Here is a 115,343-nt window from a genome sequence, read left to right on the forward strand (position 1 = left end):
AAAAAATACACTCCCCTTTTCATTCCAAATTTTTAAGCAAAAAAAATGTATAAAGCAGTTGAAAGGCTGCTGGTATACAGCTTTTCACTTTTCACTTTTCACTTTATTCCCCTCCTTCCACCAACTGCCTGCCCGCTTGAGTAAAGGCTTCCAGATCGGCTAAGAGCGACTTGGCCTGCTCGGCGATGTTGTGAAGTTCTTCTACGTTTTGGTTTAACTTTTGGCGAATACTGGAAGCGACCAGCACCATGTGGAAGTCGTTGCCCGATTCCAAAACGCTGGTCACTTTGTCGATGCTTTGGCCTGCTTCTTTATAGGTCACATCCCATTTTTTGCGCAATTCTGCGTTTTTACCCAACTCATCTTTGCGCAATTTTTCGTTGTTGATGCTGCTGCTCAACTGATCCAGGGTGCCAAAGTATTCATCTGAACTTTTCCCAACGCGTTCAAAATCGTTTTTCAATTTGTTGTACCTGGCCTGAATGCCCGTCCATTCTTTTTCGAAATCTTTGGACACTTCGGGCAAATCTGGGTTGGCTTGGGTCAAACTTTCTTCTGCTTCTTGCAGCGTTTCGACTACTTGTGAAGAGAGCTTAACCCGATTTTTTTCAAAAGACTCGATCGAGCTTTTTAAAACTTCGCCGTGTTTCAGCGCTTTTTTGGTTGTTTCCCAGCGGCAAGCCCCTAGGCTGAGCACCAGCAAAAGCAGGGTGCCAATCATTGTTTTACGAATCATCTTGAGATTGAATTATTTTTTTAACAGCTCCAAAATTTTGTTCAAACTATCTCCAACTGTGAAATAGTTCAGGTGATGGCATTTGGCATCGAAGAATAGGGGTGCAGGCTTGCGTTTGCTGGGTACCCGCTTGATGCTATTGACACCTACGGCAATGTCGTTTGGTTCTTTAAAAAAGATGGCTGCCACGTTTTTAAAAAGTTTGTTGACCAAACGTTTGGCTTGGTTGTCGGTCTCCAAAAACCAATCGAGGTGCCCAGCAACGACATAATACGGAATTTGGGGGTCCTTGCTCAATTCCAGATTTTTGAGGAAACGACCTTTGCTCTCGTAGTTCATTTGGTCCAGGCTGATGGTCAGGCTTTGGGAACCTTTCAAAATTCCCATGATGCTGGCGATGGCCGGAATGGCTAAACCAGCATTGACAGCCAAGGGTAAGAGCAGGAGGGCATTGTCGCGGTACTTGAGCGCATGAGATAAATTCGAACCTCCATTGGGCGTACCCGCCAGGATGAGTTTGGTTACGACGGTATTGCCACCGAGTTGTTCGATGTAACAACGTGAGACCAAACCACCCATGGAATGAGCCAGAATGGTGAATTTTTTGCCGAGCTTCCCTTTTTTATCGGCTTTGAGCCCCACGGCAATGAGCGCTTCTTTGAATTTACCCGCATTGGCCTCGATGGTCGAGTTGAGGTTTTCGTAGTCATAGGCGAGCACCAGATCTACCGTTTTGTTGCGCTGCGCCTGCGCCATACTCGCCGCCATTTCCTGGGTATTGCCGATGATGCCATGCATGACCAGCAGGATATTTTTGGCTTTTGCAACCTTTTCCTTCACCCCTGTATCGTGGTAAATGGGTTTTCCATTTCCGTATTCAATCCAGCAGAGTTTATTGAGGTTTTCGCGACCCAGGACTACTTTGTAAAAGCAGAGTTTGAGTGCGCGGAATACACTTCTGTTTTCCGCTTTTACGTCCGGGATGCTGCGGATGGCAATCTCAACTTTGCCGGAGGCATTGGCTTGTGCATCACCAACCGGGATAAAATCTTCGCCGTCAAAAGTGAGCGGAAGGATAAATTCGCCCTCTCCAAGCTTTTCATCGAGCTCAATGATGAGGGGATTATTCTCTAGATCCAGATCATTTTCCAGTTCGCTCAACTCCAGGGTGTCTGGTAAATTTGCATTTAAATCACGGCTAGTATAATCAAGGGAAAGTAGGTTGTTCCAACCTAATATTTGGGGCAAAGTGGCTACAGTATTCAAATCCCGCGTTGAATTACCCGCAGTGGATAGGGAAACTTTCGCCTTGAAGGTGTCGTGCCCTTTGATGGTAATTTTACCTCCAGCAAGTTTGGTTTCACTTTTGCCTACTTCTCCGGCTTGGGTGCTAAGTTTGAAGACAATTGTTTTGCTGAACCAATCGTTATCAGGGGCTTTTTTATCCTGGCCTTTTTTGACCAGATCGCGACCACCCGCTAAACTGTCAATACCCCGTCCTGATTTTTTCCAAAATTCTATTGTTTCTCCCAAACCTTCAAGGTCATCTTTTTCCAATAAAAATTCTTCGTTGATTTTAGTTGTGCTAATGATAAATTTAACCACTTCGATGCTTTCCTTTTTCCCTGGAGGAACGGCAAATTCCAAAAAGTCAGGCTGTATAAATTGACCTTGCGCTGGAATTTCATCGGCAGTGAGGTAATCACCATTCAAGGAAACCACGCCATAGTTGGGTGAAAAATACAAGGCTTTGCAAAACAGTGTGGCTCCGGTGGTATTTTTGAGCTCTAAATCCAAGGCCAAACGGTATTTGCCATTCTGATTTTTGCCCAATTGAACATTAACAACTTCCGTATTTGGATTGGCCGGGTCGGTAATCCCTTTGGTCAAAATTTGCCCGGTGTCGGTATTCTTAGCGGTAATCTGAAAAGCATTGCGATTGAATTGGGTGCTGCGGTTGTCCAATAACAAGTTTTGCTCCCATTTGGCAATGCCATCCAGGATTTCCAGGGCCAATTCAAACACTGGATCGTCGTCGTCCCCAGCAATCCTTTTAATCAAGGTGTTGCTTTCCTGGTTGTAAATTTCCAACACATCCTGATCCAGATCCACTCTATATTTGCCACCTACTTTTCCTTCTACGAATTCAAAATAGGGAGACAAGCGGCTTTTGCCCATTTTTTGTTGAACACTCAAGTAGGCCTGGTAACGCTTTTTCCCTTTTTCGGTGGCTTTAAGAGCGATCGTATAGGGGATACTGGGCAAGCTCAGCAACTTTGCTTCGTAGCTGCTGTTCATATCTAGGCTCAAACCATTGCTCAAAACCACGGTACTATCCTGAAAACCAACCCCGCTGGTACTGGCTCTCCCTAGTGACTTACCCGTTTTTTGCTCCACAATCTCAAACTCGGCAACTTTATTCAACTCGGTAGAAAGCCCGTGTACCGCGCCGCAGTTGATGTTCCAGGCATTTTTATCATTGGCGCTGAGCAGGTATACCGAGCGTTGGCCCAGGTCTTTGGCAGAGCCCAAATTCAAAAACTTTTGCCAGGGGTCAAAACCAGCGATTGGTTCAAACTGAGGGTGTTGTTTTTCAACCGAACGAAACATCGAAGCCTGACAACGGGTGTACAAATCGGCATAACTGACGCTGGGATCGTTTTCGAGGACCTTCAACAAGTTGTAAGAAAACATTCCGCGCTGGTTCTTCAGCTCAAACGCTTTCTCTTGCCGATCACATGCCGACATCATGAGGTGGCTAGCCAGTGGCAATTCGTTGGGGCGAGGCCCTTTTGGGAAGTTTTTGACGAAATACCCATCCAGATAAGTGGAGTAGGGGCGGGTTTCGGTGCGTTCTGGGAAAAAGAATTGTCGGGCCTTGCCCAAGCTTACATCATCAATGGCGCGTGAAATGGTGCCGGAATGGCAACAGTCGAAAATAGTGACGAGGTGTGCGCCCTGTTGCTGGACTCGTTGCAAAAGAATCCGGATCTCCTTGTCAGACAGACAATACTTTCCACTCAAGCCACTGTCGTAACACACAATGCCTTCGTGTACACCCGTAGGATCGATCCATTCAAATTCCGGTGCCGCTTTCTCTTGGGTGCCGTGGCCACTGTAATAAAGGAGTACTACATCACCTTTTACCGCTTTGGCGAGATGATCTGGTCCCAGATACTTGCAAATGTTCTGATAAGTAGCATCCTGATTGATCAAGGTAAGGCTCGGCGCGAGGTCAAAGGCTTTGGCATAAGTACTCGATAAATAGTCTTTCATCGCCGCCACATCGTTGCGGCACCCATCCAAAGGGGTGATTTTTGAATCTGGATGATAGGTGTCGATGCCAATAAAAAGGGAATATAGCTTGTTCATACAATGTATTGGTTCATAGAGTCAGTTGCTTAGGATAACGAAAAGTACTAATTTTAAATTTTTGGTGAACAATATTTCATAAAATTAAAGCAGCTAGGCAACGCTTTTTACCCCAGACTTGTACTAGGATAAAACATTCGAGCACTCATATGGAGAACCGTGACATGGCTGATGTACTGGAGGGTTGCCGACGCAAAGATCGTGCAGCCCAAAAGGAACTGTACCGGCAGTTTTACGGTTACGCCATGTCAATTTGTTTGCGTTATTGCGACAACGAGGATGAAGCCATTGAGGTAGCCAATGATGCATTTTTAAAGGTTTTTCTCAACATCAAAAGTTACAATCCTCAATTGCCTTTTAAACCGTGGTTTCGGCGAATTCTGATCAATACGGCGATCAATCACATCAAGCAGAAACAGAAACTCAAAATCGGCACACTGATGGACACTGAATACAACATTCCTGATACCGAAGAAATCCTGGCCAGATTGGGCTTTCAGGAATTGATGAAATTGGTGCGGTCGCTTTCCACGGCTTACCGCACGGTGTTTAACTTGTATGTATTGGATGGCTTTACCCACGAGGAAATTTCACAACAACTGGGGATTTCGGTGGGCACCTCCAAATCCAATTTATCCAAAGCACGCGAGCGTTTGCGGCAAATGATCTTGCAACAAATGCAATAGATTAGGAGTAGACTTTTATTGCCATGAAGGATTTTGTAGATGATTTGTACAGGCGGGCTTCAGAAGATCCAGACATCCCCTTCAACGAAGAGGCTTGGGACCGGATGGATCAAAAATTGGACTACGCAGCGCGGAAGCGGCGGCGTGGTCTGTTGTGGTTGTTCTTCTTCTTATTCGTTTCCCTTGGGGCTGGTCTTCTTTGGGGCATTCAGGGTACGGACATTCCCGAACAAAAAATTAAAAAAGAAAAATACACTGGCCCTGTTGCTGGAAATGCGCAGCCTGAGCAAAAAAATAAGACCAGATCTGGGCATGAGTCAAACTTGAATACAGCTGGACAAACCCAGGCCAGTGAATCCAGCGCGGATATTGCCGCAACTAAAGATCCGAAGGAAAAAGAAAATGTGAAGCAAACAGATTATTCACTCAAAACAAAACCACGCTTATTTACATCGGAACAGCAGGGTTCTCTCAAGCATTCCAAACCATTGGCTAGAAATAAGCCAAAGTTAGAAGCCCCAATCAATCAGAACACGCCTAAATTTGTAGAGGACCTTGCTGTTGTTTCACCTCCAGTAGAAGGAAATTTTACAAAAGTGGACACTGTTTTAAAAGACATAGAAGTTGAGTCTGCTTGGTTTGGATTAGAAGCTTTGCCAGGAGCTTTGGCATTGAGCCAGTTAGTTCTGAATCGACTCCCAGAGCCTATGATTATTGGTTGCACAATGACAATTCCCCCAGTTGCAAAAATTAAAACCTGGGGCCTCGGCCTCAGCGCTGGTCCCGATTTGGCTTCCGTAAATGCGGATGGCAGCACTGCTTACGGTTTAAATGCTGGATTGGCCTTTGATTACCGCATTGGCAGGCGTTGGGTGTTCCAGGCATCCGGGCAATATTTGCTTAAAAATTACATCGCTGATCAGCGGGAATACGTTGCTCCTTCTGGTTTTTGGCCTACCCGTTCTTACCCGAGCTCTACGGAAGGTACTTGCGATATGTTGCAGTGGAGTGTGGATTTGCGCTACAATTGGTTGGCCAAGCCGAAGTTCAAAAGTTTTATCTCTCTTGGATCTTCCTCCTGGACGATCTTGAAAGAAAAATATGAGTTTTATTATGCCAAAGACTATCCTGGCTTGATCTATGATTGGTCGAGTGGGCAGAACAAAAATTATTGGCTATCCATGGCTCAAATGGGTATTGGCATTGAAAAAACGATCCGACCGGGCTTGAGTTTGCAGCTCAACTGGTTTGCACAAATGCCGTTACAGGGCGTGGGCAATGGAAAAGTGGAGATTTACTCCAGCGGCCTGGGCTTTATGGTGCACAAACAAATGGGGAGATTGAAAAAATAGGTTTAAAGCACCACCAATTCATCCCCCACACGAATCATACCCGTCCCCAAAGTAATCAAATTCATGCCAAACAATACTTTATTCCCCTGTGTACGGTAAGTTGCCAGCGTTTTAAGTGGGTCTCCGCCCGTATGCCGCAGGCCAGTATCCTGATCCGTAGTCGTCAAAATACAGCGGCCACAAGGTTTGATCCCCCGAAAAGATATACCGCCGATCAATAGCTCACTCCAGGTGTCTTCTTGATATGGCGCGCCACCCGCAAACACAATATTGGGCCGAAAACGATTCATCGGCACGGGTTCGGCCAGGCGTTGATTCAGATCTGCCAGCGAGGTTTCACCCAGCAGCAAATAAGGATAAGCGTCGGCAAAGCTTACATTCATTGGCATTTGTACCCGCTCGGGCTCAACCTGCCTTGGCGAATCATCAGGAAGGTAAACCAAACGAATTTTCGACTCCAACGCTTTGCTCAACCAGGCATCAGCGGCATCGTCCAGTGCCAATGCGTCGCAAAAGTCGTCCCAAATTTGCACCGTAAAACGTTCACTGGAATTGGCCTGAAGAGGTACCTGGAGCATGCCTAGCTCTGGTTTGGTCCGATGGCGAATCAATAGGTATTCAGTAGTGATTTCCGTTTGCAGCAAAGCCAATGCACCCACTTCCCGCTGGGTGAGGAACCGATTGTTTTCATTGATCAAAAGCCAGCGACGATCGTGCTGAAAGCCCCGTTCGGTAACCAGCGCTTCTTGAACGGCAATGCCTGCAAGGGATTTGACCGGGTAAATATGGAGTTGGGTGAGGTTGAACATATGGGCTTAAATGATTTTGAAGCGCCAAAGATATGGATTTGCCCGATCAACATTCCGAATAAACATCAAAATTGTATCTTGCACTAGTCTTCCAAAACTACTATGTGAATGCGTACCCAAAAACTAATGATTGCCTTGTTGTTTTGCCTCGGGAGCATAGTGGCCAGTTTTGGCCAAATGACCTTCGATGGTTTATTACAGGCAAGCCACAATACCTCAAACGACACCTTGCGTATCAATGCCTACAATGATTTGGCCCGAATGCATATTCCCGATTCGTTGGGATTGGCTGAAAACTGGGCAAATCGAGCATACACTCAGGCTCAAAAAATCAATTACACCAAAGGCCTCATTTATGCGACCAAAAACAAAGGTTTAATTGCCGACTATCGCGGCGAGTTGAGCAAAGCGATCGACTATTATGATGCAGGGATCAAAGTATGTGCTCAATCTACAAAATGGGCCAAAGAACGGATTGATTTTATAGCCAACAAAGGAGTCGCTTATTACTTTGCTGGAGACCTGGGGAAAGCCATTCAATTTTATAGCGAAGCGGAAAAAGCATTGTCAAAAGACCAAAAGAATCCCACATACGCCAAAGTAATCAACAATCTAGCAACCGTTTACCGCAATCTGAAAAAGTACCCTGAGGCCATTCGGATGTACAAAAAATCACTTTTTATCAAAAAACAAACCGCGGATAGCATCGGCATCGCGAATACCTTGAACAACATCGGCCTTTGTTATGCCTACCAGAATGTACCCCGGGAAAGTGTCAAGTATTTGACCCAGGCTCAAAAAGTCTACCGTGCCTTGGGACAAACCTCAGACTTGTTGAGTGTTAATGTTTCTCTCGCTGTTGCCTTCAACGAATTAGGGCAATTGGCTAAAGCAAAACAGTTGCTGAAAAAATCCATCACTTTGCCCTACTTGAAACTACCTATTCACGACCTGACACAGGCTAAATTGTTGTATGTGAAAATTCTGTATGGGGACAAGGAATACCAACAAGCGCAGGCAGTTTTGCAAGAAATTGAACCAGAAATCCTTAAAACCAATTTCCTCAAAACCAAGGTCACGTACCATGAATGGAAGGCTTATGTGCTGCATGCTTTGCAACAAAAAGACGCAGCTTACCAGGCATTGATCCAGCACAAATTGTACTTGGATACGCTGAATACGGAAGTAAAACTGAGTTTGGAAAAAGACATGGAGGCCAAGTACCTCAACCAGGAGAAGGAAGCCCAAATTCAAATCCAGAAATTGCAAATTCTAAAAAACAAACGGGAAAGACTCGTTTTCGTTTTTGCCTTGCTGGCACTCTTGCTCATTTTGGGCTTTGCTTATCGCTTATCTGCACAACGCAAAAAAGCCAATCAATTATTGGGTAAAAAAAACAAACAAATTCAAGAGGCTCTGGAAGACAAAGAAACCTTGCTGAAAGAAATTCACCATCGGGTAAAAAACAACCTGCAAATTATTTCCTCCTTGTTGAGTTTGCAATCGCGGCGCATTGAGGATCCCAAAGTTTTGGAAGCCATTCAAGACGGCCAGAATCGGGTGCACTCGATGGCTTTGATCCACGAAAACCTTTATCAGGATGAAAACCTGGTCAAAGTGGATGCCCAGCTTTACATTGACCAATTGATTGAAAACCTGATCCGCAGTTACAACGTTAATCCCAAGGGGGTTACTTTTACCAAAAACATTGATCATTTGACCCTCGATGTGGATACTCTCATCCCTTTGGGTTTAATTTTGAATGAGCTGATCAGCAATACCCTGAAATACGCTTTTGAACCAAATAAATCGGGCCAGGTCAGCCTAAGCCTGAAACAACAAGAAGAGGGTCTTTTGCTCAATGTTTCAGACAACGGCCAGGGTTTTCCGCCAAATTTTAATACCCAAAATTTAAAAAGTCTAGGTTTTCGGCTCATCAATTCTTTCACCAAAAAACTCAATGGTGTACTGAAAACCTGGAATGAGCAGGGCGCGCACGTAGAAATATTCATCCCACACTCAAAATTGAGCTGATGGCAAATATTCAAGTCCTCATTGTAGAAGACGAACCATTGATCGCCGAAGACATTTGCGAATACTTGAGCAATGTTGATTATACCGTTTTAGACATTGCTTACAACAAAGCCCAGGCTTTGAAGGCATTGGAACAGCAAAGCCCAGATATGATCATTCTGGACATCAACTTGGGTGGCAATCTTGATGGCATTGAAATCGCGCACCTGATCAATCAAAAATACCAACTGCCTTTCATTTTTTTGACTTCATACTCCCACAAAAGCATCCTCGACCAGGCTAAAGTTACTCGCCCGTTGGGTTATATCTTAAAACCTTTTACGGAAAAAGACCTCTTTTCCAGCATCGAAATCGCGCTGTACAATTTTTCTCAACATGCTCAACCACACAATTTAAATCTGGAACGGATCAACCAGGTATTGCTTTCTCCACTCACCGAAAAAGAATTTCAGGCACTCCAGGATATTTACCTGGGCCTTACCAATAAACAAATGGCTGAAAAGCATTTTGTTACCGTGAACACCATCAAGACCCACCTCCAAAATCTTTACGACAAACTCAGCGTGGGATCGCGTTCGGAAGCGATGGCAAAACTCCGGGAACTGACTAACTAAGCTAGGCCCAAAATCATCCTTTTGGGTGAAGGAACTGAAAATTATTCCCGCTAATTTTGGTTCCAGTATTTATAGCCCAACGATGGGCAACCCATAAACCACCATTCCGATGAAAAAAAGCACTTTTTTTGTACTTGTCTGCATGCTTTCAAGCTTACACCTTATGGCCCAGAAAGAGCAAGAGCCCATTTGGTTGACCCTCAAACCCAATGAAGCTTTCAGTGTAAAAGGAAACCTGAAGGATGGCAAGATTATGCCTGACCTCTCCTGGGCCTGGAATAGCGCTGTAGCTTGTTTTCCACAAACTCAGGCGCAAAAATTCACTGGTAATCATGTGCTGTATGCCCTGGACCTGCCCAATTTTTCGGAAATGGAAATTTGGCTGGTCCCTACAGACGAACAGGCCAATTTCAGCATTTACGCTTACGAAGTGGGCAAAGTTGCGAACAACAACACTGTACCTAATCTGAGTTCCTGCATTCGTTGTGAAGCAGAGCACAAGTGGGACTACAAAAAACGGGGCCAAACCCAGGATCACACCCGCAGAATCAAAGACATTTTGGCCATCAACAATCCTTATCAGGTCATCATTGGAGTGGTAGGGGCCAATGGGCTACAAGAAGGCGACTTCACCTTACATTTAAAAATCAATAAGTCCAAATAAAGCATATTCGTTATAGCGCTTGGCAAAGAGGAACAATTGCCGAATGCCAAGCGCTATAAGGACTAATTCAGTGTAAATCAATAATATCCTTACCATAGTTATTATCCCTGCCAAAAAAAGCCCACCTTCGCCATGTATTTATTCAATCGATCACTTCTGTTCAATCGATCTACATGGCAAAAACATCCCCATCCAAAAAAGAGCTTCCTAGTGATGAAATCATTGTTAGCCAAACCCAGGCCTGGATCAAAAGAGTTATCATTGGCTGTAATTTTTGTCCTTTTGCACAACGTGAAGTCCAAAGGGGGAGTATCCGTTATGTAGTTGTTCACACGGAGGACATGGACGTTTGTTTGGAGACCATGTTTGCCGAATGTGGCCTGTTGGACGAAGACGAAAGCATCGAAACCACCCTGGTGATTTTTCCTCAGGCTTTTAATGATTTTAAAGACTATTTGCTCCTCATCGAAAATTGTGAAGACATGCTCCTGGACAATGACTACGAAGGCATTTATCAGGTGGCAAGTTTTCATCCAGATTATCAGTTCGCCGACGCGCCTGCCGATGACCCCGCCAATTATACCAATCGTTCCTTGTATCCTATGCTGCATTTGCTGCGCGAGTCGAGCCTGGATCGGGCGCTGGCCAATTATCCCGATCCTGAAAACATTCCCCAACGCAACATCGAATATGCCCATAAGATGGGCCTCCAACAGATGAAATTGCTCCGGGATACTTGTTGGGATGTGTGAATAGCTGTATCATTACCTGCAAAAGAATAGTATGTTGATTCGGCTGATCCTCGCATTTCTGCTGCTTACGAACTACAGTTTTGCCCAAAGCAAACCAATTCCAACTGTATTGGATGTGTTGAGTTACAAACTGATCCTCGAACCCGATCTGCTTCAAAAAACGCTAAAGGGGGAAATGATGGTTCGTTTTGTAAAAAATGGACCCTCTAATGAAGTGGCTTTGGACTGTGGGAGTTTGGCTATCGATGACGTCAAATGCGCGGAACTGATCAGCTACCGCAAAGAAAACCAAAAGCTCATCCTAAAGTTGGACAAAATGGTCGAATCCAACTACCTGATGGCCATTAAGTACCACGGTTCGCCGCGCCAGGGCATCCAATTTTTCCCGGAAATCCAGCAAGTTTACTCCGTTTTTAGCACCTCGGAATGGATGCCTTGCAACAATGCCCTCAGCGACCGCGCCAGTATACAAATCAGTCTGGTGATACCCGATTCCCTGACTGGCATTGGCAATGGCCGACTGGTGGAGAAATTAAAACTGGACAAAGGTAAGATGAGTTTGACCTGGGTACACGACAATCCCATTCCGGCGTATATTTTTGGTTTTGCCATCGGGAAATTCCAGACTTACGACCAACATTCCGGCGGGGCCACATTTCAATGTTTTTCACAAGACCACAGCCCGGCTGAGATGGCTTTGATTTTTAAAGACAACGCCAATATGTTACGTTTTTTTGAAGCAAAATCAGGCGTAAAATATCCCCTTCAACAATACAATCAGGTTTTGGGGAAAGCTGAAATTTCTCAAGAAATGGCTGGATTTGCCGTCATTCGCAATACTTACGGGCTACAAGTTTTACAAGATTCTACTCAAATCAACCTGGGTGCCCACGAGTTGGCGCATCAATGGTGGGGTAATGGAGTGACTTGTGTCAGTTGGAATCACTTTTGGCTCAATGAAGGTTTTGCGGTGTTTATGTCTTCCGCTTTTAAAGAGCAACGTTTTGGCCGATCCAGCTACCTCAAGGACATAGAAGAGTACCGACAAAGTTATCAAAAGGTAAAAGACAAGGGTTTGGACAAACCCCTGGTGTTCCCCAATTGGAACAACCCCTCAGCCGATGATCGAACGCTGGTGTATTACAAAGGTGCTTATGTGCTTCACCTATTGCGCGAAGAATTGGGTGAAGAGCCTTTTTGGCAGGGCATTCAGGAATACACCCAGGCCCATTACGGCAAAGCAGTAAGCACGCAGGATTTCCAAAAAGCCATGGAAAAAGCGACGCAGAAAGACCTGCAAGCCTTTTTTAAACAATGGTGTTATGGGAAATAATCGAAGTTTACTAAACTTTAAAAGTTTAGTAAACGTAACCCCCATTCGCATTACTAACGCACTACTTCAATTTTGTACTTGTCACCTTTCATTTTTTCGCCCTGAATTTTTTTCAATACCGCCTGAACCTGGTCTTTTTTTACGGCTACAAAAGACATGTGGTCCAACAACTCGATTTTTCCCAAATCTTCTTTTTGCAGCTCTCCCTTTTTGGATAAAAAGCCAACAATATCGGTTTTGCTGAGTTTGTCTTTTTTTCCTCCACTGATGTACAAAGTGACCCAAGCAGGCGGCTCCGGCAATGCAATTCCGGTGGGGATGTCAAAAACCTCGGGTATTCCGGGCAGGTAATCGGGGAGTGGTTCTTCCGCATACAAAATAACAAAGGCGGTACCTTCGGCGTGCATTCGGGCCGTCCGGCCATTGCGGTGTACAAAATCGGTTCCTTTACTCGGCAATTCAAAATGAATGACGTTTTTCACTTCAGGAATGTCCAGGCCCCGTGCCGCCAAATCAGAAGCGACCAATATGGAAATGCTGCCATTGCGGAATTGCACCAGCGTTTTTTCGCGGGCCAACTGATCCAGGCCGCCGTGGAAAAAAGAACTTTGTAAACCCTTTTCTTGCAACAACTCCACACAACGTTCGGTGGCTTCGCGCTGGTTGCAAAAAACCAGGGTTTGTTCACTACCCAGGGAAGAAAGCAGGGTAAAGAGCGTTTCCAGCTTGTCTTCACCAGGAGCCATCACCGCCTTCATTTGTAGGCCATCAGTTGATTTTTCTTCGACTTGGGTGAAATCCAACACTTTGGGTGCCACAATTCCGGTAAACTTAGGGATGTGCTGCTTGCGACTAGCCGATACCAGGATGCGTTTGTCTATCTTCGGCAGACCCGCCACAATCTGCTCCATTTGTTCCTGAAAACCCATGGACAAAGACTTGTCGAATTCGTCCAGTACCAGCACCCGCAAGTTTCGCGGATCAAAGGATTTGCGGGTCAAATGTTCGATGATGCGCCCTGGCGTGCCAATCAATAGGGCAGGGGGCTGACTCAGGTTGCGGATTTCGGTTTGCATGGGGTGCCCGCCGTAGCAGGTATTGACCTTAAAACCAGTAGCCATTTTTTGCCAAACCCGTTCAATTTGGATGGCCAATTCGCGGGTAGGGGATATGATGAGGCATTGTACACCTGCTTGGTCGCTTTGCAACAAACTTAAAATGGGCAACAAAAAAGCCAGGGTTTTACCAGACCCGGTGGGTGCCAATAACATCAGGTTGGGTTCCTGGGGAATGTGCAGCAGGGCTTTTTCCTGCATTTCGTTGAGCGCGTTGATGCCAAGTTTGTGGAGCACGGCATCCAGTGATACATTGTTTTGCATGGCGGCAAAGATACTGTTTTCGAGTAGAAACCGCCAAATGTTTGCAGCCCACCTTCGGTGGAGTGTTTTTAATGCAGCCACAAATGGCACAAATTTTCACAAATCAGGTCACAAACTTCGTTTGTTCCACCACGATTTTATTATCACAAAGTTGAAAAAAGAGGACACAAAGTGCACAAAGAGTCATCAATGTCTAACTTTGTGCACTTTGTGTCCTCTTTTTTCAACTTTGTGATAATCAATAAGTCGCTTTGGCTGTACTGATTTGTGAAAATTTGTGTCATTTGTGGCTAAAAATTTGTTGTTGCGCATCGCCGAAGGCGAGGTGCTCAAACATTCCCCTTCGCAATGCTGTTTCAATTCCATACTTTTGCGACGCTTAAAAATAGGACTATAACTTTATGGCAAAATTTGCAATCGACCTCAAGTCGGGTGACATCAAAAACGAGGCCGAACTGATCGTCGGAATTGACCTTGGAACGACCAATAGTTTGGTCGCCTATATAAAAAATGGCCAGGCCGAGGCCGTAAAAGGCAAAAATGGGAAAAGCACCCTGGTGCCATCGGTGGTGCATTTCAGCCCCGAAGGCAAAATTGTGGTAGGAGATGCGGCCAAAGAAAAACTCATCAGCGACCCGGAGAACACCATTTATTCGGTGAAACGTCTGATGGGAAAATCCTACGGCGATGTGCAAGGGGTACAGCAATATTTTGGTTACCAGATCATCGACAACGACACCGAGAGTTTGGTCAAAATTCGGGTAAAGGACAAGTTTTATACCCCGATCGAACTGTCGGCGGAAATCCTCAAAGCCCTCAAAAACCGCATCGAAGAAGAGTTGGATCGGGTGGTGAGCAAAGCCGTCATTACGGTGCCCGCCTACTTCAACGATTCCCAGCGCCAGGCCACCCGTGATGCGGGAAAACTGGCCGGATTGGACGTATTGCGCATCGTTAACGAACCTACAGCGGCAAGTTTGGCCTACGGCATTGGTTTGGATCAAAGTGAAAGCCATACCATTGCGGTATACGACCTGGGTGGCGGCACCTTTGACATTTCCATTTTGCGCATCCAGGACGGGGTTTTTGAAGTGTTGGCGACCAATGGCGACACCTTTTTGGGCGGTGATGATTTCGACCGGGCCATTGTCGATTATTGGACTGCCGAAAATAAGTTGGACAGCACCCAGATCAATGCGGACAAAGAACTGAGTCAAGCCCTGCGCCTGCAAGCGGAAAAGGCGAAAAAAGCATTGAGTTCTGAATCCGAATACAGGGGCGAAGTCAATACCATCAGCTGCCAGATTACCCGGGAGCAATTTGATGAACTGATTCAACCCCTGGTTGATCGTACGATTGCTTGCTGCCAAAATGCCTTGAAAGACGCCCAGGTGCAATTGGCGGACATCGATCGGGTGATCATGGTGGGCGGCTCAACCCGGGTGCCTTTGGTACGTGAATCGGTGGGGCAGACCTTTGGTCAGGAAGTGTATGACAAAGTCAACCCGGATGAAGTAGTGGCTTTGGGTGCAGCCATTCAAGCAGACATATTGGCGGGCAACCAGAAGGACATCCTTTTGCTGGATGTGACGCCACTATCGTTGGGTATCGAAACGGTAGGAGGTTTGATGGACATCATTTTGCCCCGCAACTCTAAAATTCCAACCCGCGTGGGGCGGCGTTACACCACCTCGGTGGATGGGCAGCGCAACCTCAAAATTGCGGTCTACCAAGGCGAACGCGACCTGATCCAACACAACCGCAAACTAGGTGAATTTATCCTGAAGGGAATTCCTCCGATGCCTGCTGGTTTGCCTAAAGTAGAAATCCAGTTCATCCTGAATGCCGATGGCATCCTGAAAGTAAAAGCGGAAGAGCTGCGCTCAAACGTAGAACAAGAGATCGAAGTCAAACCGACCTACGGCATCAGTGAAGAAGAAATGGCGCTGATGCTCATCGATTCCATTCAAAACGCAGCCGATGACATGACTGTCCGGGCGCTGCTCGAAGCCCGCAACGAGGCCAACAACATTGTGCTCAGTGCCGAACGTTTCCTGGGGCAAAATCAGGAAATCCTCAACGAAGAAGAAATTGCAACCACCCGTTCCTTGACGCAGGCCCTACGCGATGCTGTGGCCGGAACGGATAAAGACGCCATCAACCAGGCGATGGAAACACTCAATACCTATACTGCTCCGCTGGCGCATCGTGCGATGGATTTTGCACTTTTGGAAGCGATGAAGGGCAAACAGATTTAAACACCATGATTTGGAAAACACCCATCGACCTGGCCGTTTTAAACGCCTCGCGGAAAAACACCTTGATCGAACACCTCGGCATTGAAATGTGTGGCTTCGGCGACGATTACCTCCAAGCCAAAATGCCCGTGGATCACCGAACTGTGCAACCATTTGGCGTTTTGCACGGTGGTGCCTCCGCTGCTCTAGCGGAAAGTGTAGGTAGTATGGCGTCCTTGTTTACGCTAGACGATCCTACTAAGCAACACGCGGTGGGCATTGAACTCAATGCCAGTCACTTGCGCGGTATTGGTGAAGGTTATGTGATTGCCACTGCACGGCCTGCCCGTTTGGGACGGAAAGTGCACGTGTGGAACATCGACATTCACGATGAGCAGGGGCGTTTGATTTGTGTGAGTCGATTGACGATGGCGGTGGTGGAGCGAGGGGAATGACCATATTGGACTTGCTCCGTTAGCGATTTATACCTATTTTTGAAAAAAATCAATAATGAGTTCTGCTGCTCCAGCACTGCCGGATTTTCAATTGCCAGTTGATGCTATTTTTTATAAACCTTGACTTATCTTGATAATTTTCCATTTTTGATCAATCATTTTTAGGAACACCCTACGGTTTTGCCGAGCTGCCCCTGAAGCTAGTTCGAGCTGTACTTCAGCGTTATTTCCTTCTATTTTACTTTCCACAACCCGCACGAACGCCCAATAATTTATGTCTTTTATCCAGTAAAATTGGGTAAAAAAGGGACAAGGTACGTCATAAGTATACGCATCATTGTCTACCTGATCATAATACACGACATAGGGGATGTCCTTGAAATAATCCTGGCAGCTTTGAAAACGTACTATTTCTGACTGCTTAAAAGTATCGGCAATACAGCCTAGTGAATCGAGATTGTGCAAGTAGCGTTCGTAATCCAATAAGGTTTCGCCGTTCGCTCCTTTTTTTACAACGGCAGTATGTTCCCCCGCATCCCGACTTTTGATGGCGTGCAAGTACCACTCATAAAAACACAGTGCCGCGTCAGCCGGCGATTGAGTCTTGCCGTAGCTGCTAACTAGCAAAAATCCAATTAAAATAAACAAACGCATAGGGTGGAATTGTGTGCCAAAATTAAGCGCTTTTTGATTTTGGCACACAATTTCATCGAGACTAAGTTTTGTTATTGTTTTTTGGTCTCAACCTCAATTACGCCATCTTCAGCATCTTGGCCATATTTGTCGATACCCGCTTTTCCTTTGATGACATTTATCGACTTGATGGTGTTCATGTCGATGCCCTTCAATGGCTCGTCCGATTCATACTGGTGCAGGCGGCCCAAAACTTTACCGTCTTTCACAATTAATGGGCGACCATCTGCATGGGCACGGGTACCTCTGATCTTTATTGTGCCTTTAGGTGACTGGCTGGCATCAATATTGACTTTTTCAACATTGTCTGAGACAACATTGTTGACCCGAATTTCTACATTCTCGTTGGAGTTGATGTTGGTTCCAGTCGCTACTTTATTGATTACATTGACATTATTGCTAATATTGACGTTGTTCAGTTTGATCTCTTGAACATCGTCGCCTTGGTAACCTTTGGTATTCACGACAAGCACCCCGTCTTTGCCCTCATCGCCGTAGATAGCAGTAGCTGACTCTCCTTTGAGTACACTGATCGAACGGATGTCACCTGGGTCTAACTTGGACATTTGGTTGCCATCAGGCCCATCAACCAATTTTCCCATGTTTTTTCCGTCGACAATCAAAAGAGGTTTGCCAGTATTACTAGAAACCAAACCATTTTGCCCGACTAAGAAGGACTCACCATTGGTAACTATTTTTACCCCAGTGGCAGATCCGGTAATTTTGACCGAATTTTGCACGGGCACCGTGTCCAATTTAAGAGAAAGAAGGTTGCTGGGTTCGAGTTTTACAGACGTAATTTTTTGTGCTACTGCTGGAACTGCCAACTGTAGGACTGGCGTTTGTTCCATTTCTTCGATGCTTTCACCCAGGGTAATCTCACCGGTGGGTAAGGGCAGGGCTTGCAAATAATTCACCGAAAAAAACAGTGCCAGGCTCAGTACAAGCGGTAAACAAAGTGCGTATTTGACGGCTTTCCATTGTGGCGATCCCGCTTGGGTCATGCGCCGCAGCCGCGTATTCAGTTGTGCTGCAAAAGTGTTGTAAGGCATTTGTTCGAATTTTTGTTGTTGTGAAGCTAAAAGGCACGCATATGCATATTTTGAGCCCTGGGCCTCAATGACGCCCGCATCGGCTATAAATTCGTGGGTTTCCTGCAAACGTTGGCGCAGGCGGTAAATCAGGGGATTGAACCAATACAGCGCAATCCAGCATTCCATCAGCAAGACATCCCAACTGTGCCCTTGTTGCACGTGAATCAGTTCATGTTGCAAAACCATGGAGGGCATGGGGTCCTTTTTTTGCCAAAAGATGTAGTTGAAAAAGGACGCGGCTTCGGGCACATTTTCTTGTTCCACCAAACTCCAATCGCCCATGGCGTGTACCTTGCCACTGCGGATCCATTGCCATATTTTGAGGTAACTGATCAAGCTGCGCCCCAAACTGATCATCACCCCGGCGCCATACACCAGCAATATAGTAGCACCCCAGGACAAGACCCATACCTTCGGCGGTGGCATCAACAAACGCAACCATTCGGCGGGTATTTGTTGGGTTTGTTCCAACATCAGCACCGCCGGATGAGGATTGGCTGCCAGATTGATTTCAATTTGTAAATGGGGAATCAACAAGGCAATCAATGGCGTAATGAGCAAATAAGCACGATTGGCCTGATAAAATGACTCCCGGTGCATCCAACGCTCGTACAGCAGCCCAAAAGCCAGCAGGCAAAGCGCGGAACAGAACAAAGTGAAAAAAGAGGGTGTGATGATATTCATGTCGCAATCATTTGAGTGAATAACAAAATCGGAGCAGAGTGCAATTCCTGAGTGTAGAGACGCACGGCCGTGCGTCTCTTGGCCCCGATTTATGCTTACACTGTAATCATTTAGATTCTGATTTTTTAATCTCTTCCAACAAACGTTGGATCTCCGAAACATCCGTCTTTTCTTCCCGCAGGAAGTAGGAGAGGAGTTGGGCGGTGGAACCAGCAAAGTAATGCTCCTTGATTTGGGATACACTGGCCTTGCGGTACGCTTCCATGCTGATCAGGGGGAAATAGCGATGGGTTTTGCCAAAGGCTTCGTGATCGAGCCAGCCATCGGTTTCCAGTTTACGAACCAATGAAGAAATGGTGGTCACTGGAACCTGTGGGTCGTTCAGTTCCTCCATAATTTCGCGGACAAAGGCTTTCCCCATCCGCCAAATGATCTGCATGATCTGTTCTTCTTTTTCGTTTAACTTTTTCATGAACCAAACGTACAACTAATATTTCGTTGTATCAACTAATTTATCATTTTTTAACTAAAATTTCGTCGGTAGTTTGACAATTGAGGTGAACTTGCTGGAAAGAGAGGGTCGGTTTACAATAAAATCCTAGCGGGTCATAAAGCGGGTAGCAATAGAAAGTGGTCGAAACGTGTAGCGTTTTTTGACGTGATGGCCGCCACTGCGGATCAAAATATTGCGCAGGGCCTCCATGGTGCGGATGATGTGGTTGCCTTTGTTGATCATGACACATTCGGCCAAGGCGGCGTGGGCGGCATCGGTAACTTCCGAACGTGTAGCTATGCCCGATTTGTTGAGCGTGTCCAGTACCTGGGTAGCCCAAATGACGGGCACGTGTGCTGCTTCACAAATCCAGAGTATTTCTTCCTGGATTTCACTCATGCGTTCAAACCCAATTTCTACGGCCAGGTCACCACGGGCGATCATGACGCCTACGTTTTTTTCCTTTAAGCCACTGAATAACAAATCCGGCAAATTCTTGACTGCTTCAGGTGTCTCAATCTTGATGACCAATCCCAGCTTGTGCTCAGTACCCAAAGCTTGTTGCAATTGAGCCATGTCCTGCGTATTGCGCACGAAGGAATAACCTACGATATCGGCGTGTTGTTGGATGAATGGTAAACAGGCGAGGTCATACTCCGTCAATGCGGGTGTAGACAAGATCGAATCAGGAAAATTGATGCCTTTTTCCGCTTTGATGAAAGGCTTTTTGCTGGAGATGCGCAGGATCTGCAGTTTGGTTTTGCCTACCTCGGTTTTTTCCACCCGGGCCTCAATCAGCCCATCGTCAAACAACACGATCTCACCTGGATTCAATTGTTCGCTGACCCCGGATAAGCTACATCCGATGGCATGTTTTTCCTGCCCCAGCAGGGCCTCGTCTACTAGGAAAACGGTCTGGCCTACGGCTACCTCAAGCTTCTTTTTCTTATGTAGAACGGTGCGAATTTTAGGTCCAGCCAAATCCATGTAGATTTTACAACTCAAACCCGTGATTTTTTCTGCCCTTTTTACGTGTTCAATCATCCGAAACCAGGTGGCTTCATCATCATGGGCACAATTGATGCGGGCGACGTTCATGCCGGATTGAAGCATGTTTTTTACTTTTTCATAATCGTCAGCCATCTTGCTGTCGAAGGTGAGCATGATGTAGGGCACCGAGTCAATTTGTTTTTGCCCAAAAAGGGCGGTAGATTTTTTGGCCAGGGATTTTTTACCGGTGCTGTAGGTGAAAATGTTTTCGCTGGTTTTTTTTGCCCCAAGGTGTTGCATGATGGCCAATAATTGGCCCCTCACGTGGCTTTCCGAACTGGTGATGGAAGACAATCCCACTTCGTGCAAGGCGTCTTGCAACTCGCGGATATCCAGGCTACGTAGGGCCAGGTAATGCATCAAGTTGACGGCATTTGCCCGTTGGGTGGGGTGTACCTGATCGAGCAGGCCGCCAAAGTCTTTTTCGGACCGCAGCATAAAATCATCTATTTTTTCCAGCTCTATGGCAAGTTTGTTCAGGGTGGCACGCATCGGTTTTTGTTTAGTGCTGCGAAGTTGTTCCGATTTGGCAGGAATAGCAATGATTTTTGGTTTGTTTGGAAATGATTAAAAAGTGTGGAGGAGATAGCTGGATCACATACCTGTTGTGGGAGAAACAGCGGATTTAACTTTTTTCATAAATGCTTCTAGCTGCAAAGAATCGGGATGAGGAAGGGTTGTGATTTTCGGCAATCGGAGAATTTGTAAATCCTCAGCTTTTTGGGAACAAGTGAATATCAATAATAAGGTGATTAAAAGTAGGAAGTAATGCGAATAATGGGTTAAGATAAATATAGGCTTTAGCTATGTTTTTGAGCTATCATCAAGCCTAGTTGAAAATTTAACACAGATTTTCAACACTTTATCAAGCCAACCCATTATTCGAATAGGTAGTACTAAGAATAGGGGGGATGATGCCATACCCGCTTTCTGTAAAGAATTAGTTTATTCTTGAGAGCACTGAGTGCAAGTTGCATTATAACAATTACGGCAGGTTACGGATTGACTATTTCCTCCACAACTACAAGAAGCAGTGGAAGTACCACAGTTGCTATTACAGTCCGGCCAGCATTCTTTGCATTCACAGGAACAAGTTCCGGCTGCTTTTTCAAGTGCTTTCTGATTGTCAAAAATGATAGAAATCAGCCCAATTCCTAATTTCGGAGATAGTTGTGGTACTCTATTCTTGAAACCCTCAACTATAAAAGAGTAATGTTTTTGTTCTTCATTGTCAAATATTATCAAGTTGTCACCTAAATATATCGATCTTCCATTTCGTATAAGACTGGGTATATTTGCTTCAACTTGTGCATTATCATATTGAAACTGGTATTTACGGTATTCGTTAGCACCTGTTACGAGAAACACTAGCTTCGTCTCCTTACCTTCAGTGTATTTGTGTATTTTTATGCTTCCATCTACAATAATTCCTTTGTGTTGTGTCGGATTCTTGGAGTTATTGTAGGTTTCTAAGGCTGTGCTAAAGTCAATAGAATTATCAGGGGGTAATAATTTTGACTCTGAGCAGGATAGAATCCATAATAGAGAAAAGCAGGTGGCGAAAATTTTTAACTTTAACATAAACTTGGGAATTGATATTTTTTCGTACCCATGTCATTTTGGGAGTCAGCTCGTACTTCAATATTGCCTGAGTATTTTATTGACATGGTTTCTCCCGCAACAGATTGACTACCTGTTACTTAATCTTATGTTTTTTGATGTTCCCTCTTTTATCTGAAAAATAAACAATGCACTTCACTTACCACGGTAAACGCTACAATTTACATAAAATTATATAAGCATTGTTATTGTTTTAATATTTTTCTTTGCGGGACAGAATTAGCAATTCGGGAATGGTTATAAAAAATCAGAAATGATCTGATAATTAATGAGTTATGCGAAAATTTACTACTTTTCCCCGAAGGTTCAAAATCTTCGGGGGGATAGCACAGCGATATATAGCTTTGCTCACTAAAAATCTCAAACTTTCGGGTTGGGTTTCAGATTTCGGATATGTTTGCTGTGCTTATTATTTGATATTTAAATGCCAAAGTCTCAGGCAGCCACCAAGGGCTGCCCCTACCGTTTCCGGCGCAAATCCAAACACCATCCACTCTCCGCTGCCATCGGCACCTCCAGGGGCATCTCAACCTCCCGCTCTCCAAACACCCTGGTCTCACGTACCACATCGGTTTCTTCACTTGTCGGCGCTACCGTCAAAGTGGTCTGCGTGTGCCCATAATCCCAGAAACGGCTGATCCTACGGCCTTCCGCTTCGAAGCTATTCACGGGATAAGTCTCATAAGCGCGGCCACCCGGGTGCGCTACATGGTAGGTGCAACCTCCGATGGAGCGTTTGTTCCAGGTATCGTAAACGTCGATGACCAGAGGGACGTCCACCGCCACGGTGGGGTGCAAAGCGCTAGGCGGTGCCCAGGCTTTGTAACGAATCCCCGACACGTATTCTCCATTGACGCCTGTACTGCGTAAGGGCAAGCGTACCCCATTGCACAACAACCAATACCGTTCAGCATTGATGCCCGTAACCTTTACTTCCATGCGTTCGACCGAAGAATCCACAAAGCGGGCGGTACCCGAGTTGCTCATTTCTTCACCCAATACATTCCAGGGCTCGATGCCGCTGCGGAGCACCATTTGTACATCACCCACTTTTACACGGCCCAGGAAGGGGAAGCGGAATTCGAAGAAAGGCTCCAACCATTCCATTTTAAAGGGGAAACCCGCTGCCTGCATTTGGGTACATACATCGCGCAAGTCCTCGCGCACGTAATGGTGTAGCAGGTATTTGTCGTGGAGCTCGGTACCCCAACGCACCAGTCTTTGGCGATAGGGTTTTTTCCAAAACCAGGCTATCAAAGTCCGGATGAGCAAGAGTTGCACCAGACACATTTCTTTGCTCGGTGGCATATCAAAGGCGCGGAGCTCCAAAAGGCCCAGTCGCCCGGATGAAGAATCTGGCCGATACAATTTATCGATGCAGAATTCGGCGCGGTGGGTATTGCCCGTGATGTCGACCAAGAGGTTGCGGAAAATGCGGTCGGTCAACCAAAAGGGTAAATTGTCTTCACCCGGCTCAGGAATTTGACTGAACGCGATTTCCAGTTCGTACAACATTTCGGCCCGACCCTCATCCACTCGAGGCGCCTGGCTAGTGGCCCCAATAAAAGCAGTGGAAAACAAGTAGCTCAAACCCGGATGGTTTTGCCAAAAACAAATCAAACTGCGCAGCAAATCGGGACGCCGCAGAATGGGGCTATCAGCAGGTGAAAGTCCACCAAGGGTAATGTGGTTGCCACCGCCAGTGCCCGTATGTTTGCCGTCCAGCATAAATTTCTCAGCCCCCAAACGACTTTGTCGGGCGGCTTCAAACAATTGCTCGTAATTGAACAGCACCTCGCTCCAGGACTTGGCGGGCTGGATGTTGATTTCTACTACGCCGGGGTCAGGCGTCACGGCTAGTTTTTCGATTCGATTGTCGCGCGGCGGCTCATAACCCTCAATGATGATGGGAATTTGCAAACGTATCGCCGCTGCCTCCACCGCAGCTAGCAGCTCCAGGTAGTGCTCGATGAGTTCGCAGGGGGGCATGAAGACAAAAATTTTCCCTTCCCGAGCCTCCACACACAGTGCCGTTTTGATGGTGATCATCAATTTTTCGGGACGGTAATCGTCTTTTTCGGCCAGTTCCTTTTTCTTTTTGATGAGGTAAAGTGGGTCTTTGAGTTTGGCCTCTTCTTCGTCTATCTCCTCTGCTTTGTAGGCCTTGGGGTTGCTCATGCGCTCGGGTATCCGCTCATCGGCGGGGAGATGGTAACGCTCCGCTACTTTATCGTGGTAATGCAAAAGGGTGCCTACCTCTTCAAAAGGGCTGCGTTCGATGGGTTCTTCCACCTGTTCTGGCGTTAACTCTGGCAAACGATCGAGGGGAATTCGTAAACCCATCGGGGAATTACCCGGCAATAAAAACAGGTGTTTGCGGCTGAATTTCCAGGCGCAACTCCACCAGTGTTCGGTATCGCGGTTCCAGGCCAGTGGTAGCGCAAAGCCGCTGGGGTTGTTTGGCCCGCGGTCGAGCAGTTCCATCAAGGTACGCCGCTCGATGGTGTCCCGCATGTTGATTTTCAGCGGGTCGACATTGTCGGGCAGATTGCCTTCTTCCCAGAGGAAATAAACCAGGTCTTCGTAAGCTGGGCAGCGATTGGCCGGATTTACGCCCAGGTATTTGGCCATTTCGCTGATGAAAGCTTCAGCGTGGGTATGGTCAAATTTGTACTCGCCAGTGATGTCAGCAAGCCATTGGGGGTTGCGCCACATGTTTTGGCCGTCTTTGCGCCAGAACAAGGTGTATGCCCAGCGGGGGATTGGTTCACCCGGGTACCATTTGCCCATGCCGTAATGGATGAAGCCCCCTTTGCCAAAAATGTCTTTGAGTTTGTGGGCCAGGTCGTTGCCGAGTTTGCGTTTGAGCTCCCCATCGGCAGCGCCATTCCATTGTTCTGACTCCATGTCGTCGACAGAGACAAAGGTCGGCTCGCCACCCATGCTCAGGCGTACATCATCTTTCAACAACTCCTGATCTACTGCGTATCCAAGGGCAATAACCTGAGCCCATTCCGCGTCGCTGTAGGGTTTGGTGACCCGTGGATCTTCGTGGATGCGCTCCACGGTGTTGCTGTAGTGAAAAATGGTTTGACATGGCTCCAACCCTCCTGTGATGGGTGCAGCGCTGCCAGGGTCAGGCGTACAAGCCAGGGGTATATGTCCCGCCTCAGCCATCAAGCCCGAGGTGGCATCCAGACCAACCCAACCTGCACCGGGGATGAATACTTCTGCCCAGGCGTGGAGGTCGGTAAAGTCTGCTTCGGGCCCAGAGGGGCCGTCGAGGGCTTTTTGATCGGCTTTGAGTTGCACCAGATAGCCGGATACAAAGCGGGCAGCCAAACCAAAATGCCGGAACGCCTGCACCAGCACCCAACCCGAATCGCGGCAGGAGCCGAGGGCTTGACTTAGGGTGTCTTCACAACTCTGCACGCCGGTTTCCAGCCGGATGGTATAATTAACCAGTTTGTTCAGGTGTCGATTGACGTTCACCAGAAAATTGACGGTGATGTCGTTGAGGTAGGGCTTGCATTCCTCGATGAACTGCATCAAAAGAGGGCCACTTTCCGTCACTTCTAGGTAAGGGGCCAGTTCTTTGAGCAGCTGGGTGTCGTATTGAAAGGGAAATTTCTCGGCGTATTCTTCCAAAAAGAAGTCGAATGGGTTGATGGCGCGCAATTCAGCGATCACCTCTACATCGATTTTGAACGCCTTAACCCGATCCGGGAAAACCACCCGGGCCATAAAATTGCCGAAGGGATCTTGCTGCCAATTGACGAAATGCGGCTCCGGGCTGATTTTCATCGAATATGCAGCAATTTCGGTGCGGGAATGTACCGCGGGACGTAGGCGGATGGTTTGGGGCCAAAGTTTAACCAATCGGTCGTACTCGTAATGGGTGCTGTGGCGAATCGCTACTTTAATGGCCATGGTAAAAAATTTTCGGGCTATGGTAAAATCGAGCAATTAAATTCAAACACTTGCGGACAAACTTGAAAATGCCGGATTTAAAAATAATGCTGCGTCATTTGCTCAAATTTTTCCCGGATATTTGGAAAAAAAGATTTTAGCGTACAAAATACGGAAAGACCTGAAAAGCACGATGTTGACAAAAGTCAAATTTTTGCGCCCTCATTTTGCGATCTCTGCAATTATTTTGGCAATTTATTGATTTTTTGTAAAAATAAGCTATTTTTGGTCGAAACGATTTTTTATTTACACCAGCGCTTGTCAAAATCGTATGCTGCATGACCACAACGAGTAACTTATTTCAACACTATCCACTCAACGCGGCCTTCTTTGACGAAGTGTTTCGCCAAGACGGACAGGTGTACCCCCATTATGAGGACATTCACCGACAATTTAGCCGATTGACCAGTGCTGATTTTGAGCGTTTGAACGAGTACGCCAAACTATCCTTTCTCAACCAAGGCATTACTTATGCGGTGTATTCGGATGGGCACAAGGGAGCTGAGCAAATTTTTCCCTTTGATCTGTTTCCACGTGTCATTCCAGCTGCGGATTGGGATATGCTGGAGAAGGGGCTCATTCAACGAAATCTTGCCCTAAACCTATTTATTAAGGATGTTTACGGTGAGCGCAAAATCCTGAAGGACAAAGTTGTTCCTTCGGCACTTATTTTTTCTTCGCCACATTATAGCGAAGAGATGAAAAGCATCAAGCCCAAAAATGACATTTATTGTCACATCAGTGGAACCGATCTGATTCGGCACAGCGATGGCCGTTATTATGTTTTGGAAGACAACCTGCGCAGTCCCTCGGGAGTGAGTTATGTACTTTCCAACCGGGATGCCATGAAACGCACACTGTCCAATGCCTTCCGCTGGTCCAGTGTATGCTCAGTGAACGAGTACCCGGCTGAATTGCTGGCGACTTTACAATCGGTCGCCCCCAATACGGAAGAACGGCCTACTTGTGCACTACTGACGCCAGGTACCTACAATTCTGCCTATTACGAGCATTCGTTTTTGGCCCAAACCATGGGCATTGAATTGGTGGAAGGACGCGATCTGTTTGTAGAAAACAATTATGTCTACATGCGTACCATCCACGGACCAAAAAGGGTGGATGTGATTTACCGCCGCATCGACGATGCTTTCCTCGATCCGCTGGTTTTTCGTCCCGAATCCATGTTGGGCGTGGCAGGCATCATGGGGGCTTACCGGGCCGGCAATATTACCATCGTGAATGCGCCAGGTACTGGAGTGGCCGACGACAAAGCAGTTTGCTCGTACGTACCCGACATGATTAAGTATTACTTGGATGAAGAACCCATCATCCCCAATGTGCCAACTTATCTGTGTGAGCGGGAGGAAGATTTAAAATACGTGCTGGAACACATTCAGGACTTGGTGATCAAACCGGTGGACATGTCGGGGGGTTACGGGGTGATGATTTGTGATCGCCTGAGTAAGGCTGAACTGGAAGAAGTGAAGCAAACTATTCAGACTGATCCGCGCAATTACATTGCCCAGCCACGGATGTCGCTCTCGGTGCATTCCACATACATTGAGAAAAAAGGAGAATTTGAACCACGGCACATCGACTTGCGCACCTTTACCCTGATGGGCAAAGAACGTCCGTATGTGCTACCGGGAGGACTTTCTCGAGTAGCCTTAAAAGAGGGCAGCTTGATCGTCAACTCTTCTCAAGGGGGAGGGTCGAAGGATACTTGGGTCACCGTTTAAAGGTTCCAAAGTTCCTGAGTTCCGAGGTTCCAGGGCTCGTAAGCGACACGGAACCTATATTGTTCAAAATTATAGCATCCGCAACCCATGGCTTTAGCCGTGGGAGCGACATACAAAACTAACCCACGGCTTCAGCCGTGGGGGAAAAAGAAACCATGTTAGCAAGAATCGCCAACACCTTATACTGGATGGGCCGCTACCTCGAAAGAACCGAGCACCTGGCCCGTTACCTCCGCGTCCAATACTTTACCACTCAGGATGCCCCCATGAGTCAAAATCGCCATTTTGTACTCAACTCCATCGTGAACATGGCCGGGGTTCCCTGGGAAGAAGGCAGTGAACTGGATGAGGCCGAAATATTGTTCAATGTAGCGTTAGACCGCAACAACCCAATGTCCATCCTTTCGACGATTACTTTTGCCCGAGAGAATGCGCGCGGCATGCGCAATGTCATTTCCACCGAGCTTTGGGAAGTTATCAACAAGTACTACCATTACGTCAATAACTATCCCGTGGCCTATTTTAAAACCCGGGGTTTGTACGATTTCACCCTGGCCGCTGGCGAAAATTGTTCGGTCATTCGGGGCTACGTAGACAGTACCTTGACCCACAATGATGTTTGGGCGCTGATCCGCCTGGGGGTACACCTGGAGCGTACGGCCCAGATCGCCCGGATCATCAGCTGTAAGTTGTACGATATCTATTCCCTGACCAATGGCAAGGAAGACATGCCCGTAGAGAACTATCAGTACACCGTATTGTTGAAGTTATTGGAAAGTTTTGACATGAATCGGCACCATTACAAAGCAGCACCCGATCGGCAAAAATCGCTGGAATTTTTGATTTTAAATGGTGATTTTCCGCGCTCCTTGGCTTTCAATCTGCGTCAAATACAGTTTTTCCTTCGCAAACTGGGATTGAATGAAAAGGCACCGGAAAGTGTAGGATTCAAGGTAGGTCGCCTTTGTGCGAAGTACCAATACTTGTTGTTTTCCGAGATTGAAAATGAAGTAGGGGCTTTTGTGACCGAAACCCTGAATTGTGTTTATGAAATACACGATACATTGGAGAAGGATTATTTTCATGTGTAAGCTTATTCCCGACTTATGACCGATTACGTAATTGAGTATCGCACTGTGACCGAATATGAAAAATCCGTTAAGCAAGGCGCTTACGAGTTTTTGATTATTCCTTGTGAAAATGATTCACAAATGGTCAAACATCACCGCTTGTTGCATTCCATGCCTCGTGAACCCTTTGTGGCGCGCAACAAGTATGGGTTTATCACTTATCATTTTCATTCCAATGCCGATACCTTTGATTTTTTCTCGGTGAGTTTGCTGGCGCAGGTAGCCAAAAATCCGCCACCCTTGGATGTGATTACTGATTTGAGCCTGGAGGAACAAAACTCAATCCTGGAAGACATTGATTTCCAGATGGATCACCAGTCTTTTTTACAAAGTACTGCCTTGAGTAGTCTTAAACCCGGTGATTTTTACCTAGATTTGTTGCGCCAGAAAGAAGAAACGGTAGGCATGTATTTGTTTCGCCTCAATTCGGCGGTTCACGGCATGCTGAAATATGCGCAGGGAACTACCAATACAGGCACTAGTGCAAAAGTAGCTTTGCAAGGAGGCAGCGGAGTGTGTCAGGATTATGCGCACATCATGATTGGGATTTTGCGGCAACAAAACATCCCAACTCGGTACGTGTCTGGTTACCTCAGTTTGAGCGACAATCGTGATTCCCAATTACACGCCTGGGTGGAGGTGTTTATTCCCAAACTAGGTTGGCGTGGTTTTGATCCCACCAATAACCTGCAAGAAAACGACCACTTCATCAAAATTGCGCATGGACGAGATTACCTCGATTGCCAACCCATCAAAGGGGTATTGGTTACCGATGGAGGTCACAAAACTTCCTACGAAGTGTCGGTGCGCAATAGCAAAGATTACAACTGGTTTTTGCAGCAACAACAACAGCAACAATAACCCACGAATTTATTCGTGGGACAAACCATGATTTTAATCGTGGGTGTATAAAAAAAGCAAAACTCTGCAATCTGGGACTTTCCCCACAGGATTACAGGACACAACAAAACGAAAAATGACCTATTGTCTTGGCATTAAAGTACGCACTGGCCTGGTAGCCATTGCCGATACACGGATCACTTCAGGTACTGAAACTGCAACCGCCAAAAAAATATCAGTCCATGAGAGCGGGCAAAACAGCCTTTTTTTGATGACTTCGGGCTTGCGCTCCATTCGGGACAAGGCTGTGACCTACTTCGAAGAACTATTTGAAGATGAGTCATTTAAGTTTGATAAAATGTACAAGGCCGTCAACATGTTTGGCGATCAATTGCGGCGGGTAGCGCAGGAGGATAAAAAGTCCCTGGCGGAATCGGGCCTGTTTTTCAATCTATACGCCATCGTAGGTGGCCAATTAGAAAACGATAAAGAGCACAAACTTTACCTGCTTTACCCGGAAGGCAACTGGATCGAAGTAGGGGAGGGCTCTCCCTTTACAATTATCGGCAACTCTGGTTATGGCAAACCCATCCTCAATCGAGCCTTGACCTATGAATCCAGTTTGCGCTTTGCCTTCAAAACTGGTTTTTTATCCTTCGACTCCACCCGCGTCAGTGCCAATGATGTGGGGTATCCGATCGATGTGGCGCTTTATCCGCGCGACTCTTACAAATTGGAACAACATCGCCTGGAAGAAAAAGATACCGCACAAATTGGCCAAATGTGGGCCAGCAAGCTCAAAAACAGCATCGACGAAATTCCAGAAACCTGGATGGATGCTTTTTTGCATAAACCGGAATTATTATAGACTTTGCGTATGTAAAGTCTAACTCCGTTTCCCAAAGTGATTGTCAAATTTCACAAAATCTGCCAATACTACGGCTACCTGATCCATTCGTTCGGACAAGGTACCTCTCAGCGTAATGTAGGGAATCCGCCGCTCGTGTAAATCCGCGATGATTTGTTTTTGGAAAACCTGGCGTTTTTGGTCTCCACTGCGGTCCCAGGTGTCGTCGTAAGGGATGTCCACATCACAAAGGAAAAAGAGGTCATAGCGTTGGGCATTCTCCATAGCCATTTGAGTCAATAGTTGCGGCGCTTTGCCGTGATAGTCCTTTGTATACATATAGGTAGTAATGGCATTGGTATCCACAAACAAGTACCGATTGGCCTGCAATAAAGCAATTTCCTCCCTTACCCAATGGCCAATAGCAATCTCATCAAAAGCTTCAAAGCTGATGCGCCGGTCGACCTGGTGTTGGGTCCAATATTCGCGACCGTATTCTGGCACAAAAGTGGTTTGGTATTTTTGGGCCAATGCCTCGGTAAGCGTCGATTTTCCAGTGGACATGGCACCTACAAAAACGACTTTGGTAATCAAGTCTTTGTAAACAATATCGTCAATAAATTCCCGGTATTGCAGTGGGTTTTCCCGAATCATGGTGGCGGAGATGGGTACGATTTGACGGGATTCATCCAGGCGCCGATCCACTGCTCCCAATGCCTTGCTGACGTGGTCCCCATAAAACTCACTGCTGTAAAAATGGGTGATGCGCCGACCGTTGAGCATCTCGATGATGTATTCCTCTTGCAAGATTTCGAATGCTCGCTCGCTGGAATAACCTTCGGGGCCATCCCAGGCTTCAATGACTGTTACTTGTGGATACAGCGTGCGGATCCAGTTGGCTCGTACACTCAGCGGAATGGGGGTGACATTGGTATCGTAAATCAATACCATCATTTCGTCAACTTCGGCCAGGGCCGTTTCGATGACGTATTGGTGGCCACGATGGAATGGGGCGTATTTGCCGAGTGTAAGGCCGGTTTTTTTCATATAGTTGAGTAAGTTGAGAAAGTTGAGGCTACCGCAGCGACTTGAAGGTGGTCACGTCAAAGCCGCTGCGGTAGCCTCAACCTCCTCAACTATTAAACTAATTTTAATCCACGACTCCAATTCCAATACCCATATCCCGCATTGATCAAATACGCCGACCACATCACGATCATCAAAGGCCCTTCGGCACTACCATTGGCCGTACGGATGCTCCACATCAAAACGGTAAATACATTGAGCAAAACGTACAAAAGCCACTGCTCGCGGTAGCGGTACATCATCAGGATGGTGGCTACTATGGACAATACATTGGTGGTCGCATCAATATACGGCGTGTTTTGATTGGAGTTCAAAGCCAAAGCATAACCCATACCCACAATGCTCAGCAGACAAATGAGCAAGGTCAGGAGGATCCACTTCATGGCCAAGGCTCGCATTTGTACGTAAGCACCATCCAGTTTGGGTTTCCAAAGCAGGTAACCCAGGATATTGGTAGGGACAAAAAAGAAAAGATTGAGGTAGACTTCGCCATACAATTGATTGTGGTAAGCGAGGTACGCGTAAGCCAGGGAGTTGTACATGCCAAAGCTGTAAGTCCAGACATTGCCTTTGGCCGCGAGGAGCACACAAAATACACCGGATAAAAAGACGCTGAAGTCAAAGAGGGAATTTTTCCAAAGGATGCACAGGGTGATGGCGAGCGCGGTGAAGAAGAGGAACCAAAGAATTTCGTAGGTGTTCCAGCGATGGGTTGTTGGTGTCACGGGGATGTTTGTTTCAAGTATTGAATATGCCAAAGCGACATTATTTTTCACAAAGAACACAAAGTAGTGGGGCAAAAATAAGTGTTCATTTTTTTTAAGCCAGAGGATTAGTTAAGACACTTGAAATGAAACGTTTACTTATCTAATCCTTTGGCAAAATGAACACTTATTTTTTTTTCGCCCCGAAGGTAGCACAAAGGGCACAAAGTTAGACGTAGACGTCGCTTTGTGCCCTTTGAATTGTGCTGAAATACAATTACTTCGGATGCAGTGCCGAATCCAATCGATTCGCCACGTCTTCCAAATGGTAACGTGTCAGTTTATCTGGTGCTGCACCAATGGCCGCCTTGATTTCTGACAACAAAGACTCCAATTGCCCACGAGTGATGGAAGGCAAGTCGGTGGTTTTTAAATCTACCCGACGGGTGCTCGATCCATAAGCGCCTCCAGCAGGTACATACTGGATGATGGCGGGATCTTTGGGCGCCAGGTAAGTAATGGCTTTTTCCACAAAAACCTTTTGCAGGTTGCGGCGGTAAATGTCGATGGCTTTTTGGCTTTTTAATTCTGACCAAATGCTGCTGCGCAAGTCGGTCATCATTTCATCCAGGGTGTAATTGCCATCTTTGCCTGTTTCCAACAAACGGGCAATGCGACTACCAGCCAACAAGTTGTTCAAGGTATTTTCCTGCAAGGTTTTGATGGCATCTACACCGGCGTCCGGACGGATTTTGTTCAAAATGTTGCCGTCCATGAGCCAGGTCGGTGTTTCAAACAAATGACTGCTCAAAAAGGCCATGGCTTCTTTTTGGCGATCTTTGGGTACCGCTTCAAATACTGCTCCAGCCATGTCGTAGGTTTTGGGCGTATCATAAATGCCCCCTACGTTTTTGGTGACGTGGCCCAGGTAGCGGTTGAATTGGCCTACTACGTTGTTGTACAGTTCTTCCAATTCGGAATAACTTTCACCATTTTCCTTGCTCCATTCGGGCAGGTTAGGCAGGATGCGTTTGAGGTTTTTGACCCCATATTCCGAAGCTTTCATGGAATTGTCGCTCAAATCTTCGGTTTGGTAACGCGGGTCGTTGGGGCTCACTTCGGTACCAAAGGCCAGGCGTTGATTTTTCACCTTTTCTTTGGTCAGGTCGTGGAGCAATTTTTTCTCCTCTTCGTCACTTTTGGCGTCAGGGAAGTATTTGTACCCCCATTCGATGGCCCAGATGTCGTAGTCGCCAATGCGGGGAAAAAAGTCGGTTACACCATCTTCGGGTTGGGCTACGTAGTTGAAACGGGCGTAGTCCATGATGGAAGAGGTGTGGCCGTTTTGGGCGACCCAGGCTTTGTCGCGCAGTTTTTCAACTGGTGTAGCTGAACTCGCACCCATGTTGTGGCGCAAACCCAGGGTGTGTCCCACTTCGTGAGAAGACACAAAACGGATCAGCTGCCCCATCAATTCGTCGTCAAAATCCTTTTTGCGTGCCTTTGGATCGCTGGCGGCGGTTTGAATCAGGTACCAGTTGCGCAAGAGGCGCATCACGTTGTGGTACCAACCGATGTGGCTTTCCAGGATTTCGCCAGAACGTGGGTCATTGACGTTGGGGCCGTAAGCGTTTTGGATTTCGGCAGCAAAGTAACGGATTACTGAGAAGCGAGCGTCTTCCAGGCTCATGGTTGTATCTTGCTCGGGCCAGTATTCACCGCGGATGGCGTTTTTCCAACCCGCTTTTTCAAAGGCTTTTTGCCAATCGTCTACCCCTTGTTTGAGGTGTTTCCGCCATTTGAGCGGAGTGGCTGGATCGATGTAATAGATGATGGGTTTGGCTGGTTCGATTAGCTCACCCCGTTTTTGGCGCTGGGCATCGGCAGCATTTTTAGGCTCCAATTTCCAGCGTACGGCAATTTGTTCCTCGTCGGCCTTTTGGGATTCTTCTTCAAAAGTGCCATATCCTGTGGAAAAATAACCGACCCTGGGATCAAAATGGCGAACGCGCATCGGCTTTTTGGGCAAAATGATCATCGAGGTATTGAACTCCATGGTCACCACTCCTGCGTCGACTCCAGCTGGCAGAAAAGTTCCAATCTGTGGCGTTGGCACCAGGGAAATGGTAGGCGATTGTGAACCAAAGGTTTTTACCGTCCGAATTTCTGTATTGACGGGATAGGTACGAATGCTCTGAACAAAGGAGCGATCGGCTTTGTAGTCAGAAATTTTGAATCTTTGCTTGGTAATCGGGCTCAAGGAAAAAATCTGATTGTCCCCTTTGAAAAAATCGGTTACATCAATCAGCACCGAAGTGTCTTTGCGGATTGATTTGATGTCAAAGGAAGCTACGATTGGATCTGCACTGGAATTTTTCACCGCCTTAAAAATCGGCTTGGTACTATCCGGACTGACGATGATTTGGGTGATGGACCGCAAAAACACCTTGTTGTCGGGGCCACGTTCCCAGGCGATTACCTGGCGGTTTACTTCTTCGCCGCCGAAGATCCCACCACCCGCTGCCGTTTTGGAGTAGCGGGTTACGGTCATGATTTCCCGTTTAAAGATGCTGTCCGGGATTTCGAAGAACCACTTGTCTTCTACTTTGTGCACGTTTACCAAACCTTTGCTGCTGATGGCTTTGTCGGTGATGACTTCGCGGAAAGGTTTTGGCCCGGTTTTGGGCGTTTCTTTGGGTGCGGGAGCTCCAGGAGTCGCTGGTGCATCTGGTTTTTTGTCTTGAGCGAAACTAAGGCTTACTGTGAGCATGAACAGCAAGCTGAGGAGGGTTAATCGGGTCATGAATTGCATGATGACATTTGGTTAAGTAATAAGGAGCGGAAACAAAATAAAGTAAACATTTAACTGACTTTTTTTGATTTTGCTGCGTTACTCGTCAGTTGCATAGTTCACTATGCGCCTTCCTCGCGCCTGGCCAAATCAAAAAATAGCCAACTCAACTCGTTTACTTTATTTTGTTTCCGTTCCTAAGGCTTGTGATGATCTAGTATGAGTGTTTTTTCCAAGCCATTCATGGCCGGAGTGAGAAAGATAAAGAGACTTGTGAAATTACCCAGAATATATGCAATAAAATGCTGTCCAATCCTGGTCAAAGCAGCATAAAAGGGAGCTGAGCGGGTATTTCTGGGTTATAAACTGGTTGAAACCTGCGTAATGGTGAAGGATTGGGTCAGTTTTTCAATGATTTTTTGACTGATTTGAGCCGGAGTATCACTATTCACATTTACAGTTTGAAACCAAAGTGCATAGTCCACATCCATCAAAATATTGAGGTTGTAACCACGTTGGAGTTTGGTGGGGGTAAAAGACAATTCAACAGTGCGGAGGTTCGTGCTGCCACTGATTTTGATGTCTACCGTATCTTGGGCATAATACAAGCTACGCGCAAATACGTAGCCATTCTGCGCCCCCAGGTACATGCCGTCATTCACACTACTGCGCATCGGGTGATCATTGGGCAACCGCAAGGGATTGGCCTGGTTCATTTCACCGCTCACCCCAATGGTAAACCGAATGCGGTTGATGGTGGCCGTATCCCGATAAGATTGAATGTACATGTCGGCTTGGCCAAGCCCCCGAGCCAGACCAAAGCTATTGGGAATACTTGTTTTTACGGTGTCACCAGCTGCTTTTTCCAGATAGACATCCAGGGGTTCCTGGACATCAATGACTTTGTTGCCGACCGAAAGCACTTGGATGTTGGAAAGATAAAAACGCAGATCTCCAAATCCGAAGGTATTGCCCGCTCCATCGGTGAAGATGGCTTGGTTGTAGGCCATGGCCGCGCCGCCGTACTTGTGGGTAAGGCGGATGCGCACCCCGGGATATTCGCAGCAACCGTCGCAGGGTTTATCGGCGCCCAGGTCAAAATTATTGGCTAAGGCATCGTTGCATCCTTCTTCACGGGTTGCGCAGGCGGACAAAAGAATACTTATTGCACACAGAATCCCCAATTGCACTAACTTCAACACTTTCTTCATTTCTATTTATTCCTTGGTTGCGTTTTCGTCTTTGCCCTTCAGCCCTTTTTCGTACTCACGGACCAACTTTTTGACCATTTGTTTGACCTGTGAGGTGAACTCCTTGTTGAGGATCCAGTTGTAGTACTGGCGGTCTTCGTATAAGGTTTCGCCTACGGGTTTGCCCATGTATTTGCCAAAGTTGAAGACGATGTCCCCATTCACATCCGCACGTAGTTTTTGGGTGGCATCTACAAAACGATTGTCATTGGTAAATTCGTGCAAGATTTGTACATCGTTTTTTACGGGAGCGTCTAGGATGTTGCCATCTTCATCCCGATAATCCACGCCTTCGTATTTGCCCAATTGGCCAAAAAACACATCAATCGTAGCACGCACATCTGCCATTGCATCGTGGGCTTCGTCATGGTCTTTTTCACAATAAAACTTGAGGGCAGCCTTGAGCGTACGGGGCTCCATTTTGTAAAAAATGCGCTGGATGTCAATCGAACGGCGTTTGCTGATGTCGAATTCCATACCCACCCGGGCAAATTCTTCCATCAACATCGGGATGTCGAAACGGGTGGAATTGTACCCTGCCAGATCGGCATTGCCTATAAAATCCCAGATTTTTTGCGCCAATTGTTGAAAGGTAGGTTTATTCGCTACATCCTTGGGCTGAATGCCGTGTACCAACATGGCTTCCAGGGAAATGGGAATGCCTGGATTGATCATCAGGGAAAGTTCCTGCGGCTCCCGACCATCCTTGAGGTACTTGATGATGGCAATTTGTACGATGCGGTCGCGCACTACATTGAGGCCAGTCGCTTCGATATCGAAAAAACAAAGATCACGTTCTAGATTCAGATCCATCTTTTGAAAGATAAAAGATAAAAGATGAGAGATGAAAGATGAAAGATGGTCTTGAGTTACCTGCTTTCATCTTTCATCTTTCATCTTTCATCTTTAAATTTTGAAGTATATTTTACCAGCATGGCACCCTTTGGATCGCCATAAATGAAATAGGCCTCCAAGTTAGGCAGAGATTCGATCAGTGCCAAACCTTTTTCCAAACCCAGTACCATACAAACGGTGGCATAGGCATCGGCGGTCATCGCATCGGGAGCGATAACGGTGGCGCTGAGGAGTTTGCTGCGTTCGGGAAATCCGGTTTTGGGATTGATGGTATGGCTGTATTTTTCCCCTTTAACGGAGTAGTATTTGCGGTAATTGCCGGAGGTGGCCAGGGCTTGGTCGTGGAGCGGTACTGTTGTTTGGATCTCGCTGCTTTCTGCGCCTTCTTTGGGAATAGTGATGCCCAGTACCCAATCTTTGCCTTGTGGGTTTTGCCCTTTGGCCAAGACTTCGCCACCGATGTCGATCAAATAATTGTAAATCCGCTCAGCTTCCAACACCCGACCCAATTCATCTACAGCATAACCAGGTGCAATGGCGTTGAAATCCAATTTGATGCCAGGTAATTGCTTGTGAATGAGTACTGAATCTCCACGGGTCGTCCAGTTGAGTTTGGACATGCCCACCAGATTGAGTGATTCCTTGATTTTTGTGCTATCTACCTCAGTGATGGGTTTGGAACCTGTGTATCCAAAGCCCCAATAATTGACCAAGGGAGCTACAGTGGGGTCAAAAGCGCCATCGCTACTGCGGTATACTTGAGCACTTTTGTTGAGGTTGGCCAAAAAATGGCGTGCCCTCATTGGAACATTGAATTGGATGGCAGTGGATTGATTAAAATCTGAAATGAGCGTGGTACTGTCATAAGTGGACAATTCCCCATTCAACTCAGCCAGGCTTTTTTCAATCTCGGTTTGGATGTCGCGATCCAGGCTATCTTGATAAGAAATGCGGTAATAAGTCCCCATCGTTTGTCCTTCGATGGTACGGTATCCAGTGTCCTGCTCTTTTTTCTGCTGAGGATTGTTGCAGGCAAAAAACAGGAGCATTATTGCAAATAAAAGAGTTGTTCTCATTTAGTCCAGCGATTTACGGATTTGGGCATCCAGAGAATACCAGCCAGGGCCCATGAGAAAAATGACCACATAGGGCACCAGGTAAGTGATGGCGTGTTCGCGCTCCACGAAGGGCTGTCCATTGTGCCCGTAAGTAATGGCCATGACCATGTTGAAAATAAGTGGAATACAGGCCAGGCGGGTATACAAACCCAGGGCAATCAGCGCTGCACAAAACACTTCAGCAAAAACGGATAGCGCCAGGGTCGCCTGATCTCCGATGCCAAAAGGATCGAGAAACTGCACCGGATATTCGGTCAACAATTGCAAAAACTTGCTTTTTCCCCAGAGGCCCATCATCAGCCCACCAAAAGCCAATCTTAGCAAAAGCAAGGCTAAATCGTAATTTCTTCCACTTTTCATTTCGCTTTGAGTAAATTTGACCCGCCTAAAACAATAAATCCAATAGGCTCTAAAATTAAGGCTAAAGCGGGAGATTTTCTATTCGCCTCTAAATTTTAGCCAATATATTCCAATTTTACGCATGCAAGGTATTCGACTCAGTGACAATTTACTTTATTTCTGCGCCGCTTTTTTGCTGCTCATCGGATACCTTTTTAATTTGGGGGTGCAACCACTGTACCTGGAAGAACCTCGCCGAACCATCGTAGCGATGGAACTTTTGGAAAATCAAAACTTCTGGGTGCCCACCCTGATCGGAGAATATTACTACAACAAACCACCACTGTACAATTGGCTGCTGATTGCATTTTCGAAACTTTTTGGCGGATTCAACGAATTTGGGTTGCGTTTACCCACGGTTTTGTCCAGCTTTGGTATCGCTGCTTTGCTGTATACTGCCGCAAAACGCTATTGGCAGGAGGTGCCCACTGCCATGCTGGGTGCCTTGTTGTTTTTGACGGCGGCGGGGGTGTTGTTGTTCTTCTCGATGTTGGCGGAGATTGATTTATTTTACTCCCTGATCGTGTTCAGTGGCATTTTGGCCATTTATCATTTTGGGGAAAAGGAGCGTTATTGGCCCCTGTTTTTGTTGGTGTATTTGAGTTGTGCGCTAGGCGTTTTGACCAAAGGGTTGCCCTCTTTTGTGTTTACGGCTGTTTCTTTGCTGGTGTATTTTATTGACAAAAAACGCTTTAAAGTGTTGTTTTACCCGGCCCATTTTGCGGGTATTGCACTGCTGGGAATCTTACTTTTTGCCTACTATTCCCAATACGCTCAGTACCACGATTTGAGTCGGGTGTGGACGCGGATGCTCACCGAATCCGGCGATCGGACGGTAGTTAGCAACTCTTTGGGCGATTTTGTGAGCCATTTACTGCTTTTTCCCTTGAATTGGATTGGAGACATGGCACCGGCCAGCTTTTTGCTGCTTTTTTTGTGGCGCAAGGACTGGAAATCAGTCTTGTTCAAACAAAATTCTTTTGTACGGTTTTGTACCCTGATGTTGTTGTTCAATGCCTTGCCTTACTGGATTTCGCCCGGCACCCGGATGCGTTATGTGTACATGTTGTACCCCTTGGCTTGTTTGATTTTGGCTTGGGTGTATGCCCAAAGGGCTGGGGCACCATCGTGGACAGAACGGACGTTTAGAATCTTGAGTTTGGGGATATTGGCTATTTTGAGTTTGGGGGCCTGGGTCTTGCCACACCTGCCGGAATTGCAATTTATGCTTACCAGTACTTATGTCTGGGCACTGGGCACTTTTGTTGCGATGGGTTTGTGCTTTTGGGCAGTTTGGCGAAAACCACAGTTTACGCTACCGATTTTACTGATTGCTTTTGCGATCATACGGATCGTGTTCGATGGCACGGTATTGCCTCAACGCAACGACGAAAGTGGAGGGCAACGAGATCGAGCACTGGCCAAAAGAATTGATCAAATTGTGGGCGATGCGCCCCTCTACACGGCCTACCAGGAAAAAGTGGTGGCTTATACAACGATTGTGTATTTAAACCGTTTGCGTCCCAGGGTTGTCCAACGCAAAGACCACTTGAAAAAGGGTGCCTACTACCTGATACCGCTCAGGCGAGCACCCAAAAACGTGGAAATTCTCCTGACTACGGTGTATGGAGAAAAGACAAAAGCACTGATTAAGTTATGAAAGAAGCCATTAAACAACTACTCAAAAAATTGCCGATTGCCTTTACGCAAAATCAGCGTTATGACCGCCAAACCCGGGCGGTGATTCAAAAGGTATGCAAGGCCGATAGTACTTGTGTAGATGTAGGTTGCCACAAAGGCGAGGTTTTGGATGTGATGTTGCAGGCGGCACCACAGGGTAAACATTATGGTTTTGAACCCATTCCATTTATGTTTCAGGCTTTACAAGCAAAATACCAGGGACAAAATTGTGAGATTTTGGACATTGCCCTGAGCAATCAGACGGGTGAAGCTACTTTTAATTATGTCGTGTCGAACCCTTCCTACAGTGGCTTGCGCAAGCGCAAATATGATCGGGAGGATGAAGAGGATACCAGCATTACGGTGCGTACAGCCATGCTAGATGATGTTTTACCAGCCCATCAAAAAGTTGACCTGATCAAAATAGATGTGGAAGGGGGGGAGATGTTGGTGCTGGAAGGCGCAAAAGAAACTTTAATACAAAAACGCCCAGTGGTTTTGTTCGAACATGGTTTGGGGGCATCGGATTATTATGGTGCGGGGCCGGAGCAAGTGTTTACTTATTTCACGGAATGTGGGTACACGATTAGTACTTTAAAGGCCTGGTTGAAGGGGGAGGGGGCTTTTGATCAAAAGGAATTTGAAGCCCAGTTTTTTCAAAAGCGCAACTATTTTTTTATTGCTTACCCGCACTGAGTAAGCAATAAATTAACCCTATCTTGTTGCACAAGTAGCAGTTTTGTCCATTTTCTTCATCTATATTTGCCACAAAAGTTACAATGCAAGCACCTAAGTCCCTGCTCAGTCTTTTTCTTTGTTGGGCAATCCTCTTTTCAGCCCTGTTTTTTTATTTCCCACGTTGGAAGAACCATTATGCCGAAGCGACCATTGGCTGGGATGTCACCGGGTACTACTACTATTTGCCCGCTCTATTTATCTACAAGGACATCAAACAGCTGCACTTTAAAGATCAAATTACCCAACAATATCGCCCTACTCCTGATTTTCAACAAGCTTTTTTGCACCCCAGTGGGAACTATGTCATGAAGTATTCCCTGGGGCAGGCCGTCTTGTATTCGCCCTTTTTCCTGGTTGCCCACGCCTGGGCTTCGCTGAGTGATGCCCATCCGGCGGATGGTTTCTCATTTCCCTATCAGTTTATGCTGGCTTTCGGGGGCTTGTTGGTGGCGTTTTTGGGGCTTTTGGTGTTGAGAAGGGTTTTGCTGCGGTTTTTTAGTGATCTCGCTACAGGCATTGCATTAATTTTATTGGTTTTTGCTACCAATTATCTGGAATATGGCGGCATCACTGGGTCGATGACGCACAACTACCTGTTTACCTTGTATGCCTTGTTGCTGGCAGTGACCATTCGTTTTTATGAAAAGCCGAGTTATCTCAAAGCGATAGGAATTGGTCTGGTAGTTGGTTTGGCGGCCTTGGTGCGCCCTACGGAAATCATCAGCGCGCTGATTCCCCTACTGTGGTCGTTTAATTTGCCGCTGAAAAGTGGATTGGCAGAAAAATGGCAATTCATCAAAGACAAATTTCGCTATCTGGCCTTGGCCGTTGTGGTATGTGGATTGGTTGGCTCCTTGCAATTGATTTATTGGAAATACGTCTCTGGCGATTGGTTTGTATACAGTTATCAAAAGGAAGGATTCAGTTGGTTGCATCCGCATGTATGGGATTGTTTGTTCAGTTACCGTGCGGGTTGGTTGGTGTATACGCCGATTATGACTTTTTCCTTGATCGGGTTTAATCAATTGGCCAAACAACAGCGGACGCTCTTTCCGGGGCTTTTGGCATTCACTTTTCTATTCGTTTACATCGCATTTGCCTGGGATATTTGGTGGTACGGTGGGAGTTTGGGGCAACGGGCGATGGTCCAGGCTTATCCCATTTTGGCTTTTCCATTGACAGCATTTGTGGAAGCGAGTTTAAAAAGTCGGATTTGGAAATACATCTTTGGTGCAATCGCCATCATCTGCATTTACCTCAACCTCTGGTGGATCCACCAGGCGCATTGGGGGGGCTTATTTGTGCCTGAACAGGTGAATCGGGCTTATTTCTGGAATGTGTTGGGCAAGTTTAAAAAGGCCGATAACGAAACGCTCAAATTGCTGGATACCAATGAACCTGGATACTATGGCGTGCGCAAAAACGTACGGCAATTGGTGTATGAAAACTTTGAACAGGATACTTCAACTGCAGTTTGTGACCTGCCGCCCATCGAAGGGCAACGCAGTGCCTGTTTGAATGCCAATCTACAAAGCTTGGCCGTTTTTTCATCCCCAATTTCCAATAGTGATGCAGGCTGGTTCCGGGCCAGTGGCACCTTTCGTTGCCGCACCAAGGATTGGAACATTTGGTCGAGCCCTCAATTGTTGCTGATCTTTTACAACTCAGGAGAAATTTTAAAAGCGGAACAAATCCGGGTGTACCGCTTCCTCAACGACGGGGAAACCAAAACTTTATTTTTCGACATCAAAGCCCCCAAGGCAACATTTGACCGGGTCGGTGTATCCGTTTGGAATGGGGGAGGGGTGATGCCGATTCTGGTTGACGAACTTAAACTGGAAGCTTTTGATGAACAATAATGCCGTGGTGATCAAAAAACTGTCGATTGTAGTGCCAGCCTACAACGAAGGGAAAACCATCCACCTGATTCTGGAGAAAATTGCTGCGGTACACTTGATCAATGGCATTGAAAAGGAGATCATTTTGGTCAACGATTGTTCCAAAGACGATACGGAGGAGGCGATTTTTAGGTTCAAAAACCAGCATCCCGAACTTAACTTGCAATACTACAAACACGAACTCAATGCAGGCAAAGGTGCCGCGCTACATACCGGCATCCAGCATGCTACAGGCGAGTACCTGATCATTCAGGATGCCGACCTGGAGTATGACCCGGATGAATACAACGACCTCCTGAAACCGGTGCTGAAAGGTTTTGCTGATGTGGTGTATGGTTCACGCTTTATGGGCAGCAAGCCCCACCGCATTCTGTTCTTTTGGCATTCGATAGGCAATAAATTCCTGACATTTCTCTCCAATTTTTTTAGCAACCTCAACCTGACGGATATGGAGACTTGTTACAAGTTGTTCAATACCAAGGTGGTAAAGGATTTGAATTTGTTGGAAAAAAGGTTTGGTTTTGAACCCGAAGTCACCGCTAAGATCGCCCGCATCAAAGGGGTCCGCATTTATGAAGTGGGCATTTCGTACTATGGTCGGACTTACGAGGAGGGCAAAAAAATTGGCTGGAAGGATGGCTTCCGGGCGATTTATTGTATTTTGAAATATGGATTGTTTAAAGCTAAATGAAGTTATTTATGAAATATAACACAATTTGCATTGGTCTTTTTTTAGCGCTCACCATTACTTTTGCTTGTAAAAAAGAAGCTACAACGCTAGGGGAATTTGCCTTCCTAAATGATTTTGAAGGCCAATTTGGTTATAACCCTAATGTATCATTAGGCAAAGTGAGCCACAGCGGAAAATCTTTTTGTCGGATGAGCAATGCTTTGGAATTTAGCCCGGCTTTTATCCAGCAGTTTAAAAGTATATCAGCCAAGAAATTTTCCAAAGTCCGCTTTAGTGCTTATGTATTGATTCCCGATGCGGGAACAGCTGCTGCGTTAGTGATTCAGGTCTGGAGCCCGGAAAATACCCCGCTTAAAGTTGATCAGGTCAATGTATTGGGCAAAGACATGGGTACCAACCGCTGGAAACAGCTGAGTCTGGAAATGCCGCTTAAAGATTTGCTCGCCCCCGAAAATCAGATTCGGTGCTTTATTCACAATCCCGGCCTGCAGAACGTTTACGTGGACGATTGCCTCGTGGAATTTTTGCCTTAATTTTACCGTGTTAACTTGAGGATCATGACCCAACATAAAGGTTTAGGATTGCTGTTTACCATTTTGCTGTCGGCTACGGCCTTGTTTTTCCATTATCGACCCTACCTTACGGATCCCGATAATACCTTCTTTAACCTCTATGGAGATGGTTATAAAAACTACTTTACGGTTTATTACCACGTCAAACATGATACCAGTTACACGCATTTTGAGGGGATGAACTATCCGTATGGGGAACACATCATGTATACTGATTGCCAACCCATTTTGGCCAATACCCTGAAATTCATCAGTCAAAATATTGTCGATATCTCCGAGCATACCATTGCAATCATGAACATTGCAATTGTGCTGTCCTTTTTGCTTTGTGCCGTTTTGCTGTACTTGATTTTGACCCGCTTGAAGGTAGCACCTTGGTTTGCGACCCTAGCTGCACTGGGCATCATGCTGATGTCGCCACAGCATTTCCGGCCCATTGCCCATTATGCCCTGTCTTATGGATTTGTAGTGCCTTTGATCATTTATTTATTGCTGCGTTTTGAGGAAAAACCATCTTACCTCATTAGCGGAATCATTGGTGTGGTCATTGGCGTTTATGGGCTGATTCACTTGTATTACCTGGCCATTGCGGGGATGTTGATTGGCTGGTATTTCTTGTTTACTTTTTTGCGGAACAAAAGTTGGAAAGAAGTCATCCGTTTGGGGTTACATTACGGAATTCAGGTCATTTTACCCTTCATGCTCATTCAAATTTGGGTCATGAGCACGGATACTGTGACGGATCGGCCACCCACACCTTTTGGCTTTTTGGACTACCGGGCGCGTTGGGAAGGCATCATCACTGCGATTCAAATGCCTTATTGGGCCTGGATTGACAAAAACGTGGTGGACATTCGGAATATGACTTTTGAAAGCGAAATCTACATTGGATTGGTTGGAGTGATTGGGTTTATTGCCTTTTTTATTCCACTGCTTCGCAAAAAACTATTGCCCCAAACTGAAGAATTGGCGCCACGTTTCCTGCGTTTGTTTTTTCCGGCCATTCTCCTGATGCTAGTGGTTTCCTTAGGCTTGCCCTTTGTATTGCCAGGTCTCGATTTTTTGATTGATTACCTGGGCCCATTCCGCCAGTTTAGGGGCCAAGGGCGTTTTGCCTGGGCTTTTTATTACGGTTGGGGGATTGTGTTGTGGTATTTGTTGTACCAAAAAGCGCAGGTTTGGACGGGCGCACGCCGAGTGGTGTTGATAGGTGGGGCCTTGCTGGTACTCGGCATTGAATCCTACTTCATGTCTACCGCTTCCTTCATCAAACCCTGGAAAGACGAGGCGCACTACAATCGTCAGGAATTTGAAAGCGGACCGGGTTATTGGTTCAAGGACATTAAATTATTGGACTATCAGGCCGTTTTGCCGATGCCTTATTTTCATGTAGGTTCGGAAAATTTTATTGTAGATGCACCCGGAAACGCGGTGCGACTGGCCACCTTACCGGGCTGGCTCTATGGTTTTGGCAACATGGGGGTGCAAATGAGTCGTACTTCCTTTGCACAAACGATCAAGCGGGTTCCACTGGACATGCTGCCTTATCGACCGGTTCCGGTACTCAAAGACTTGCCCAACAACAAACCCTTTTTGGTTGTGCTGGACAAAGGCCAGTATTTCTCTACTAACCAGGGCACCAGTTATTTGATGCGCTTCAGCGAAATGCTGTACGAAGATTCACTGGTGCAGTTGCGAAAATTGCCTTTGGAAGCCTTTGATCAAGCCATCAATGCCTGGCGGCAAGACATCAAAGGAGGTTATGAAGGCACCTTACAAAAAGGTTTTCAGCGGGATGGATTTTTGTTGCCCGATAGCAGCTATCAGTTTTATTATGAGAATTTTGATAAACTAAAATCTCCCAAAACCTATCAAGGCAAAGGTGCATTTGTCGGGCATCGGAAATTTTTGGGCAAAGGCCGCGAACAGGTACCATTTTTGACCTTTCAAACACCAGCGGCAAACAACGAATGTTCGGTGTGGGTCTATCTAGGTGAAGACCAACGTCCGCGAATGAACTTCAAAGGTTTCGAGATTGACGTAGCGGGCAATGAACGTTTGATTGTACACAATGCCTGTAAATTCGACTTACAGGTGCTGGACAACAACGGTTGGGGCCTGGTCGTTTTTCCGATCAATGCCAGTCGGGGGGGGGCTACCGTGCGGATGGAACTGGAATACAAGGACATGGACATCAAGGACGTTTATGTCGATGAGTTTTTGGTGCGGCAGGTCGGTCGCCCAGAGGATAATATTTTTTGGCGGAAGGGAAATGATTTGGTATTCAATAATTTTTGGTTCCCTAAAATGTATTAAAACAAAGTTATGCAAGCAAGGCATGTATTGATTTTAGGACTTTGTGGCTACTTCGCTTTGGGGGCACTAGCGGCCTATTTTTACCAGGAACGCACCATTTTCCTTGACCCCGCCTTTTTGATTTTTTCCATTGCCAGTTCGGGCGAATTTGCGATTCAAGCGAATCGTTTTGGCTCGGCTTTGACTCAGTTTTTTCCCTGGATCGCCGTACAGTTGCAGTTGCCGATCAAATGGGTGATGATCATTTATTCGGTTGGGGTGGTGTTTTATTATTTTGCTTGCTTTTACGTAGTGCAGCGCTGGTTCAAAAACAGCGGCTTGGCGCTAGGGATTTTGCTGATCAATACCTTCATGGTTTCTTATACCTTCTGGTGGATGCAAATTGAATTTGCCCAGGGCATTGCGCTGTCGATGGTCTTTTTGGCCTTCATGACCCGGGAGCGGCAATGGGCGGATTACAATGCCTTTGAAATTTCGGCCTTTTTCCTGATCCTGATTGCACTGTTGTATTTCCACCCACTCATTCCATTTTTATTGGCTTATTTGATGTTGTTTGGGTTATTGGATGAAAAATTGCGCCTGCCTAAAAAGCAGTTTTGGACGGTGGCGATTTTGTCTGCGATGATTTTGTTGTTCAAAAACTACATAATGCCCACTGCCGCTTACGACAACCAGGCCAGCCAGGGCATCAACAACTTTAAAACCCTGCCGAGTTATTTCAACATCCAGTCGAACTTCAATTTTATCGAATACTGCAAAAAAGACTATTACCTCCTGCCGATTGGCCTATTGGTTTGTTTGGTGGTCTTGACCATGCAGCGCAAATGGTGGAAATTGCTCTTACTCGGTGGGATGTTTTTTGCTTACCTTTTGCTGGTGAATGTATCGTATGCCCAAGGCATGCCGCAGTTCCACATTGAGAGTTTTTACTTGCCATTGAGTGTCTTTGTGATTTTGCCGCTGGTGTTTGATGTGTTGCCACTGATCAAAAGGACTCCAGTGGCCCTGGGATTGTTGGGCGTTGTATTGGCAGTACGCATTTTCCACATCGGCTCCTTACACCAGCCTTACACCAATCGCCTGATTTTACAAAACCAGATGCTCGATAAACTGGAACAAATGGAGAACAAAAAACTGATCATCAGCGAAAAAGATGTGCCGATGGACACTTTGATCATGAGCTGGGGCTCCTCGTTTGAGTTTTGGTTGTTGTCTTCCTTGCGCAATCCCGAAGCACCGCGCTCTATTGTCATCGACGAAGATCCGGCGCGTTTTGACTGGACTTTGAGTGCGAACAATTCCTTTTTTACCGAGTGGGGAATTTATCCTTATGCCGATTTGCCACGACGGTATTTTAATTTTACGGATATTGGGTATTATCAGAAGGGGAAGGTGGAATAGGTTTTATCTAGGGAGTTTACTCCAATAATCCCGAATCGCCCTCTTAATCGCTTTAGATCCTGACCCTATGCCCAACAGCTTTCCACCTTTCCACGCCGATCTTTTTGTGTTGTTCATCTTGCTGGGCATCGCCCAAGGGCTATTCCTTTCCTATTTCTTTTTGCGGCAAAAGGAGACGGCCAATCGTTATTTTGGCCTGGCCTTATTGGTCATGAGCATTTTGGTGTTTGATGTATGGTTGGGGTATTCCAATTTGATGTTCCAGACCTTATGGTTGGTTGATTTTTCCGAACCGGGTAATTTTATCTTTGCACCAGCACTTTACCTGGCTTTACAAGCTTATTTGGGTGGAAAAAGTGGACGCTTCACCTGGCTGCACTTTGCCCCAGCGGGAATCTATTTTTTGTATTCCTGCTTTGCCCTTTACTCCTTGCCCATTCCCTACAAATACAACAGCAACATTGATGCCTGGCACCCAGAACTGGCTGAACTAACCCTCGACTATACTGGGATGAGGTGGCGATTTATTTTGCAAGAATGGCTGGATGAAGCCATGCTCATTCAGGGTGCAATTTACGTGGGCTTGTCAGTATGGGTGTTGGTGCAGGCCTTTCGCAAGGCTCAACTTTCATTTTGGGCTACCAGCAATACGCGCTTGGGTTGGTCACGAGGCATTGTGTTGATCAGCGTGGTGATCCTGGTGGTATTGTTTTTGACCAAAATGTACTACGATGACGACCGTGGCGACCACATCATCGCCAGTTTTATTTCACTGAGCATGTACCTGATCATGGGGACGATGTTGCGCCGAACGGCCCTGTTCGATCAATTGCAACCTGAAAAAGGTCGATACCACCGCTCTTCCTTACAAGACAATGATAAGACAGACATTGCCCAACGATTGCGAACGCTGATGCAGGAACAAAAACCTTACTTACAGCCGGGCTTTTCCTTGCAAAGTTTGGCCAAATTGTTAAAAATTCAGCCGCATCACTTGACTCAAACTTTGAACGAGAATTTGGGCACCAGTTTTTTTGAATTGACGGCACAGTACCGCATCGCGGATGCTCAAGGGCTATTGCGCCACCCGGATACCCGCGAGCTGACCATTGAAGACATTGCCGAGCGGGTGGGGTATTTGTCGAAATCAGCATTTAACGCGGCTTTTAAAAAACAGACCGGAATGACGCCTACGGCGTGGCGGAGTGGAGTGGAATGAAATTAGAAGGGATTTATGGCTACTAAGGTGTGTCTTTAGTGTAGGTGGTAAAGAATACTTTTTTTCACCACCTAAGAAACCTAAGACACCGAAGAATCACCTCAGTAGCGAAGCTTAAATGAGCGAGCAGAAGGTACTTCCCACCTATCGCGTACATCTCGCCAACGAGCACATGCACGACTTTGCCTAGTTTGCAGCGAGTTTTGCAGAAAAAAGAAACATGCGTCAACAAGTTTTAGAAACACCCACCCACGCACCAACGAGCAGCACCACGAGCACCCGCCGCTACGACCTGGACTGGCTACGCGTCATCGCTTTCACCTTATTGATTGTGTACCACACCGGGATGTTTTTTGTATCCTGGGATTGGCACATCAAAAACAATGTTCTGGCTGAGTGGATGGAACTCCCCATGCGGTGGCTCAACCGTTGGCGGATGCCTTTGTTGTTTTTGATTTCGGGCATGAGCATTCAATTTTTGTTGCGCAAACGCAGTTCGGGAGCCTTTGCTCTGGACCGATTGAAGCGCTTGGGCATTCCCTTGTTATTTGGCATGTTGGTCGTAGTACCACCACAGATTTATTTTGAACGATTGACTCAGGGGGAGACTTACAACTACCTGGAGTTTTGGGCTACGGTTTTTCAATTCCAACCTTACCCGGAGGGGAATTTCAGCTGGCACCATTTGTGGTACTTGCCGTATATTTTGGTGTATAGTTTAATCGGTATCCCGCTTTGGAGCTGGTTGCGCAGTGCAGGAGGCCAAAAACTGACGGCGTATTTGGCGGAAAAAGCCCAAAACCCGCTCTGGTTGTTCTTTCCCGTAGTGATTTGGCATTGGGCAGCCAATTTTGTGATCGAATTTCCAACCACGCATAACCTGATCTGGGATTGGGAAAACCATTTTCATTCCCTCTCACTTTTTATCCTCGGCTTTGTATTGGGTACCCACGATGGCTTCCGTCAAGCGTTGACCCGTTGGCGAGTGTGGGCTTTGGGGTTGGCGATTGTGCTAGGACTGGTCCTGACTTTTTGTTTTTGGTTGCCCGAGGTAAAATGGACGGCAAGTTTGGAAGCTTTATTTGAGTTTTTGAACACTGCCTATAGTTGGAGTGCGTTGGTAGCTCTTTTTGGCTATGCCGACCGGTATTTGAATCGCCCGAGTATGCTGTTGAGTTATGCCAATCGAGCCGTATACCCATTTTACATCTTGCACCAAAGTGTGATCATCAGCTTGGCTTATCCCATGACCAATTGGGCCTGGTCGCCTGAATTGAAGTTTCTGTGTCTGGCCTTTGGGACTTTTGGGGTGTGCTGGGTCTTGTATGAGTTTTTGATCAAGCGTTGGAAGTTAACACGTTTGGTGTTTGGGGTGAATGGGTGATTTTTTTGGACACAGAGCACTGTAGTAAATCTTCAAAAATGCTTATTTTGTTGAGCCACATCACACTACTGGATATTTTTGTTTTTCAAACGCGGAGGACATGAATAGCCCCGGGCTTCAGCCTGGGGCTATTCATCACCTCCGAGCAAAATGTCCAATAGTGTGGAGCCACACATCTAAATACTTGATTTTATCACCAATATTAAAGCCGTGAAATTGCGATTCAACAACCCATTCGTGCCAAAAACAAGCTTACAGCAATTGGCAGAAACCTTGGGCAACGCCCGTTTGCGCTATTCCACTGAGGGTCGAGGCGGCACCGTTTTTTTTGAAAGCAATGAGACCAAATTCGACATGTGGTGGGAATTTGGTGGAGGTGACGCCTTGGCAATCATTGACATCCCCTCGGAGCAACAGTGGGTGGCAAGAACCAAATTACCCCTAGAGAAAAGATCCACCATTCTGGATTACATTGGGCAGCAGGTCATTCGGGATCAGGCTTCAGGTAAAGGGACTTATGAACTCAGCGAAAATTATTTGACCGTATATCAATCATGAAATTTTACTTTTGCTAAAACACTTAGTAGTGGGGCAAAATGAGCACTTATTTTTTTATCGCCCCTTATGAACATTTTGGGATCTTTGTACCTTCGTGGCTAAATTATTTTAACAGGTATCAATGTCGCTCATAACTGTAGCTGGATTACCCATTGGTGATCAGGTGCTCAATTTTGAACTAAAGGCTCAGCACCTTTACGAAATCACTGGCCCCAATGGCAGCGGTAAATCCTATTTGGCCCGCGTCCTCTGCGGCAAAGTATTCAACAAAAACAACATTTCCCGCCAGCTCAGCTTGACCGAAATCTCCTACACCGATTTTACTGCCGATGGCTCGGTGTTTCAATATTCCAGCTCTTATTATCAGGAACGTTACCAGAGTGGAGCAAAGTTGGAGTCGATCAAAGTCATTGATTTTCTCAAACTCCAACAGGCTGACCCGGCTACCGTTGATTTCGCCCAAATCATTCTGCCCGCCAAGTTATTGGATCGGGAAATGATTGAATTGTCAAGCGGGGAAACCCGCAAGGTACTCATCGCGAAAACCTTGCTTAAACCCGCCCAAATTTACATCCTCGATAACCCCTTCACCGGATTGGATGCGCAGTCGACCGCTGATTTATCAGACTTTTTGCGGCATTTTCACGAGCGCAGTGGCTGTTGTTTGTTAATCCTGACTGTAAAACCCCATTTTACCCAGGATGCAGCAGTGGAGTGTATTTATTTAATGCCTTTTACCAGGCGGAGTGGTGTCATGCCAGACTTACTGCAATTGCCTCAATTTGACAGCCCTGCTGCCCCCTTTGAACGCGTTTTTGACATCCGCCAGGGACAAATCCAGGCAGGTGGGAAACAATTGCTCCGCGAAGTGAACTGGTGTATTCGCAAAGGGGAAAAGTGGTTGTTGCAAGGCCCGAATGGTTCGGGCAAAACGACCCTGACCAGTTTGATGTACGCCGACAATCCGAGTGCATATGCGCAGGATTTGATTATTTTTGACAAAAAACGGGGTTCGGGTGAAAGCATCTGGCAAATCAAAGCCCGCATCGGCTTTGTGTCCCCCGAAATCCAAAATTACTGGCCACAAAGCGCCAAGGTATTGGATGTGGTACAATCGGGCTTGAGCGGCACCCAGATTTTGGTGCGCCGCATTACGTCAGCGGAGAAAATCCACCTTAATGCTTTATTAGAAGCCTTGGGTTTAGCTATTTTTGCCCAGACACCACTGGGGCAATTGTCTTCAGGTGAAAAAAAGCTGGTGATGATTGCCCGGGCCCTGGCGCTCAACCCCCCAGTCCTGATTTTGGACGAGCCTTTTCAGGGTTTGGATGCCGAAAGAACCGCTCTCGTACAAGCCCTATTCAGCCAATTGGCGGACACTGAGCGAACAATTTTGCAGATCGCGCACGAGGAGTCAGAGATTTTGGAATGCATTCAGAAACGGGCTTGGATTGAAGGTGGACGATTGAAAATCTAAGTTTTGCATCGGGTTATTCAATGTAGCACAGACACACTACCAAATAATATAGATCAACAGGCTAGTAAATATAGACAAGCTTGTTACATTTGGGGATTAAAGGGTTTGCTTTCATTGCCTACTTCCTGCAATGAAAGACTTGTTGAACTGAAAGTTCCCTGCGATTTCGAAACAAAAAACACTATTAAATATGTCAACCACTTCTGTCGATAACAACGCGGCATTCAAAAAGGTTTTATTTGAAAGGCTGAATTATTTTTTTGAAAAAAATCAGCTTTCTAAAAAAGGCAACTGGGAAATGACCCTAAAAGTTGTTTTTGCATTGGCTTGGTGGATAGGAAGTTACGTGTTGTGGTTTGCGTATAGCTGGAACTACACACAGTTCTTTTTCCTGTATTTATTGCAGGGGTTGGGGCAAATTTTTATGTTTTTGAACATCGCCCACGATGCCAACCACAACTCCATCTCTAACAAAAAAATCATCAATAAAACCCTCAGTTATGTGCTGGACGCCTGTGGCATCAGCTCCTACATGTGGCGCATCATGCACAATAAAGGGCATCATGCCGTAATGAACGTTTATGGAGACGATGAGGGAATTTTTGCCCATGGCATTTTTCGCTTCTCTCCTCATGCGGAGTGGAAATGGATGCACCAGTTCCAACACCTTTACGTTTTTCTCATGTACGGGATTACCACCCTCGATTTCCTTTTTGTGAAGGACTTTGAATACCTGTTTTTCAAAAACAACAAGCACATCGAAAACGTAAAACATCCCTTGAAAGAATGGATTACGATCATCGGGAGTAAAATTCTTTACCTCGTTTATATGATTGCAATTCCCGTCATGGTGCTCGGTTTTTCTTTTTGGCAAGTTATGCTTGCGTTTGTGGTCACTCACCTCATTATGGGGTTGGCAGCGGCTTGGATCATTCAGACTGCGCACCTACTTGACATCAACGAGTTTCCTGAAACACGCCATGACCTGGATTTTGCTGACCATATTTTTGCTACCACCACAGATTATGCAACCCGCAGTCGCATTGCAAATTTTATTTGTGGAGGCTTGAATCACCACGTGGTCCATCACATCTTTCCCCAAGTTGCACATACCCACTATCCCAAATTGACGAAAATAGTCCGGGAAACCGCGGCTGAATTTGGAGTAGAATACCGCGAAAACCGCTATATGTATCAGGCAATGGCCCATCACCTCAAGCTGCTCAGGCTATTGGGTAAACCGCCGGTAGCAGTGACTTCCCAAAACTTAGCTAAAGACAGTAATGCATCTGTCTCTTAGGGGCAATGGCCCACTACTTATTGAATGAAAGAAAACAATTCGAACAACCAATTGACAATAAACGCATAAGCCTTGCCTATGAATTCTATTTTTGAAAGACTTGATTTCTGGGTGGATCAACAACCGGACAAGCTCCTCTTTTCATTCCTCGATATTTCTGGCAATCAAACAGAGAAATACACGTATAGTGAATTTATCTATCGCACCAACGCAATTGCGAGTAATTTGTACAATGAGCATAACTTTCCTGTAGGAAGCCGCATCTTACTGGCGTACCCACCGGGATTAGAGATGATTTGTGCTTTTTTTGCTTGCGCACGCCTGGGGTTGATTCCGGTGCCTGCCTATCCACCCACCTCACACGGATTTGAGTCATCGCTCAATAAAATGACCTACATTGCCAAGGATTGCCAAGCTAAGGCCATCCTGACCAGTCGGGATTATTATTGGTCGGTCAAGCTCAATCTATCTCGCACCAATATCGCGGAATCATTTTTTAGCACGAGCTACATCTCTAAACTCAGCTGGATCAACACCGAAGATTTCAGAGACGTCAACAAAAACGGATTCAAGGAAGGGCATTCTGATGTGTTGTTTTTACAATACACCTCTGGTTCAACCAGTGAACCCAAAGGGGTGATGGTGTCTCACCAGAACATCTTGCACAACTGCGATCTAGCCACCGAATTCGTCCCAGTTGGAGTGAGTTGGTTGCCCCAGTATCACGACATGGGTTTGATCGGTTACTATATTTACATTGCTTTAAAGGGAGGAACCACCTATGGCTTTTCTCCTCTTGACTTTATACAGCGCCCGGCTTTGTGGTTGGAAACCATCACCAAATACAAAGCAACCCACTCTTCGGCGCCCAATTTTGCTTTCGAATATTGCTTGCAAGCTGGAAAAATTTCGGAGCAAACGCTGGAAAAAATTGACTTGAGCTCACTCGAATACCTGATGACCGCCGCTGAGCCAGTCATTCCGGCTACATACACGCGGTTTTTGAAGTTTTTTGAACCCTTTGGGCTCAAACCAGAATCAATCTTCGCTGCCTTTGGTTTGGCAGAGAATACCTTAGCGGTGACCAATTATGGTCGAACTTATGTATCGGTGGATTCGGTTGCTTTTAAACAAAACAAACTGAAGTTGTTGCCGGTATTGTCTGAGCCGGATGCTGGAACCAATATCATGAACTGTGGAGCAGCACTGGGGGATATCATCGTGAGAATTGTGGACCCCCAAACTCGACATGCACTCAAGGAAGGACAGATTGGGGAGGTTTGGCTAAGTGGAAAAAGCAAATGTCTGGGGTATTGGGACAAACCAGAAATGACCAAAAAAATCTTTCAGGCTTCAATTGTTGGTGAAAACCAAAACGCCAACAATTACCTGCGTACAGGAGACATTGGCTTTTTGTACCAGGATGAACTCTACATCTGTGGCCGAGAAAAAGACATGATCATCATCCGGGGGCTCAATTACTTTCCGCAGGATATTGAAAAAATTGTAGAACAAACGGCCACGCCACACGTGCGCCACGGATTTTCTGCCGCCTTTGATGTTTTTGAGGGAGAAGAAAAACTCGTGGTAGTAGTTGGGGTCAAAAACCCTAAATCCCTGCCGGATCCACTTCCCATCGTCAATGCGATCCGCAAGGGCTTGAATGTACAAACCCATATTATTGCCTTTGTCTCCGCCAGGGAAATACCCAAAACCAGCTCGGGCAAAATCATGCGGCACAAAGCCAAAGAGTTATGGGAGGCGGGGCAGTTCAATGTGCTTGAGCAGTTCTCTGGCGCGGCAGCAGTTGAACATTTCCATGAGGAATGCAAAGGCCCGGTTTCGCCCTTGGACGATCTTAAACAGAAGTACGGATTTACAGGAGAAGAAACCTACACCTTGGGTAAGGCTGGTCTTGAATCAATCGACCTGGCCGTTTTGATGCACGACATCAAGGAACTGCTCAAAGAAAAAGGTGCGGATGCGCTCTCAAAACAAATTGACCTGCGCTTAATTCAGGAGATTTCCATTTCCGAATTGTTTGACCTGGTTGCACAATTTGAATCCGCATCGGCACTGGCAATTCTGCGCTTGAAAAAAATGATTGACACGCTGCAGAAGGAGCATACCGAAATGGAGCAAAAAATCATGTTGAGCGATGTCCATTTGTCGTTTGATCCAGAAGTACCAACCTATCCCGTAGAGCACCGTGCGACTGATGTGTTGCTTACCGGGGGTACGGGCTTCTTTGGCCCTTTCATTCTAAGAAGTATCCTGGAGCAAACCGAGCAAAGGGTGTACGTTTTGGTCCGGGCCTCCAGTGAAGAGCAGGGTATGGAACGCTTATTGGCCGCCATGGATGCCGTAGAGCCGATGAACGCCCAATTGGAGACGGCCTTCAGAGAGCGGGTTATTCCTGTATGTGGCGATTTAGGTCAACAACAACTCGGCTTAAGTCGGGACAAATGGGAGTTTTTGGCGAACAATGTTCAGGAAATTTACAACAATGGCGCTACCGTAAACTATCTATTCAATTACGATCGGATGCGCAACGTCAACGTGGTTGGCACCAACGAAATCCTCAAACTCGCTTTCCATGGGAACCCCAAGGTTTTTAATCACATCTCCACCACCTTTATCTTTGGATGGGCGGTCAAAGATGTGCTTTATGAATCGACCACCAACGACAACATCAATCTCCTCGATTTCGGCTATAGCCAAACCAAATGGGTATCGGAAGAAATCGTGAAGGATGCCCTGAGCCGTGGACTCCACGGCCGTATTTTCCGTCCGGCCCTGATTACACCGTCCATCCACGGAGGAGGCCACAACTTTGACATCTCCATTCGCCTGATCGCGTTTATGTTCAATTACAACATCGGCGTAGATGCTCAAAATCAGGTCAGTTTTTCTCCGGCGGATCGAGCTGCCCACAACATCGTGGCTGCCTCCAACATGCCGGATACCGTCAATCAGACTTTTCACGTCGTTCGAGATGTCTATTCCAACATGCGCGACATTACGGACATCATCACTGAACTTACGGGCAGAGAGTTTGTGATCTACCCACTCAAGGAATTTGTCCCAGTGATCCTTGAACGTTGTACCAAAGACGACTTGCTTTTCCCATTGCTTGACTTTTTGGTGCGCTCAGTGGAGAACATTTCGGCAATGGAGTTCAAACTCTACGACAGCAGCAACTTCCAGGCTGCACGAAATGCCTCTCCAGTAGGTTGGCCAGATCCAACGCTGAAAGAGACGGTAAGAGGGATTCTGCTGTTTTTGAAAAAGAATAAAATCATCGACTTTGAATTTGTGCCAACGGAGCAACATGTTGGTTATTCACAACAATAAGCCTTTGCCAGTAAATGCTTGATCAGATTCCAAAAGCCGATCGGGCATTTACTGGACAAACCCAAAAGAGCCACTAACCGCCCAGTCATGTCTAAAAACACCAACAGCATTTTTCAGCTTGCCGTGATTGTGAGCGCCCTCGGTTTTTTTGTGGATGTTTACGATTTGTTGTTGTTTGCCATCATCCGCAAACCCAGTTTGGCTGATATGGGACTTAGCCCCGATCAAGTGTTGATTCAAGGTGAATTCATCATCAGTGTACAAATGATTGGTTTGTTGCTGGGTGGTATTTTATTTGGCATCATCGGCGACAAAAAAGGGCGTTTGAGCGTTTTGTTCGGCTCTATTTTGTTGTATTCAATTGCCAACATCCTCAATGGTATGGTGGTGAACGTAGAGCAATACGCCATCTTGCGCTTCATTGCCGGGGTAGGACTGGCTGGCGAATTAGGTGCTGGCGTAACCCTGGTGAGTGAATTATTGCCCAAGGAAAAAAGAAGTATGGCCACCGGCTTTATCGCCGGGTTTGGGATTTTCGGGGTGGTTTTTGCCTTTCTATTGAGCCGCTACTTTGATTGGCGAACCTGTTATTACATTGGTGGTGCTTTAGGAATTGGACTCTTGCTCATGCGGGTGAGTGTGCGAGAAAGTAGTTTGTTCCACCAGGTCAAACAAAGTACAGCGCAGAGGGGAAATTTTTTGATGTTTTTTACCAACAAAAAACGCTTCATCAAATACCTGCAATGCGTCCTCATTGGTTTGCCGGTATGGTACATCATTGGCGTATTGGTGACTTTTGCTGATCAATTCGGACAAGCCTTCAACATCAGTGGGGTTGACCCAGCCACGGCGATTGTTTGTTTGTACTTGGGTGTTGCCCTAGGCGACTTTTCGGTAGGCTGGTTGAGCGAACGGTTAAAAAGCCGCAAAAGAACCTACTTCATTTTTGTAGGCATAACGCTGGTATTTTGTACCCTTTATTTTCTGCAAAATGGCAATAGCCCCAGTGTTTTTTATGCCCTCTGCTGGGGCATGGGTTTTGGTGCAGGATTCAACGTGGTGTACATCACCATGGGCGTAGAGCAGTTTGGTACCAATCTACGGGCTTCCGCAGCCATTAGTATTCCCAACATGGTGCGAGGGGCTCTGCCCTTGATTATCTGGATGTTTAAGGGCTTGCGCAGCAGCACAAATAATTATATTACAGGGGCTTGGCTAACGGGTGTAATTTTGTTTTTGTTTGCGATTGCCGCGGCCTGGTTTATGGAAGAAACGTATGGAAAAGATTTGGATTTTGTAGAGGAGTAAAATTACACAAGGTCATACTAAGGTCGCCTATTTTACTTTTTTTGAAAAATTCAGCTACTGTGTTTCATTTTACCGAATGAATGTCTACATTTGCATTGTAATAGAATTATGCTGTTAAATACTTTTGACTCCCTTTCTGAAAGTTCAACTCCCTTTATTTTTCAATTTAACTACCAAGTACCCTCTGTAATGCTTGATTTGTAGTGCTTTAGCACTTCAAGTTCTACCACTGCGCTAACTTTTCGGTTTTGCATCTGTGACTAGGTTAATTCCTCAGTCTTCAGAGTAGTATTTTCTTTACTATAAAAAACTTGATTGTTGTTTATAGATGGAAGAGGTTTGTCCTGTTCTAGTCTATAGTACTGGTAATTAATGACTTTGTAAATCAAAATGTTCTCATGAAAAAAAATTACGACTTGCTCCACACCGGAAGCGGGATGCTAAAGTATTGCCCTAAAGCAATAACAAGACTTTGGGAGAATTCGCCGCACCACCAGAAAATGCCGAAGGGCACTTTGTTGTACTTCGCCTTACCGCTTGTAACACTCTTTTTGTGGACAGATTTTGTCCAAAACAGTGTGGATACTACAGCCAACCGCATCATCGCCACTGTAGAATCTTGCAACGAGGTCACTTTCCTCAACAACAGTCAGCCCACAACCTTGAGCTTGCCCAAATTCGACCCAGCACTGGGCACTTTGCGCAGCGTGGAAATCATGACCGAGTGCATGATCATGGCTGATGTAGCAGAAAAGGAAGTGAAGGGAAACAATTATGCCCTGCTATTGAATGTGGATTTGACGGCCGAATTGCCCAATCAGGCGCCCAAGGTACATCAATCCAGCGCCAAGTTTAGCAAAACCGTGCGGGATGAAGGCATGCAGCAAAACGGCTTTACCGAAACATTCAAAGACGCCAAACAAAATACCGAGCTGATTACCACGAACCTGGCAGCCTTCACTGGCAGCGGTAACCTGAATATTCCATTGAGTGTAAATGGTTTGATCAATTTTAAAGACGACGTTTCGACCATTACCTCAAATCTAAAAGCTAAGATCTGCATCAAGTACAATTACGACTAGTACTTGATGTTTTTTTATTTTTTTTTTCCAGTATTGAACACATCATAATCACTTTATGAAAAAATTTTACACCTACCTCCAATTGGGGCTCTGGCTGCTTATCGTGCTAGCTATGCCTCAAATTGGCTCCACTCAAAGTTGCACTGTCACTCCAATTGACATCAGAGAGAAGACCGACTGGACAACCAATTGCGCTCGAACTATTGAAGAGTGCGATTTCACCAATGGTCCCTTGTGCAACAATACTGCCAGCTCAAACTGGCTGCTCCTCGATCAAAACAACTACTGTATTCCCAAGCCAGCTTGTAATGCCGTTGGCTTTGATAAGATTTTAGTGACTCAGGGGCTTGAGGGCACTTGGAACGTAAAAAATATCGGTTCAGGCACCCAAAATACCCGTGTAAGGCTAGAAGGTTGTATCAAAGCTTGGGTGAATAATATCGCTTTTACCCCGCTTACGCCTAACGTATTTACAGGGTTAATCACTCTAGCTCCAGGTAAAGATTCGTCGGGAACATTTGTCCCTCAAACTTCTACTGTAGAATTTGGAGGCAGTTACACTGATTTATTTGCTGCTACTTGTAGCGGAAATGTGTGTTTTGAAGGATTGGCCGACGGGTTTACTTCACTGTCCATTAGCAGTGGAAACTTACAAGCCATCACCAGTGTGACCGGTTCACTTAAAGCATGCGTCACTTACCGTACTTTTGCCTGGAACGTTACTGGAACTGAAGCTGCCTGTGAAATGAGTGCAGATGGAAAGGTCTTTGTAAATTTCACACCCGCACCAGGAACAATGGCCAGCGATTACGAAATTCGGGTCGGCAACGGCGGAGCATGGACTGTAAGTCAAGCAGCAGTCAGTGGTGCCAATACCATCGGTGGCTTGCCTGCGGGAAGTTATACCGTTGCAGTGGTCTACAAACCGCTCGCCAATGCGGTTATTCCTAGTAATGATGCAACCTGTGGATATTGCAAAGCGAGTGTCACAATTGGTTCAGCTACTGCAACCCTCAGCTGTTCATCTGACCCAGATTGTCCAGGTGGTTCAGCCGATGGTTCTGTAACGGTAACTGTAGGAGGAAATCCCGGTACCGTTACTTACAATTGGGGCGATGGCAATACCAATGCCACACTCAGCAATTTGTTGCCTGGTGATTATACAGTAACGGTAACTTATGGCCCGAATGGCAAGTGCAGCAAAACGACAATTTGTACGGTTCTTGCTGCACCCGGTGTAGACTTTGATGTTACCCCCACAAACATCGTTTGTTTTGGGGCCAATAACGGAACCATCACAGTGGATCCTACCACCGGAACTCCCAATTTCACCGTTGGTGTAACGGGGCAGACCAATAAAACCAGCAATGGAGGAGCAGTAAGCTTCAATAACTTGGCGCCCGGCCCCTACACCATTACGGTGACCGATGCCAACGGTTGTATAACCACTAAAATGGTTACCCTCACTGAACCCAATCCCGTCACCATCACCTGTGCAAGTGTGAACACTTCCTGCAAAGGTTTATCCGATGGTAAAATCAGGGTAACGGGTGTGACCAGTGATGTGGGTGGGCCCTATAAAGTAAGTGTGGATCAAATTGCCGGCGGGAACAACGACATTGCCGAGTCCGTGCAAACCATTCCTTATGAAGCTACAGTGGGTACCGGAACTTACGTCATTACTGTCAAAGACAAAAATGACTGTATTGCGCGTTGTACCACCATTGTAAAAGATGGTTTTACTCCTGCCATTAACTGTGTACGGACCCAAATTGCCTGCTTCGGCGGCAAAGGAACCATCACCGCTACGGCGAGTGGGACCGATGCTGATGGCAATCCCGTAGGCAGTACTTTTGACTATGTCCTTTCTGGTTCCGCTTCGGCAAGCAACACCACGGGTATCTTTACCGGACTCAGTGCAGGCACTTATACGGTAACGGCAACCAAAACTGGTAATGTGGGTTGCTCAGTTGCTTGTACCGGAAATATCATCGTCGAGCCTGCTCAATTGTCTTGTACCATTACGGGGAACAACAGTGTTTGCCGCAACGAAAAAATCACCTTCACTGGCCCTGCGGGAATGACCAATTATGTATGGACGGTGACGGGCGCAACTTTCACTGGTCAAGGTACCGTTAGCATTGAAGTAACGGCACCTGCTAGTGGAAGTTTTGAGGTAAAATTGAAGACCCAAAAGACCAGTACAGTTGACAATGTCACCCTTTGCGAAAGCGGCGAGTGTACCAAAATGGTAAGCGTAACCGTACCAACTTGTCCGATAATTGCGCCCAAGACCGTTTGCGCGGGTACTCAAAATGTGGAGTACGATGCTGGTTCAGGCTATACCAATATCGTTTGGTCCACCAGTAACTCCCAAATCAGCATTGCGTCTGGTCAGGGTACGCACAAAGTGAGGTTTAATGTAGCCGCTACTGCCGTGGGACCTTATACCATCACTTTCACTGCCAGGCAAAATGGATGCCCAATTTCTTGCGAATATATCCTCACGGTTGATCCATTGCCAAGCATTGTTTTAACGCCAGAGCAACCCGTTTGCCGGAATCCACCAACTGGTAAAATTACCGCTGTGGCCAGTGGGGGTACTGGACCTTATGTGTTTGTGATCCGTCAAGGTGCCGCAAATGGCCCCGTCATTACGCCAACCATTACCAATCTAACCACTACAAGCCTGATTTATAATGGCCTGGCAGAAGGAACCTACTATATTACTGTAACTGACAATAAAGGTTGTTCTTCTGATCCATCGGTACAAATCCTCGCCGTTGTCAATCCATTGGATTTTACGCTCACACTAGATTGTGACAATCAAGTGGCGGGCAACGTAGCCGTTAATTTGACCAATATAACGGGTGGTGCTGCTGCACCCAATGGTTATGAATACCAGGTTGATGGAACTGCTGGTACCTGGATTGGCCTGGTCAATCCAATTTTCCTTCCGGTCAACAGCGGTAATTATACCATTTATCTCCGCGAGAAAGGAGTAGCAACTGGTTGTGATCCTTATGGTAAAGTGATCAATACTACCTGTTGTAAATTAGACGGTTTATGTAAACTGACCACCCCTGCACCAATAATCGGCTGTGATTTGAGTGGTGTACCTGGTCCAAAAACCAACCCAACTGATGTATTCAGCGGGGTTACTTTTTGTACAGAAGCCAGAATCCAAGTGACCACTACCAATGGCGGTTCCTTATGCGGTGGTGGTTTAACCCGCACCTATACTTATTTACTGTATGATGATGTAATTGACAATAATATTTTTGACGCGGGTGAGCCTTTCATTGCTGGAACTTGTGCTGAAACGTATACGGTTACCCCTCCACCCGTGGTGATCAACTGTCCGGCCAACAACCTGACCATCCCAGCCTGTACTTCGGCCGACGATGCACAAACTTTTTTGACTAACTACAAAGCACAATTCTCCTTCAGCGGAGGTTGCAATGCTGTACCTAGTTTTTCAGCAGTTGTTTTACCCAATCCTTGTACAGGTGGCACAGTGAGCCTTATTTATACGGTGACCAGTGATTGTGATACTAAGTCCTGCACCAAGTCGATCATCCGCACCGTCAATCCAAGCATCACCTTGAATTGTGCGGACAATGTCAACATCACCACTTGCAAAACCCAGGATCAGGTCGATACGGAATTCGAGAATTGGCTGAGCCAGTTCAGTGTGACTGGTGGATGCAATGCTACCGGAAGATTCGATGGCGAACCCGAAGCTCCATTAGCTTGCGGCGGCACTACAACGGTTACCTACCGGGTGGTCGACCCTTTTGGTTGCAACACTCAAACCTGCACCAAAACCTTCACGGTTACGCCTCCAGCATTGGTGATCAACTGTCCAGCCAACAACCTGACCATTCCAGCATGTACTTCGGCCAACGATGCACAAACTTTGTTGACTAACTACAAAGCACTGTTCTCCTTCAGCGGAGGTTGCAATGCTGTCCCTAGTTTTTCAGCAGTTGTGCTGCCCAATCCTTGTACAGGTGGCACGGTGAGCCTTACTTATACGGTGACTAGCGATTGTGATACCAAGACCTGCACCAAGTCGATCATCCGCACCGTCAATCCAAGCATCACCTTAAATTGTGCGGACAATGTCAACATTACAACTTGCAAAACCCAGACTGAAATCAATGACCAGTTCGAAGACTGGTTGGGCGACTTCAGTGTGACGGGTGGTTGTGATGCTACGGGACGTTTTGATGGCGAACCTACTGCACCCCCTGCTTGTGGCGGTACAACTACCGTTACTTACCGTGTGGTTGACGCATTTGGCTGCAACACCCAAACTTGCACCAAAATCTTCACCGTTACGCCGCCAGCATTGGTGATTTCTTGTCCAGAGGAAAAACTGTTTATTACTGCTTGTACTTCTGTAACCGAAGCACAAGCCCTTCTGGATGCCTACAAAACCCAGTTCTCCTATACAGGTGGCTGCAATGCTGTAGCAACCTTCAGCACCGTTGTATTCCCCGAACTGTGTGTAGGTGGTGTTCTTAACATCAAATACAAAGTGATCAGCGATTGTGACCGGGATTCTTGTATCAGGGAAATTGAAATTGAAGCACTTCGCCCCGTAAGTGTGGGCGACACCGCTTTTGTCGACAATGACCTCGATGGTTTACAGGAAGCTGGTGATCAAGGTTTGGCAGGGGTAACTGTTACCCTGTACAATGCCACCACCAATACTACGCTTACTACCAACGCCTATGGGTTTCCACTTTATCCGCTGGTAACGGATGCCAACGGTGCCTACCTGTTCGATAGCCTTGCCCCAGGCAGTTACTACGTGGTGTTCAACAAAAATACCGCTGTAAATGGTGCCAATTATGTGCCGACCATCCAGAATGTAAACGCCAACGGCAACGATGCAGATGACTCCGATGCAAGTCCTACAAATGGGCAAACGGCAGCAACGCCATTTTTGAACGCTGGCGAAAAGGATCTCACCCTCGATGCCGGCTTCTACCTGCCCGTAACCGTAGGGGATACTGCTTTTGTGGACAATGATTTCGATGGCTTACAAGAAGCTGGTGATCAAGGTTTGGCGGGTGTAACTGTCACTTTGTACAATGCCGCCACCAATGCTGTGGTCACTACCAACGCTTATGGCCTTCCAGTAGTACCACAAGTAACCAACGCCAACGGAGCATACCTTTTTGACAGCCTGGCGGTAGGCAGCTACTACGTGGTGTTCAACAAAAACACCGCTGTAAACGGTGCCAACTACGTCCCAACCAAAGAAGACGTAAACGCCAATGCCAACGATGCCGACGACTCTGATGCCAACTCAGTAGGCCAAACCGAAGCAACAGGATTTTTGACCAGCGGCCAAAAAAACCTGACCCTCGATGCAGGTTTCTACTTGCCCGTAACCGTAGGCGATACCGCTTTTGTGGACAATGATTTCGATGGTTTACAGGAAGCCGGTGATCAAGGTTTGGCGGGTGTAACCGTTACTTTATACAATGCGGCCACCAATGCCATAGTCACCACCAACGCATATGGCCTTCCCGTTGTACCACAAGTAACCAATGCCAACGGAGCGTACCTCTTCGACAGCCTGGCGGTAGGCAGCTACTACGTGGTGTTCAACAAAAACACCGCAGTAAACGGAGCCAACTACGTACCAACCAAAGAAGACGTAAATGCCAATGCCAACGATGCTGATGACTCTGATGCCAATCTTATTGGCCAAACCGAAGCAACAGGATTTTTGACGAGCGGTCAAAAAAACCTGACCCTCGATGCAGGTTTCTATCTGCCCGTAACCGTAGGGGATACCGCCTTTGTAGACAATGATCTCGATGGTTTGCAAGAAGCAGGTGATCAAGGCTTGGCAGGTGTAACCGTCACGTTGTACAATGCCACCACCAATGCCATAGTCACCACCAACGCATATGGCCTTCCAGTGGTGCCACAAGTAACCAATGCCAGCGGAGCATACCTTTTTGACAGTCTGGCGGTAGGCAGCTACTACGTGGTGTTCAACAAAAATACCGCTGTAAATGGTGCCAATTACGTCCCAACCAAAGAAGACGTAAACGCCAATGCCAACGATGCCGATGATTCCGATGCTAACTCAGCAGGCCAAACTGAAGCAACAGGATTTTTGACGAGCGGTCAAAAAAACCTGACCCTCGATGCCGGCTTCTACTTGCCCGTAACCGTAGGGGACACTGCTTTCATCGACAATAATGGCGATGGTTTGCAAGACGCTGGAGATGAAGCCTTCCCCGGTGTAACAGTTACGCTATACGATGCCACCAACAACACCATTGTCACCACCAATGCATATGGTCTTCCGGTGGTACCACAAGTTACCGATGCCAATGGCAAATACCTCTTTGACAGCCTGGCGGTAGGCAACTATTACGTCGTGTTCAACAAAAACACGGCTGTCAATGGTGCCAACTACGTACCAACCAAAGAAGATGTGAACGGCAATGGCAACGATGCAGATGACTCCGATGCCAATCCTGCCGGCCAGACCGAGCCAACCGGATTTTTGACAAGTGGACAAAAAAACCTGACCCTCGATGCCGGCTTTTTCTTACCAGTAGCAGTAGGTGATACGGCTTTTGTAGACAACGATCGAGATGGTTTGCAAGAAGCGGGGGATGAAGGTCTGGCTGGAGTGACCGTTACGATATTCAACGCCAATGGCACACCTGTAACCCTGGATGCAGCAGGTAAGCCTTACAATAATATCACAGTTACTGGTGCCGATGGCAGCTATTTGTTTACGAAGCTTCCTCCGGGCAGCTACTATGTGGTTTTTGACAAAAGCACAGCGGTAAATGGTCCGAATTATGCGCCTACCACCCAGAATGTAAACAGCAACGGCAATGATACCGATGACTCCGATGCTCATCCAACTACTGGACGTACCGCAGCAACGCCGTTTTTGACGAGTGGACAAAGCGACCTGACCCTAGATGCTGGTTTCTATCTACCCGTAACTGTAGGCGACACTGCCTTTATTGACAATGATTTCGACGGTTTACAGGAAGCTGGTGATCAGGGCTTGGCTGGTGTAACGGTTACGCTATACGATGCTTTAACCAATACGGTGGTCACTACCAATGCTTTTGGCCTTCCCGTAGTGCCACAAATAACGGATGCGAATGGGAAGTACCTGTTCGATAGTCTGGCGGTTGGCAATTACTATGTGGTGTTCAACAAAAACACCGCTGTAAATGGTGCCAACTATGTACCGACCAAAGAAGATGTAAACGCCGATGCCAATGATGCTGATGACTCTGATGCCAACGCTGCTGGCCAAAGCGACCCAACGGGTCTACTGACGAGTGGACAAAAAAACCTGACTCTGGATGCGGGCTTCTATCTACCTGTAAGCGTAGGCGACACGACCTTTGTTGACAATAATGGCAACGGCTTGCAAGATCCTGGCGATCCAGGCTTACCTGGTGTAACGGTTACGCTGTACAATGCCGCAACCAATACTGTGGTTACGACTAATGCATATGGCCTTCCAGTGGTGCCACAAATAACGGATACCAATGGAAAATACCTGTTCGACAGCTTGGCTGTGGGCAGTTACTACGTGGTGTTCAATGTAACTACTGCGGTTAATGGTCATTTGTATTCAACTACTGAGCCTAATGTAGGGAACAACGATAGCAAAGATTCTGATGCCGATCCTTTCACAGGCCACACTCTTGCAACGCCTTTATTGACAAGTGGGCAAAGCAATACCACACTGGATGCAGGTTACATTTTGTGTGCACCGATTTCCTGCATCAATGTGCAAGTGAAATTAGGCAACAACTGCGAAGTGTTGATCACCCCTGAAATGGTATTGGTGGGAACCACCAATTATCCATCAGCAGCTGGATTCACCTTCCTGGTAGCCGATATGAATGGTCGGCCAATACCAGGAAACCTGGTGACGGGTCAGTACGCTGGAATGCGCTTGCGTTATTCCATTCAACGAAACGGCTGTACCGATATCTTGTGCTGGGGTGAAATCCTGGTAGAAGATGGCAGCCGTCCTCGGATTGCACGGACAAGTTTTACGCCCAATCCAGTTTACTGTTTTGATGCCAACTTTATTGTGAATAATCCGAAGACGATTGGTGAGCTAGGCGTTAAACCCTCTCCACGGCAGATTCCAGCAGGTACAATTGTGTCTGGTGGCAACATCAATGACGAAGTGCTGAACCTGGGGATAGCCGAATTTTTCTACTGCGACCCAACTTGTAAAGTGTCTGTAAAATGGAGCGACAGACTGGAAGTTTACGAATGTGATTCGATCAACGCTACGGGCACTTGGGGTAGAATCTACCGGTCATGGGTAGCTACCAATTGTAATGGAATGATCAAAGATACCGTGCAAGTAATTGTGCTGAAGCGCCCTGCATTAAGTGCATTTGCCTTTACTGGCAAGGGTGAAAAAGACCCTGCTGCACCTGCTTATGACTGGACAGTGACTTACAATGCATGTAGTCCAGACAAGTCTTTGATTAAGAAGGAAGACTGGATGCCCCGCATCAACAGCACTTTTCACATGCTTCCAGATTTGGATCGTCGTTTCTTCCTGGATCAGGTGGAGTGCAACTATTCAGTACAAATCAAAGACACCGAGTTCCCGATCTGCAATGGCAAAGGGCTGAAAATCGATCGCGAAATCTATGTTTTCGATTGGTGTAAAGGAGGTATCGTGGATACCTTCCACGTCCTGATCAAAATCGGTGACTTTGAAGCTCCTACCTATGAGTATGCTCACGGCGCTCCATTCGACATCTCAACCGGTCCTATGGATTGTACTGCAGCGATTCCTGTAACGGTTGCGGGTATCAAGTCTGCATTCGGAGTGACGATCAAGGACAACTGTACGCTGGGCAATGTCAGTGTGAGTGTGTACACCAAAGATCGCTACGTCAAAGGAATCCTTGTTTACCAAGGCCCTGATAATCCATTCTGTAGAACCCGTGATGCAAATGGTGCTAAATTGCGCGGCGACCATGAAGAATATCAACTAGGCGCTTGCAACAAGGAGGACATCTGCTGGGAAAAAGTGGATTATGCAGTAATGAACGGCATGATGATTGGCCTTCCAATAGGTAAACACCTGATGGTGATTGATGCCTTCGATGGTTGTTACAATGCTTCTACTGCCTGTTTCATTTTTGAAGTAAAAGACAAGATTGCACCCGTCATGAAGTGCGACGATGACCTACATGTGACCTTGAGCAACGCCAATGGCTATACCAATGGCTATGCGCAAGTAAGTGCAGCGGACATCGACGAAGGCAGCTGGGACAATTGCAAACTGGCCTGGATTGCAGTCCGCCGCAATGTACCCGATGGCTGTGCTGCGAGCTTCATCCAAAAAGGCTACGACACCAACGGCAACGGCAAATTGGATGCCTTACCTGCGGATGGAGATGTGACCAAAGCAGATGGTTTTGACCTAAATGGCGATGGCGACATTGCAGACTTTGGCGAAACCTTCATTTTGAAAGGTGGCAAGTTGATGACGCCGCTGTTAGATTATGTTGAATTCTTCTGCTGCGATTTGAGCGAAAGAGTAACGGTTGAATTGTGGGGTGGTGACATCTACGGCAATACCAACTACTGCTGGATGGACTTGTTGATCGAAGACAAAGTAGCACCTACTTGTAATGCGCCTTGGGACGTCACCATCTATTGTGATGACAAAAACCTGGGCTCAATCGACGACAAAGTAGCTTCAGCAAAAATCTTTGGTGACCTGACGATTACCAGTGGCAACGATTGTGCAGCCCTGGATACTGTGTACACCGTGGAGAAAAAACTGAAGTGTGGTGCTGGTTACATCATCCGCAAATGGACTTTGACCAAACAAACGGTCAAAGGCCCAATTTCAATTACCTGTAGCCAGAAAATCATCGTACTGGGCATCCACGAGTACAACATTTGTTTCCCTAAAGATGCTACTTCGGATTGCAAAACGCCAATCGTTGATTCAGTGCTGACCGACGAATTGGGTTGTGACATTCTGGCCGTGAACGTTTTTGACAAACGTTACGATGCATCGGATGATGAGTGCTACAAAATCTTCCGTACCTATACCGTCATCAACTGGTGTGCTTACACCGATGAGTGCGGCGACCCAATGGCGGAAGGCAACGTATACGTAGTAGAACGCAGTACCTTTGGAAACTACGGTAAGGCACCAATTTACGTGCTGGTTCGGGACAAAGATCGGGATGGCAATGAAGAGTTCTACCTGTCGAAAGACCTGACTCCAAACAATGCCGATGACGAGCGTTTTTATCCACCTACCTGTGGTACAACACCTAAATTAGTGGAGAATAAGGTGGTACCAATTGAAGGTGAATACTACCAAAGCTTCATGTACACCCAAATCATCAAAGTGTACGACAGCGAACTTCCGGTGGTTACGGGTGTAAGAGATACCTTCTGCACCAGTCCAATCGCCTGCACTGCCAACATCACCAAGGTGGTGACGATCAAAGACAATTGTACCGATAAAGTAGAATTGGAACGTCAACAACTGATGATTGCACCATTCCAGTCACTGGATGCTGGTAAGATGATTACTTACAGCACCCCACGTTGGAGTACCAAAGACCTGGGCAATGGACAATACGAAATCACCGTGAGCAACCTGCCCGAAGGCACCCACGATTTGATCGTAGTTGGCCGGGATGAATGTGGCAACCTGAGCCTACCGACCCGGATCCCATTCGTGGTGAAGGATTGTAAGGCACCAGCACCAATTTGTATCAATGGACTGAGCACTGAATTGATGCCTGATGGCAACAATGGTGGCATGATGGCGATATGGGCTTCTGATTTTGTTGCTTCCAAAATTTACGATTGCAACGGTCAAGGACCAGAAACACAGGAAGGTTTGAAATTGGTGACCAAATACTCGATCAACCGGGTTGGGGAACCAGTAGTATCTACTCAAACTGGTCTCAACCTGACTTGCGCTGACGCTGGTAAAGTTGTATTGGTTGAATTGCACGCTTGGGACAATGCAGGCAACCATGATTTCTGCGTCACTTTTGTAGAGGTACAAGACAACCGCAAGGTTTGTCCTGATCCTAGTAACGTTGTGACTGGCGAAATCAGTGGTTTGGTAGCTACTGATGACGCAGAACCTGTGCTGGGAGTGAAAATTGATGTCAGCGGTGGGGCTCAAATGAACCAGAATACACTGACCAACGGTTTGTTCAACTTTGGCAAATTACCTCTTGACAGTGACTTTACGGTAGCTGCACAACTGGACAAGGATCACCTGAACGGAGTATCTACGTTTGACTTGGTACAATTGCAAAAACACATTCTCGGTGTACAAACGATCAACAATCCATACCGTTTGATTGCTGCGGATGTCAACAATTCCAAGTCGATTTCTACCCTGGACATGATTCAGATGCGCAAGTTGATCCTGAACATTGACGAGCGTTTCAGCAATGTGCCCAGCTGGCGTTTTGTGGATGCAGCTTACCAGTTCCCCGACCCAAACAACCCCTGGATAGAAGCTTTCCCAGAGGTTGTGAACGTCAATGACTTGGCGGGTAAAGTTCAGGCCAATTTTATCGCCATCAAAATGGGCGATGTCAATGGCAACGCCCAAGTGAGCAGCACCGCAAGTGCCGAGGTACGTAGTACCAAAGCCCTGCAATTGACTACTGAAGAGCAGGAACTGAAAGCTGGACAACGCTACACTGTAGCCATCCGGGCTAAGGATCTGGCAGCTATTCAAGGATTCCAATTTACACTACAAGTTGATCCAGCAATGGCTCAATTGGAGAACATCGAATACAATGGTGTGATGAAAGCCGACCATTTTGGTTACTTCCCTCGTTCCGGCCAAATTACATCGTCATACGTTGGGGCACCGCTTGCAGGTGCCCCTCTTTCCAGCACAACTGCGGAGTCGGTACTGTTCACGCTACACCTCAAAGCAGAGTCCAACCTGCTTTTGAGCAAGGTGTTGAATCTCAATAGCCAATTGACTCCTAAAGAAGCGTATGACAAAGAGGATGAACTGATGGATGTACAATTGGAGGTGAAAGGGGCAACCCTGAGTGATTTGGCGGCTTTGCACCAAAACACACCTAACCCATTTGTGGAGGAAACGTCTATTGGTTTTTACTTGCCCACAGCAAGTGCAGCTACTTTGACGGTGCGTGATGTTAAAGGTGCTTTACTTTATCGCCTGGAAGGCAACTACGCCAAAGGTGAGAACCAGGTTACCCTCAAGCACGAGCAGTTGCGCAGCAGTGGAGTGTTGTACTACACTTTGGAAACTGCAGATTTTACTGCAACGAAGAAGATGATCTTGTTAAATAAGTAATCTTTGTGAGTTATGAATGATGAATGATGAGTGATGAATACCACAACAGACTTGAAAAACAGAGTATCTAAGTCGCTGCGGTAGCATCATTTATCACTCATCATTTATCATTTATAACTTCTTTTATCTTCTTTTTTTGAATCCTAAAACCGACAACAAGCCCCTAGTCAATTCTCGGGTCAAAGTCCCCGCAATCTGTTTCGTGGTTGGGCTGCGCAGGATGTCCTCTACAAAACTGCGTTCCCCCCGTTTGGTGCGGCTGGATTCTTTGCTGGCTTTTTCCAGTTCTTCCCGGCGTTCTGCCTGGACTTTTACCTCACGAACTGCATCCATTTTGCGCTGCAAAATTTCTGCAGCACTTTCGCGGTCGTTCACTTCATCGTATTTTGCTACCAATGAAGAACGCATCACAATGCGGTCAATTTCGCCATCCGTCAGCACATCCATGCGCGATTGTGGTGCGCGCATTAAGGTGTAGGCTAGGGGAGTGGGGATCCCCTTGTCGTTGAGTACGGTCACCAATGCTTCCCCAGTACCCAATTGCGTGAGTACTTCATCCACCTCATAATACTCGCTGATCGGGAAGTTTTCTGCCGCCAGTTTGATGGCTTTGCGGTCTTTGGCGGTAAAGGCGCGGAGGGAGTGCTGGATTTTTAGCCCCAACTGGCTCAGCACGATATCCGGCACATCGATCGGGTTTTGGGTAACAAAAAACACCCCAACCCCTTTGGAACGAATCAGCTTAATGATCACTTCGATTTGATCCAATAAGGCATCGGGTGCTTCATTGAACACCAAGTGCGCTTCGTCGATGAAGATCACCAACTCTGGTTTTTCTGGATCCCCTCTTTCTGGGAAGGTGCTGTAAATCTCTGCCAACAATTGGATCATGAAGGTGGAAAACAACTTGGGACGATCCTGAATATCCGTCAAACGCACAATGTTGACCGAACCGTGGCCATTGGCATCTTTGCGGCAAAGGTCGTCTACCTCAAAGGAGGGTTCTCCAAAAAAAACATCGGCTTTTTGTTGCTCCAGTTCTACCACTTTGCGCAGGATATTCCCAGCTGAAACGGAGTTCATGGTACCGTAGCGCTCTTCAATTTCCGCTTTGCCTTTCCCGGTGATCCATTGGATGACTTTGCGCAAGTCTTCCAGATCGAGCAGAGGAATGTTTTTGTCGTCACAGTATTGAAAAATCACTGAAAGGATCCCCGATTGTGCATCCGACATGTCCATCAGGCGCGAGAACAAGACCGGGCCAAACTCGGTTACGGTAGCCCGCAGGCGAGCCCCTTTTTCCCTGGAAAGGGTGAAAAACTCCACCGGGTTGCCCTCCGTTTTAAATGGAATGCCGATTTTTTTATGCCGGTCTTCAATTTTAGGGTTCACTTCACCCGGCATAGCAATCCCACTGAGGTCGCCCTTGATGTCCATCAACAGCACTGGAACGCCATTTTCGGAAAGTTGCTCGGCCAGTACCTGCAAACTTTTGGTTTTACCCGTACCCGTAGCGCCACTGATCAAGCCATGGCGGTTGAACATGCGCAAAGGAGCGCTGATGGTCAGGCCTGGAATGGATTCACCATCCAATACCGCTCCACCCAATGCAATCGAAGCCCCTTTGAAGGTGTAGCCCTGGGTAACTTCCTCAATGAATTTTTCTTTCTTAGACATAGCCTTATTCTTCTTTGTTCCACTTATTCACCCGCAAATCAAACTTTTTTTTGCTAAACGGCCAAAAATCGCGGTTGAATTTACTTTCCAGTTCACGTTCCAATTCTCGAGTCATGAGTTCTGGGAAAAAATTGATGCCCGTTTGTTTTTCTACTTCGTCAATACTAACGGCGTATTTGAACAAGGGATCGTAACTCACTTCATTGGGAACAATAAAAGCAATCGCTTTTTGATCTGGATCGGATAAATCTAGCAAAACTTTATAAAATGCGCTAGGAACTGTCACTTCATTCTTGCCAATCGTGCCTTTTCCGCCATCTTTCAGGATTGGCCCGGTGACGACGTAGAGTTTTTTGAACTTGATGGCCCAATCGCGGGTCAATTCTTCCAATTCTTTCCAAATGCCTTTGTTGAAATCGCGGGCTTGTGGACTGATGTTGCTAAGGTAAAAGGTTTCGGTGATCGCAGTGGTATTGAAGGCCATATCTGCTGCGGGCACCAGGTGACCTCGATCGTAACCAGATCCGCGATAATCGCTCAGGGTGGCCGAACCGCTGCGCACTTTGGGATCGGCCTCAAACAGATCTGGGCGATCTTGCCATTCCATTTGCAGGCGTTCGCGGGTGAGTACGTAGGCTACCCACTCGGCTTGCTCGTGGCGCTCGTTGTACGAAAGGGTGTAGTATTTGTGCTGTACAATGGCGCCTGTACTTGATGTAGGCAGGTAAAATTCCTGATCGTCAACCTTATCAACCGGGGTGACGACTTCTTCGGTTTTGGTCTCATCAGTGGGAAGATTTGCGGGAGAATTTGAAAACCAATTGTAAACTGCAATGAGCCCGGTAATGATGGCGGCAAAAAGCCCAACGCGCACTGCAGTACCGCTTCCAGAGCCTTGTGGTGTGTGATTTCTTCTGAATTTAGCCATAAGAGCAAATAGCTTGTTTTGAATTGTACGCTGTTCTAGATTTTAAAACAAAGTTGAAAAAATATTTTGACAATCAAAAAAAAAGTCTATTTTTGAATAAAAGAAAAAATCATGATACCCGATTAATCATGCAGCACCTCGGCATCACTGGCGGCATTGGCAGCGGCAAAACGACCGTTTGTAAAATTTTTGAAACCCTCGGCATTCCCATTTATTACGCCGATGATCGGGCTAAATACCTGATGAGCCATGATCCCGTTCTGATTGCTGGAATCATTAAATTGTTTGGACCTGAAGCCTATCTGGAACCTCAGGTACTCAATCGCGCCCACATAGCCCAAGTAGCTTTCAATGATAAAGAAAAACTCACTCAACTGAATGCCCTGGTTCACCCTGCCGTAGGCCGAGATGGACTTGAATGGCAAGCCGCCCAACAGGATGTGCCGTATACCCTCAAGGAAGCCGCCCTGCTGTATGAAAGTGGTTCCTACCGCAGTTTGGACAAAATCATCGTGGTCACGGCGCCACTCGAATTGCGCATCGAACGGGTGATCGCTCGGGATGGTGCCAAACGGGAAGACGTAGAAGCCCGCATCTCCAAACAAATGCCGGAAGCGGAAAAGGTCAACTTGGCCGATTTTGTGGTCTACAATGATGGGGTGCAAGCGTTGATTCCACAAGTGATGGGCATTCACTGGCAATTATCTACCTGAACCAATTTTTATCTTTACTTTATTTGGCATTTTTTATTTTTTATCAAATAAAATATTAAACTTCGCTACGAAAGAGATTTTTCCTTCAACAGACTCAGCACAGGCGCAAGTTTATGTTTCTTCTCCGTTTTTCACTCTACTCAATCATTTTGCTATTTTTCATTACTGGAAAAGAGCTCAGGTATGGATTTTATACTGAGCCCTCACCCGCCAAATCTCCTGAGGAAGAACTCGCCACCTTTCAGGTAGAACCCGGATTCAAAGTACAATTGGTCGCCGCCGAGCCCATGGTCCAAGAGCCCGTTGCCCTGAGCTTTGACGCCGATGGTCGCTTGTGGGTAGTGGAGATGCGGGGCTTTATGCCCGATATTGACGGCAAAGGGGAAACATTGCCCACTGGCCGCATCTCTATTTTGGAGGACACCGACGGCGATGGAATGATGGACAAAAGCACCCTCTACCTCGACAGTCTGGTGATGCCCAGGTCTTTGGGTTTGATCAAAGGTGGCGCTTTGGTTGCGCACAGTAAAGCCCTTTGGCTTACCCAGGATTTGGACGGGGATTTACAAGCCGATTCCCAAATTTTGCTGGATTCCACTTATGCGCGAAATGGCCTGCCCGAACATTCCGACAATGGCCTGATGCTCAATACCGACAATTGGTACTACAATGTCAAGTCCCGGCTGCGGTATCGACTGATTAATGGCGCCTGGAAAAGAGACAGCACCGAATTCAGAGGGCAATGGGGCATGAGCCACGATGACCAAGGGCGCTTGTTTTACAATTACAATTGGTCGCAGTTGCATGCCGACTTGGTACCGCCCAATAGCCTTACCCGCAACCCACACCATCGACCTTCTTCTGGCATCGATCACGGATTGACCATCGATCGCAAGGTGTTTCCAATTCGCGCAACCCCTGCCGTCAATCGGGGCTATATCCCGGGCACTTTGAACAAAAAAGGACGCTTGTTGGAGTTTACGGCGGCATGTTCCCCGCTGGTTATTCGAACCAATTTATTTCCAGAGGAGTATTACGGCAATGTTCTGGTTTGTGAACCCGCTGGGAATTTGATCAAAAGAAATGTGGTCAGAGAGAATGGGGCCTTGTTGAATGCCTTTGATCCCAATCCTGGTAAAGAATTTTTTGCTTCTACCGACGAACGTTGCCGCCCGGTCAATTTGACCACTGGCCCCGATGGAGCAATTTATGTAGCGGATATGTACCGAGGCTTGATCCAGCACGGAGCTTATGTCACGCCTTATTTGCGCGAACAAACGCTCAAACGGAAACTGGTTTTGCCCATCCACATGGGGCGTATTTGGCGAATTGTACCGAACAACTGGACCCCCAGAAAAGTCGAGAAATTAAGCACCTTGAGTACGGCTGGACTAGTACAACATTTATCGCACTCCGAAGCTTGGCAACGCGATATGGCCCAACGTTTATTGGTAGAAAAAGCGGATTTGGATGCAGTGCCTTTGCTGGAAACGCTAATCCAACAATCCAATTTCACCCTGGCGCGCTTTCACGCCTTGTGGACATTGGAGGGGCTGGGACAACTTAAGTCTGCCCAACTCTTGCCATTACTTGACGACCCTCAAGACCTAGTCAAAACCACTGCCTTACAATTGCTGGAAAAGTCCATCACTCAAACTCCGCAGTTGCATGAAAAACTAGCCCAAAAGGTGCTTGAATTGGCCAAAACTGCCAAAGTAAAAGTAGCCTTGCAATGCGCCTTGAGTGCTCACATGCTTAGCTCTGAAGCAAATCTGAAAGTCGACGCAACAATTATCGATCGATTTTCCGATTTACCGCTGCTGCGCGATGCCGTAATGAGCAGCCTGCAAGACCTGGAATTGATTTTTCTGCAAAAACTTTGGCAAAACCCAAATTGGCAAAACCTGGAACAAAACCAGGAAATATTTCTGGAAATGTTGACCACCGCCATTGCGGCCAAAAAAGACCCTACTGAACTCATGCAGCTCTTGAATTTGTTGCACAATCAGGGGAAAACCTTTGCAAAAAAAGAACAGGTCGTGCTCAATGCACTGGCTATTGCTGCCCTCAATTTTAAAGGTGGAAAACCCATTGCACTGCCCATTCAAGCAGACTTGTTGAAAAGAAGCGATTTGCCTTTGGAACCCAACGCGACGGCAAACCTCAAAAATATGTTCAGTTGGCCGGGTTTTAAACCAGAAATATCACTTGCAATCCAAAATACGCTGGACGAAAAAGCCAGCAAACAATTCGCCCTGGGTCGGCAAAAATACCTGGCAACTTGTGCAGGCTGTCATGGAACCAATGGCCGAGGAATGGATCGTTTTGGGCCACCAATGGCGGGCTCCGAATGGGTGCTGGGGGATGAAAGAAGGTTGTCGCTGATCATTTTACACGGCCTCGAAGGTCCCATTGTGGTACAAGGCAAAAAATATGGCGCACCTGAGATTTTACCCGTAATGCCCGCACATTCCGTAATGGATGATGCCGATATAGCTGCTATCCTGACTTACATCCGGAATGAATGGGGCAATCAGGGTTCGCCAGTTACCTCCAGTACCGTAGGCAGCACCCGGCACACTTCCCAAGGGCGGGTGATGCCCTGGACCGTAAATGACCTGGACAAATACGTCAAAGCCAAATGGCCGATTGGAAAAACACCTAAAGAACAGAAACAATAGCCATGATGAAGCACCTTCAATCCATTCATAATCAGACCACTCAGGAAACTGACTTTCAGCGCAGGGAGTTTTTACACACCTCCGCTCTTGGTCTCCTGGCTTTTGCTCAACCCTTAAACTTTTTATCCGCTATGACCGTGGAATCTGCCATGGGCGTGATCGTCCATTCGTATTCCATCCGCTGGAATGCCAAAACGGAGAATAAAACCTATCCGGCTTTTACCGACGCCATCCAACTTTTGGAACATTGCCAGGAACTTGGGGCTGGAGGAATCCAGGTTACACTCAACAACTGGACCACCGACTTTGCCAAAAAAGTGCGGGAGCGTCGCGAAAAATTGGGGCTTTACCTCGAAGGCAGTATTGGGTTACCCAAAACGGTAGAAGATGTAGCAACTTTTGAAAAAGAAGTGCTTGCCGCCAAGGAGGCTGGTGCACAGGTGCTCCGCACGGTGTGCCTAAATGGCCGCAGGTACGAAAATTTCAACAGCCCTGAAGCTTTTGCGACCTTCAAAAAACAATCCATTCAGTCGCTGCAATGGGCTGAACCCATCGTGAAAAAACACCGAATCAAACTTGCGGTCGAAAACCATAAGGATTGGAAAGCTGCTGAATTGATCGAAATTCTCAAGGGCATTGCCAGCCCCTGGGTAGGGGTAACCCTCGATTTTGGCAACAACATTTCCCTGTTGGAAGACCCTATGGAAGTGATCAAAGCTCTAGCTCCTTATGCTTTTTCCACCCATGTAAAGGATGTTGGAGTGGCGGAATACGAACAAGGGTTTTTAATGTCGGAAGTCCCCCTGGGCACTGGAATAATCGATTTGCGGGCCGCTTTGGATTTGTGCAAAAAGATGAATCCAGACATCAACTTCAACCTGGAAATGATCACGCGGGACCCTTTGCAAATTCCTTGCTTTAGCGAGGGGTACTGGGCCACTTTTGCTCAAACTCCGGCTACTGAGTTGGCCAAAACCATCCAGATGGTGCGGGCGAAAAAGTACGCAGGAACTTTACCTGCGGTGAAACATTTGGATTTTGAACAAAAGCTGGCATTTGAGGAAAAAAACGTCCTCGATTGTTTGAGCTACAGCAAGAATAAATTAGGTTTAGGCTAAAGCTTAGGTGATTCCTTAGGTGTCAAAAAGTAATCTTAACCACCTAAGAAACCGAAGACACCTAAGGAATCACCTAAGCTAGCTAGATAATGTGTTCAATTTGTAGCTAAATCAAAACGTCGATTTTAAGAACATGGATCAAGGACTACACACATTGCCCGGCATAAAATTATTCGACCTGAGCGGCAAAACCGCCATTGTCACCGGAGGATCCAAAGGGCTGGGGCTCGCCATGGCCGCAGCTCTGGCTTCGGCAGGCGCCAATATCATGCTCGTCAACCGCAAGGAAGAAGAAGGCCTCCAAGCAGCTGCCGAACTTGCCCAGGCTTTCCCCATTCAAGCCATCGCTTTCGCTGCCGATGTAACCAACCAAGCCCACACCGAAGCCATGGCCCAAAAAGCCATCGACACCTTTGGCCGCATCGATATCCTGATCAACAGCGCGGGCATCAACATCCGTGGTGCCATCGACGAACTGAGTCTGGAAGATTTTAACCAGGTGATGAAGGTGAATGTAACGGGCACCTGGTTGTGCTCCAAAGCAGTGATTCCCCACATGAAAAAAGCGGGTAAAGGCAGCATCATCAATCTGGCCAGCACCCTGGGTTTGGTCGGCCTGGCCAATCGTACACCTTACACTTCCAGTAAAGGTGCCGTGGTGCAAATGACCCGCGCTTTGGGTCTGGAAATGGCACCTTACAACATCAAAGTCAACGCCATTTGCCCTGGGCCATTTTTAACCGAAATGAACTTGCCGATCGCGGACACAGAAGAGGGTAAAAAATTTGTGGTGGGTGCAACAGCCTTGGGCCGCTGGGCGGAACTAAAAGAAATTCAGGGAGCTGCAATCTTTTTGGCTAGTGAGGCTGCCAGTTACATGGTCGGGAGTATGGTGACGGTGGATGGTGGCTGGACGGCGCGGTAAGGCGTTCAATATTTTCTCTCTAATAAGACCATTTCTAACCCCAATTTCTCGAAAAAAAATTCAATATTTGAGCACATTAAACTGCAAGACATGATCGCAAAATTTTCCCTTAAAAGTGCTCAATGGGTTGTGGCACTCCTTTGTACTTTGCTTATTATCAATGGTATAAAAGCACAAGTGGGCGTAGGCATTAAGCCCGCCAAAGGCGCCAAAGTATACTTTAATGGCTCCCGTAAATCCTTGGATAAAAATTGGACTTATTGGAATGGCCCACGCTTGGCCGCCAGTTTACCCATCAAGTGGGCCATCGTCAATGATCCTGTAGACAATGGCACGGCCATGAACAGCAATGATCCTGCTGCTGCCGGAGGCAAATATGGCAGTGCTGATGTTGTTACCAAACAAGCTTTCCGCGATTTTCGCCTGCACGTAGAATTTTTCATTTCGGAAAAAGGGGGCAACAGTGGCGTTTACCTACAAAATCGTTATGAAATCCAGGTACTCGACGGCGATTCAACCTCCCACGGTATGGCTGCGGTGATCAATGAATCCAAATCGCCATACTACGCCTACAATGGGGTAGGCAAATGGAATGCCTACGACATTACCTTCCGCGCTGCCAGATTTACAGACGGCAAACTCAGTGAAAAAGCCTTGGTTACCGTATATTTCAACGGTAAAAAAGTACACGTCAACCAACGCATCCAGCAGGTTTGGGGTGGACCCAATTCGGGTATTGATGGTGGCAACGATGGAGGCAAGGGCATCACGGACATTCCTGGTGGCCTCAAATTACAAGCCGAAGGCCACAACGTCCTCTACCGGAATATTTGGATCAAGGCATTGGACTTGAAAGAGGCGAACACTGACTTTTAAGTGAAAAACTAAAAGTGAAAAGTGAAAAGTAAGTACAACATTTGGATTTCACCAGTTGATGTATTTTTTTCACTTTTCACTTTTCACTTTTCACTTTTCACTCCTTTCATCTCTACCAAATAGCCATAAATCTCCTCAAACTCTCCCCTGGAAAGGCCAACTGCAGGCATTTTTGCGCTGTAGCGGTAAGACTGTGGGTTGCGCATAAAATTAAACATATCTTCTTTTTTCCAATACTCAGTGATGCTTTTGGGGTAATTGAATTCAGGTCCCATTACCCCGCCAATTTTATTGATTGAATGGCATTTCATGCAGTGGATTTGAAAAAGTTGGAATCCCTTTTGGACAGCAGTATTGTGCAAGGGAAAAGCGTCGGCAAAATCGTAGAAAAAAGAGGCAATGCGGATTTTAGCTAATCCATATGGCCAGGCAAAACCTGCATCTCCTTTCTTTGTGTCCTGCCAAACCAAATAATAAGGTCTAAACTTGTTGGCCAGGGAATCAGCCCAATCTTTCCCTAATCCAGCCTGATCCTGGTCTTGTACCGCCAGATAAGCCTGATGGCTAAGCACTTTGCTCAAGTTCATATTGGGTGCGTAACCATCGGTGCAAGTAAAAGTAACCCGCAGGTTGGTGGTATCTTTGACTTTGGCTAGCAGAGGTTTAAGAATCGGCGTTAGTGGATAGGCCTTATAGCGTTTTTTTTGCTTAAAAAATTCGTCGTGCTCAATGGTGATGACGGTATCTTTAGGGAATTGCTCAGCAGCAAACAAGTCTTCCAAATCTACCTCGATGGCTTCAAAATCGGCGTTGACGAGGAGTTCGGTAGACTTGTCTGGTGCAGAACAAGTAAATAAAAAACTGCCACAAAGCAGTCCAAAGAGCAAATTGCGCATGAATTCGGGTTTTAAGAAGAACCTGCACAATTTATAAAAAAAATAACTTTGTTAAGACTCCAATTTTTTCCAATTGATCCGTTTCCACCACCATTTAAAATTCCATTCCGACATGTTTTCGCCAGCAACCATTACTACGATGCGGTTGTCGAGTACCATGTGCATGAAGTTTTGTTGGCGTTCTTCGTCGTAGCCTTCTACGTATTTTATGCCGTTCCACTCCCCGGTTTTTTGGTGCATGTCGGAGTCCTCTAAATCAAATTCGCCCTCAAAAAAATCACTGAACCCTCCGGCAATGCCACCAATGGCGCCACCTAGGACCACAATTGTTACTTTTTGTTTGCCCTTGATGTATTGGGCTTCGGCATTGGACACCAAACCCAGGGCATTTTGAAAATTGTACTCACTACGTTTGAACCAACCAATGTGATCGGGGAAAATACTGCGCAACACTTTGGCGTCCAGCTTGGATGCGGAGCCATCTATTTTCAAATCCAGCCCCTCAAAACTGTTTTCGAGGTTGAGGCCATTGATTTCAGTGTCGCCATCTTTGGTCGAAATGTTCAGGTGAAAGCCATCATTGTCTTTACCAGATTTTTTGTCGCCTTTGCTGGAAGCATCAATTTTTACATCGCCATCCTTAGTTGAAATGTTGAGATGGAAACCTTCTTCTTCGGCTTCACGGGCAGCTTTTTCCTCTGCTACGTTATTGCTACATGAAAACAAAGGCAGACCAATCAAAAGTGCGAAATAGACATTTCTTCTTAGTTTCATTAAGATACGGGTTTAATGAAGTGATAATTAAATACCGCCCAAAACTACCCGGGTGAACCAAGCCATGCTTGAAAATTCGACCAAGCCGGGCAAAATCTATAACAAGGTTGCATTTTGAAGCGACATCCACTACCTTCGTTGCCTGAATTTTACTTGTATGAAAAACATTAGTGTCATCGGAGCAGGAACCATGGGAAATGGCATCGCTCACGTTTTTGCCCAGCACCAACATCAGGTTACTTTAATCGACGTTTCAGCGGCTGCCCTGGAAAAAGCCCTGGCAACCATCAGCAACAATCTGGACCGGATGGTCAAAAAAGAGACTATCCAGCCAGCTGATAAGGAGCGAACCCTGGCCAATATCCATACGGTCACCAGTATTGAAGAAGGGGTGAAAAATGCAGATTTGGTGGTGGAAGCGGCTACAGAAAATGTAGGTCTCAAACTCAAAATTTTCCAGGAAATAGACGGTTTTGCCCCCGCAAAAGCAATTTTAGCCACCAATACTTCCTCCATTTCGATCACCCAAATTGCTGCGGTCACCAAAAGGGCCAGCCAGGTGATTGGCATGCACTTTATGAACCCCGTTCCGGTGATGAAATTGGTAGAGGTCATTCGGGGTTTTGATACCAGCGATGATACCACCCGCATCATCATGGAGCTATCCCAGTCTTTGGGTAAAATCCCTGTAGAAGTCAACGATTATCCAGGTTTTGTGGCCAATCGCATTCTGATGCCGATGATCAATGAGGCCATTTACACTTTATACGAAGGTGTAGCTGGAGTTACGGAAATCGATACCGTCATGAAACTGGGTATGGCCCACCCAATGGGGCCGCTGCAACTCGCCGATTTTATTGGACTAGACGTATGTTTGTCCATCCTGCGGGTATTACAAGCTGGTTTTGGCCAACCCAAATACGCACCCTGCCCCTTGTTGGTCAATATGGTCACCGCTGGAAAGCTGGGCGCAAAAAGTGGCGAAGGTTTTTATCAATACAGTACTGGTTCAAAAGAATTGATCCCCGCCCCAAAATTTGCCCGCTAAGTAGTGGGGCAAAAATAAGTGTTCATTTTTCCTGAGCCAAAGGATTAGATAAGACACTTAAAATGAAACGTTTACTTATCTAATCCTTTGGCAAAATGAAACATTTAATTTTTTTATTGCCCCGAATCATGAAAAAAATAGCTCTGGTAACTGGCGCTTCCTCTGGATTAGGTGAGGCCCTGGCCACTTTGTTGGCTCAAAAAGGATACATCGTGTATGGCACCAGTCGGAAATCGGGTGATGAAACCCGCTTCCGCTTGCTCAACATGGATGTTCAAAACGAAGAGAGCGTAAATACCGCTGTTCATCAAATCATCGCCGAACAAGGCCAAATTGACGTGCTGATCAACAATGCTGGAATTGGTATTGCCGGGCCATTGGAAGTGATGAGTGTTGATAGTATTCAGCAAGCTTTTGATACGAATGTTTTTGGCCTGATTCGAGTCACCCAGGCCGTGCTCCCGCACATGCGGCAGGCCCAGTCTGGTAAAATCATCAACATCAGTTCCATTGCTTCTGAAGTAGCCTTGCCTTACCGGGCAGTATATAGTGCAACCAAAGCCGCCGTAGATCGCATTACTGAGGCTTTGCGCCTGGAGGTAGGTCGTTTTGGGATACAAGTATGTGCCATTCAATGTGGGGACATTCAAACCTCCATCACCGCTCACCGCATCATGGAGTATGCGGCGGATAACCCGGCTTACAACAGTGTTTTTGCTAAAGTGGCTCAAAACATGAACGATGGCGTGAGCAAAGGCTCCACGGCTGAGTACGTAGCTGCTGAGATCATTCAGATTTTGGAGAAAGAGAAAATGGCCAAGTTGTATCCGGTAGGAAAATCTTATCAGAAATTGTCTTTGAAATTGAAAGGATTGTTGCCTGGAAGTTTATTTGAAAAGATCATCAAAGGATATACTCAATCCTGATTAGTACTACTTTGTTGACTTTGCTGAACATTTTAGTTTTTCAGGGGCGGCTTCGCCGTATGTTTATTGAACCATCTAAGACATCTAAGGGACACCTCAGGGGCATTGCACATCTAAGATGTCCCTTAGATGTCTTAGATGGTTCAATTATAAATGCCTAATTGGTGAAAAAGAGGCTTTATGGATGAAAAATTCAGGCATGAATTTTCCCATCCATCCATTCCACCCATTCGGTAACTGACATGGCCTTATCCACCTCAAATTCCCCAATCTTGGTGCGGCGCAAAGCACTCAAATAAGCACCACTTTTTAGCGCCTTACCCAAGTCGAAAGCCAAGGATCGAATGTATGTTCCTTTACTACAATGCACCTCAAAATCCACTTCGGGTAATTCAATACGGGTAAAATTAATCTCGTAAATGTGCACCTTACGGGCCTCCACTTTAATACTTTCACCCTTCCGCGCCATTTTATACAACGGCTGCCCATCTACTTTTATGGCAGAAAACATCGGTGGAACCTGTTCAATTTCTCCAAGAAACTTTTCTTTGGCTTGTTCCAATAGGGCAAGAGTGATGTGCTCAAACGGAAAAGTAGCATCTACTTCTGTCTCTGCGTCATACGAGGCAGTGGTAGCACCAAAAGTAACCGTACCTGTATATACTTTGGAACGATCCTGGTATTCATTGATGCGTTTGGTGTCCTTACCTGTACACACAATCAATAGGCCTGTGGCCATCGGATCGAGGGTTCCTGCATGCCCAACTTTGATGTTTTTGAGCTGAAACAAGTTGCGGATTTTACCACGCAATTTATTCACTACGTCAAAGGAAGTCCATCCCTGTGGTTTGTCCACGAGTAATACAGCGCCTTCGGTGAAATACTGACTGTTCAGGGGCCGCTCTTCGGCATTCGGGTCCATATGGCCGATTTTGTTTGACAAATTTTATCCTTTGCTCAGGATGTAGGCTGCTGCGATGATTGCCACAGCAAAGCAATATATCGAAAAATAGATGAGTTTGCTACCCTTTACGAGTCTGATCATCAAGCGACAAGCAAATAAACCGGTCAAAAAGGCAAAAACAAATCCTGATGCCAATGCGATCATGTTTTCAGTTTGGCCGTATTCCCCATCCAAAAGATCTTTGGCCAGTTTTCCCAGAATTAAGGGAACAACCATCAAAAAGGAAAAACGGGCAGCTTCACCCCGATCAATGCCCAACAATACCGAGGTAGAGATGGTGGCGCCAGAGCGAGAAATTCCAGGTGTAATTGCAATCGCCTGGGCAATCCCCACCAACAGTGCACTGAAGTAGGATACAGGTTTTCCGGTATCTTTGGCGCGGTGGGCCAGCATCAACAATACCCCGGTAATGGCCAACATGCCAGCAACCAGCAGAATATTGCGGGTGAAAAGCGCTTCGATTTGTTTTTCAAACAATACACCAACGATTGCCGCAGGAATCATAGACAGGATGATCTTCGCAGAAAATTCAGTTTCCTTGTTCCATTTAAAAGCAAACAAACCTCGAAAAATCTCGACAATGTCCTTGCGAAAAACAACAATGGTAGATAAGGCAGTGGCTACGTGCAAGGTGACAGTCATCATTAGGCTTTGTTGAGCCATGCTGGTATCTCCCAAAATGTACTTTGCCAATTCCAAGTGGCCGCTGCTGCTTACAGGCAAAAATTCGGTGAGTCCTTGGACAATGCCAAGCACAATTGCGCTGATTATTTCAGACATGGCGGCTTATTTGCGGAAAATGGCAACAATCCCCAATACAACTCCGCCCAACATCATGATTGGTGCAATGACCATCCGACGTGGACCGTAAATGATGTTTTCATCCCAGGTGTTGGGGTCGGGCATCGAGCCCCCAGACATCAAAATAACCCCGAGCGCCATCGCCAATCCGGCTGCCCCCAAAAGAATATAATTGTTGCGGTTGAAAATTAGTTCTTTTTTGACCCGTGGGGTGCGGGTTGAAGCAGTTGTGCTACTGCGCACACGCTCTGTGCTGCCAGCAGTGCTAGGGCGTGCAGTAGGTTGGGTGCGGGGGGTAGGATTTTCTTTTTCCTGACGGCCTGGACCAGCAGGCTTACGATTAGGTTTTTTAGTACTCATTCCTAATTTTTGATTTGAAGTGGCAAAATTACACTAAATGATGAGTTGTGGGGAGAAAAAGTTGCTTTAGTAGAGATGAAAGATGAAAGATGAGAGATGAAAGATGAGAGATGAAAGATGAAAGATGAAATTTCGAGTTACCCCTTTCATCTCTCATCTTTCATCTCTCATCTTTATAAAACTCCGGCTGCATCACAAACATACACCCGTGTACTCGTCGTAAAAGTTCCACCATTCGGGTCCTTGTATTTCAAATCCAGGTAAAAGGCCTGGTATCCTTTTTTTGGATAGGGTAGGGAGGCCTTGATGGTATTGGTACCGCTGAGCTTGATGTTTTTGTTCAACCAGAGGTTGTTGCGGAAATCTCGATCGGCGGAGCTTGTGGCCCACAAGGTTGTTTCTACCAAATCCTGCGTTGGTGCATTGACGGTAAGTTCTACCCCTTCCAAAACCTCATTGACGGCCCAGGTGCAATGTGGATAAGCTTTATTTGCAATGGTGAGGCCGAAAAAAGCACTGAGGGCTTCAAAAGCTTGTTTGCCGCCCCCCAGGTTGTGACCAACGTTGGGTACGTAATGGATCATGTTTTTGCCCGGAATCTGGTCGTAATAGTGTTTGATGGCATCCACCGTCCAATATTCGTCGTTGGTACCGATGAAGATCATTTTGGGTACCGTGAGTTTGCTGCGGTACGAATAAGGATCGATCATGGCCGTGATGGCTTTGCCATCCTCGGTATCGGTATTTTGGGGAATGCCCAGTTTGACGTAGTCTTCAATCTGCACGCTGTATTCACCATAAGTTTTGAATTGGTAGTCCAGTGTAACAGGCATGTTGAGCATGTCGATGACCATCGGCGCGATGGCTTTTACCCTTTGGTCGTCGATGGCCGCGCTCAGCCAGGTGGTCCAACCGCGTTTGGAGGCACCGGTTACGACAAAATTATTGACGCTATGCTTGACCTTTTGTTTGCTGAATTCCTGCACGGCATCCATCGCTTTTACCGCCGATTTGACCATGGGAAACAACAAGGGCCAGGTATAGTCTTTGTCAGTTTTGAATTGATGTAGGGTATGAGAAATGAGTTCATCTTCGGTCATGTCACCGTACAAAGGTTGATTGGGCACTTGTTTGATCAAGGCGACAATGCCTTTGTTTTTTTCAGCGATAGCTGCCAATGGTGCCCAAAGCTGATCCGCAGTACTCCAATTGGGTTGCTCCGCTTTGTTGGAACCGCCAGTAATGAAGAGCAAAGCACCATCGTACTGAGTAGTACTGGGTACAAACACGGTGAGCTGGTGTCGCCAGGTATATTCCCGCCATTTTTGGGAAGTCAGGAGCAAATGGTAGGCTTTTACCGTACCCAAGGTTGTAGAATCTTTTAAAACCCACTGATAGGACTTGTCCTTTGTATCAATGTAGCTTTTTAAGGCAGTTTGTGGGCTTACCTTGTTTTGGGCACAAGCCAGGGTGCTGATCAGGAAAACCAGGAGCAGGAACAGGCTGATTTTTTTTAGGTAGAACTTCATGTGGACTGAAAATTTTATCCAATAATAATAGACTTGTTGCGACGGGAGCGCTTGAGATCAAAAATAAGGGATTTTTTTCCTGATTGAGGCTTGTTTTTGAGTGCGTAGCAGCGCTACGGACGAAAAAACAAACGAAAATCAGGGAAAAAAGACCATTTTTGAGCCAAGTAGTCTCGCGTCGCAACAAGTCTAACGATTAATTTGTGATCAAACGCCATAAAGTCTATTATTTTAAACAAGCCATCGATCGCATGCTGAAAAAAAACACCTGTCTGGCCATCGCCTTGGTTTGCGCTATTCTTGCTTTTGGCCAAACGACCATTTTTGAAAAATCCATGCTGATTTTTTCCCTACAAGACAAACATGTCCACGGTAGTAGCCTCGTCCATTTGCCCAATGGCGACATGCTGGCGGTTTGGTTTTACGGCAGCGGCGAACGTACTGCCGACGATGTCAAACTGATGGGCGCGCGCCTGGAAAAAGGCAAAACCAATTGGAGTGACCCCTTTTTAATGGCCGATACCCCAAACTTGCCAGATTGTAATCCAGTGCTGTTTTTGAATCAGGACAACACGCTCTTTTTGGTCTGGATTGCCGTACAAGCCAACAAATGGGAACAATCGATTTTGCGCCTGCGTACCTCGACCGATTACCTGAATGGTGGCCCACCGATTTGGAATTGGCAGGACAACATTTTGCTCAAACCCGATGCCCGCTTTGCCGAAGAAGTGGCCAAACAATTCAAGCTCCTCCCTGAAAACCCGGCCGGTTGGGCCGAATACGCTCCCTCCTACGACAAACAAATCATCGCTGCCAGCCAAGACCCCGTCAAGCGTAGCTTTGGCTGGATGACGCGGATTAAACCACTCATCATTGGATCTCGGATCATCTTGCCGCTGTATTCGGATGGCTTTAACCTTTCGATGATGGCCATTTCGGAAGACAAAGGCCAGACCTGGCGACCCAGTTTACCCCTCGTAGGTCGAGGCCCCATTCAGCCTGCCATTGTGCAAAAAAAAGATGGAAAATTGCTCGCGTACCTGCGCGACAGCGGGGACGCGCCCCCACGCGTGCAGCTGAGTGAGTCCAGTGATTTGGGCGAAAGTTGGTCGCCCGCCACAAAAACTGATATTCCGAATACCGCTAGTGTCGAACTATTGGTGCTCCGGGATGGCAAATGGGCTTTTGTGGGCAATGACTTGGAGGATGGCCGTTACCGCCTGAGTTTGTTCTTGTCCGATGATGAGGGGAAAACCTGGAAATGGAAAACTGCGCTGGAAAATGTACCGAAGGGGCAAGGTGGTTTTTCCTATCCTTGTTTGATACAGACGGAGGATGGATTTCTCCACCTTACTTATTCTTACCATTTGAAAAGTGACCAAAAAGCCATTAAATACATCGTTATTGACCCTAAAAAACTATAACGAAGAAAAATATGAAAAATAGCAGCCTTTGTATCCTGTTGTGGTGCTGTTTTACAAGCTTACTTGCACAAACCAAACAGCCCGTACACTTCGATAAACCCTTTGTACAAGACTTTAGCGTTAAATATTACTTGCCTGACAACAGCGAGCTCCAATTTGGAAAGGTGTTCGCTGACCGCAATGGCGTGATCAAAATTTACAGCTCGGCTGGTTTGCTGCAGCCATACAACGGCCGTTTTTTGTACCCAGGCACCCTGGAACCCGATCTTACGTACCGGACGCTGGCGCATAAAAAAATCGCAGCAATGGCACTGCACCAAAACCAGTTTATTTTCCAGGACGATCAAACTGTGTTGAGCAATGCCTGGGCGGGTACCTTATTGTCCAAACATACTTTACCCAATGCCAAACTATTGGAAGTAGGTCCAGATTTTGCTTTCCTGATCTCTGATGGTCAGCAATTGCATTACGTATTGAAGGCACAAACCCTTTGGCAAGGCCAGTTGCCCGGTGACGAAGTACTAAGTTTGCGTTGGCAAAAAAGCACACAAACATTTTGGATATTGGGTAAAAAAGGGCTGTATCGCTTTTCACCAGCTTCCTCAAATCTGCAAAAACTGTGTGAGGGAACTGGATTTACCGCTTTTGATTTTAGCCCCGATCAGCAAAAAATCATCATTGGCCTCAATGATGGATACCAAACATTTGATCTCAAAACCCAAACCCTGGGTGTCAAACAGCAGCGATTACCTGTCCCCAACATCACAGTAGTGCAAACCATTGCCGACAAGGTGTGGTTCGGCAGCAGCAACGGTGCCTTTGCCCTGCGCAAAGACGGCAAATTTGACTATTACCAAGGCGAACGTTGGTTGCCGGGCAATGAAGTGCTCCACATCGCGGAAGGCCCAGAGCGTTCCGTTTTGATTTTGACTAAAAAAGGCCTCGCGCAAATCCATTTCCAACAAATGACCTTGCAGGAAAAAGCCGCTTTTTTTGAAACTCAGGTTCGTACGCGCCACATCCGCAATGGATTTAATGCCTCTTTGAGTGGCCTGAAAAAAGGCAGCCTAGCTGCGGGCTACCTTGAGGATTCCGACAATGATGGCCTGTGGACTGCGATGTACCTGGGCGCGGAGATTTTCCGATACAAGATGACCAAAGACCCCGAGGCCTTGCAAAATTGCCGGGAATCCCTGGATGCTATGGAACGTTTGTTCAGCGTCAATTCAGTTCCTGGCTTTCCGGCCCGCTCTTTTGAACGCCGAGGTTACATTCCTCAACTTGCCGACCCTGATCGTTGGCAGCCTTCCCCCGATGCAGAATGGGACTGGAAATCAACCACCAGCAGCGATGAGGTCATTGGGCATATTTTCGCTTATGGGGCAATGGCGGAACTGATCGATGACCCCGCTTTGAAAAAAAAGGCCATTGTGCTCATCGATACCTTGATGTCCCATATTGTCAAAAACGACCTTTATTTGATTGATTATGATGGAAAACCCACCAGCTGGGGGCGTTGGAACCCCAGCTACGTCAATGGTTTACCCACCAATGTTGGTGACCGCAAACTAAACTCATCCAACATCATCGCGATGTTGCAAACGGCGTATTTTTTCACCAAAAAGGCCAAATACCGGGACAAAGCTTTTGAACTGCTCAACAAACAGGGCTATTTTGAAAACCTGATGCGACCCATGCGCCAAATCGGGTACGCGCCCGAGGAGGCCAATGATTTGAGCAAAACCCTCTCCGATTCCTGGAATCACTCGGATGATGAGATGTATTTTCTGGGCTATTGGGGTCTGTATCGCTATGCCTTGAACGATACCCTCAAAAGGCATTACCGCAAGGCCATCCTCGACCACTGGCAGGCGGAAAGGCCTGAAAAGGAAGGGCTCTGGAATCTCTTTACCGCCTTAACGGGGACGGCGAATTTTGATTTAAAAGAAGCCATTTGGTACTTACAAGAACATCCCCTTGATTTGATCAGTTGGGAAATTGCCAACAGCCAGCGCCAGGACATTGAAAAAATGACCCCTAATTTTCGGAGTCAAACCATTGTTGAAGTTTTGCCTCCTGATGAGCGTCCTATTCAGCGGCACAACGCCAATATGTTCAATTTGGATCGGAAAAAGGGGAATGGCAACGAAGAACACAGTGCGGGGGATATCTGGTTGTTGCCGTATTGGTTGGGGCGGTATTTGGGGGTGATCAAATAAATGCACTAGCTTGATGGCAATGCCAGATGGTAGAGACGCACGGCCGTGCGTCTTTTTAGCAAAATGATTTATCTTTTCAAAACCACCAATCCAATCCCCCCTAATATTGCCACCGAAGCCAAAACCAACCTCAAACTGAGCGGCTCACCTAAAAAAACAATCCCACCCAAGGCTGCAATTACTGGTACACTGAGTTGCAAGGTCGCCGCATTACTCGTTTTTAAAGAAGGTAAAACAGTATACCAAAAGATGTATCCCAAACCTGAAGTAATGGCACCAGAAACCAAGGCGTATGCAGCTCCAGCTGGATCAAGTTCCACTTGTTTGTACAACAAAAGGCTCAACACAATCGCCATCGGAGCAGCCCGTAAAAAGTTACCTGCCGAAACTTTGGTCGGATCGCCAGCACCTCGGCCGCGTAAGGAATACACCCCCCAGGTAGCTCCGGCCACACACATCAAAAACGCAGAGCCGAGCGGGGGAGCAGCCAATCCAGGTAAGACCAATCCCACCAGGCCGCCGAGTGCCAGCATTAAGCCCATCCATTGCAGGGCTTTTAAGTGTTCTCCTTTCCACAAACCATATCCAATCATTGTTGCCTGGACGGCGCCAAACAGGATCAAAGCACCAGTTCCAGCCGGAAGTTTTACATACGCAAAAGAAAAGGCTGCCGCATAGCCAAACAGCGCCAGCGCCGATAGCCAGTTCCCCTGACCTACTTGTTTCCGTTTGCCCAGGTATGCCACTGCCCAAAGCACAATAGCCCCCGCGATGAGCCGGATGCTGGTGAAACTGGCTGCGTCAATGTCGGTTTGTTTCAGGGCAATGCGGCAGAGGAGCGAGTTGCTCGCAAAGGCAATGAGGGAGAGGATGGTGAGTAGGATGATTCGGGTGAGTGGCATGGAGGTCAATTGTGAAAAAAGGTTTCCCAAGGTTTATAAAAAGACCAAAGCGACAAATTTTCACAAAGAAAACACGAAGGACCACAGAGGACACAAAGGCGAGACGTTGACAGGGTTTTTTGCCCTCAATGAGGGTAATAGAAATCAAAACGTATGAGCATTGCTTTGTCAACATCTCGCCTTAGTGTCCTCTGTGGTCCTTGGTGTTCTTTGTGAAAATATGCCGCTTTGGGATCTCCCTCCTAACTTCCGTAAACATTCAAATCCAAAAAAGCATTGCGGAACTTCCCCTCAGGATCATATTGCTTCACCAACTTCAAAAAATCACTATACCTCGGATACCGCGCATGCAGCACCGCCGGAGCCATGGTAAACAACTTCCCCCAGTGTGGCCGCACTTGAAATGGCGCAAGTTCCGCTTCAATCATCGGCAGCAGCTTGGTGACTTCGGGCGTATGTTGTTTCCATGTAAAATGGATGGCCACACAATCCCGCTGATAAGCAGGGCTCATCCAAAAATCATCGGCAGCGATGCTGCGGATTTCGCTGATCATCAATTGGGGATAAATCAGATCACTCTTTTTTTCCAGGGCCAAAATCGCCTCTACCGCATTTTCTCGCGGGACAAAGTATTCCGACTGCAATTCTTTGCCACTGCTCGGGGTGAAGCCCATTTTGAAGTGGGGCAAACGTTCGTACCAAGGGCCAGGAACCCCCATTTGATCGGTGCAGTTTTCGGCGTCTAAACGGGTAATGGGGTGCAGGTTTTTCGTGGCGGCTTTAGCCCCATAAAAATCAGTGCCTAAATCTCTGGTTTCAGCATCCACTTTACGTTTTACCCAAACCTGACTGATCACTTTATTTTGCCAATCGGTAAACAAACTCACGCTGTAGCCGCTGGACATGATGGCCTCAAAATTGTCTTGCAAGGATTGTAAGGGTAAGTCCTGGAACAAATCCTGGCGAACTTCAAAAGTATCCTGCAAGTCAAGGGTAACTTTGGTGATGATGCCTAAAGCGCCCAAACCTACTACTGCCCCGTTGAATTCCGCTTCGTTGTTCGCCCGGCTCAGGTTGATCAATTCCCCGCTAGGTGTAACCATTTCAAAAGCGGATACTGCCGTGGCGAGGTTCCCATTTGTCACGCCTGATCCATGCGTAGCGGTTGCACATGCTCCGGCTACCGAGATATGGGGCAGAGAAGCCAGGTTGTGCAAGGCGTAGCCTTTTTGATCCAGTTCCTGCGCAAATTGTCCGTAGCGGGCACCAGCCTCCACGGTTACCGTTTTGGTTTTTTCATCGATGGAGACAACCTGATTGAGATTGGCGGTGGAAATTTGATTCAAATGGCTATCGGCAATGTTGTTGAAACAGTGACAGGAGCCCAGGGCTTTTTGCTGACCCAGTTTTTTGACCAAGGCTTGGACTTCTTCTACTGTTTTGGGTTGGTGTAGGTTTTTGGCTTTGTAGGTATAATTGCCAGCCCAGTTCGTGCGCATCGTTTTGTTTTTTGCTTTTGGTGTACAAGCAACCATTGGCGACAACATGGTTCCAGCCGCCGCAATGGAGGAGGTTTTAAGGAAGGTTTTCCGTTTCATGGTATGGTCAATAGTGGTTGAAAAAGGTGTCTGGACTGAAATGATTTACGAGTATAAGAAAAATCGGTGAGAATCGATTTTTCCAACCAAAAATAATCCAATACCGACTTAAACTACCTTTCTCCAATCCCAAACCACCATGATCCACTCCGTTTGGTTTGGATCGAAATACGAATGAATTTCCTTAAATCCAATTCTTTTGTGGGCATTGAGTGAGCGAGGGTTGTTGCGCGCAATTTCAGTGATGGCGAAATCGTATTTCTGACTAAACTGCTCCTTGTACGCAGCGTAACACTGATCCAGAATACCCTGACCACGGTAACCTTTGCCGATACACACTTGGCCAACCACCAGGTAATGGTAATCCGAGACTTTTTTACCCAGGTATTCAACCCGATCAAAGGTTTCAAACAAGGGGACTAAGATGGGGATGTCATTCCTCGAAGCCGCAGTCATCGCGAGTAGGTAACCGATGACCTGTTCCCCATCTTTGGCAATGAGGTGTTGCTCAATATCGTTGAGCTGGGCGAGTTGTTCGTAAGTGTGGCTGACGGTGACAAAACCCTGGCTTTGAATTTCTTCCTGGGTCAATCCTTGGGCAAGATTGGCCTTCTGCAGTTGGAGGATGCCTTCCAATTCGGCAGTTGTTTGTGAGGTTGTATAGGTGATCATAAAATGGGTATGTTGGGGCTGCCCTATGTGGCTGCCCATTGTCCAAGAAATACCTCAAATTTAACAATCAAAAAATTTTCCCCGGATTTAAAATTCCGTGCGGATCTAAGGCACTTTTTAATTGCCGCATCAAAGCAATTTCGGCAGGGTTTCTACTCAGGTGCAGCCACTCTTTTTTCTCCAAACCTACTCCATGTTCCGCCGTGATTGAGCCACCAATCGCTGTCAATGGACCAAATACAATCTCCTCCACCTGATGCCAGGTTGCATGGTCATTTTGCCCGCAGGATACAAACAAGTGCAAATTGCCATCGCCCATGTGCCCGAAGACGTATAAAAAAACCTCTGGCCATACATGTTGCAATCCCCGGCGAATCTCCTGCGTATAAGTCTCCATTGTAGAAATGGGCAGACTCACATCAAACAAAAACACCGGCTGGTGCACCGAAAAAATAAAATCAACCTGCTCTCGGATGCCCCAAAACCAGTCCAGTTCTTGTTGGCTTTGCGCCAAACAAGCATCGGCAATTAGGCCAGCTTCAAAGGCTTTTTCTAGCGTATCCTGAAACAGGCGTTGGTCATTTTCAGGGTGATACCCCGCCGTTTCGAGCAATACATAATAGGCGTGATCCTGGGGCAGGGGAGGGGCGTATCGGGCAGGTGGAGAAGTCATCAAGCGGTAATAATCTTGCCACAACAATTCATAGGTAGTCAAGGTATGCCCCAGCGTTTTTTTTGCAAAACTTAAAAACTCGCAAGCCTGATCAAAGCTGTTAAGCGCGATGTAGGCCGTATTGCGGCTTAAAGGCAAGGCTTCCAGTTTGAGTACCGCTCGGGTGATGATGCCCAGCGTGCCCTCTGCACCGATGAACAAGTGTTTGAGGTCGTAGCCCGCATTGTTTTTCAACAAATGATTCATGGATGAAATGATGGTTCCGTCGGCCAGAACGACTTCCAAACCCAGCACAAGATTGCGGGTAACCCCATACCTCAGCGCCTGTAAACCGCCGGCATTGGTCGAAATATTGCCGCCAATCATACAACTGCCTTTGGCACCAAGATCGAGCGGGAAAAAGAGACCAGCAGCATTTAATTGAATTTGGAGCTGTTGCAATACTACCCCAGCTTGCACGGTAGCGGTTTGGTTGACTACATCAATGGCTTCAATGGTATTCATACGTTCCAGGCTCAGGGCGATTTCGTGGGGCTGGGTTTGGACGCCGCCCACCACATTGGTCAGGCCGCCATGTGGGACAATGGGCTGATTGGCTGCGTGGCAAAGTTGGAGAGCAGTGGATACCTCGGCGGTGGTTTGAGGCAATAGAAGGGCTCGACATTGTAAGTTTTGGGCGTTGACCCAATTGCTGGCCATACGCTGGGAGGCTTGTTCTGAAGTCTTGACGCATTCCGGCCCAAGCGCATCCAGTAGTTGTTGTACGATATCCATGTAGGTAAAAGTTGAAGCAAGCACAATGTACACAAATTGAGGAAACTAAGTGGTTTGAACTAAATTCCTTAAAATAAATTTTACTCCGACGAAATTTTCTCATCAATTAAAAATTATAAAATTAAACCAAAGCCTCAACGAATCGTCCAAGCTGGCATAAAACCCAAACCTATGCGACCATTTTTATCCTACTTCCTTTTCCTGAGCCTATTTGCGACCATTTTGCCTGCTCAAACAAGTGTTTCCACAACTTATGGCCCAATCTCCGGGATCACGGAGGAGGGGGCACTGGCTTTCAAAGGAATTCCTTATGCCAAACCGCCAGTAGGGGAGTTGCGTTGGCAAGCACCACAGCCACCAGCACCCTGGAGCCAAACCAGAATGACCATCGACTTTTCACCCAAATGTCCACAAAAAAACTTCAGCCCAACTCAGGATAGTGCCATCACGGAAGGGGAGGAAGATTGCCTTTACCTCAATGTGTGGACACCTGCTTTGACAGGCAAACGCCCCGTGCTGTTCTTTATTCATGGCGGGGGCAATCAACAAGGTTCGGCTTCGGAGACGCTGAATGGAGGTGCCTTTTTGTACACCGGCAAATTCCTGGCTTCCCGCAAAGATGTGGTGGTGGTCACCATCAATTATCGACTAGGTGCGCTGGGCTTCATGTCTCATCCAGCAGTCGCTGCGGCCAGTAGCTCCAAAACTTCGGGCAACTATGGTACCATGGATCAGGTTTTGGCACTGGAATGGGTCAGAGACAACATTGAAAAATTTGGCGGCGATCCCGGGAATGTGATGGTTTTTGGTGAGTCGGCAGGGGCAGTGAATACTTCCATTCTGTTGACTGTACCTACGGCGAAGGAGCTATTTCATCGGGCAGCCATTCAGAGTGGTTCTCCCGTAGCTTCACCTTATCTTGTTGGGGAAAACATTGGTAAATCCTTTGCTTCGCGCATGGGGTGTGCCACCGGTACTTTGGATCAACAGCTACTATGCCTGAAGGCCCTGCCCATTGGAAAAATCGTTGCGGAGCTAGAAAGCCCGCTCTCTGGTGGGAAGGTAAGCTTAGGTTGGGGGCCTGTAGTCGATGGCCTGATTATTCCCAAAGACCCTATTTTGGTAATTTTAACAGGCCAACATCACAAAATGCCAGTCATGTTGGGCTCCAATGCCGATGAAATGTCGGCTTCCAGCCCTTTGGTGGTGACCCCCGCACAAGTCCGTTCATTATTCGATGCCTCCGTGCCAGAGGCCTATGAAGCGGAGGGATTAACTTTGTATCCGCCTGGAACCACTAATGCCCAAGCGCGACAGTCTTACATTCAAACTTTGACGGACGCCCAGTTCACTGCACCGGCTCGCCGCTTGGCGAAAGGCCTGGACGTTTTTCAAACGGAACCCGTTTGGCGTTACTTCTTTTCACATGCCCAGGCTGGAATAGGGGTCATTTATGGGGCAGCCCATGGCCTGGAATTGCCTTTCATTTTTCAAAGCATTGAGGAGTCAAATTACGGCAAAGGAGCTTTATTCAACAACAACGATAAGGTAGTGGCCAAAGCCATGATGGACTACTGGACTAATTTTGCCCGCACAGGCAACCCCAATAGCACTGGCCTTACGGTATGGCCACCCTACGATTATCAAAAAGATACTTATATCGACATCAAATCCCCAGTGGCCAGTGCAGAAGGCTTGCGTACGCAAAAAAGTGATTATTGGGACCGGGTTAGAGGGGTGGCTACTTCAACGCGGCAGGCTTTGTCACTATTGGGCGTAAAAATGGAAGTGCCTACTTTGTATCAGGAAGGGGCACGGATCAAGCTGAATTTGGAAGAAGGTTTGAAACTTCGCCTGGAATTGTTTAATTTATTGGGGCAAAGGCTAGGGCAGGTTTTTGAGGGTGAACTGAGCGCGGGGGTGCACGAGTTAGATTTGCAGATTCCGGCGCAGGTGAGTGGATTAATAATATTGCGGGCTGAGGCTGGTGGCGGGAGTATGGCGCTGAAGGTGTGGAAGCCTTGATTGTTGTAGATGTTTCTACTAACGCAAAAAACTTATTATGAAATTTTGGGAACTTATCTCTGCTTTTCGATCAGAAAAGGACATAGTGGAAATCATTCTTGGAAAACCCCAATGGAAAGAATATGGTGGTTATTTTCAGAATTTCAGTTCATTGGTAAAAGAACAAAATCGAGCAATCCTAGACCAACAACTACCATATGAACTGATTACCGAAGTTTACCAAATGAGCAAGCTGAAATTTTACTTGTACGGCACCAATTTGCGCAGTACCAAATTACTCGGCGATGACAATTTTGAAGAATTGTCATCGCTGGAAGTATTTTTAAAATATGGAGGGGCATGTATTGAAGAAGTACTCGAAAAGGGCAGCCTGGATATGGATAGAATTAACCTTTCCTTGAATCTCGGCGCCATTTTGGACGAAGACGATGAGATGCTGGGGCGCTTGGCTCAATAGTAGAAGAATCGATGATAAATCTTTACTCAAATCCCAAAATACAAATTCGAATACACCTCCATCATAACCCCCTTACGCACTTCATCCAACTCAGTGAGGTGTGAAGGCAAGTGCTTTTCGATGGCACCCGCAGCTTGTAACTTTTGCTTCCAGGTTTTTTCCAGAGCAGTCAGGGTATAGCTGTTGCGGGGGCAGATTTTGCTGCTCAGGCCGATGGCTTCCTCCAGCAATTCAGCAATGGGCTCAAAAGCGTTGTCGTTGACTTCGATGCTTTCCAGTTCCTGGTAAACATCGGTTAAGGTTTTTTTGGTTATGCCGTACATAGAGTGTTGTGTTAAATTGTCAGCTTTAAAATAGCATAAAATCTTCGTGGTGCCTTATTCAACCACAATTTCATCCACAAACAACCAAGCTTTACTACCCGCGCCGGGCGCTCCCGCTGGAATCTCCCCAAAATTGCTAACTTCCAGCTTCAGGTAGCGACCCTTGGCATTTTTCAGCGCCAAATTTAAGGCAACAATTTTGTCCTGGCCTGCACTGACCTTGCTGCTTTGGTTTTTACTGAAATTTTGCCCATCGTTGCTCCAACTTACCTTTACCTCACTAGGCGCGTACACCCATTGGGAGGGGTTGTTGAAGAAGCGGAGCTTCACTTGCTTGAGGCTGCTGCTTTTGCCAAGGTCGATTACAGCGCTGAAATCTTTACCTGAAAACCCTAACCACTCCGCGTCGTTAAAACGCTGGTCGCTGCCGATTACCCCATTGATGATCGAGCCTGGCCCACCTGCACTGTATTGTTTGGCCGGTTCCGAGTTCAAGGTGATTTTTTTACCCGCAGCTTGGTGGAAACTCAATTCCAAACTAGCCGAACGACCGATGGCTTGTCCCTCCTGGAAAGTTTGAAACACGTATTTTCCACTTTGGGTAATGGCCTGATTGGCATCCACCACTGGGCTGCTTGCAGTAGGGACACTTCCATTGTTGCTGTAGCGAATGGTACCCTGCTTGGCGGAATTGGAGGCATCAAATTTGACGCCATTCCCTTCCACTTTCGCCATTGCTTTTGCATCATACAAGTGATTGCCAAAATTATAGCCCTCTTTTTTCCAGCGTTGCATGTGTACTGCCAGGCGCTGCACAAAATCGGGAAAATTCTTCCGGCTTTCGCCCGACCAAGTCGTCTCCGCCAGGGCTTGTGCGCGGGGCGAAAACATGTACTGCAATTTTGATTCAGTGCTGATGTATTCGGTCCACAGGTTGGCTTGTGCACCCAGGATGTATTTGGCTTGCTCCGCATTCAATTCAGCCGGAATGGGATTGTAGCTGTATACTTTTTCCAAGGGCAAAAAGCCGCCGATGGCCAATGGCTCATCGGCGTGTAAAGATTGGTAATAATCTAGATAGCAGTAGGAGGTGGGCGTCATGATGACATTGTGGCCTTGTTTGGCTGCTTCAATGCCGCCTTCGGTGCCCCGCCAGGACATCACCGTAGCGTTGGGGGCAAGACCACCCTCCAATATTTCATCCCAGCCGATGATTTGTCGGCCCTGTTGGTTCACAAACTTTTCCATGCGCCGGATGAAGTAGCTTTGTAATTCGTGTTCATCCTTCAATTTTTCGCGCTTGATGATGGCCTGCGCAGTAGCATTGGTTTTCCACTGGTCTTTGGGGCATTCGTCGCCACCGATGTGAATGTATGGGCTAGGGAAAAGGGCCATGACCTCGCTGAGTACGTTTTCCAGGAAAGTAAAAGTAGCTTCGTTGGGGCAAAACACATTTGAGGATACACCCCATACCTTACCTACTTCCAGTTTTTCATCGAGACACCCCAATTCCGGATATGCCGCGATGGCCGCTTGGGCGTGCCCTGGCATTTCAATCTCGGGAATGACCGTAATGAAACGTTTGCGGGCGTACTCCACAATGTCTTTGACTTCCTCTTGGGTGTAATACCCCCCGTGTTTTTGGCCGTCAAATTTACGTGGTGAAGTGTTGTAGTGCCCAACAATGCTTTCACTGCGCCAGGCGGCTACTTCTTGCAGTTTGGGGTACTTTTTGATTTCAATCCGCCAACCCTGGTCTTCAGTCAAGTGCCAGTGGAAGCGGTTGATTTTGTACCGCGCCAGCATGTCGATGAAGGCCTTGACTTGTTCAACCGGGAAAAAATAACGCCCTACGTCCAACATGGCTCCCCGATAAGCAAAAGCTGGGTGATCTTCGATTTCGACAGCGGCGAGTTTGGTACTTGCTGCGGCTTGGACAGGGAAAAGCTGGATCAGGGTTTGAATGCCATAAAACAATCCGGCGGGTTGCCAGGCTTGAATTTTGATTTGATCATTGCTGATTTGCAGGCGGTAGCCCTCGGCTTGACCGACGCCTGGAGTCAATTCAAGGACAATGCTGTTTTTGTCTTGTTTGCCTGTTGACAAGCTATAACCCGCATACTTGCTCAACCATTGATTGAAGTAGTTGCTAGCCAGGGCAATTTGTTCATTGTTGAGGTCAAAACGTAGCGTCGTTTGAGCGTTCAACTCGAATTGGCCAGCCTTGGCAGTGATTTTTTGTGGAATGGGAATAATGGGAAGGGTAGGGGACTGGGCCTTGACTAAAACGCTCAGAAATAGGGATAAATAAACAAGTAGGTGTTTCATGCAATCTGATTTGAAAAATCACTCCTGAGGTGGTTCTTCAGTGTCTTAGGTTTCTTAGGTGGTAAAAAAACTTTCTTCACCACCTAAGAAACCTAAGACACTAAAGGGCCACCTCAGAATTAAAAGCCAGTGTTAAAACTTCCAACGCCGGAACGCCTCAATCGCCTCATATTCCGCCAAGCCCAACTGGCGATAAGTGAGCGCCGTTTCGCGGTTGCGGTCTTCGGCGCGTTGCCAAAATTCCCGTTCGTCGTTACCGGGGAACGGTGGGCGGTCCTTTTGTGACTGGTGCATAAAGATCGCTCGGCGCTTTTTCAGCAATTGCTCAGGACTAATTGGCACTGCCATTTCAATCTCGTGGGTTGACCACTCGTGCCAGGCACCGCGATAGAGCCACAACCAACAATCCTTCATCCAGGATTCTTCCTTCAATTTTTCAAAAGCCATAAAGATGGCGTCCAGACAAACGCGGTGGGTACCATGTGGATCGGCCAGATCACCTGCAGCGTAAACCTGATGCGGTTTGATTTTTTCAATCAATTCCGCAATGATTTTGACATCGTCTTCACCCAAGGGGTTTTTGCGCGTACGACCTGTTTCGTAAAAAGGCATGTCCAGAAAATGGATGTGTTTTTCATCCAGACCACAAAAACGGGCTCCCGCGCGGGCTTCACCCCGGCGAATCAAACCTTTTACACTGCGCACTTCGGCAATATCCACACCGTCGGACTTTTTGTCGTGCAAAAACTTGAGGACTTTTTTGTACTTTTTGTCCAGTTCTTCTTGTGCACCATTGTTGGCCCCGGACTCATTGTATTCTTGCAGAAATTCTACAAAACGCAGGGCATCGTAGTCGTGTACAGCTATGTTGCCCGAAGTTTGGTAGGCTACATGCACCTCGTGTCCCTGCTCTACCAAACGCAGGAAAGTTCCACCCATCGAAATCACATCATCATCGGGGTGAGGGCTGAAGATAATGACCCGTTTTTTGGCAGGTTTGGCCCGCTCAGGACGGGTTGAATCATCCGCATTGGGTTTACCGCCGGGCCAGCCTGTAATGGTGTGTTGCAGGCGGTTGAATATTTTGATGTTGATTTCGTAGGCTGCTGCGTATTCAAGGGTCAGGTCGCTCAACCCGTGTTCGTTGTAATCTTCACTGGTGAGTTTGAGGATGGGTTTGTTCACTTTTTGGGACAACCACACCACCGCTTTACAGATCAAATCGTCATCCCAATTGCACATACCTACCAACCAGGGTGATTCGTACTTGGTCAGCGCCTCTGCCGCCCCATAATCCAAATGGAACCGAGTACCAGGGTGTTTTTGTAAAAAAGAAGCAGGAATAGAAGGCGTGATTTCTTCCTCTACGGCTCTTTTTAGCACATCAGCCTTGTGTTGGCCCCAGGCCAACAAGTGGATCGCTTTTGCCCGCATGATTGAGCGAATGCCCATCGTCAAAGCGCGATAAGGCACATCCTCTTCACTGGGGAAATCTTTGAGCGCATCCCGTCGGGTGAGTGCATCCAGGCGTACTAGGCGAGTATCGGAAGTGTCCCAGGAACCCGGTTCATTAAAACCAATGTGCCCAGTGCGGCCAATGCCCAACAACTGAATGTCGATTCCCCCCAGTAGTTCAATTTTTTTATCGTACTGGCGGCAGTATTCGTCCGCTTGCTCCATAGGGATGGTGCCATCGGGAATGTTGATGTTTTCCTTTTTGATGTCCACATGGTCGAAGAGGTATTCCCGCATAAAACGCACATAACTTTGTTGTGCATCGGGTTTCATCGGGAAATACTCATCCAAGTTGAAGGTGATCACGTTTTTGAAACTCAAACCTTCTTCTTTGTGCATGCGCACCAATTCCTGGTACACCTGGATCGGAGAGGAACCGGTGGCCAGGCCCAATACGATGTGTTCGCCTTCTTGTTGCCGTTGACGAATGGCTAAAGCGATGCTTTGGGCTACGTGCTTTGAGCCTTCGCGGGCATCTGCCCAAACTTTGGTCGGAATTTTTTCTACCGACTTGAGCTGGTATTTTAGAAAGTCCATGTGGAACGTTTTTTATATTCAAAAACCTACGAACGATAAATTAGCGATGCTGCGCCCAACAATGCCGCGTCTTCACTGCCCAATTCAGACAATCTTATTTCACATTTACCTTTGAACATGGGCATCGTATGCTTTTCCAAACTTTCCCGAGTAGGATCCAAGATCAGCGACCCCGCCAGAGCCAAACCACCCGCCAAAAAAACGGCCTTAGGGTCAAATAAAACCATCAGGTCGGCAATTTTGTAGCCCAGAATTTCTCCAGTTAAACGAAAGGCCTCTTGAGCCAAAAAGTCTCCAGTATGAGCGGCCTGGGTAATGTCCCGGGCACTCAGGTGGTGATAGCTAAAATTTCGCAACGGACTGTCCTGGGTATAGGTGCTCATCAATTCAAAAACAGTTCGCTTAATGCCCGTAGCAGAAGCATAAGTTTCGATGCATCCCTTTTGGCCACAACCACAACTGCGCCCATCGCGTACAACAAAGGTATGCCCAAACTCACTGGCCAATCCATGTTGCCCAATGACGATTTTTCCATCCACAATAACCCCAGAGCCTACACCTGTACCTAAAGTAATCAGGGCATAGTTTTTCATTCCCCTGGCGCCTCCAAACTGGCCTTCGCCCAAGGCTGCCACGTTGGCATCGTTGGCCAATCGGGTAGGCAATCCACAGCGTTCTTCCACCAATTGGCGAACGGGAACCGTTTCGGTTTCGGGAAATGGCATATTGGCTGCTCCGGTAATGGTTCCTTCCATCTCATTACAGGCTGGAGTACCAATCCCAATCCCGATGATTTCATTTGAAGCAGCAACCCGATTGCGCAGTTCATTCACCGCCTCGGTCAATCCTACTATAAAAGGTTCTGCACCTTTCCGTGATTGGGTATAATAACTGCTGCGTTCTAGGATTTGTCCATTTTCATCGACGATGGCCAGTTTGGTACCTGTTCCGCCGATGTCAATTCCAATGACTGCCTTATTTTTCACTTGCCGATAGCTTATTTGATGAAGTTTCTTCAACGTGCGACCGAACTTTGGTGCAACACGCACTGGCGAAAATAAGCGCTTTAATCCTATTTACCTCACTTGGGACAAAGGTAGATATTTTTTTAAATTGTGTGTGCGCACACACAAGAAAAAATTTTAGCGTTTGCGGGCACATACTTTTTTCTACCTTTGTGTGTGCGTACACCCTGAAATTTTATTCTGCATTTAATTTTTTATCTAAGCAATGAATAAACGAGTCACTATCAAGGACATTGCGGAGCAAGCCGGCGTTTCGGTAGGAACGGTAGACCGGGTTATTCATGAGCGGGGTAGGGTATCGGCGGAAGTAAAAGCGAAAGTTTTGCAGGTGATGCAGGCCCTGGATTTTGAACCGAACCTCATTGCCAGTACTTTAGCATTCAATCGAGCCATCCAGATTGGCGTGCTGATGCCCCGGCTACACAGCGATCCGTACTGGGATTTGCCCTTACTAGGCATGCGACGCGCTCAGCATTCGGTTAAACATTATGGGGTAGGTTTGGTGGAGCAGATGTTTGATTTGTTCAGTCCACAGGATTTTAAAAAAAGTGCCATCGCCTTGATTGATCAAAAACCAGATGCCTTGGTTTTTCCTCCGATCTTTCTTAAAGAGTCCCTGGAGCTTTTGGACCATTGTGTTGAAGTAAAAGTTCCTACTATATTGGTCAACACAGATGTTGAACACCCTCAGGTGATGTCGTACATTGGGCAAGATTCGTATCAAAGTGGGGTACTGGCTGGCAAATTGCTTAGTATGGCCATGAATGGGTCAGGTAAGGTTTTATTGCTCAACCTCGATAAGGAAACCCTGAATGCCAAACATCTCATGGACAAAGAACTAGGCTTGCGGGATTTTTTGGCGCAAAAAGACAAAAATTCTTTCACCGTACTGCGACAGGACGTGGAAGATTTTGACAACCCAGAACGTTTGGATAGCTTACTGAATGAACTTCTACAACAATATGATGACATAAAAACAGTGTTTGTCACCAACTCCCGAGCCTACAAACTTGTAGAGGCCATTCAAGAACAAGCTCAGCCTCATTTGAATATTCTGGGCTTCGATCTTTTACCCAACAACCTGCACTTTTTACAAATGGGAAAAATTGATTTCTTAATCAACCAGAATGCCAGTTACCAAGGGTATTTGGCGATCAAAAACCTGACGGATTATTTTATTTTTAAAAAACAATTACCTCGGGTGCAGCATCTCCCTTTAGATATCGTTGTTGCTGAAAATGCTGCATATTATGTACAGAGGGAACAAGGAAATTAATGCAAGAAATTGCATAATAATTGAGGCTAGACAACAAAAAATTTAGAACAAATATTCAGCGTGTTGAAATTACAAGACAGGATACAAACCCAAAAAAAATATTTCGGCCCAGACTCCATGGGTTTACAGGCAGTTCCAGCTTTTTTGCTCATCTGATTAGAAAAAAGTCGACGAACGGATTTCCCAAAACGGATTCTTTTTTCCATCTTTGTATCCCTCTGATGGAAGGAATGGTTTGTACAAATTGCGAAACTAAATCGCTTGAACAAACTCATCTTTGTTGCTAACTTACTGATACGCTCTCTTTTACAAATTGAGACTATTTATTGTTTAACGCCCTTTGGCGAAAGATTCTGGAGAATGGTTAAAGATCATGCTACAGTGTGGGAGAGCTGTCTGCAAAACATTCGCAACAATGTGAATATGCAGGCATTCAGAACTTGGTTCGAGCCCATCAAGCCAGTACGGCTAGATGGAAACGCACTGACCATTCAAGTACCGAATAAGTACTTTTATGAATGGTTGGAGGAGCATTACGTTTCGCTGCTCAAAACAAGTATCCGTAGTCAGTTAGGCGACAAAGCACGCCTTGAATACCAAATTTTGGTAAACGACCCCCGCGAAGAAGAAAAACGTAAACCTTATGCTGGAAATGGGAATGGTTTTGAAAGACCGAGTTCCAGCCACCCCGGTAATGTGTCTCTTTCTGACCAATTGCCCTATTACAATAATGTGGATACCGACTCCATCAAAAATCCCTTTGTGATTCCGGGGATTAAAAAGATGAAGGTTGACCCACAATTAAATCCCAACTATCGCTTCGACAATTACATCGAAGGTGATTGCAACCGCCTGGCTCGTTCGGCAGGGTACGCCATTTCGCGCAAACCCGGGCAAACGTCCTTTAACCCGCTGGTCATTTTTGGCAACGTGGGTTTGGGTAAAACGCACCTGGCTCAAGCGATCGGCAACGAGATTTTGGAAAAATTTCCGGCTAAAACGGTACTCTACGTTTCATCCGAAAAATTTACCAATCAAATCATCGCGGGGATCAAAAACAACGCCATCAATGATGTGGTCACTTTTTACCAACACATTGACGTGCTGATTGTGGATGACATCCAATTTTTGGAGGGTAAGAAAAAAACCCAGGATATTTTCTTCCACATTTTTAACCAGCTTCATCAAAACGGCAAACAAATCATCCTGACTTCTGACCGTCCACCTAAGGACTTGCAGGACATGGAGGAACGCTTGATCTCCCGTTTCAAATGGGGCCTTTCGGCTGACCTACAGGCACCCGATCTCGAGACCCGCATCGCCATTCTTGAGCACAAGATGATGATGGAGGGAGTTGAAATCGCCCAGGATGTAACTGAGTTCATCTGTTACAACATTAAAAACAACATCCGCGAGCTGGAAGGGGTGCTGATCAGTTTGATCGCCCAATCCTCCCTCAACCGCCGTGAAATCGACATCGATTTGGCCAAAGAAGTGGTGCGGAATTTTGTAACCGAAATCAATAAAGAAATCACCGTCGAGTTCATCCAAAAACTCGTAGCGGAATATTTTAAAGTGCCGGTAGAAACCCTCAATGGCAAAACCCGCAAACGCTCCATCGTGATTGCCCGCCAATTGAGCATGTACCTGGCCAAAAACATGACCGACCGCTCGTTGAAAGCGCTGGGTGAAGTATTTGGCGGTCGGGATCACAGTACGGTGATTTATTCTTGCCGTACCGTTCAGGATCTGATGGAAACAGATCCGTTTTTCAAAGAGACCGTGAGTGATCTGGAGAAGAAGATTCGGATGAGTTTGAGCGAGAAATAAAGGGCTACGCCCTTTCATTGTATATATCGCCCTTTTAGGGCTAGTTAGCCACGAAGGCACTAAGGGCAATTGTTCTTAGTGCCTTCGTGCCTTTGTGGCTATTTTTTTTTATTCTATTTTACCGCTTGAAACTTACTCGGCACCTACTCCGAGACCTAAACAGATTAGCAATGTTGAAATCAAAATGGATCATCAGTGGGCTGTTGAGCCTCTGGGCAATGGGCTTATTTGCTCAAATTGAACGCATCGAACCCTCCAATTGGTGGGTGGGCATGAAAAACCCGGAACTCCAGTTGCTGGTACATGGCCCCAATATCGGTACGACCACTCCCAGTATCAGCTACCCGGGAGTAAGCATCAAAGCTATAAAGCCTGGTGATAGTAAAAACTACCTTTTTATCAGTCTTTTGATCGCACCCGGCACCAAATCTGGCAAGTTTACCATCAATTTCAGGAAAGCTGGAATGGCAGCGATCAGCTACCAATACCCCCTCTTGCCACGCAATAAGGCCGCGCAAAACCAAATGGGTTTCAGTTCCAAAGATGTCGTTTATTTGGTGACGCCCGACCGCTTTGTCAATGCCGATCCAGGCAATGACCAAAGTGATACTCTACGGGAAAAAACGATCAACCGCAAGGAAGATTACGCCCGGCACGGAGGTGATATCCGGGGTATCATCAATAGTTTGGATTACCTGGCAGACATGGGTTTTACAGCCATTTGGCCTACACCACTACTCGAAAACAACATGCCCAGATGGTCTTACCACGGGTACGCGATTACGGACTATTACAAAGTAGATCCCCGCTTTGGCACCTTGGAAGACTATAAAGAATTGGCGAATAAAGCCCGGGAAAAGGGCATCAAACTCATCAAAGACGACGTTGTCAATCACTCTGGCGTAAAATACTGGTGGATGGATGATCTGCCTTTCAAAAATTGGATCAATTACCCCGATTCCATGCAGGTTACCAACCACCGCCGCACCGTCAACGAAGACCTTTACGCAGCGCAAGTGGACAAAAAACTGATGACCCAAGGCTGGTTTGTGCCCGATATGCCCGATATGAACCACCAAAATCCTTTTTTGGCCCAATACCTGATCCAAAATAGCATTTGGTGGATTGAAACCCTCGGACTAGGAGGTATTCGCCAGGACACCTATCCGTATTCAGAAAAAGTCTTTTTGAAAAACTGGAGCTGCTCCATCATGCGCGAATATCCCAACTTTAGCATCGTAGGTGAGGAGTGGAGCACCAACCCACTCATTGCCGCCTATTGGCAACAAGGCAAAAAGAACCACGATGGCTATACCAGTTGTTTGGAAAGCCCGATGGATTTTCCCCTGCAAGCTGCCTTGGTGCAAGCTTTAACGGAGCCAGGAAGAGGTGGTTTTGATAAATTGTACGAAGCCCTGGCCAACGATTTTGTGTACGCCAATCCCCAAGCACTGATGGTTTTTGGGGACAACCACGACATGGATCGCATTTTTACCCAATTGAAAAAAGATGTTGACCTCACCCAAATGGCTTTGACCTATTTGTTAACCGTTCGGGGCATTCCCCAAATTTATTATGGCACTGAAGTATTGTTCGACAACAGCGCCAAGCCAGGTGATCATGGCCTGATTCGCACGGATTTCCCCGGCGGCTGGGCAGGCGATGCGGTGAATGCCTTTACTGGGCAGGGTTTAAGTCCAGATCAACTACGCATTCAATCTTTTATGAAAAAAATGCTGAATTGGCGCAAGCAAAAAACGGCGATTCACAATGGCAAAACCTTACATTTTGGCCCGCAGGATGGGGTGTATGTGTTTGCGCGTTACACCGCGACTGAAACAGTACTGGTGTTGATGAATAAAACTGCTGGGAGCAAGTCCATCGATTTGGGCCGCTTTGCAGAAGTGATCAAAGGAAAAACGAGTGCGCTGGATGTGCTGAGTGGGGAGACTTTGAGCTTGGGGAAAAGTTTGGAGTTGAAGGGAAAGACTGCAACGGTACTAGAGTTGAAATGATGCTATTTACGCCCTAATCAATGCCGTAAATACCCCATACAATTCCCTCCACTCTGGATGTTCTTCCAACATATCCAAGTGCCGTTCAATCGTAGCCCGATCTCCGCGTAAGGCGGGACCGGTTTGCATTTCGACTGGATCATGACCCTGGATTTTAGCCGCCGTTTCCTGAATCAGAGGCAACAACAGGTCAAAAGGCAATTGGCGTTCAGCCAAAATCTCTGCAGCAATTTGGTACAAATGATTGGCGAAGTTGTTGACAAAAATTGCTGCGAGGTGTAGGCTGCGCCGATCGGCTTCGCTGGTGATTTGTACTTTATGGCTGATTCGTTGGCCCAATTCGAACAAAAGCTTTTGATCGGCTGGATGAGTGGCCTCCATACAAATGGGAATTTGATTAAAATCCGGTTCCCGACCGGGTGAAAAACTTTGTAAAGGATAAAAGATACCGCGACGTGGAAGGGCATTCAACCAATTTAGTGGGCTGCTGCCAGAGGTATGCACAATGAGCGTAGCGTGGCTGGGAAGGGTGCTTAATTGCTGCGCAACTTCAGGAATGGCCTGGTCTTTGACCGCGATGATGAGCAAATCCAGTCCCGAAAATTGTAGGTCTTTCCAACGATTGATGCCTTGGGCATTGACGGCTGTTGCTAGTTCCTGGGCGTCTTCCAATTGTCGGCTGTAGATTTGACGAATGTGCAGGCCACATGCCTGGAGTCTTTTACTGAGGTGCGTGGCGACTTTGCCAGCGCCTACGATGCTGATGGTTTGAATCACAATTTGGTGTTTAGTATAAATCTGAGGTGATTCCTTCAGTGTCTTAGGTTTCTTAGGTGGTGAAATTAATACCTTGCTCCGCAAGGCTTTTTCTTTTTCACCACCTAAGAAACCTAAGACACTGAAGATACACCTAAGTCGAGTTAGGCTAATGATTCCGTACTGCGCCGGGTGCTCATTCGGTTCCAAATGCTAAAGCCCAAGCCAAACATCATCAAAAGCGCGCCAAACCAGAATACATTGATCCCCGGAAACTCCATCGCTTCCAAAACAATGTAGTTCGAAGGCAGTGCATCGGTAGCCACCTCAACCGGGATGCTGCTTGGTTCCGTGGTTTTGGCCAACATCAATTGAATCGTTTCTTTGCCCGGATCAAGCAAGGGGAAACGTACGTGCAAGCCCAATTCAGGCACTTCCACCTTAACATTCAAAGGCTGTTGATCCCGAATCAGGAAAATCGGTTCCGTGTGGTAGGTTTTACCATCGGGTGCTGTGATGTCAAGCATGGCCCCTACGGCCAAATCACCTTCTTTGCGGCTGTAATCAGGATGCTCGGGTGCTTTATTGAAGCCGGTGAACTTGATTTTCAGGTCTTGCCATTGGCCTACATCACCCTGTCGCAAATTGAGGTTTTCGTATTTGAGTTGGTTGTCGAGTGCAAATACCTTTTCTATGGCCTCCTGGCTGATTTTGAACTTGGCACTCAGGTCGTCGATTTGATCCGGGTATGTGTAGATTAGTTGTCCACGCAGTAAGATGACCGGATTGGCGTAATACACACTGTCGTCGTCGCTGCGGCGCACTTTGAGTTTGGTACTAAAGGCCAAGTCGCCCGGTTCAGGTTTGTACTCGTGGTGGACCGGGTTCCGACTAATCGACTCCAGGCTGATCTGGAAAGTACGGCGAAACACCGTATCCTGGTTTTCCACCTCCAAGGTATCGTGGAGGAGTTGAGTACGGCCTTGTTCCAAGCTCAGCGCTTTGTACTTCAATTCCTCTTCGCGTTGTTTTTTTAGCTCAAAATTTTGTTCCACTTCCGGCAAGGCGCTGATGTGTGTGAACACGTCCTTGAGCACATAGTGCCGCGTATCCGGGTTGGAGGTCGCAATTTTGGTGAAAGATTTATCGTAGAGGATGGTAGGGTAGAGGTTGAAGTCTTCCACCAATTTCCCTTTTTTGTTTTTGCGCTGGTAGTTAACCGTGTAAGTTCGGGTAAAATGCTCCAGCGTATCCTTTTTATAGGTCACCATGTAGTCCTGCATCATGGTAGGCACATTGCGGAACAGAGTAATGTTCTTTTTGCTCAATTCTTCATCACCACCCGCAATCAAACCATCCATCAAAAAGGCATTGGAGGAAATGATCTTGCGGTTTACCCCCGAAGCCATGATGCCTACAATCATCAAACCAAAGCCAATGTGTGAAAAGGCTGATCCAGCAATTTTGAGCCTGCCACGCAGGTGCGTGATCAAATAGTCGAGGTTGCTGACGATGGTGAAATACGCACTAAAGGTTAGCAAAGTATACTGCCAGGTATGCAATTCGATCAATAGAGAGCTTAAGTAGGTCAATAGGCCCGCAATTCCCATCCCAACCCCCAAATGGATCGCAAAACGCAGGGCATTTTTGCTCCAGTTGTTTTCCCGGAAGCGCAAGAACTGAGCAAAGCCTGAGAAATAACCAATAAATACCGCAATCCAGAGCTGGTACTTGTTGAAATGCACTACAGGCTCGGTGATGACCTTACCTTGAAAGGCAGGATTAAAGACCTGCATGATTTTGTTGTATACTGGCAAAGAAGTAGACCCCGTGATGAGCACCGCTGAAAACAACAAAATCAAGGTACCAATGAACATCCAGAACTCCTTGGAAGTCGTGTGCTCTTCTGACTTGGGATGGGGAATTTCCCGCCAGCGCCAAATCATCAGCCCAAGACCAGCCAAAGTGAAGGCAGAAATGAACAGGATCAGTTGACTTTCCAGGCCCATTTCGGTAAAGGCGTGCACCGAAGTTTCACCCAAAACCCCGCTACGGGTCAGGAAGGTGGAATATACTACCAGTAAAAAGCCCAACAGGTAAAAAATATAAGAACTGCGCACGGAATGTCCAGTCGCTTTCGAAATCAAATTGGTATGTACTCCGGCAACAATGAGCAACCATGGCACCAGTGAGGTGTTTTCCACCGGATCCCAAGCCCAGTAGCCGCCAAAGTTGAGCGCTTCGTAAGCCCAGGCCGAACCCATCAGGATACCGATGCCGAGGATAGAGCCACAAAACAAGGCCCAGGGCAGGGCAGGTTTTAACCATTCCGTGTGCCGCTTTGTCCACAAACCCGCAATCGCAAAAGCGAAAGGAATGGCTGTTGACGCAAAGCCCAGGAACAAGGTTGGTGGGTGAATGGTCATCCAGTAGTTTTGCAGTGCTGGATTCAGGCCATTGCCTTTGATGAGCTTCAAATAGTCGGCCTGTGCAAAAATGGGTGCATCGATCGTTTGACGCAAGAGCAACATGGGGTTGCTGCCAAACTTGGATGGTTCATCCCCAAAGCCAATGTAAATGCCCAGAATCATCGTGGCCAATACTGCCTGAATGGCTGCAATGACCGTAAGCGTAGACGTTTCCCAAGATTTACCATTGAACAAGAGCACAAAACCCAGGAGCACATGCCAAAACATCCAGAGCAAAAAACTACCTTCCTGGCCTTCCCACAAAGCCGAAAAAATAAACTTCATGGGCAATTCTTCCGAAACGTGAGCCTGGACGTACTGGTATTCATACAACTGATTGATCATGGAGTACAATAAGGCACCGATCACGGCAAAAACCCCCAGACCGTGGGTCAAAAATGCATAGCGCCCAATGTTGCGCCAGCTTTCATAATCGGCACTTTCCCGCTTTTGCGTAGCGAACCAATAGGCCACCATGGACAACAAAGCGCCTACAAATGCCAGCAAAACCCCTAATTGCCCAATCTGCCCAGGCAGTAGGGTTTCACCGATGTATTGGATTTTTTCCATGTTGTTTACCCGTTCTGTTTGCTCTTGATGGCAACTTCTTCGTCCTTGTACTTGGAAGGACATTTCATCAATAAATCGGTGGCGACAAACACCCCTTCTTTCATCCGGCCAGTTACCACAATTTGCTCCGACATTTCGAAGTCTTGTGGTTTGGCTTTCAGCAGCACCACTTTCTGCTCTTCACCATTGTTGTCTTTGATGAAAAAGCTGAAATGGTTGGGGTCGTTGGCCGGGTCGTAAACCATTGGTTTGTTTTTGGCCAACTTCCCTACAATTTTGATTTTTTTCGTGCTGCTGTTGGCATCGGCAAAAGAACCATAAGTGGTCATGTCTTTGCCCGAATTGACAAACAGCAGGATGGCAATGGCCACCATAATACCGGCGATGAGATAGATCCGCTTCATAATGTATCCTGTTAAAAAAGACTGTTGTGCTTATTTTGACGCAGCTATTACCTTTAATGTTGCATGGCTGCCTCAGAATTCGGCAAAGGTAAGTTGCTTTCCCTTGCTTTTCCATTTTTAAAACAGCAAATTCTGGGTTTAGGTCTTGATCTTTGTCGGCTTTTTGTAAAATTGAACGATTCTAAATTGTAGATTTGTCCATTATGAGCAATATCATTGTCAGGCTACAAGACGTCAACATAAAACAAGGCACCCAGGAAGTGCTCAATGGGGTCAATCTGCGCATCAACGCAGGTGAATTCACCTATTTGATAGGCAAAACGGGGAGTGGAAAATCCAGTTTGCTCAAAACCTTGTACGGCGCGCTGCCCCTCACCCATGGCCGGGGCGAAGTAGCCGGGTATGATCTGGCCAAATTGGATCGGAATACCATCCCACTCTTGCGCCGCAAATTGGGCATTGTGTTTCAGGATTTCAACCTACTCAATGACCGGACGGTGTTCGACAATTTGCAGTTTACACTCAAAGCAACTGGCTGGGTCAAACGCGCTGAAATCCAGGCGCGGATCGAATTGGTCTTGCAACAGGTCGGACTCGCTGGCCAGGAGCGCAAAATGCCGCACCAACTTTCTGGCGGCGAACAACAACGGGTGGTGATTGCACGGGCCTTGCTCAACACGCCTGCCATCATCCTAGCTGACGAACCCACGGGAAACCTCGATCCCGAAACTTCAGATGAAATCCTCTTGCTGATGCGGAATTTGTCGAAACAAAACAACGCTGCGGTGCTTTTTGCGACGCATGATTACCGCATTTTGGAGAATTTCCCTGCGCGGATTATTCGCTGTTTAAATGGGAAGATTTTTGATGATCAGGAGATAAGTTTGTAGGCTCTTGATCTGGATTTAACCACACCTTATAACGGTTGTACAAATAAGACACCAGCAACAACAACAACCCCAATACCACAAAAATGACCGTTTTCGGAATCGTCGCCAAATGTGCGATGTCGTAAAAGAACAACTTGAGTAGGGTAGCACCAAACAAGAAAATCCCAGAAATCCGCAAATGTGGCTTGCGCTTCCAAATGCCCAAGATGATCAGTGCTAAGGCATAACAGCCCCAAAGCAGACTCAATCCTAGCTTATTGGCTAAAGTAGTATTCAACAGGAGGATTTCATTGCTGCTGATCCACAAAATGCTGCC

81 protein-coding genes (1 of these 81 running past the window's edge) are annotated in these 115,343 nt (G+C 46.8%); 44 read left to right on the forward strand and 37 right to left on the reverse strand.

The features are described from left to right. Positions 1-103 precede the first annotated feature (103 nt). Both ACEW9O_RS21195 and ACEW9O_RS21200 read right to left on the reverse strand, forming a co-directional pair. Positions 104-736, reverse strand: coding sequence for a hypothetical protein (locus ACEW9O_RS21195; RefSeq protein WP_373552203.1), 633 nt, complete (start codon positions 734-736; stop codon positions 104-106). A gap of 12 nt (positions 737-748) precedes the next feature. Next, entirely contained in the window at positions 749-4,108 is a 3,360-nt protein-coding gene (locus ACEW9O_RS21200; RefSeq protein ID WP_373552204.1) for a caspase family protein, read from the reverse strand. Between the two features lie 149 nt (positions 4,109-4,257). Here ACEW9O_RS21200 and ACEW9O_RS21205 point away from each other — a divergent pair, with 149 nt between their 5' ends. Both ACEW9O_RS21205 and ACEW9O_RS21210 read left to right on the forward strand, forming a co-directional pair. Continuing rightward, on the forward strand, positions 4,258-4,794 hold the full coding sequence (locus ACEW9O_RS21205) for an RNA polymerase sigma factor (protein WP_373552205.1): 537 nt from the start codon (positions 4,258-4,260) through the stop codon (positions 4,792-4,794). A gap of 23 nt (positions 4,795-4,817) precedes the next feature. After that, positions 4,818-6,146, forward strand: coding sequence for an outer membrane beta-barrel protein (locus ACEW9O_RS21210; protein ID WP_373552206.1), 1,329 nt, complete (start codon positions 4,818-4,820; stop codon positions 6,144-6,146). A 2-nt stretch (positions 6,147-6,148) separates the two neighbouring features. Here the strand turns inward: ACEW9O_RS21210 and ACEW9O_RS21215 are convergent, their stop codons facing one another. Beyond that, on the reverse strand, positions 6,149-6,955 hold the full coding sequence (locus tag ACEW9O_RS21215) for an MOSC domain-containing protein (protein WP_373552207.1): 807 nt from the start codon (positions 6,953-6,955) through the stop codon (positions 6,149-6,151). A 108-nt stretch (positions 6,956-7,063) separates the two neighbouring features. Between ACEW9O_RS21215 and ACEW9O_RS21220 the strand changes: the two genes are divergently transcribed. The 5 genes from ACEW9O_RS21220 (at position 7,064) to ACEW9O_RS21240 (ending at position 12,352) form a co-directional block, all read left to right on the forward strand. Next, on the forward strand, positions 7,064-8,989 hold the full coding sequence (locus tag ACEW9O_RS21220; protein WP_373552208.1) for a histidine kinase dimerization/phosphoacceptor domain -containing protein: 1,926 nt from the start codon (positions 7,064-7,066) through the stop codon (positions 8,987-8,989). Then, positions 8,989-9,603, forward strand: a complete 615-nt coding sequence (locus tag ACEW9O_RS21225; protein ID WP_373552209.1) for a response regulator — start codon at positions 8,989-8,991, stop codon at positions 9,601-9,603. The genes ACEW9O_RS21220 and ACEW9O_RS21225 overlap by 1 nt, the downstream gene beginning before the upstream one ends. A 163-nt stretch (positions 9,604-9,766) precedes the next feature. After that, positions 9,767-10,267, forward strand: coding sequence for a hypothetical protein (locus tag ACEW9O_RS21230; protein ID WP_373552210.1), 501 nt, complete (start codon positions 9,767-9,769; stop codon positions 10,265-10,267). Between the two features lie 173 nt (positions 10,268-10,440). Further along, the gene (locus ACEW9O_RS21235; protein WP_373552211.1) at positions 10,441-11,019 is read left to right on the forward strand and encodes a DUF1415 domain-containing protein; all 579 of its coding nucleotides are present in this window, start codon (positions 10,441-10,443) and stop codon (positions 11,017-11,019) included. A 31-nt stretch (positions 11,020-11,050) separates the two neighbouring features. Next, positions 11,051-12,352, forward strand: a complete 1,302-nt coding sequence (locus ACEW9O_RS21240; protein WP_373552212.1) for a M1 family metallopeptidase — start codon at positions 11,051-11,053, stop codon at positions 12,350-12,352. Positions 12,353-12,405: 53 nt separating this feature from the next. On the opposite strand, the gene ACEW9O_RS21245 is transcribed toward ACEW9O_RS21240, so the two are convergent. Next, positions 12,406-13,731 carry a DEAD/DEAH box helicase gene (locus tag ACEW9O_RS21245; RefSeq protein WP_373552213.1) on the reverse strand — a complete coding sequence of 442 codons (1,326 nt, stop codon included), beginning with the start codon at positions 13,729-13,731 and terminating at the stop codon, positions 12,406-12,408. Positions 13,732-14,132: 401 nt separating this feature from the next. On the opposite strand from ACEW9O_RS21245, the gene hscA reads away from it, so the two are divergent. Both hscA and ACEW9O_RS21255 read left to right on the forward strand, forming a co-directional pair. Continuing rightward, the gene (gene hscA / locus ACEW9O_RS21250) at positions 14,133-15,989 is read left to right on the forward strand and encodes a Fe-S protein assembly chaperone HscA (RefSeq protein WP_373552214.1); all 1,857 of its coding nucleotides are present in this window, start codon (positions 14,133-14,135) and stop codon (positions 15,987-15,989) included. Between the two features lie 5 nt (positions 15,990-15,994). Beyond that, positions 15,995-16,423 carry a hotdog fold thioesterase gene (locus ACEW9O_RS21255; RefSeq protein WP_373552215.1) on the forward strand — a complete coding sequence of 143 codons (429 nt, stop codon included), beginning with the start codon at positions 15,995-15,997 and terminating at the stop codon, positions 16,421-16,423. 111 nt (positions 16,424-16,534) lie between these two features. On the opposite strand, the gene ACEW9O_RS21260 is transcribed toward ACEW9O_RS21255, so the two are convergent. The 6 genes from ACEW9O_RS21260 to ACEW9O_RS21285 form a co-directional block, all read right to left on the reverse strand. Further along, positions 16,535-17,077: a hypothetical protein gene (locus ACEW9O_RS21260; RefSeq protein WP_373552216.1), complete on the reverse strand. Its 543-nt coding sequence runs from the start codon at positions 17,075-17,077 to the stop codon at positions 16,535-16,537. 71 nt (positions 17,078-17,148) lie between these two features. Then, complete coding sequence (locus ACEW9O_RS21265) at positions 17,149-18,894, reverse strand: TonB-dependent receptor plug domain-containing protein (RefSeq protein ID WP_373552217.1); 1,746 nt, start codon at positions 18,892-18,894, stop codon at positions 17,149-17,151. A 106-nt stretch (positions 18,895-19,000) separates the two neighbouring features. Then, positions 19,001-19,366, reverse strand: coding sequence for a BlaI/MecI/CopY family transcriptional regulator (locus ACEW9O_RS21270; RefSeq protein ID WP_373552218.1), 366 nt, complete (start codon positions 19,364-19,366; stop codon positions 19,001-19,003). 126 nt (positions 19,367-19,492) lie between these two features. Further along, positions 19,493-20,929 (reverse strand): pyruvate kinase, encoded by a 1,437-nt coding sequence (locus tag ACEW9O_RS21275; protein ID WP_373552219.1) that lies wholly within the window; start codon positions 20,927-20,929, stop codon positions 19,493-19,495. Positions 20,930-21,382: 453 nt separating this feature from the next. Further along, positions 21,383-22,018: a hypothetical protein gene (locus tag ACEW9O_RS21280; RefSeq protein ID WP_373552220.1), complete on the reverse strand. Its 636-nt coding sequence runs from the start codon at positions 22,016-22,018 to the stop codon at positions 21,383-21,385. Between the two features lie 498 nt (positions 22,019-22,516). Beyond that, positions 22,517-25,987: a DUF2126 domain-containing protein gene (locus tag ACEW9O_RS21285; RefSeq protein ID WP_373552221.1), complete on the reverse strand. Its 3,471-nt coding sequence runs from the start codon at positions 25,985-25,987 to the stop codon at positions 22,517-22,519. A 317-nt stretch (positions 25,988-26,304) separates the two neighbouring features. Here ACEW9O_RS21285 and ACEW9O_RS21290 point away from each other — a divergent pair, with 317 nt between their 5' ends. From ACEW9O_RS21290 to ACEW9O_RS21305, 4 genes are all read left to right on the forward strand, one after another. Continuing rightward, positions 26,305-27,765, forward strand: a complete 1,461-nt coding sequence (locus tag ACEW9O_RS21290; RefSeq protein WP_373552222.1) for a circularly permuted type 2 ATP-grasp protein — start codon at positions 26,305-26,307, stop codon at positions 27,763-27,765. Positions 27,766-27,920: 155 nt separating this feature from the next. Then, positions 27,921-28,856, forward strand: coding sequence for an alpha-E domain-containing protein (locus ACEW9O_RS21295; RefSeq protein WP_373552223.1), 936 nt, complete (start codon positions 27,921-27,923; stop codon positions 28,854-28,856). Positions 28,857-28,871: 15 nt separating this feature from the next. Then, positions 28,872-29,756 (forward strand): transglutaminase family protein, encoded by an 885-nt coding sequence (locus tag ACEW9O_RS21300; protein WP_373552224.1) that lies wholly within the window; start codon positions 28,872-28,874, stop codon positions 29,754-29,756. 115 nt (positions 29,757-29,871) lie between these two features. Continuing rightward, positions 29,872-30,603, forward strand: a complete 732-nt coding sequence (locus tag ACEW9O_RS21305) for a peptidase (protein WP_373552225.1) — start codon at positions 29,872-29,874, stop codon at positions 30,601-30,603. An 18-nt stretch (positions 30,604-30,621) separates the two neighbouring features. On the opposite strand, the gene ACEW9O_RS21310 is transcribed toward ACEW9O_RS21305, so the two are convergent. The 7 genes from ACEW9O_RS21310 to ACEW9O_RS21340 all read right to left on the reverse strand — a co-directional run bounded on the left by ACEW9O_RS21310 (position 30,622) and on the right by ACEW9O_RS21340 (position 38,746). Next, positions 30,622-31,629 (reverse strand): AAA family ATPase, encoded by a 1,008-nt coding sequence (locus ACEW9O_RS21310; RefSeq protein ID WP_373552226.1) that lies wholly within the window; start codon positions 31,627-31,629, stop codon positions 30,622-30,624. A 92-nt stretch (positions 31,630-31,721) separates the two neighbouring features. Then, positions 31,722-32,393, reverse strand: a complete 672-nt coding sequence (gene pnuC / locus ACEW9O_RS21315) for a nicotinamide riboside transporter PnuC (protein ID WP_373552227.1) — start codon at positions 32,391-32,393, stop codon at positions 31,722-31,724. 256 nt (positions 32,394-32,649) lie between these two features. After that, a complete protein-coding gene (locus ACEW9O_RS21320) occupies positions 32,650-35,184 on the reverse strand; it encodes a zinc-dependent metalloprotease (RefSeq protein ID WP_373552228.1) in 2,535 nt (844 codons plus the stop codon). A gap of 338 nt (positions 35,185-35,522) precedes the next feature. Beyond that, positions 35,523-36,374: an MbnP family protein gene (locus ACEW9O_RS21325; RefSeq protein ID WP_373552229.1), complete on the reverse strand. Its 852-nt coding sequence runs from the start codon at positions 36,372-36,374 to the stop codon at positions 35,523-35,525. 6 nt (positions 36,375-36,380) lie between these two features. After that, positions 36,381-37,226 (reverse strand): exonuclease domain-containing protein, encoded by an 846-nt coding sequence (locus ACEW9O_RS21330; RefSeq protein WP_373552230.1) that lies wholly within the window; start codon positions 37,224-37,226, stop codon positions 36,381-36,383. Between the two features lie 80 nt (positions 37,227-37,306). After that, a complete protein-coding gene (locus ACEW9O_RS21335) occupies positions 37,307-38,344 on the reverse strand; it encodes an FAD:protein FMN transferase (RefSeq protein ID WP_373552231.1) in 1,038 nt (345 codons plus the stop codon). Beyond that, positions 38,345-38,746, reverse strand: a complete 402-nt coding sequence (locus tag ACEW9O_RS21340) for a DoxX family protein (protein WP_373552232.1) — start codon at positions 38,744-38,746, stop codon at positions 38,345-38,347. Between the two features lie 121 nt (positions 38,747-38,867). Here ACEW9O_RS21340 and ACEW9O_RS21345 point away from each other — a divergent pair, with 121 nt between their 5' ends. The 16 genes from ACEW9O_RS21345 (at position 38,868) to ACEW9O_RS21420 (ending at position 72,130) form a co-directional block, all read left to right on the forward strand. After that, positions 38,868-40,445 carry an ArnT family glycosyltransferase gene (locus ACEW9O_RS21345; RefSeq protein WP_373552233.1) on the forward strand — a complete coding sequence of 526 codons (1,578 nt, stop codon included), beginning with the start codon at positions 38,868-38,870 and terminating at the stop codon, positions 40,443-40,445. After that, the gene (locus ACEW9O_RS21350) at positions 40,442-41,161 is read left to right on the forward strand and encodes an FkbM family methyltransferase (RefSeq protein WP_373552234.1); all 720 of its coding nucleotides are present in this window, start codon (positions 40,442-40,444) and stop codon (positions 41,159-41,161) included. The genes ACEW9O_RS21345 and ACEW9O_RS21350 overlap by 4 nt, the downstream gene beginning before the upstream one ends. Positions 41,162-41,244: 83 nt before the next feature. Further along, positions 41,245-43,062 carry a hypothetical protein gene (locus ACEW9O_RS21355; protein WP_373552235.1) on the forward strand — a complete coding sequence of 606 codons (1,818 nt, stop codon included), beginning with the start codon at positions 41,245-41,247 and terminating at the stop codon, positions 43,060-43,062. Next, a complete protein-coding gene (locus tag ACEW9O_RS21360) occupies positions 43,052-43,792 on the forward strand; it encodes a glycosyltransferase family 2 protein (RefSeq protein WP_373552236.1) in 741 nt (246 codons plus the stop codon). The genes ACEW9O_RS21355 and ACEW9O_RS21360 overlap by 11 nt, the downstream gene beginning before the upstream one ends. A gap of 8 nt (positions 43,793-43,800) precedes the next feature. Next, entirely contained in the window at positions 43,801-44,325 is a 525-nt protein-coding gene (locus tag ACEW9O_RS21365; RefSeq protein ID WP_373552237.1) for a hypothetical protein, read from the forward strand. A gap of 24 nt (positions 44,326-44,349) precedes the next feature. Then, positions 44,350-46,680 (forward strand): hypothetical protein, encoded by a 2,331-nt coding sequence (locus ACEW9O_RS21370; protein WP_373552238.1) that lies wholly within the window; start codon positions 44,350-44,352, stop codon positions 46,678-46,680. A gap of 9 nt (positions 46,681-46,689) precedes the next feature. Beyond that, complete coding sequence (locus ACEW9O_RS21375; protein ID WP_373552239.1) at positions 46,690-48,081, forward strand: hypothetical protein; 1,392 nt, start codon at positions 46,690-46,692, stop codon at positions 48,079-48,081. A gap of 67 nt (positions 48,082-48,148) precedes the next feature. Then, positions 48,149-49,300 (forward strand): helix-turn-helix transcriptional regulator, encoded by a 1,152-nt coding sequence (locus tag ACEW9O_RS21380; protein ID WP_373552240.1) that lies wholly within the window; start codon positions 48,149-48,151, stop codon positions 49,298-49,300. A gap of 220 nt (positions 49,301-49,520) precedes the next feature. Next, entirely contained in the window at positions 49,521-50,684 is a 1,164-nt protein-coding gene (locus ACEW9O_RS21385) for an acyltransferase family protein (protein ID WP_373552241.1), read from the forward strand. Between the two features lie 237 nt (positions 50,685-50,921). Further along, entirely contained in the window at positions 50,922-51,242 is a 321-nt protein-coding gene (locus ACEW9O_RS21390; RefSeq protein WP_373552242.1) for a hypothetical protein, read from the forward strand. A gap of 121 nt (positions 51,243-51,363) precedes the next feature. Then, positions 51,364-52,719, forward strand: a complete 1,356-nt coding sequence (locus tag ACEW9O_RS21395) for an ATP-binding cassette domain-containing protein (RefSeq protein WP_373552243.1) — start codon at positions 51,364-51,366, stop codon at positions 52,717-52,719. A gap of 190 nt (positions 52,720-52,909) precedes the next feature. Next, positions 52,910-54,019, forward strand: a complete 1,110-nt coding sequence (locus ACEW9O_RS21400; RefSeq protein WP_373552244.1) for a fatty acid desaturase — start codon at positions 52,910-52,912, stop codon at positions 54,017-54,019. Positions 54,020-54,097: 78 nt separating this feature from the next. Beyond that, positions 54,098-57,373, forward strand: coding sequence for a thioester reductase domain-containing protein (locus tag ACEW9O_RS21405; protein WP_373552245.1), 3,276 nt, complete (start codon positions 54,098-54,100; stop codon positions 57,371-57,373). A gap of 87 nt (positions 57,374-57,460) precedes the next feature. Beyond that, positions 57,461-58,681, forward strand: coding sequence for an MFS transporter (locus ACEW9O_RS21410; RefSeq protein ID WP_373552246.1), 1,221 nt, complete (start codon positions 57,461-57,463; stop codon positions 58,679-58,681). A 398-nt stretch (positions 58,682-59,079) separates the two neighbouring features. Further along, positions 59,080-59,763 carry a choice-of-anchor E domain-containing protein gene (locus ACEW9O_RS21415; RefSeq protein ID WP_373552247.1) on the forward strand — a complete coding sequence of 228 codons (684 nt, stop codon included), beginning with the start codon at positions 59,080-59,082 and terminating at the stop codon, positions 59,761-59,763. A gap of 55 nt (positions 59,764-59,818) precedes the next feature. Next, on the forward strand, positions 59,819-72,130 hold the full coding sequence (locus ACEW9O_RS21420; protein WP_373552248.1) for an SdrD B-like domain-containing protein: 12,312 nt from the start codon (positions 59,819-59,821) through the stop codon (positions 72,128-72,130). A gap of 123 nt (positions 72,131-72,253) precedes the next feature. On the opposite strand, the gene ACEW9O_RS21425 is transcribed toward ACEW9O_RS21420, so the two are convergent. Next, complete coding sequence (locus ACEW9O_RS21425; protein WP_373552249.1) at positions 72,254-73,807, reverse strand: helicase HerA-like domain-containing protein; 1,554 nt, start codon at positions 73,805-73,807, stop codon at positions 72,254-72,256. Positions 73,808-73,811: 4 nt separating this feature from the next. Beyond that, the gene (locus ACEW9O_RS21430) at positions 73,812-74,735 is read right to left on the reverse strand and encodes a DNA/RNA non-specific endonuclease (RefSeq protein ID WP_373552250.1); all 924 of its coding nucleotides are present in this window, start codon (positions 74,733-74,735) and stop codon (positions 73,812-73,814) included. Between the two features lie 128 nt (positions 74,736-74,863). On the opposite strand from ACEW9O_RS21430, the gene coaE reads away from it, so the two are divergent. The 5 genes from coaE (at position 74,864) to ACEW9O_RS21455 (ending at position 81,048) form a co-directional block, all read left to right on the forward strand. Next, positions 74,864-75,448, forward strand: a complete 585-nt coding sequence (gene coaE / locus ACEW9O_RS21435) for a dephospho-CoA kinase (protein WP_373552336.1) — start codon at positions 74,864-74,866, stop codon at positions 75,446-75,448. 149 nt (positions 75,449-75,597) lie between these two features. Continuing rightward, complete coding sequence (locus ACEW9O_RS21440) at positions 75,598-78,129, forward strand: PVC-type heme-binding CxxCH protein (RefSeq protein WP_373552251.1); 2,532 nt, start codon at positions 75,598-75,600, stop codon at positions 78,127-78,129. Positions 78,130-78,134: 5 nt separating this feature from the next. Beyond that, on the forward strand, positions 78,135-79,247 hold the full coding sequence (locus tag ACEW9O_RS21445) for a sugar phosphate isomerase/epimerase family protein (protein WP_373552337.1): 1,113 nt from the start codon (positions 78,135-78,137) through the stop codon (positions 79,245-79,247). A gap of 133 nt (positions 79,248-79,380) precedes the next feature. Further along, positions 79,381-80,172, forward strand: a complete 792-nt coding sequence (locus ACEW9O_RS21450; RefSeq protein ID WP_373552252.1) for an SDR family NAD(P)-dependent oxidoreductase — start codon at positions 79,381-79,383, stop codon at positions 80,170-80,172. A 90-nt stretch (positions 80,173-80,262) separates the two neighbouring features. Beyond that, positions 80,263-81,048 (forward strand): DUF1080 domain-containing protein, encoded by a 786-nt coding sequence (locus ACEW9O_RS21455; protein ID WP_373552253.1) that lies wholly within the window; start codon positions 80,263-80,265, stop codon positions 81,046-81,048. A gap of 83 nt (positions 81,049-81,131) precedes the next feature. On the opposite strand, the gene ACEW9O_RS21460 is transcribed toward ACEW9O_RS21455, so the two are convergent. After that, positions 81,132-81,944 (reverse strand): c-type cytochrome, encoded by an 813-nt coding sequence (locus ACEW9O_RS21460; RefSeq protein WP_373552254.1) that lies wholly within the window; start codon positions 81,942-81,944, stop codon positions 81,132-81,134. A gap of 51 nt (positions 81,945-81,995) precedes the next feature. Further along, on the reverse strand, positions 81,996-82,718 hold the full coding sequence (locus ACEW9O_RS21465; protein ID WP_373552255.1) for a hypothetical protein: 723 nt from the start codon (positions 82,716-82,718) through the stop codon (positions 81,996-81,998). Between the two features lie 157 nt (positions 82,719-82,875). Here ACEW9O_RS21465 and ACEW9O_RS21470 point away from each other — a divergent pair, with 157 nt between their 5' ends. Next, on the forward strand, positions 82,876-83,766 hold the full coding sequence (locus ACEW9O_RS21470) for a 3-hydroxyacyl-CoA dehydrogenase family protein (protein ID WP_373552256.1): 891 nt from the start codon (positions 82,876-82,878) through the stop codon (positions 83,764-83,766). Between the two features lie 95 nt (positions 83,767-83,861). Then, positions 83,862-84,692 (forward strand): SDR family oxidoreductase, encoded by an 831-nt coding sequence (locus ACEW9O_RS21475; protein WP_373552257.1) that lies wholly within the window; start codon positions 83,862-83,864, stop codon positions 84,690-84,692. 193 nt (positions 84,693-84,885) lie between these two features. On the opposite strand, the gene truB is transcribed toward ACEW9O_RS21475, so the two are convergent. The 4 genes from truB to ACEW9O_RS21495 form a co-directional block, all read right to left on the reverse strand. Further along, complete coding sequence (truB, locus tag ACEW9O_RS21480) at positions 84,886-85,614, reverse strand: tRNA pseudouridine(55) synthase TruB (protein ID WP_373552258.1); 729 nt, start codon at positions 85,612-85,614, stop codon at positions 84,886-84,888. A gap of 24 nt (positions 85,615-85,638) precedes the next feature. After that, entirely contained in the window at positions 85,639-86,436 is a 798-nt protein-coding gene (locus ACEW9O_RS21485; protein ID WP_373552259.1) for an undecaprenyl-diphosphate phosphatase, read from the reverse strand. Positions 86,437-86,442: 6 nt separating this feature from the next. Next, positions 86,443-86,817, reverse strand: a complete 375-nt coding sequence (locus ACEW9O_RS21490) for a DUF3098 domain-containing protein (RefSeq protein ID WP_373552260.1) — start codon at positions 86,815-86,817, stop codon at positions 86,443-86,445. 173 nt (positions 86,818-86,990) lie between these two features. Further along, complete coding sequence (locus ACEW9O_RS21495) at positions 86,991-88,346, reverse strand: PhoPQ-activated pathogenicity-related family protein (protein ID WP_373552261.1); 1,356 nt, start codon at positions 88,344-88,346, stop codon at positions 86,991-86,993. 335 nt (positions 88,347-88,681) lie between these two features. Between ACEW9O_RS21495 and ACEW9O_RS21500 the strand changes: the two genes are divergently transcribed. Both ACEW9O_RS21500 and ACEW9O_RS21505 read left to right on the forward strand, forming a co-directional pair. Continuing rightward, positions 88,682-89,770, forward strand: coding sequence for an exo-alpha-sialidase (locus tag ACEW9O_RS21500; RefSeq protein WP_373552338.1), 1,089 nt, complete (start codon positions 88,682-88,684; stop codon positions 89,768-89,770). An 11-nt stretch (positions 89,771-89,781) separates the two neighbouring features. Further along, positions 89,782-91,989 carry a hypothetical protein gene (locus tag ACEW9O_RS21505; RefSeq protein WP_373552262.1) on the forward strand — a complete coding sequence of 736 codons (2,208 nt, stop codon included), beginning with the start codon at positions 89,782-89,784 and terminating at the stop codon, positions 91,987-91,989. Positions 91,990-92,057: 68 nt separating this feature from the next. Here ACEW9O_RS21505 and ACEW9O_RS21510 read toward each other — a convergent pair whose 3' ends face one another. From ACEW9O_RS21510 to ACEW9O_RS21525, 4 genes are all read right to left on the reverse strand, one after another. Continuing rightward, entirely contained in the window at positions 92,058-92,891 is an 834-nt protein-coding gene (locus ACEW9O_RS21510; RefSeq protein WP_373552263.1) for a DMT family transporter, read from the reverse strand. 242 nt (positions 92,892-93,133) lie between these two features. Continuing rightward, positions 93,134-94,489, reverse strand: coding sequence for a D-arabinono-1,4-lactone oxidase (locus ACEW9O_RS21515; RefSeq protein ID WP_373552264.1), 1,356 nt, complete (start codon positions 94,487-94,489; stop codon positions 93,134-93,136). Positions 94,490-94,597: 108 nt separating this feature from the next. Beyond that, positions 94,598-95,161, reverse strand: coding sequence for a GNAT family N-acetyltransferase (locus ACEW9O_RS21520; RefSeq protein WP_373552265.1), 564 nt, complete (start codon positions 95,159-95,161; stop codon positions 94,598-94,600). Positions 95,162-95,228: 67 nt separating this feature from the next. Then, a complete protein-coding gene (locus ACEW9O_RS21525; protein WP_373552266.1) occupies positions 95,229-96,608 on the reverse strand; it encodes an FAD-binding oxidoreductase in 1,380 nt (459 codons plus the stop codon). Positions 96,609-96,779: 171 nt separating this feature from the next. Between ACEW9O_RS21525 and ACEW9O_RS21530 the strand changes: the two genes are divergently transcribed. Both ACEW9O_RS21530 and ACEW9O_RS21535 read left to right on the forward strand, forming a co-directional pair. Then, on the forward strand, positions 96,780-98,633 hold the full coding sequence (locus ACEW9O_RS21530) for a carboxylesterase/lipase family protein (RefSeq protein WP_373552267.1): 1,854 nt from the start codon (positions 96,780-96,782) through the stop codon (positions 98,631-98,633). Between the two features lie 37 nt (positions 98,634-98,670). After that, entirely contained in the window at positions 98,671-99,090 is a 420-nt protein-coding gene (locus ACEW9O_RS21535; RefSeq protein ID WP_373552268.1) for a hypothetical protein, read from the forward strand. A 26-nt stretch (positions 99,091-99,116) separates the two neighbouring features. On the opposite strand, the gene ACEW9O_RS21540 is transcribed toward ACEW9O_RS21535, so the two are convergent. The 4 genes from ACEW9O_RS21540 to ACEW9O_RS21555 all read right to left on the reverse strand — a co-directional run bounded on the left by ACEW9O_RS21540 (position 99,117) and on the right by ACEW9O_RS21555 (position 104,779). Next, positions 99,117-99,413: a hypothetical protein gene (locus ACEW9O_RS21540; protein WP_373552269.1), complete on the reverse strand. Its 297-nt coding sequence runs from the start codon at positions 99,411-99,413 to the stop codon at positions 99,117-99,119. 54 nt (positions 99,414-99,467) lie between these two features. After that, complete coding sequence (locus ACEW9O_RS21545) at positions 99,468-101,741, reverse strand: beta-N-acetylhexosaminidase (protein ID WP_373552270.1); 2,274 nt, start codon at positions 101,739-101,741, stop codon at positions 99,468-99,470. Positions 101,742-101,873: 132 nt separating this feature from the next. After that, positions 101,874-103,793 (reverse strand): glucosamine-6-phosphate deaminase, encoded by a 1,920-nt coding sequence (locus ACEW9O_RS21550; protein ID WP_373552271.1) that lies wholly within the window; start codon positions 103,791-103,793, stop codon positions 101,874-101,876. A 26-nt stretch (positions 103,794-103,819) separates the two neighbouring features. Continuing rightward, a complete protein-coding gene (locus tag ACEW9O_RS21555; RefSeq protein WP_373552272.1) occupies positions 103,820-104,779 on the reverse strand; it encodes an ROK family protein in 960 nt (319 codons plus the stop codon). Positions 104,780-105,023: 244 nt separating this feature from the next. On the opposite strand from ACEW9O_RS21555, the gene ACEW9O_RS21560 reads away from it, so the two are divergent. From ACEW9O_RS21560 to ACEW9O_RS21570, 3 genes are all read left to right on the forward strand, one after another. Next, positions 105,024-106,094 carry a substrate-binding domain-containing protein gene (locus ACEW9O_RS21560; protein ID WP_373552273.1) on the forward strand — a complete coding sequence of 357 codons (1,071 nt, stop codon included), beginning with the start codon at positions 105,024-105,026 and terminating at the stop codon, positions 106,092-106,094. A gap of 360 nt (positions 106,095-106,454) precedes the next feature. Continuing rightward, positions 106,455-107,924, forward strand: a complete 1,470-nt coding sequence (gene dnaA, locus ACEW9O_RS21565; RefSeq protein WP_373552274.1) for a chromosomal replication initiator protein DnaA — start codon at positions 106,455-106,457, stop codon at positions 107,922-107,924. Between the two features lie 170 nt (positions 107,925-108,094). Next, positions 108,095-109,939 (forward strand): glycoside hydrolase family 13 protein, encoded by a 1,845-nt coding sequence (locus ACEW9O_RS21570; RefSeq protein WP_373552275.1) that lies wholly within the window; start codon positions 108,095-108,097, stop codon positions 109,937-109,939. A gap of 6 nt (positions 109,940-109,945) precedes the next feature. Here ACEW9O_RS21570 and ACEW9O_RS21575 read toward each other — a convergent pair whose 3' ends face one another. The 3 genes from ACEW9O_RS21575 to ACEW9O_RS21585 form a co-directional block, all read right to left on the reverse strand. Then, a complete protein-coding gene (locus ACEW9O_RS21575; protein ID WP_373552276.1) occupies positions 109,946-110,716 on the reverse strand; it encodes a Rossmann-like and DUF2520 domain-containing protein in 771 nt (256 codons plus the stop codon). A 143-nt stretch (positions 110,717-110,859) separates the two neighbouring features. Further along, positions 110,860-113,733 carry a cytochrome c biogenesis protein CcsA gene (gene ccsA, locus ACEW9O_RS21580; RefSeq protein WP_373552277.1) on the reverse strand — a complete coding sequence of 958 codons (2,874 nt, stop codon included), beginning with the start codon at positions 113,731-113,733 and terminating at the stop codon, positions 110,860-110,862. A gap of 5 nt (positions 113,734-113,738) precedes the next feature. Continuing rightward, positions 113,739-114,137: a cytochrome c maturation protein CcmE gene (locus ACEW9O_RS21585; RefSeq protein WP_373552278.1), complete on the reverse strand. Its 399-nt coding sequence runs from the start codon at positions 114,135-114,137 to the stop codon at positions 113,739-113,741. Between the two features lie 203 nt (positions 114,138-114,340). Here ACEW9O_RS21585 and ACEW9O_RS21590 point away from each other — a divergent pair, with 203 nt between their 5' ends. Next, positions 114,341-115,027 carry a cell division ATP-binding protein FtsE gene (locus tag ACEW9O_RS21590; protein ID WP_373552279.1) on the forward strand — a complete coding sequence of 229 codons (687 nt, stop codon included), beginning with the start codon at positions 114,341-114,343 and terminating at the stop codon, positions 115,025-115,027. Here the strand turns inward: ACEW9O_RS21590 and ACEW9O_RS21595 are convergent. Then, a protein-coding gene (locus tag ACEW9O_RS21595) for a DUF2339 domain-containing protein (RefSeq protein WP_373552280.1) crosses the window boundary here: on the reverse strand, positions 114,975-115,343 show its 3' end. It continues 1,989 nt past the right edge of the window; 369 of the gene's 2,358 nt are visible here — the last part of the coding sequence; the start codon falls outside the window, past its right edge; it ends in the stop codon at positions 114,975-114,977. The genes ACEW9O_RS21590 and ACEW9O_RS21595 overlap by 53 nt on opposite strands.

The sequence above is a fragment of the Haliscomenobacter sp. genome (assembly GCF_041740695.1).
Classification (GTDB): domain Bacteria; phylum Bacteroidota; class Bacteroidia; order Chitinophagales; family Saprospiraceae; genus Haliscomenobacter.

What these genes read in the sequence shown, in the direction of transcription:
- ACEW9O_RS21470 (WP_373552256.1), top strand. Translation starts at nt 82,876, where the DNA reads ATGAAAAACATTAGTGTCATCGGAGCAGGAACCATGGGAAATGGCATC.
- ACEW9O_RS21455 (WP_373552253.1), top strand. Translation starts at nt 80,263, where the DNA reads ATGATCGCAAAATTTTCCCTTAAAAGTGCTCAATGGGTTGTGGCACTC.
- ACEW9O_RS21415 (WP_373552247.1), top strand. Translation starts at nt 59,080, where the DNA reads ATGAAAAAAAATTACGACTTGCTCCACACCGGAAGCGGGATGCTAAAG.
- ACEW9O_RS21215 (WP_373552207.1), bottom strand. Translation starts at nt 6,955, where the DNA reads ATGTTCAACCTCACCCAACTCCATATTTACCCGGTCAAATCCCTTGCA.
- ACEW9O_RS21490 (WP_373552260.1), bottom strand. Translation starts at nt 86,817, where the DNA reads ATGAGTACTAAAAAACCTAATCGTAAGCCTGCTGGTCCAGGCCGTCAG.
- ACEW9O_RS21325 (WP_373552229.1), bottom strand. Translation starts at nt 36,374, where the DNA reads ATGAAGAAAGTGTTGAAGTTAGTGCAATTGGGGATTCTGTGTGCAATA.
- ACEW9O_RS21410 (WP_373552246.1), top strand. Translation starts at nt 57,461, where the DNA reads ATGTCTAAAAACACCAACAGCATTTTTCAGCTTGCCGTGATTGTGAGC.
- ACEW9O_RS21290 (WP_373552222.1), top strand. Translation starts at nt 26,305, where the DNA reads ATGACCACAACGAGTAACTTATTTCAACACTATCCACTCAACGCGGCC.
- ACEW9O_RS21285 (WP_373552221.1), bottom strand. Translation starts at nt 25,987, where the DNA reads ATGGCCATTAAAGTAGCGATTCGCCACAGCACCCATTACGAGTACGAC.
- ACEW9O_RS21365 (WP_373552237.1), top strand. Translation starts at nt 43,801, where the DNA reads ATGAAATATAACACAATTTGCATTGGTCTTTTTTTAGCGCTCACCATT.
- ACEW9O_RS21350 (WP_373552234.1), top strand. Translation starts at nt 40,442, where the DNA reads ATGAAAGAAGCCATTAAACAACTACTCAAAAAATTGCCGATTGCCTTT.
- ACEW9O_RS21430 (WP_373552250.1), bottom strand. Translation starts at nt 74,735, where the DNA reads ATGGCTAAATTCAGAAGAAATCACACACCACAAGGCTCTGGAAGCGGT.
- ACEW9O_RS21395 (WP_373552243.1), top strand. Translation starts at nt 51,364, where the DNA reads ATGTCGCTCATAACTGTAGCTGGATTACCCATTGGTGATCAGGTGCTC.
- ACEW9O_RS21360 (WP_373552236.1), top strand. Translation starts at nt 43,052, where the DNA reads ATGAACAATAATGCCGTGGTGATCAAAAAACTGTCGATTGTAGTGCCA.
- ACEW9O_RS21500 (WP_373552338.1), top strand. Translation starts at nt 88,682, where the DNA reads ATGCTGATTTTTTCCCTACAAGACAAACATGTCCACGGTAGTAGCCTC.
- ACEW9O_RS21330 (WP_373552230.1), bottom strand. Translation starts at nt 37,226, where the DNA reads ATGGATCTGAATCTAGAACGTGATCTTTGTTTTTTCGATATCGAAGCG.
- ACEW9O_RS21205 (WP_373552205.1), top strand. Translation starts at nt 4,258, where the DNA reads ATGGAGAACCGTGACATGGCTGATGTACTGGAGGGTTGCCGACGCAAA.
- ACEW9O_RS21220 (WP_373552208.1), top strand. Translation starts at nt 7,064, where the DNA reads ATGCGTACCCAAAAACTAATGATTGCCTTGTTGTTTTGCCTCGGGAGC.
- ACEW9O_RS21545 (WP_373552270.1), bottom strand. Translation starts at nt 101,741, where the DNA reads ATGAAACACCTACTTGTTTATTTATCCCTATTTCTGAGCGTTTTAGTC.
- ACEW9O_RS21265 (WP_373552217.1), bottom strand. Translation starts at nt 18,894, where the DNA reads ATGAATATCATCACACCCTCTTTTTTCACTTTGTTCTGTTCCGCGCTT.
- ACEW9O_RS21590 (WP_373552279.1), top strand. Translation starts at nt 114,341, where the DNA reads ATGAGCAATATCATTGTCAGGCTACAAGACGTCAACATAAAACAAGGC.
- ACEW9O_RS21485 (WP_373552259.1), bottom strand. Translation starts at nt 86,436, where the DNA reads ATGTCTGAAATAATCAGCGCAATTGTGCTTGGCATTGTCCAAGGACTC.
- ACEW9O_RS21475 (WP_373552257.1), top strand. Translation starts at nt 83,862, where the DNA reads ATGAAACATTTAATTTTTTTATTGCCCCGAATCATGAAAAAAATAGCT.
- ACEW9O_RS21460 (WP_373552254.1), bottom strand. Translation starts at nt 81,944, where the DNA reads ATGCGCAATTTGCTCTTTGGACTGCTTTGTGGCAGTTTTTTATTTACT.
- ACEW9O_RS21335 (WP_373552231.1), bottom strand. Translation starts at nt 38,344, where the DNA reads ATGAGAACAACTCTTTTATTTGCAATAATGCTCCTGTTTTTTGCCTGC.
- ACEW9O_RS21275 (WP_373552219.1), bottom strand. Translation starts at nt 20,929, where the DNA reads ATGCGTGCCACCCTGAACAAACTTGCCATAGAGCTGGAAAAAATAGAT.
- ACEW9O_RS21385 (WP_373552241.1), top strand. Translation starts at nt 49,521, where the DNA reads ATGCGTCAACAAGTTTTAGAAACACCCACCCACGCACCAACGAGCAGC.
- ACEW9O_RS21515 (WP_373552264.1), bottom strand. Translation starts at nt 94,489, where the DNA reads ATGAAACGGAAAACCTTCCTTAAAACCTCCTCCATTGCGGCGGCTGGA.
- ACEW9O_RS21230 (WP_373552210.1), top strand. Translation starts at nt 9,767, where the DNA reads ATGGCCCAGAAAGAGCAAGAGCCCATTTGGTTGACCCTCAAACCCAAT.
- ACEW9O_RS21380 (WP_373552240.1), top strand. Translation starts at nt 48,149, where the DNA reads ATGCCCAACAGCTTTCCACCTTTCCACGCCGATCTTTTTGTGTTGTTC.
- ACEW9O_RS21535 (WP_373552268.1), top strand. Translation starts at nt 98,671, where the DNA reads ATGAAATTTTGGGAACTTATCTCTGCTTTTCGATCAGAAAAGGACATA.
- ACEW9O_RS21280 (WP_373552220.1), bottom strand. Translation starts at nt 22,018, where the DNA reads ATGTTAAAGTTAAAAATTTTCGCCACCTGCTTTTCTCTATTATGGATT.
- coaE (WP_373552336.1), top strand. Translation starts at nt 74,864, where the DNA reads ATGCAGCACCTCGGCATCACTGGCGGCATTGGCAGCGGCAAAACGACC.
- ACEW9O_RS21320 (WP_373552228.1), bottom strand. Translation starts at nt 35,184, where the DNA reads ATGCAATTCATGACCCGATTAACCCTCCTCAGCTTGCTGTTCATGCTC.
- ACEW9O_RS21505 (WP_373552262.1), top strand. Translation starts at nt 89,782, where the DNA reads ATGAAAAATAGCAGCCTTTGTATCCTGTTGTGGTGCTGTTTTACAAGC.
- ACEW9O_RS21510 (WP_373552263.1), bottom strand. Translation starts at nt 92,891, where the DNA reads ATGCCACTCACCCGAATCATCCTACTCACCATCCTCTCCCTCATTGCC.
- ACEW9O_RS21200 (WP_373552204.1), bottom strand. Translation starts at nt 4,108, where the DNA reads ATGAACAAGCTATATTCCCTTTTTATTGGCATCGACACCTATCATCCA.
- truB (WP_373552258.1), bottom strand. Translation starts at nt 85,614, where the DNA reads ATGGACCCGAATGCCGAAGAGCGGCCCCTGAACAGTCAGTATTTCACC.
- ACEW9O_RS21550 (WP_373552271.1), bottom strand. Translation starts at nt 103,793, where the DNA reads ATGGACTTTCTAAAATACCAGCTCAAGTCGGTAGAAAAAATTCCGACC.
- ACEW9O_RS21425 (WP_373552249.1), bottom strand. Translation starts at nt 73,807, where the DNA reads ATGTCTAAGAAAGAAAAATTCATTGAGGAAGTTACCCAGGGCTACACC.
- ACEW9O_RS21405 (WP_373552245.1), top strand. Translation starts at nt 54,098, where the DNA reads ATGAATTCTATTTTTGAAAGACTTGATTTCTGGGTGGATCAACAACCG.
- ACEW9O_RS21295 (WP_373552223.1), top strand. Translation starts at nt 27,921, where the DNA reads ATGTTAGCAAGAATCGCCAACACCTTATACTGGATGGGCCGCTACCTC.
- ACEW9O_RS21210 (WP_373552206.1), top strand. Translation starts at nt 4,818, where the DNA reads ATGAAGGATTTTGTAGATGATTTGTACAGGCGGGCTTCAGAAGATCCA.
- ACEW9O_RS21520 (WP_373552265.1), bottom strand. Translation starts at nt 95,161, where the DNA reads ATGATCACCTATACAACCTCACAAACAACTGCCGAATTGGAAGGCATC.
- ACEW9O_RS21240 (WP_373552212.1), top strand. Translation starts at nt 11,051, where the DNA reads ATGTTGATTCGGCTGATCCTCGCATTTCTGCTGCTTACGAACTACAGT.
- dnaA (WP_373552274.1), top strand. Translation starts at nt 106,455, where the DNA reads ATGGTTAAAGATCATGCTACAGTGTGGGAGAGCTGTCTGCAAAACATT.
- ACEW9O_RS21540 (WP_373552269.1), bottom strand. Translation starts at nt 99,413, where the DNA reads ATGTACGGCATAACCAAAAAAACCTTAACCGATGTTTACCAGGAACTG.
- ACEW9O_RS21465 (WP_373552255.1), bottom strand. Translation starts at nt 82,718, where the DNA reads ATGAAACTAAGAAGAAATGTCTATTTCGCACTTTTGATTGGTCTGCCT.
- ACEW9O_RS21305 (WP_373552225.1), top strand. Translation starts at nt 29,872, where the DNA reads ATGACCTATTGTCTTGGCATTAAAGTACGCACTGGCCTGGTAGCCATT.
- ACEW9O_RS21355 (WP_373552235.1), top strand. Translation starts at nt 41,245, where the DNA reads ATGCAAGCACCTAAGTCCCTGCTCAGTCTTTTTCTTTGTTGGGCAATC.
- ACEW9O_RS21420 (WP_373552248.1), top strand. Translation starts at nt 59,819, where the DNA reads ATGAAAAAATTTTACACCTACCTCCAATTGGGGCTCTGGCTGCTTATC.
- ccsA (WP_373552277.1), bottom strand. Translation starts at nt 113,733, where the DNA reads ATGGAAAAAATCCAATACATCGGTGAAACCCTACTGCCTGGGCAGATT.
- ACEW9O_RS21375 (WP_373552239.1), top strand. Translation starts at nt 46,690, where the DNA reads ATGCAAGCAAGGCATGTATTGATTTTAGGACTTTGTGGCTACTTCGCT.
- ACEW9O_RS21530 (WP_373552267.1), top strand. Translation starts at nt 96,780, where the DNA reads ATGCGACCATTTTTATCCTACTTCCTTTTCCTGAGCCTATTTGCGACC.
- ACEW9O_RS21300 (WP_373552224.1), top strand. Translation starts at nt 28,872, where the DNA reads ATGACCGATTACGTAATTGAGTATCGCACTGTGACCGAATATGAAAAA.
- ACEW9O_RS21225 (WP_373552209.1), top strand. Translation starts at nt 8,989, where the DNA reads ATGGCAAATATTCAAGTCCTCATTGTAGAAGACGAACCATTGATCGCC.
- ACEW9O_RS21270 (WP_373552218.1), bottom strand. Translation starts at nt 19,366, where the DNA reads ATGAAAAAGTTAAACGAAAAAGAAGAACAGATCATGCAGATCATTTGG.
- ACEW9O_RS21525 (WP_373552266.1), bottom strand. Translation starts at nt 96,608, where the DNA reads ATGGATATCGTACAACAACTACTGGATGCGCTTGGGCCGGAATGCGTC.
- ACEW9O_RS21340 (WP_373552232.1), bottom strand. Translation starts at nt 38,746, where the DNA reads ATGAAAAGTGGAAGAAATTACGATTTAGCCTTGCTTTTGCTAAGATTG.
- ACEW9O_RS21195 (WP_373552203.1), bottom strand. Translation starts at nt 736, where the DNA reads ATGATTCGTAAAACAATGATTGGCACCCTGCTTTTGCTGGTGCTCAGC.
- ACEW9O_RS21585 (WP_373552278.1), bottom strand. Translation starts at nt 114,137, where the DNA reads ATGAAGCGGATCTATCTCATCGCCGGTATTATGGTGGCCATTGCCATC.
- ACEW9O_RS21310 (WP_373552226.1), bottom strand. Translation starts at nt 31,629, where the DNA reads ATGAAAAAAACCGGCCTTACACTCGGCAAATACGCCCCATTCCATCGT.
- ACEW9O_RS21255 (WP_373552215.1), top strand. Translation starts at nt 15,995, where the DNA reads ATGATTTGGAAAACACCCATCGACCTGGCCGTTTTAAACGCCTCGCGG.
- ACEW9O_RS21495 (WP_373552261.1), bottom strand. Translation starts at nt 88,346, where the DNA reads ATGAAGTTCTACCTAAAAAAAATCAGCCTGTTCCTGCTCCTGGTTTTC.
- ACEW9O_RS21260 (WP_373552216.1), bottom strand. Translation starts at nt 17,077, where the DNA reads ATGCGTTTGTTTATTTTAATTGGATTTTTGCTAGTTAGCAGCTACGGC.
- ACEW9O_RS21245 (WP_373552213.1), bottom strand. Translation starts at nt 13,731, where the DNA reads ATGCAAAACAATGTATCACTGGATGCCGTGCTCCACAAACTTGGCATC.
- hscA (WP_373552214.1), top strand. Translation starts at nt 14,133, where the DNA reads ATGGCAAAATTTGCAATCGACCTCAAGTCGGGTGACATCAAAAACGAG.
- ACEW9O_RS21570 (WP_373552275.1), top strand. Translation starts at nt 108,095, where the DNA reads ATGTTGAAATCAAAATGGATCATCAGTGGGCTGTTGAGCCTCTGGGCA.
- ACEW9O_RS21445 (WP_373552337.1), top strand. Translation starts at nt 78,135, where the DNA reads ATGAAGCACCTTCAATCCATTCATAATCAGACCACTCAGGAAACTGAC.
- ACEW9O_RS21370 (WP_373552238.1), top strand. Translation starts at nt 44,350, where the DNA reads ATGACCCAACATAAAGGTTTAGGATTGCTGTTTACCATTTTGCTGTCG.
- ACEW9O_RS21400 (WP_373552244.1), top strand. Translation starts at nt 52,910, where the DNA reads ATGTCAACCACTTCTGTCGATAACAACGCGGCATTCAAAAAGGTTTTA.
- ACEW9O_RS21450 (WP_373552252.1), top strand. Translation starts at nt 79,381, where the DNA reads ATGGATCAAGGACTACACACATTGCCCGGCATAAAATTATTCGACCTG.
- ACEW9O_RS21345 (WP_373552233.1), top strand. Translation starts at nt 38,868, where the DNA reads ATGCAAGGTATTCGACTCAGTGACAATTTACTTTATTTCTGCGCCGCT.
- ACEW9O_RS21560 (WP_373552273.1), top strand. Translation starts at nt 105,024, where the DNA reads ATGAATAAACGAGTCACTATCAAGGACATTGCGGAGCAAGCCGGCGTT.
- ACEW9O_RS21235 (WP_373552211.1), top strand. Translation starts at nt 10,441, where the DNA reads ATGGCAAAAACATCCCCATCCAAAAAAGAGCTTCCTAGTGATGAAATC.